Annotated in this window: 114 protein-coding genes and 1 pseudogene (2 of these 115 running past the window's edge); 48 read left to right on the top strand and 67 right to left on the bottom strand. The window is 59.5% G+C overall.

Features of this window, described 5'->3' with window-relative positions:
* A protein-coding gene (locus tag AACY52_RS04955) for a pirin family protein (protein ID WP_339529696.1) crosses the window boundary here: on the top strand, positions 1-589 show its 3' portion. 278 nt of this gene lie to the left of the window's left edge; 589 of the gene's 867 nt are visible here — the last part of the coding sequence; its start codon lies beyond the left edge, outside the window; its stop codon occupies positions 587-589.
* Between the two features lie 107 nt (positions 590-696).
* Here AACY52_RS04955 and AACY52_RS04950 read toward each other — a convergent pair whose 3' ends face one another.
* The 4 genes from AACY52_RS04950 to AACY52_RS04935 form a co-directional block, all read right to left on the bottom strand.
* A complete protein-coding gene (locus tag AACY52_RS04950) occupies positions 697-1,425 on the bottom strand; it encodes a dienelactone hydrolase family protein (protein ID WP_339414672.1) in 729 nt (242 codons plus the stop codon).
* 67 nt (positions 1,426-1,492) lie between these two features.
* Positions 1,493-3,397, bottom strand: coding sequence for a molecular chaperone HtpG (gene htpG / locus AACY52_RS04945; RefSeq protein ID WP_339560318.1), 1,905 nt, complete (start codon positions 3,395-3,397; stop codon positions 1,493-1,495).
* 104 nt (positions 3,398-3,501) lie between these two features.
* Entirely contained in the window at positions 3,502-3,939 is a 438-nt protein-coding gene (locus tag AACY52_RS04940) for a PaaI family thioesterase (protein ID WP_339560317.1), read from the bottom strand.
* Positions 3,936-4,412 carry a PaaI family thioesterase gene (locus AACY52_RS04935; RefSeq protein WP_339470347.1) on the bottom strand — a complete coding sequence of 159 codons (477 nt, stop codon included), beginning with the start codon at positions 4,410-4,412 and terminating at the stop codon, positions 3,936-3,938. Before AACY52_RS04935 ends, AACY52_RS04940 begins: the two co-directional genes overlap by 4 nt.
* 157 nt (positions 4,413-4,569) lie before the next feature.
* Between AACY52_RS04935 and AACY52_RS04930 the strand changes: the two genes are divergently transcribed.
* The gene (locus AACY52_RS04930) at positions 4,570-4,821 is read left to right on the top strand and encodes a hypothetical protein (RefSeq protein ID WP_090407089.1); all 252 of its coding nucleotides are present in this window, start codon (positions 4,570-4,572) and stop codon (positions 4,819-4,821) included.
* Between the two features lie 90 nt (positions 4,822-4,911).
* On the opposite strand, the gene AACY52_RS04925 is transcribed toward AACY52_RS04930, so the two are convergent.
* The 11 genes from AACY52_RS04925 to sdhC form a co-directional block, all read right to left on the bottom strand.
* Complete coding sequence (locus tag AACY52_RS04925) at positions 4,912-5,649, bottom strand: DUF599 family protein (RefSeq protein ID WP_339414676.1); 738 nt, start codon at positions 5,647-5,649, stop codon at positions 4,912-4,914.
* A 171-nt stretch (positions 5,650-5,820) separates the two neighbouring features.
* Positions 5,821-7,134, bottom strand: coding sequence for a branched-chain amino acid transport system II carrier protein (gene brnQ, locus AACY52_RS04920; protein WP_339414677.1), 1,314 nt, complete (start codon positions 7,132-7,134; stop codon positions 5,821-5,823).
* 373 nt (positions 7,135-7,507) lie between these two features.
* Positions 7,508-8,389: a succinate--CoA ligase subunit alpha gene (sucD, locus tag AACY52_RS04915; protein ID WP_065872666.1), complete on the bottom strand. Its 882-nt coding sequence runs from the start codon at positions 8,387-8,389 to the stop codon at positions 7,508-7,510.
* On the bottom strand, positions 8,389-9,555 hold the full coding sequence (sucC, locus tag AACY52_RS04910) for an ADP-forming succinate--CoA ligase subunit beta (protein ID WP_060754516.1): 1,167 nt from the start codon (positions 9,553-9,555) through the stop codon (positions 8,389-8,391). The genes sucD and sucC overlap by 1 nt, the downstream gene beginning before the upstream one ends.
* Positions 9,556-9,759: 204 nt before the next feature.
* A complete protein-coding gene (lpdA, locus tag AACY52_RS04905) occupies positions 9,760-11,196 on the bottom strand; it encodes a dihydrolipoyl dehydrogenase (protein WP_339414678.1) in 1,437 nt (478 codons plus the stop codon).
* 108 nt (positions 11,197-11,304) lie between these two features.
* Positions 11,305-12,519: a 2-oxoglutarate dehydrogenase complex dihydrolipoyllysine-residue succinyltransferase gene (odhB, locus tag AACY52_RS04900; protein WP_339414679.1), complete on the bottom strand. Its 1,215-nt coding sequence runs from the start codon at positions 12,517-12,519 to the stop codon at positions 11,305-11,307.
* Positions 12,520-12,563: 44 nt separating this feature from the next.
* Entirely contained in the window at positions 12,564-15,395 is a 2,832-nt protein-coding gene (locus AACY52_RS04895; protein ID WP_339560316.1) for a 2-oxoglutarate dehydrogenase E1 component, read from the bottom strand.
* Positions 15,396-15,658: 263 nt separating this feature from the next.
* Positions 15,659-16,363 (bottom strand): succinate dehydrogenase iron-sulfur subunit, encoded by a 705-nt coding sequence (locus tag AACY52_RS04890; RefSeq protein WP_003172807.1) that lies wholly within the window; start codon positions 16,361-16,363, stop codon positions 15,659-15,661.
* Positions 16,364-16,374: 11 nt separating this feature from the next.
* Entirely contained in the window at positions 16,375-18,147 is a 1,773-nt protein-coding gene (sdhA, locus tag AACY52_RS04885; protein WP_065872671.1) for a succinate dehydrogenase flavoprotein subunit, read from the bottom strand.
* A 3-nt stretch (positions 18,148-18,150) separates the two neighbouring features.
* The gene (gene sdhD / locus AACY52_RS04880) at positions 18,151-18,519 is read right to left on the bottom strand and encodes a succinate dehydrogenase, hydrophobic membrane anchor protein (RefSeq protein WP_003172805.1); all 369 of its coding nucleotides are present in this window, start codon (positions 18,517-18,519) and stop codon (positions 18,151-18,153) included.
* Entirely contained in the window at positions 18,513-18,899 is a 387-nt protein-coding gene (gene sdhC / locus AACY52_RS04875; RefSeq protein WP_094950716.1) for a succinate dehydrogenase, cytochrome b556 subunit, read from the bottom strand. Before sdhC ends, sdhD begins: the two co-directional genes overlap by 7 nt.
* A gap of 351 nt (positions 18,900-19,250) precedes the next feature.
* Here sdhC and gltA point away from each other — a divergent pair, with 351 nt between their 5' ends.
* Positions 19,251-20,540, top strand: a complete 1,290-nt coding sequence (gene gltA / locus AACY52_RS04870; protein WP_339414682.1) for a citrate synthase — start codon at positions 19,251-19,253, stop codon at positions 20,538-20,540.
* Between the two features lie 151 nt (positions 20,541-20,691).
* Here gltA and AACY52_RS04865 read toward each other — a convergent pair whose 3' ends face one another.
* From AACY52_RS04865 to AACY52_RS04855, 3 genes are all read right to left on the bottom strand, one after another.
* Complete coding sequence (locus tag AACY52_RS04865; RefSeq protein WP_339414683.1) at positions 20,692-22,350, bottom strand: cation acetate symporter; 1,659 nt, start codon at positions 22,348-22,350, stop codon at positions 20,692-20,694.
* A complete protein-coding gene (locus AACY52_RS04860) occupies positions 22,347-22,658 on the bottom strand; it encodes a DUF485 domain-containing protein (RefSeq protein ID WP_339414684.1) in 312 nt (103 codons plus the stop codon). Before AACY52_RS04860 ends, AACY52_RS04865 begins: the two co-directional genes overlap by 4 nt.
* A gap of 217 nt (positions 22,659-22,875) precedes the next feature.
* Positions 22,876-23,727 carry a glycine betaine ABC transporter substrate-binding protein gene (locus AACY52_RS04855; protein ID WP_339414685.1) on the bottom strand — a complete coding sequence of 284 codons (852 nt, stop codon included), beginning with the start codon at positions 23,725-23,727 and terminating at the stop codon, positions 22,876-22,878.
* Positions 23,728-24,059: 332 nt separating this feature from the next.
* Between AACY52_RS04855 and AACY52_RS04850 the strand changes: the two genes are divergently transcribed.
* Positions 24,060-25,613, top strand: coding sequence for a glycosyl hydrolase family 17 protein (locus tag AACY52_RS04850; protein ID WP_339497412.1), 1,554 nt, complete (start codon positions 24,060-24,062; stop codon positions 25,611-25,613).
* A 33-nt stretch (positions 25,614-25,646) separates the two neighbouring features.
* On the opposite strand, the gene AACY52_RS04845 is transcribed toward AACY52_RS04850, so the two are convergent.
* A complete protein-coding gene (locus tag AACY52_RS04845) occupies positions 25,647-26,015 on the bottom strand; it encodes a hypothetical protein (protein WP_339414687.1) in 369 nt (122 codons plus the stop codon).
* 235 nt (positions 26,016-26,250) lie between these two features.
* On the opposite strand from AACY52_RS04845, the gene AACY52_RS04840 reads away from it, so the two are divergent.
* Positions 26,251-27,549, top strand: coding sequence for a serine/threonine protein kinase (locus AACY52_RS04840; RefSeq protein WP_339414688.1), 1,299 nt, complete (start codon positions 26,251-26,253; stop codon positions 27,547-27,549).
* The gene (locus AACY52_RS04835) at positions 27,542-28,330 is read left to right on the top strand and encodes a VacJ family lipoprotein (RefSeq protein ID WP_339414689.1); all 789 of its coding nucleotides are present in this window, start codon (positions 27,542-27,544) and stop codon (positions 28,328-28,330) included. Before AACY52_RS04840 ends, AACY52_RS04835 begins: the two co-directional genes overlap by 8 nt.
* Positions 28,331-28,385: 55 nt before the next feature.
* Here the strand turns inward: AACY52_RS04835 and AACY52_RS04830 are convergent, their stop codons facing one another.
* Complete coding sequence (locus tag AACY52_RS04830; RefSeq protein WP_339414690.1) at positions 28,386-29,300, bottom strand: DUF808 domain-containing protein; 915 nt, start codon at positions 29,298-29,300, stop codon at positions 28,386-28,388.
* 134 nt (positions 29,301-29,434) lie between these two features.
* Here AACY52_RS04830 and AACY52_RS04825 point away from each other — a divergent pair, with 134 nt between their 5' ends.
* Positions 29,435-30,040: a TetR/AcrR family transcriptional regulator gene (locus tag AACY52_RS04825; RefSeq protein ID WP_339414691.1), complete on the top strand. Its 606-nt coding sequence runs from the start codon at positions 29,435-29,437 to the stop codon at positions 30,038-30,040.
* 209 nt (positions 30,041-30,249) lie between these two features.
* A complete protein-coding gene (locus tag AACY52_RS04820; RefSeq protein WP_339414692.1) occupies positions 30,250-30,708 on the top strand; it encodes a transposase in 459 nt (152 codons plus the stop codon).
* A 129-nt stretch (positions 30,709-30,837) separates the two neighbouring features.
* Here the strand turns inward: AACY52_RS04820 and AACY52_RS04815 are convergent, their stop codons facing one another.
* Positions 30,838-31,278 (bottom strand): heme-binding protein, encoded by a 441-nt coding sequence (locus tag AACY52_RS04815; protein ID WP_339427792.1) that lies wholly within the window; start codon positions 31,276-31,278, stop codon positions 30,838-30,840.
* Between the two features lie 267 nt (positions 31,279-31,545).
* On the opposite strand from AACY52_RS04815, the gene gcl reads away from it, so the two are divergent.
* From gcl to AACY52_RS04775, 8 genes are all read left to right on the top strand, one after another.
* Positions 31,546-33,321 carry a glyoxylate carboligase gene (gene gcl, locus AACY52_RS04810; RefSeq protein ID WP_339436674.1) on the top strand — a complete coding sequence of 592 codons (1,776 nt, stop codon included), beginning with the start codon at positions 31,546-31,548 and terminating at the stop codon, positions 33,319-33,321.
* Between the two features lie 10 nt (positions 33,322-33,331).
* Positions 33,332-34,114 carry a hydroxypyruvate isomerase gene (hyi, locus tag AACY52_RS04805; RefSeq protein WP_339438597.1) on the top strand — a complete coding sequence of 261 codons (783 nt, stop codon included), beginning with the start codon at positions 33,332-33,334 and terminating at the stop codon, positions 34,112-34,114.
* A gap of 172 nt (positions 34,115-34,286) precedes the next feature.
* The gene (locus AACY52_RS04800; protein ID WP_339414695.1) at positions 34,287-35,177 is read left to right on the top strand and encodes a 2-hydroxy-3-oxopropionate reductase; all 891 of its coding nucleotides are present in this window, start codon (positions 34,287-34,289) and stop codon (positions 35,175-35,177) included.
* 84 nt (positions 35,178-35,261) lie between these two features.
* On the top strand, positions 35,262-36,542 hold the full coding sequence (locus AACY52_RS04795) for a glycerate kinase (protein ID WP_339436673.1): 1,281 nt from the start codon (positions 35,262-35,264) through the stop codon (positions 36,540-36,542).
* On the top strand, positions 36,532-37,947 hold the full coding sequence (pyk, locus tag AACY52_RS04790) for a pyruvate kinase (protein ID WP_339414697.1): 1,416 nt from the start codon (positions 36,532-36,534) through the stop codon (positions 37,945-37,947). The genes AACY52_RS04795 and pyk overlap by 11 nt, the downstream gene beginning before the upstream one ends.
* A gap of 40 nt (positions 37,948-37,987) precedes the next feature.
* Positions 37,988-38,863, top strand: a complete 876-nt coding sequence (locus AACY52_RS04785; protein ID WP_339414698.1) for an urea transporter — start codon at positions 37,988-37,990, stop codon at positions 38,861-38,863.
* A gap of 31 nt (positions 38,864-38,894) precedes the next feature.
* Positions 38,895-39,719, top strand: a complete 825-nt coding sequence (locus AACY52_RS04780; RefSeq protein WP_339414699.1) for an ion transporter — start codon at positions 38,895-38,897, stop codon at positions 39,717-39,719.
* A 105-nt stretch (positions 39,720-39,824) separates the two neighbouring features.
* Entirely contained in the window at positions 39,825-40,829 is a 1,005-nt protein-coding gene (locus AACY52_RS04775; RefSeq protein WP_339414700.1) for a sulfate ABC transporter substrate-binding protein, read from the top strand.
* A gap of 39 nt (positions 40,830-40,868) precedes the next feature.
* Here AACY52_RS04775 and AACY52_RS04770 read toward each other — a convergent pair whose 3' ends face one another.
* Both AACY52_RS04770 and AACY52_RS04765 read right to left on the bottom strand, forming a co-directional pair.
* The gene (locus AACY52_RS04770) at positions 40,869-42,236 is read right to left on the bottom strand and encodes a hypothetical protein (protein WP_339427791.1); all 1,368 of its coding nucleotides are present in this window, start codon (positions 42,234-42,236) and stop codon (positions 40,869-40,871) included.
* A 125-nt stretch (positions 42,237-42,361) separates the two neighbouring features.
* Complete coding sequence (locus AACY52_RS04765) at positions 42,362-42,976, bottom strand: DUF5666 domain-containing protein (RefSeq protein WP_339436670.1); 615 nt, start codon at positions 42,974-42,976, stop codon at positions 42,362-42,364.
* A 175-nt stretch (positions 42,977-43,151) separates the two neighbouring features.
* On the opposite strand from AACY52_RS04765, the gene AACY52_RS04760 reads away from it, so the two are divergent.
* A complete protein-coding gene (locus AACY52_RS04760; RefSeq protein WP_339414703.1) occupies positions 43,152-44,348 on the top strand; it encodes an MFS transporter in 1,197 nt (398 codons plus the stop codon).
* Here AACY52_RS04760 and AACY52_RS04755 read toward each other — a convergent pair.
* The 6 genes and pseudogenes from AACY52_RS04755 to AACY52_RS04730 form a co-directional block, all read right to left on the bottom strand.
* Positions 44,311-45,879, bottom strand: coding sequence for a M57 family metalloprotease (locus AACY52_RS04755; RefSeq protein ID WP_339560315.1), 1,569 nt, complete (start codon positions 45,877-45,879; stop codon positions 44,311-44,313). The two genes, AACY52_RS04760 and AACY52_RS04755, sit on opposite strands and share 38 nt — an antisense overlap.
* Before the next feature lie 161 nt (positions 45,880-46,040).
* Positions 46,041-46,522, bottom strand: a pseudogene (locus AACY52_RS04750) (type II toxin-antitoxin system HicB family antitoxin).
* 283 nt (positions 46,523-46,805) lie between these two features.
* Positions 46,806-48,530, bottom strand: coding sequence for a M10 family metallopeptidase C-terminal domain-containing protein (locus AACY52_RS04745; protein ID WP_339560314.1), 1,725 nt, complete (start codon positions 48,528-48,530; stop codon positions 46,806-46,808).
* A 213-nt stretch (positions 48,531-48,743) separates the two neighbouring features.
* The gene (locus AACY52_RS04740) at positions 48,744-49,148 is read right to left on the bottom strand and encodes a type II toxin-antitoxin system HicB family antitoxin (RefSeq protein ID WP_339560313.1); all 405 of its coding nucleotides are present in this window, start codon (positions 49,146-49,148) and stop codon (positions 48,744-48,746) included.
* An 11-nt stretch (positions 49,149-49,159) separates the two neighbouring features.
* Positions 49,160-49,348 carry a type II toxin-antitoxin system HicA family toxin gene (locus AACY52_RS04735; RefSeq protein ID WP_339414707.1) on the bottom strand — a complete coding sequence of 63 codons (189 nt, stop codon included), beginning with the start codon at positions 49,346-49,348 and terminating at the stop codon, positions 49,160-49,162.
* Between the two features lie 112 nt (positions 49,349-49,460).
* Positions 49,461-50,582 carry a cytochrome P450 gene (locus AACY52_RS04730; RefSeq protein WP_339560312.1) on the bottom strand — a complete coding sequence of 374 codons (1,122 nt, stop codon included), beginning with the start codon at positions 50,580-50,582 and terminating at the stop codon, positions 49,461-49,463.
* A 74-nt stretch (positions 50,583-50,656) separates the two neighbouring features.
* On the opposite strand from AACY52_RS04730, the gene AACY52_RS04725 reads away from it, so the two are divergent.
* A complete protein-coding gene (locus AACY52_RS04725; RefSeq protein ID WP_339414709.1) occupies positions 50,657-51,343 on the top strand; it encodes a metalloregulator ArsR/SmtB family transcription factor in 687 nt (228 codons plus the stop codon).
* A 71-nt stretch (positions 51,344-51,414) separates the two neighbouring features.
* Here AACY52_RS04725 and phnN read toward each other — a convergent pair whose 3' ends face one another.
* On the bottom strand, positions 51,415-51,987 hold the full coding sequence (gene phnN / locus AACY52_RS04720) for a phosphonate metabolism protein/1,5-bisphosphokinase (PRPP-forming) PhnN (protein ID WP_339414710.1): 573 nt from the start codon (positions 51,985-51,987) through the stop codon (positions 51,415-51,417).
* 265 nt (positions 51,988-52,252) lie between these two features.
* On the opposite strand from phnN, the gene AACY52_RS04715 reads away from it, so the two are divergent.
* Positions 52,253-52,531, top strand: coding sequence for a DUF6124 family protein (locus tag AACY52_RS04715; protein ID WP_339414711.1), 279 nt, complete (start codon positions 52,253-52,255; stop codon positions 52,529-52,531).
* A 175-nt stretch (positions 52,532-52,706) separates the two neighbouring features.
* On the opposite strand, the gene AACY52_RS04710 is transcribed toward AACY52_RS04715, so the two are convergent.
* The 10 genes from AACY52_RS04710 to ccmA form a co-directional block, all read right to left on the bottom strand.
* Positions 52,707-53,102 (bottom strand): hypothetical protein, encoded by a 396-nt coding sequence (locus AACY52_RS04710; protein ID WP_339414712.1) that lies wholly within the window; start codon positions 53,100-53,102, stop codon positions 52,707-52,709.
* Between the two features lie 16 nt (positions 53,103-53,118).
* Positions 53,119-54,306 (bottom strand): c-type cytochrome biogenesis protein CcmI, encoded by a 1,188-nt coding sequence (gene ccmI / locus AACY52_RS04705; RefSeq protein ID WP_339414713.1) that lies wholly within the window; start codon positions 54,304-54,306, stop codon positions 53,119-53,121.
* Positions 54,299-54,772: a cytochrome c-type biogenesis protein gene (locus tag AACY52_RS04700; protein WP_339414714.1), complete on the bottom strand. Its 474-nt coding sequence runs from the start codon at positions 54,770-54,772 to the stop codon at positions 54,299-54,301. Before AACY52_RS04700 ends, ccmI begins: the two co-directional genes overlap by 8 nt.
* Complete coding sequence (locus AACY52_RS04695; protein WP_339560311.1) at positions 54,769-55,305, bottom strand: DsbE family thiol:disulfide interchange protein; 537 nt, start codon at positions 55,303-55,305, stop codon at positions 54,769-54,771. The genes AACY52_RS04700 and AACY52_RS04695 overlap by 4 nt, the downstream gene beginning before the upstream one ends.
* Positions 55,302-57,290 carry a heme lyase CcmF/NrfE family subunit gene (locus AACY52_RS04690; protein WP_339436665.1) on the bottom strand — a complete coding sequence of 663 codons (1,989 nt, stop codon included), beginning with the start codon at positions 57,288-57,290 and terminating at the stop codon, positions 55,302-55,304. The genes AACY52_RS04695 and AACY52_RS04690 overlap by 4 nt, the downstream gene beginning before the upstream one ends.
* 3 nt (positions 57,291-57,293) lie before the next feature.
* On the bottom strand, positions 57,294-57,749 hold the full coding sequence (gene ccmE / locus AACY52_RS04685; RefSeq protein ID WP_339414717.1) for a cytochrome c maturation protein CcmE: 456 nt from the start codon (positions 57,747-57,749) through the stop codon (positions 57,294-57,296).
* The gene (gene ccmD, locus AACY52_RS04680; RefSeq protein ID WP_049709263.1) at positions 57,746-57,922 is read right to left on the bottom strand and encodes a heme exporter protein CcmD; all 177 of its coding nucleotides are present in this window, start codon (positions 57,920-57,922) and stop codon (positions 57,746-57,748) included. The genes ccmE and ccmD overlap by 4 nt, the downstream gene beginning before the upstream one ends.
* A complete protein-coding gene (gene ccmC, locus AACY52_RS04675; RefSeq protein WP_339560310.1) occupies positions 57,919-58,674 on the bottom strand; it encodes a heme ABC transporter permease CcmC in 756 nt (251 codons plus the stop codon). The genes ccmD and ccmC overlap by 4 nt, the downstream gene beginning before the upstream one ends.
* Positions 58,675-58,760: 86 nt before the next feature.
* Positions 58,761-59,429, bottom strand: a complete 669-nt coding sequence (ccmB, locus tag AACY52_RS04670) for a heme exporter protein CcmB (RefSeq protein WP_339560309.1) — start codon at positions 59,427-59,429, stop codon at positions 58,761-58,763.
* Positions 59,426-60,061, bottom strand: a complete 636-nt coding sequence (gene ccmA / locus AACY52_RS04665; protein ID WP_339427789.1) for a cytochrome c biogenesis heme-transporting ATPase CcmA — start codon at positions 60,059-60,061, stop codon at positions 59,426-59,428. Before ccmA ends, ccmB begins: the two co-directional genes overlap by 4 nt.
* A gap of 200 nt (positions 60,062-60,261) precedes the next feature.
* On the opposite strand from ccmA, the gene AACY52_RS04660 reads away from it, so the two are divergent.
* Positions 60,262-61,839, top strand: a complete 1,578-nt coding sequence (locus AACY52_RS04660) for a flagellar hook-length control protein FliK (RefSeq protein WP_339436664.1) — start codon at positions 60,262-60,264, stop codon at positions 61,837-61,839.
* Complete coding sequence (locus AACY52_RS04655) at positions 61,836-62,165, top strand: EscU/YscU/HrcU family type III secretion system export apparatus switch protein (protein ID WP_269133304.1); 330 nt, start codon at positions 61,836-61,838, stop codon at positions 62,163-62,165. The genes AACY52_RS04660 and AACY52_RS04655 overlap by 4 nt, the downstream gene beginning before the upstream one ends.
* 1 nt (position 62,166) lies before the next feature.
* On the opposite strand, the gene AACY52_RS04650 is transcribed toward AACY52_RS04655, so the two are convergent.
* From AACY52_RS04650 to moaB, 3 genes are all read right to left on the bottom strand, one after another.
* Entirely contained in the window at positions 62,167-63,423 is a 1,257-nt protein-coding gene (locus tag AACY52_RS04650; protein ID WP_339414722.1) for a hypothetical protein, read from the bottom strand.
* A gap of 103 nt (positions 63,424-63,526) precedes the next feature.
* The gene (gene glp, locus AACY52_RS04645; RefSeq protein ID WP_339560308.1) at positions 63,527-64,753 is read right to left on the bottom strand and encodes a gephyrin-like molybdotransferase Glp; all 1,227 of its coding nucleotides are present in this window, start codon (positions 64,751-64,753) and stop codon (positions 63,527-63,529) included.
* Entirely contained in the window at positions 64,737-65,276 is a 540-nt protein-coding gene (gene moaB, locus AACY52_RS04640; RefSeq protein ID WP_339414724.1) for a molybdenum cofactor biosynthesis protein B, read from the bottom strand. Before moaB ends, glp begins: the two co-directional genes overlap by 17 nt.
* Positions 65,277-65,352: 76 nt before the next feature.
* On the opposite strand from moaB, the gene mobA reads away from it, so the two are divergent.
* Together mobA and AACY52_RS04630 are read left to right on the top strand one after the other, a co-directional pair.
* Entirely contained in the window at positions 65,353-65,955 is a 603-nt protein-coding gene (mobA, locus tag AACY52_RS04635; protein WP_339414725.1) for a molybdenum cofactor guanylyltransferase MobA, read from the top strand.
* A 79-nt stretch (positions 65,956-66,034) separates the two neighbouring features.
* Entirely contained in the window at positions 66,035-66,256 is a 222-nt protein-coding gene (locus tag AACY52_RS04630; protein ID WP_339414726.1) for a YgdI/YgdR family lipoprotein, read from the top strand.
* A 55-nt stretch (positions 66,257-66,311) separates the two neighbouring features.
* Here AACY52_RS04630 and AACY52_RS04625 read toward each other — a convergent pair whose 3' ends face one another.
* From AACY52_RS04625 to AACY52_RS04615, 3 genes are all read right to left on the bottom strand, one after another.
* Positions 66,312-67,202, bottom strand: a complete 891-nt coding sequence (locus AACY52_RS04625; protein WP_339436661.1) for a pseudouridine synthase — start codon at positions 67,200-67,202, stop codon at positions 66,312-66,314.
* 72 nt (positions 67,203-67,274) lie between these two features.
* Entirely contained in the window at positions 67,275-67,610 is a 336-nt protein-coding gene (locus AACY52_RS04620) for a transcriptional regulator (RefSeq protein WP_339414728.1), read from the bottom strand.
* A gap of 74 nt (positions 67,611-67,684) precedes the next feature.
* Positions 67,685-67,921: a glutaredoxin family protein gene (locus AACY52_RS04615; protein ID WP_339414729.1), complete on the bottom strand. Its 237-nt coding sequence runs from the start codon at positions 67,919-67,921 to the stop codon at positions 67,685-67,687.
* Between the two features lie 149 nt (positions 67,922-68,070).
* Between AACY52_RS04615 and AACY52_RS04610 the strand changes: the two genes are divergently transcribed.
* Complete coding sequence (locus AACY52_RS04610) at positions 68,071-69,807, top strand: monovalent cation:proton antiporter-2 (CPA2) family protein (protein WP_339438609.1); 1,737 nt, start codon at positions 68,071-68,073, stop codon at positions 69,805-69,807.
* Here the strand turns inward: AACY52_RS04610 and AACY52_RS04605 are convergent.
* Positions 69,794-71,002, bottom strand: a complete 1,209-nt coding sequence (locus AACY52_RS04605; RefSeq protein WP_339493364.1) for an ammonium transporter — start codon at positions 71,000-71,002, stop codon at positions 69,794-69,796. The genes AACY52_RS04610 and AACY52_RS04605 overlap by 14 nt on opposite strands.
* 360 nt (positions 71,003-71,362) lie before the next feature.
* Here AACY52_RS04605 and AACY52_RS04600 point away from each other — a divergent pair, with 360 nt between their 5' ends.
* The 8 genes from AACY52_RS04600 to AACY52_RS04565 all read left to right on the top strand — a co-directional run bounded on the left by AACY52_RS04600 (position 71,363) and on the right by AACY52_RS04565 (position 80,170).
* The gene (locus AACY52_RS04600; protein WP_012723021.1) at positions 71,363-71,677 is read left to right on the top strand and encodes a YqjD family protein; all 315 of its coding nucleotides are present in this window, start codon (positions 71,363-71,365) and stop codon (positions 71,675-71,677) included.
* A 2-nt stretch (positions 71,678-71,679) separates the two neighbouring features.
* Complete coding sequence (locus tag AACY52_RS04595; protein ID WP_339414733.1) at positions 71,680-72,063, top strand: phage holin family protein; 384 nt, start codon at positions 71,680-71,682, stop codon at positions 72,061-72,063.
* Positions 72,060-72,395 (top strand): hypothetical protein, encoded by a 336-nt coding sequence (locus AACY52_RS04590; protein ID WP_339436660.1) that lies wholly within the window; start codon positions 72,060-72,062, stop codon positions 72,393-72,395. The genes AACY52_RS04595 and AACY52_RS04590 overlap by 4 nt, the downstream gene beginning before the upstream one ends.
* 93 nt (positions 72,396-72,488) lie before the next feature.
* The gene (locus tag AACY52_RS04585) at positions 72,489-73,652 is read left to right on the top strand and encodes an EAL domain-containing protein (protein WP_339414735.1); all 1,164 of its coding nucleotides are present in this window, start codon (positions 72,489-72,491) and stop codon (positions 73,650-73,652) included.
* Positions 73,653-73,723: 71 nt separating this feature from the next.
* Entirely contained in the window at positions 73,724-75,055 is a 1,332-nt protein-coding gene (locus tag AACY52_RS04580; RefSeq protein ID WP_339427788.1) for a deoxyguanosinetriphosphate triphosphohydrolase, read from the top strand.
* A gap of 172 nt (positions 75,056-75,227) precedes the next feature.
* A complete protein-coding gene (locus AACY52_RS04575) occupies positions 75,228-75,629 on the top strand; it encodes a response regulator (RefSeq protein WP_339414737.1) in 402 nt (133 codons plus the stop codon).
* Between the two features lie 249 nt (positions 75,630-75,878).
* On the top strand, positions 75,879-76,505 hold the full coding sequence (locus AACY52_RS04570) for a response regulator transcription factor (RefSeq protein ID WP_339414738.1): 627 nt from the start codon (positions 75,879-75,881) through the stop codon (positions 76,503-76,505).
* Positions 76,506-76,513: 8 nt separating this feature from the next.
* On the top strand, positions 76,514-80,170 hold the full coding sequence (locus AACY52_RS04565; protein WP_339427787.1) for a transporter substrate-binding domain-containing protein: 3,657 nt from the start codon (positions 76,514-76,516) through the stop codon (positions 80,168-80,170).
* Here AACY52_RS04565 and AACY52_RS04560 read toward each other — a convergent pair whose 3' ends face one another.
* On the bottom strand, positions 80,171-80,653 hold the full coding sequence (locus AACY52_RS04560; RefSeq protein WP_339414751.1) for a GAF domain-containing protein: 483 nt from the start codon (positions 80,651-80,653) through the stop codon (positions 80,171-80,173).
* Positions 80,650-81,540: an ATP-binding protein gene (locus AACY52_RS04555; RefSeq protein ID WP_049709281.1), complete on the bottom strand. Its 891-nt coding sequence runs from the start codon at positions 81,538-81,540 to the stop codon at positions 80,650-80,652. The genes AACY52_RS04560 and AACY52_RS04555 overlap by 4 nt, the downstream gene beginning before the upstream one ends.
* 164 nt (positions 81,541-81,704) lie before the next feature.
* Here AACY52_RS04555 and AACY52_RS04550 point away from each other — a divergent pair, with 164 nt between their 5' ends.
* Positions 81,705-84,014, top strand: coding sequence for a response regulator (locus AACY52_RS04550; protein ID WP_339560333.1), 2,310 nt, complete (start codon positions 81,705-81,707; stop codon positions 84,012-84,014).
* Here AACY52_RS04550 and AACY52_RS04545 read toward each other — a convergent pair.
* The 3 genes from AACY52_RS04545 to msrB form a co-directional block, all read right to left on the bottom strand.
* Positions 83,968-84,447: a MarR family transcriptional regulator gene (locus AACY52_RS04545; protein ID WP_339414753.1), complete on the bottom strand. Its 480-nt coding sequence runs from the start codon at positions 84,445-84,447 to the stop codon at positions 83,968-83,970. The genes AACY52_RS04550 and AACY52_RS04545 overlap by 47 nt on opposite strands.
* Entirely contained in the window at positions 84,444-84,929 is a 486-nt protein-coding gene (locus AACY52_RS04540) for a glutathione peroxidase (protein ID WP_339541005.1), read from the bottom strand. Before AACY52_RS04540 ends, AACY52_RS04545 begins: the two co-directional genes overlap by 4 nt.
* Positions 84,930-85,068: 139 nt before the next feature.
* Complete coding sequence (gene msrB, locus AACY52_RS04535; protein ID WP_339560307.1) at positions 85,069-85,461, bottom strand: peptide-methionine (R)-S-oxide reductase MsrB; 393 nt, start codon at positions 85,459-85,461, stop codon at positions 85,069-85,071.
* 201 nt (positions 85,462-85,662) lie between these two features.
* Here msrB and AACY52_RS04530 point away from each other — a divergent pair, with 201 nt between their 5' ends.
* Together AACY52_RS04530 and htpX are read left to right on the top strand one after the other, a co-directional pair.
* Complete coding sequence (locus AACY52_RS04530) at positions 85,663-86,874, top strand: pyridoxal phosphate-dependent aminotransferase (RefSeq protein ID WP_339414756.1); 1,212 nt, start codon at positions 85,663-85,665, stop codon at positions 86,872-86,874.
* A gap of 304 nt (positions 86,875-87,178) precedes the next feature.
* A complete protein-coding gene (gene htpX / locus AACY52_RS04525) occupies positions 87,179-88,066 on the top strand; it encodes a protease HtpX (protein ID WP_339414757.1) in 888 nt (295 codons plus the stop codon).
* 159 nt (positions 88,067-88,225) lie between these two features.
* Here the strand turns inward: htpX and AACY52_RS04520 are convergent, their stop codons facing one another.
* Positions 88,226-88,882, bottom strand: a complete 657-nt coding sequence (locus tag AACY52_RS04520; RefSeq protein WP_339414758.1) for a thiopurine S-methyltransferase — start codon at positions 88,880-88,882, stop codon at positions 88,226-88,228.
* A gap of 103 nt (positions 88,883-88,985) precedes the next feature.
* Between AACY52_RS04520 and AACY52_RS04515 the strand changes: the two genes are divergently transcribed.
* Positions 88,986-89,753 (top strand): class III extradiol ring-cleavage dioxygenase, encoded by a 768-nt coding sequence (locus tag AACY52_RS04515; RefSeq protein WP_339414759.1) that lies wholly within the window; start codon positions 88,986-88,988, stop codon positions 89,751-89,753.
* A gap of 139 nt (positions 89,754-89,892) precedes the next feature.
* On the opposite strand, the gene AACY52_RS04510 is transcribed toward AACY52_RS04515, so the two are convergent.
* Positions 89,893-91,566 (bottom strand): DEAD/DEAH box helicase, encoded by a 1,674-nt coding sequence (locus AACY52_RS04510; protein WP_053255160.1) that lies wholly within the window; start codon positions 91,564-91,566, stop codon positions 89,893-89,895.
* A 423-nt stretch (positions 91,567-91,989) separates the two neighbouring features.
* Between AACY52_RS04510 and AACY52_RS04505 the strand changes: the two genes are divergently transcribed.
* On the top strand, positions 91,990-92,412 hold the full coding sequence (locus AACY52_RS04505) for a hypothetical protein (protein WP_339414760.1): 423 nt from the start codon (positions 91,990-91,992) through the stop codon (positions 92,410-92,412).
* Between the two features lie 68 nt (positions 92,413-92,480).
* Here AACY52_RS04505 and AACY52_RS04500 read toward each other — a convergent pair whose 3' ends face one another.
* Positions 92,481-93,236: a spermidine synthase gene (locus AACY52_RS04500; protein ID WP_339414761.1), complete on the bottom strand. Its 756-nt coding sequence runs from the start codon at positions 93,234-93,236 to the stop codon at positions 92,481-92,483.
* A 123-nt stretch (positions 93,237-93,359) separates the two neighbouring features.
* Between AACY52_RS04500 and AACY52_RS04495 the strand changes: the two genes are divergently transcribed.
* Positions 93,360-94,706 (top strand): class II 3-deoxy-7-phosphoheptulonate synthase, encoded by a 1,347-nt coding sequence (locus AACY52_RS04495; RefSeq protein ID WP_339560306.1) that lies wholly within the window; start codon positions 93,360-93,362, stop codon positions 94,704-94,706.
* 49 nt (positions 94,707-94,755) lie between these two features.
* On the opposite strand, the gene AACY52_RS04490 is transcribed toward AACY52_RS04495, so the two are convergent.
* Together AACY52_RS04490 and AACY52_RS04485 are read right to left on the bottom strand one after the other, a co-directional pair.
* Entirely contained in the window at positions 94,756-95,985 is a 1,230-nt protein-coding gene (locus tag AACY52_RS04490; RefSeq protein ID WP_339560305.1) for a winged helix-turn-helix domain-containing protein, read from the bottom strand.
* Between the two features lie 45 nt (positions 95,986-96,030).
* Positions 96,031-96,237: a DUF1127 domain-containing protein gene (locus AACY52_RS04485; protein ID WP_339427785.1), complete on the bottom strand. Its 207-nt coding sequence runs from the start codon at positions 96,235-96,237 to the stop codon at positions 96,031-96,033.
* Positions 96,238-96,307: 70 nt separating this feature from the next.
* Here AACY52_RS04485 and AACY52_RS04480 point away from each other — a divergent pair, with 70 nt between their 5' ends.
* Positions 96,308-97,189, top strand: a complete 882-nt coding sequence (locus AACY52_RS04480; RefSeq protein WP_339414767.1) for a LysR substrate-binding domain-containing protein — start codon at positions 96,308-96,310, stop codon at positions 97,187-97,189.
* On the opposite strand, the gene AACY52_RS04475 is transcribed toward AACY52_RS04480, so the two are convergent.
* Positions 97,179-97,928 (bottom strand): sulfite exporter TauE/SafE family protein, encoded by a 750-nt coding sequence (locus AACY52_RS04475; RefSeq protein ID WP_339414768.1) that lies wholly within the window; start codon positions 97,926-97,928, stop codon positions 97,179-97,181. The two genes, AACY52_RS04480 and AACY52_RS04475, sit on opposite strands and share 11 nt — an antisense overlap.
* A 109-nt stretch (positions 97,929-98,037) precedes the next feature.
* On the opposite strand from AACY52_RS04475, the gene AACY52_RS04470 reads away from it, so the two are divergent.
* The 4 genes from AACY52_RS04470 (at position 98,038) to AACY52_RS04455 (ending at position 101,247) form a co-directional block, all read left to right on the top strand.
* Positions 98,038-98,988 carry a LysR family transcriptional regulator gene (locus AACY52_RS04470; RefSeq protein WP_339414769.1) on the top strand — a complete coding sequence of 317 codons (951 nt, stop codon included), beginning with the start codon at positions 98,038-98,040 and terminating at the stop codon, positions 98,986-98,988.
* An 80-nt stretch (positions 98,989-99,068) separates the two neighbouring features.
* The gene (locus tag AACY52_RS04465; protein ID WP_339456899.1) at positions 99,069-99,521 is read left to right on the top strand and encodes a MarR family transcriptional regulator; all 453 of its coding nucleotides are present in this window, start codon (positions 99,069-99,071) and stop codon (positions 99,519-99,521) included.
* Between the two features lie 262 nt (positions 99,522-99,783).
* Positions 99,784-100,203, top strand: a complete 420-nt coding sequence (locus AACY52_RS04460; protein WP_339414771.1) for an organic hydroperoxide resistance protein — start codon at positions 99,784-99,786, stop codon at positions 100,201-100,203.
* A 27-nt stretch (positions 100,204-100,230) separates the two neighbouring features.
* Entirely contained in the window at positions 100,231-101,247 is a 1,017-nt protein-coding gene (locus tag AACY52_RS04455) for an alpha/beta hydrolase (protein WP_339427784.1), read from the top strand.
* A gap of 67 nt (positions 101,248-101,314) precedes the next feature.
* Here AACY52_RS04455 and AACY52_RS04450 read toward each other — a convergent pair whose 3' ends face one another.
* Positions 101,315-101,887, bottom strand: a complete 573-nt coding sequence (locus AACY52_RS04450) for an elongation factor P (RefSeq protein WP_003172723.1) — start codon at positions 101,885-101,887, stop codon at positions 101,315-101,317.
* Between the two features lie 49 nt (positions 101,888-101,936).
* Entirely contained in the window at positions 101,937-103,070 is a 1,134-nt protein-coding gene (gene earP, locus AACY52_RS04445; protein ID WP_339427783.1) for an elongation factor P maturation arginine rhamnosyltransferase EarP, read from the bottom strand.
* Between the two features lie 132 nt (positions 103,071-103,202).
* On the opposite strand from earP, the gene AACY52_RS04440 reads away from it, so the two are divergent.
* Positions 103,203-103,571 carry a hypothetical protein gene (locus AACY52_RS04440; protein WP_339414774.1) on the top strand — a complete coding sequence of 123 codons (369 nt, stop codon included), beginning with the start codon at positions 103,203-103,205 and terminating at the stop codon, positions 103,569-103,571.
* 5 nt (positions 103,572-103,576) lie between these two features.
* Positions 103,577-104,059 carry a transcription elongation factor GreAB gene (locus AACY52_RS04435; protein WP_339414775.1) on the top strand — a complete coding sequence of 161 codons (483 nt, stop codon included), beginning with the start codon at positions 103,577-103,579 and terminating at the stop codon, positions 104,057-104,059.
* A 5-nt stretch (positions 104,060-104,064) separates the two neighbouring features.
* Here the strand turns inward: AACY52_RS04435 and cysB are convergent, their stop codons facing one another.
* The 5 genes from cysB to AACY52_RS04410 form a co-directional block, all read right to left on the bottom strand.
* Positions 104,065-105,039, bottom strand: coding sequence for an HTH-type transcriptional regulator CysB (gene cysB, locus AACY52_RS04430; RefSeq protein WP_339414776.1), 975 nt, complete (start codon positions 105,037-105,039; stop codon positions 104,065-104,067).
* Positions 105,040-105,141: 102 nt separating this feature from the next.
* Complete coding sequence (locus AACY52_RS04425; RefSeq protein ID WP_339414777.1) at positions 105,142-105,642, bottom strand: universal stress protein; 501 nt, start codon at positions 105,640-105,642, stop codon at positions 105,142-105,144.
* 72 nt (positions 105,643-105,714) lie between these two features.
* Positions 105,715-106,620, bottom strand: a complete 906-nt coding sequence (locus tag AACY52_RS04420; RefSeq protein ID WP_339414778.1) for a 5'-nucleotidase — start codon at positions 106,618-106,620, stop codon at positions 105,715-105,717.
* A 15-nt stretch (positions 106,621-106,635) separates the two neighbouring features.
* The gene (locus AACY52_RS04415; protein ID WP_339414779.1) at positions 106,636-107,589 is read right to left on the bottom strand and encodes a putative 2-dehydropantoate 2-reductase; all 954 of its coding nucleotides are present in this window, start codon (positions 107,587-107,589) and stop codon (positions 106,636-106,638) included.
* Positions 107,586-107,972 (bottom strand): thioredoxin, encoded by a 387-nt coding sequence (locus AACY52_RS04410; protein ID WP_339414780.1) that lies wholly within the window; start codon positions 107,970-107,972, stop codon positions 107,586-107,588. The genes AACY52_RS04415 and AACY52_RS04410 overlap by 4 nt, the downstream gene beginning before the upstream one ends.
* Between AACY52_RS04410 and AACY52_RS04405 the strand changes: the two genes are divergently transcribed.
* On the top strand, positions 107,971-108,405 hold the full coding sequence (locus AACY52_RS04405) for a PilZ domain-containing protein (protein WP_339414781.1): 435 nt from the start codon (positions 107,971-107,973) through the stop codon (positions 108,403-108,405). The two genes, AACY52_RS04410 and AACY52_RS04405, sit on opposite strands and share 2 nt — an antisense overlap.
* A 131-nt stretch (positions 108,406-108,536) precedes the next feature.
* A complete protein-coding gene (locus AACY52_RS04400; protein WP_016975370.1) occupies positions 108,537-109,613 on the top strand; it encodes a 3-deoxy-7-phosphoheptulonate synthase in 1,077 nt (358 codons plus the stop codon).
* A 64-nt stretch (positions 109,614-109,677) separates the two neighbouring features.
* On the opposite strand, the gene AACY52_RS04395 is transcribed toward AACY52_RS04400, so the two are convergent.
* Positions 109,678-109,959 carry a GNAT family N-acetyltransferase gene (locus AACY52_RS04395; RefSeq protein ID WP_339414782.1) on the bottom strand — a complete coding sequence of 94 codons (282 nt, stop codon included), beginning with the start codon at positions 109,957-109,959 and terminating at the stop codon, positions 109,678-109,680.
* Between the two features lie 612 nt (positions 109,960-110,571).
* On the opposite strand from AACY52_RS04395, the gene oprI reads away from it, so the two are divergent.
* Positions 110,572-110,823 (top strand): outer membrane lipoprotei OprI, encoded by a 252-nt coding sequence (gene oprI / locus AACY52_RS04390; protein ID WP_003172710.1) that lies wholly within the window; start codon positions 110,572-110,574, stop codon positions 110,821-110,823.
* A gap of 134 nt (positions 110,824-110,957) precedes the next feature.
* On the opposite strand, the gene AACY52_RS04385 is transcribed toward oprI, so the two are convergent.
* Positions 110,958-111,318, bottom strand: partial view of a L,D-transpeptidase family protein gene (locus tag AACY52_RS04385; RefSeq protein ID WP_339437445.1) — the 3' end only. The gene runs 608 nt beyond the window's last position; only the last 361 of its 969 coding nucleotides appear in the window; its start codon lies beyond the right edge, outside the window — the gene reads right to left on this strand; it ends in the stop codon at positions 110,958-110,960.

The raw sequence follows: 111,318 nt of genomic DNA, 5'->3' as shown, positions 1-111,318 counted from the left end.
TGCCGGCAGTGCGATTGCCCACGTTGAGCGCACGCCAGAGGCGCTCAAGGCCAGCGGTTTCAGCCTGCATGGGCTGCAAGTCTGGCTGGCATCACCAAAGGACCACGAAACGGGGCCGGGACATTACAGCCATCACCCGGCAGCGAGCTTGCCGGTGAGTGACAACCTCGGCGTGCAGATCCGCCTGATTGCGGGTGATGGGTTCTGCCTCAAGTCGCCGGTGCCGGTGCTATCGCCCACGCTGTATGCAGAGGTGCGCATGCAACCCGCCACGACGCTGCTGATTCCTGATGAGCATGAGGAACGCGCGGTGTATGTGCTGGAGGGTGAAGCGCAGTTGGATGGTGAGGTGTTGGAGGTGCACAGCCTGGTAGTGTTGCCGACCGGGCAGGAAATGACGTTGTGTGCCGAGAGTGACTGCCATCTGGTGGTATTTGGCGGCGCGGCGCTGGATGGGCCACGGCGGATCAATTGGAATTTTGTGGCGAGTGACCCCTCAAGAATCGAACAGGCGCGGCAGCGCTGGGCGGCTGGGGATTGGCCGACGGTGCCGGGTGAGTCTGAGAGAATTGAGTTGCCGGTGAGATAGCATTCGCGAGCAAGCCCGCACACATTCGACCGCGTTTACCCTGTAGGAATGCGCTCGAATGTGGGAGCGGGCTTGCTCGCGATGAGGCCCGAACAAGCGCTAGGGATTTAGCCCTTGAACACTTCATCCAACAAGTTATGCATCGACTGAAAGGCCCGCGCAGCGGTCTTCGCGTCGTACATCATCGTGCCCGGCACATTCGCATGCGGGTCAGTGAAGGAATGTACCGCGCCGCCGTAGCTCAGCAACTGCCAATCCACACCCGCCGCGCTCATTTCATCTTCAAACGCCGGCAGTTGCTCTTTCGGCACCAACGGGTCGCAAGCACCGTGCAGCACCAGCACTGAACCCTTGATGTTCTTCGCATCCGCCGGATTCGGCGTGTCGAGGGTGCCGTGGAACGATACCGCCGCCTTCAACGGCGCACCGGTGCGCGCCAGCTCCAGGGAGCAGCAACCGCCAAAGCAGAACCCAAAGGTTGCCAACCTGGAGGTATCAACCTTCGCTTCGGCCTGGCCTTGCAACTGCTCGAAGGCCGCCTGCATACGCTGGGTCAGCAACGGGCGGTCATTCTTCAACGGCATCATCGCTGCGCCGGCTTCATCGCCATTCGACGGACGCACGGTTTGCCCGTACAGGTCGGCGATGAGCACCACGTAGCCCTTGCTGGCCACGCTTTTGGCGATCTCTTCGGCACCCGCACTCACACCCATCCAGTTCGGCGCCATCAGCAGGCCCGGCAACGGGCCTTTGTGGCTGGCATCGAACGCCAGGCGGCTTTCATAAGACTGGCCATCAATCTGATAGACCACGGAACGCACAGTGACTTGGCTCATCATTTACTCCAGTTGAGATGCACTAGAACGAAAAAACCCGCCGAGGCGGGTTTTCTCTACAACGGTGTCAAACCGACAGTTCAACCAACAGCTTGTTCAGGCGGCGCACATAGGCGGCCGGGTCTTTCAGGCTGTCGCCAGCAGCCAGGGCCGCTTGGTCGAAGAGGATGTGCGACAGGTCGCCAAAACGCTCTTCGTTCTGCTCGGCGTCGAGCTTCCCGATCAGCGGGTGAGCCGGGTTGAATTCGAAGATCGGCTTGGAATCCGGAACCTTTTGCCCGCTGGCTTCGAGGATCTGACGCATCTGCATGCCCAGGTCCGCTTCGCCGATGGCCAGGATCGCCGGGGAATCGGTCAGACGGTGGGAAACCCGCACTTCGCTGACAGCCTCGCCCAGGGACGCCTTGATCCGCTCAACCAGGCCTTCTTTGGCCTTGGCGACTTCTTCGGCTTCTTTCTTCTCTTCTTCGGAGTCCAGGTTACCCAGGTCCAGGTCACCACGGGCCACGTCGACAAAGGACTTGCCGTCGAAGTCGCTGAGGTAGCTCATCAGCCACTCATCGATACGGTCGGTCAGCAGCAGCACTTCGATGCCTTTCTTGCGGAAGACTTCCAGGTGCGGGCTGTTCTTGACCTGAGCGTAGGTTTCGCCGGTCAGGTAGTAGATCTTGTCCTGACCTTCCTTGGCACGTGCCAGGTACTCGGCCAGCGACACAACTTGCTCGCCGCCCTCTTCATGAGTCGAGGCAAAACGCAGCAGGCCGGCGATTTTTTCCTTGTTGGCGAAATCTTCAGCAGGGCCTTCTTTCATGACCTGGCCGAAGTTTTTCCAGAAGCCTTTGTATTGCTCAGGCTCGTTCTTCGCCAGTTTTTCCAGCATGTCGAGCACGCGCTTGGTCAGCGCCGACTTCATGGAGTCGATGATCGGGTCTTTCTGCAGGATTTCACGCGACACGTTCAGCGACAGGTCGTTGGAGTCGACCACGCCTTTGATAAAGCGCAGGTACAGCGGCAGGAAGGATTCCGCCTGGTCCATCACGAACACGCGCTGCACGTAGAGCTTGAGGCCCTTCGGCGCTTCACGCTGGTACAGGTCGAACGGAGCACGGGCCGGCACGTAGAGCAGCGAGCTGTATTCCAGCTTGCCTTCGACCTTGTTGTGGCTCCAGCTCAGCGGGTTTTCGTAGTCGTGACCGATGTGCTTATAGAACTCCTGGTATTCCTCGTCCTTGATCTCGGTACGCGGACGGGTCCACAGCGCGCTGGCGCGGTTGACCACTTCCCATTCCTGGGCCGGCGCTTCTTCGCCTTCGGCAGCAGCCTGTTCTTTAGGCAGTTCGATGGGCAAAGCGATGTGGTCGGAGTACTTCTTGATAATGTTGCGCAGGCGCCAGCCATCGGCGAACTCGTCTTCACCGTCTTTGAGGTGCAGCACGATACGCGTGCCACGGTCGGCCTTATCGATGGTAGCGATTTCGAACTCGCCCTCACCTTTGGATGACCAGTGCACGCCTTCACCAGCGGCAAGGCCGGCACGGCGGCTGAACACTTCAACTTTATCGGCAACGATAAAGGCCGAGTAGAAGCCCACACCGAACTGGCCGATCAGGTGCGAATCTTTTTTCTGGTCGCCCGACAGATTCTTCATGAAATCAGCGGTACCGGATTTGGCGATGGTACCCAAGTGGGTAATCGCGTCTTCACGGCTCATGCCGATGCCGTTGTCTTCGAGGGTGACGGTCTTGGCGTCCTTGTCGAAGCTCACACGGATTTTCAGTTCGGCGCCACCTTCAAGCAACTCCGGCTTGGACAGGGCTTCGAAACGTAATTTGTCGACAGCGTCAGAGGCGTTCGAGATCAATTCGCGAAGGAAGATTTCCTTGTTGGAATACAGCGAATGGATCATGAGGTGCAGCAGTTGCTTCACCTCGGTCTGGAAGCCCAGGGTTTCCTTTTGAGTTTCCACACTCATGGTCATCAAACTCCAATTGGATGGTAGTGGCCGCGCCCTTGAGGGTTGGCGGCGGGTTGTCATCAAAGTTGGGGGCTAAGACCAGGATTTCAAGGGCAGCTCTGTTACTCGATTTTGAAATGCGCACGAGCGGTGGCGATGGGCTCGGCCGCGATGCTTTGCCAGGCGGTGATCGCCACGTTTGCCACTCGTCGGCCTTGGCGCCACACCTGGCATTTGGCGTAAGTGTCGCGAAACTGCCCGGCGCGCAGGTAATCCAGGGAAAAATCGATGATTTTCGGGATGCCTGGCGTACCGGTAAACACCAGTAGGTGCAGCGCCGCCGACAGTTCCATAAAGCCCGCGATCACCCCACCGTGCAGCGCCGGCAATATCGGGTTACCAATATTGTCCTTGCTGGCCGGCAGCCGAAACAGCAATTCATCTCCAAGCCGGGTGCATTCGATGCCGATCAGTTTGGCGTAAGGGATCAGGTTGAGCAGCGCCTCGTAATCGCCGCGCGCATGGGCCTGCTCCAGGCGGGTCTTGAAACGGTGCGTCATGCCTGTTCTCCCTTGAGCGTACTGCCCAGCCCTTGCGTGCCTTTGAGGCGCTTGCCCATGCGCATGAACGTACCCACCACATGGGCGATGGGTTGTTGAGCGTCATCCTGATAGGCGAAGCCACGGGTGAAGATCACGTCGGTGGTCACTCGATAGCATTGGGCGAAGCCATACACCGGTTTATGTGGCGCGGCGGGATGCATGTAATCGACCCGCAGGTCGAGGGTCGGGCACACCTCGAATTCCGGCAATACACACAGGGTGGCCATGCCGCAGGCCGTGTCCATCAAGGAGGTCAGCGCGCCGCCGTGGATCACGCCGGTAGTGGGGTTTCCTACCAGATGCGCGGCGTAGGGCATGACAAGTGTGACGCCCTGCGCGTCGGCATGATGGGCGGTAATGCCCAACACCTGACAATGGCGCAAGGCCGATACAAAGCGTGTCGCACGCGCTAGCAGGGGATTTTCGGTCATCGTGTCTGGACTCTTATTTGTATGGATTCGCAATATCGGTGGCGCGTATGGAAGTTCCTAGGTGACTGTTTTTATATATCTTCGTAACAAAAGGAACTAATGCTGAACCGCCATGCTCGAAAGGCCAGTAGATATCTTCAATAAGGAGAAACACCCAATGCGCAAGACTTTAGCTATTTCCATGATGCTGGCCGCTGCCCTCGGTCTCGCTGCCTGCGACAAGAAATCCGAAGACAAAGCCCAAGACGCCGCAGCACATTCCGAGCAAGCTCAGAAAGACATGGCGAAGGCTCAGGATAAAGTGAACGACGCCGCGAAAGAAAATGCCGATGCTGCCAAAGCTCAGGCTGAATCGAACGACGCCGCCGCAAAAGAAGCAGCACCTGCTACCCCTGCCACCGGTTCTTGAGACCGCGGCTTGAAATAGCTTTGCTGCAAGAAGAAAGCCCGCTTAGATAGCGGGCTTTCTTTTGTCTGGCATTTAGAGTTGACGGTTTAACTAAATCGTCTCTTTAACCACTTCCGGCAACGGCGTATCGGTCTGCGTATACACCATCACTTGCAGTACGTCGGAATGAAACTCCCGGCGATACAACACCAGCACCACTCCACTGCTCATCAACATGAACAACCAGGGGCTGACAAACCACGCGAGCATGGTCATGCCGAAGTAATAAGCGCGAAGACCAAAGTTGAACTGGTTGGCGGCCATGGAGATCACCCGTGCCGCGCGCAGGGCAAATGCATTGCGCTCCTGCTCCGACACGTGCCGCTCGCCGATCATCGGTGCCGAGCCCACCAGCACCGCCGCGAAGTTGTATTGGCGCATGCACCAGCTGAACGTGAAAAACGCATAGACGAATACCAGCGCCAGGCATAGCAGCTTGATCTCTGACATGCCTTGGGAGGCCTGCTGCACCATGGGGATGTCCGCCAACAGCGACACCGCGCGCTCCGAGGCGCCGAGCACGGTGAGAATACCGGCCAGGATAATCAAGGTACTGGAGGCGAAGAACGAGGCGTTGCGTTCCAGGTTGCCGATCACACTGGCATCGGCGATGCGGTTGTCGCGCAACAGCATGCGGCGCATCCAGTCTTCGCGATACAGATGCAGCACGCTGGCGAGGCACGCGGTGTCCCGGGCTTTCCAGGTGGCATAGCGGGTGTAACCCCCCCAGCAGAGGACGAACCAGAGGGCGGCAAGCAGGTGGATCTGATTGGTTTCGACGAACGACATGTGGGTCCTGTTACACGGTGGTGTGGATGTTCACGCAGTCTAAAATGTGGGGGCGGGCTTGCTCGCTCCCATATTTACTGCGCTCCAACTTTAGAAGGTTGTTGTCTCATAAGCATAAAAAATGCCCCGTATCGATTGATACGGGGCATTTCAGTACTGCGCGAGCGTGGGTTATGCGATGGCTTCGCTACGCTTGCCGAGCATACGGTCAACCACCACCGCAACCCCCAGGGTCATCACCGAAGGCACCAGCCACGCCAGGCCCTGCTCGCTCAAGGGCAAATTTGCAAACTGCGACGGCAACCAACCCGCCAGGCCCGCACCCTTGAGCGCATCGATGCAGCCAAAGATGAACGACACCAACATCACCGGTCCAACGATACGGCCCTGCTCCTGCCAGAAGTCTTTGCAGAAGCTCAGCGCAACCAGCACGATGCACGGCGGATAGATCGCGGTGAGTACCGGGATCGAGAAGGCAATCAGCTTGGTCAGGCCCAGGTTGGACACGAACAGCGAGAACAGCGCCAGGATCACCACTAGGGTCTTGTAGGACAGCGGCAAGACGCGGCTGAAGTACTCGGCGCAGGCACAGGTGAGGCCAACAGCCGTGACCAGGCACGCCAGGGAGATCAGCACAGCCAGGAAGCCGCTGCCCAGGGAGCCAAATGTGTGTTGCACATAGGCGTGTAATACGGCGGCGCCATTGGCAGCACCGGCGGCGACTTCATGACTGCCCGAACCAAGGCGGAACAGGCTGACATACACCAGCGCCAAGCCCACACCGGCGATCAAGCCGGCGATGATTGCGTAGCGGGTGATCAGCTTTGGCGACTCCACGCCACGGGAGCGAATGGCGTTGACGATCACGATGCCGAACACCAGGGCGCCCAGGGTATCCATGGTCAGGTAGCCGTTGATGAAGCCTTGTGAGAACGGCGCAGCCACGTATTCCGGGGTAGCGACACCCACGTCACCGGCCGGCAAGGCAAACGCGGCGATGCCGAGGATGGCCAACGCAATGATCTTCAGCGGTGCGAGGAATCGACCCACGGTGTCCAGCAGTCGGCCTGGGTACAGGGAGACAAAGAACACCACCAGGAAATACACCGAGCTGTAGAGGAACAGCGCCAACGGGCTTTCGCCGGTCAGCGGTGCCAGGCCCACCTCAAAGGATACGGTCGCGGTACGCGGCGTGGCGAACAGCGGCCCTACCGCCAGATACGCCGCCGCCGCCAGCAGGCCACCGGCAATCTTGCCGATCGGGCTGCTCAACGCGTCCATACCGCCGCCAACCTTGGCCAGCGCGATCACGGTGACCACCGGCAAACCCACCGCGGTGATCAAAAAGCCCAGCGCTGCCATCCAAACGTGAGGTCCGGACTGCAAACCCACAATAGGCGGGAAGATGATGTTGCCGGCGCCCACGAACAGGGCAAAGGTCATAAAACCCAGCGCCAGGATGTCCTGGCCTTTCAACACTTTCATTTGAGGAAATACCACACTACTGAATCGGAATTTAGAGAGGGATTCCCTATGGATGAGGGAAATACTGCCGGCCCTTATGGGAGCCGACCGGTCTAGCGCGCGGCTTCCTTTTGGGATGCGGGCGCATAAAGAGGCGGCTAGGGTACAGAATTGGGCTGACAAACGCACTGTTGCGGGGCGGACTGTCCGATAAGCGACAGTTCCATGTCGCATTCTCGTAAGAGCAGCAACAAGAGGCAAGCTTCAAGCGGCAAGAAGCACCGCATGCTTCTCTCTTACAGCTTAAAGCTTGCCGCTTATAGCTGCCTTTAAACGCACAAAGGCCACCCGAAGGTGGCCTTTGTGTGGGTAAAGCGTCAGCTAAGCGCGAGGCTTATTTGACAGCCCAACCCGTCAGCTCGGACAAAGCCTTGCCGATGTCTGCCAGCGAACGCACGGTTTTAACGCCTGCGTCTTCCAGGGCAGCAAACTTCTCGTCTGCAGTGCCCTTGCCGCCAGAGATGATTGCGCCAGCATGGCCCATGCGCTTGCCAGCAGGGGCAGTCACACCAGCGATGTAGGAAACAACCGGCTTGGTCACGTGTGCCTTGATGTAGGCAGCCGCTTCTTCTTCAGCCGAACCGCCGATCTCACCGATCATGACGATCGCTTCGGTCTTCGGGTCTTCCTGGAACAGCTTCAGGATGTCGATGAAGTTGGAGCCTGGGATCGGGTCACCGCCGATGCCGACGCAAGTCGACTGACCGAAACCGGCGTCAGTGGTCTGCTTAACAGCTTCGTAGGTCAGGGTGCCGGAACGGGAAACGATACCGACTTTGCCTGGCAAGTGAATGTGTCCTGGCATGATGCCGATCTTGCATTCGCCTGGGGTGATCACGCCTGGGCAGTTAGGGCCGATCAGGGTAACACCCAGCTCGTCGCACTTAACTTTAGCGTCCAGCATGTCCAGGGTAGGAATGCCTTCGGTGATGCAAACGATCAGCTTGATGCCGCCGAAGGCTGCTTCCAGGATGGAGTCCTTGCAGAAAGGAGCTGGAACGTAGATCACGCTGGCGGTAGCGCCAGTGGTTTCTACAGCTTCTTTCACGGTGTTGAACACTGGCAGACCCAGGTGCTCGGTACCGCCTTTACCAGGAGTAACGCCACCCACCATCTTGGTGCCGTATTCGATGGCTTGCTGGGTATGGAAACTACCTTGCGAACCGGTAATACCCTGGCAGATAACTTTGGTGTCTTTATTGATCAGGACGCTCATTATTTGCCCTCCGCAGCTTTGACAACTTGTTGAGCAGCGTCGGTCAGGCTGGTAGCCGCGATAATGTTCAAACCGCTTTCTGCCAGTACTTTAGCGCCCAGTTCAGCGTTGTTACCTTCAAGGCGAACAACAACCGGGATTTTAACGCCGACTTCTTTCACTGCACCGATGATGCCTTCGGCAATCATGTCGCAACGAACGATGCCGCCGAAGATGTTGACCAGTACTGCAGCGACGTTGGCGTCGGACAGGATGATCTTGAAGGCTTCGGTCACGCGTTCTTTGGTAGCACCACCGCCTACGTCGAGGAAGTTGGCTGGTTTGCCGCCATGCAGGTTGACGATGTCCATGGTACCCATGGCCAGGCCAGCACCGTTGACCATGCAACCGATGTTACCTTCCAGCGCTACGTAGTTCAGTTCGAACTTGGCAGCGTGCGCTTCGCGCGGATCGTCTTGCGACGGATCGTGGAAAGTCTTCAGCTTAGGCTGACGGTACATGGCATTGGCGTCGATGTTGATCTTGGCGTCCAGGCAGTGCAGATCGCCGTCAGCCTTGATCACCAGCGGGTTCACTTCCAGCAGGGCCAGATCGTGATCCTGGAACAGTTTGGCCAGACCCACAAAGATCTTGGCGAACTGGGCAACTTGCTTGCCTTCCAGGCCCAGCTGGAATGCCAACTCGCGACCCTGGAATGGCTGAGCGCCAACCAGTGGATCGATAGTGGCTTTCAGAATTTTTTCTGGGGTTTCGTGAGCGATTTTCTCGATGTCCACGCCACCTTCGGTGGAAGCCATGAACACGATGCGACGGCTCGAACGGTCAACGACAGCGCCCAGGTACAGCTCTTTAGCGATATCAGTGCACGATTCAACCAGGATCTTGGTGACTGGCTGGCCATTGGCATCAGTCTGGTAAGTCACCAGACGCTTGCCCAGCCACTGCTGTGCGAAGGCTTTGGCGTCTTCTTTGCTGCGAACCAGCTTAACGCCGCCCGCTTTACCGCGACCACCAGCGTGGACCTGGGCTTTGACAACCCACTCGGTGCCGCCGATTTTGTCGCACGCTTCCGCTGCTGCTTCCGGGGTGTCTACTGCGTAGCCCTTGGATACTGGCAGGCCGTATTCAGCGAACAGCTGCTTACCCTGATACTCGTGAAGATTCATGCTTTTTACCGTCTTCGTTAGGTACTGCGCATTCGGCGCTGCGCTCATTATGAGTGCCGCGCCACCTGTGACTGCTGCTTGCGCAACTTGCGGGGCTCAGGGCCCGTAAAGCTGCGCAAGACTGCGTCCAGCGGATATTCCGCGGTGAGTCTTGCGCGCAAGGCTCACGACGGGCAACTCCGCCGTGGTTTCTTATTATCTCGCTTAGCGCTTCTTGCGGTTGGCGATGTGGATGGCGCCGCCATTCACCGCCAACGCTGCTTCGTGCAACGCTTCGGACAGGGTCGGATGGGAGAAGACCATCATGCCCAGGTCCTCGGCACTGGTGCCGAATTCCATACCGATCGCGCCTTGCTGAACCAGTTCTGCAGCGCTTGGGCCAATCACGTGGACGCCCAATACGCGGTCAGTCTTGGCATCAGCGATGACTTTGACAAAACCACCGGTGTCGTTGGCTGCCATGGCACGGCCAGATGCAGCAAACGGGAAGGTGCCGACGTTAACTTCAACGCCTTCAGCTTTCAACTGCTGTTCGTTCTTGCCGACCCATGCAATTTCCGGGTGGGTGTAGATAACCGATGGGACCAGGTCGTAGTTCATCTGGGTCTTGTGACCCTTGATGCGCTCGACAACCATAATGCCTTCTTCGGAAGCCTTGTGCGCGAGCATCATGCCGCGAACCACGTCACCGATGGCGTACACGCCAGGCACGGTGGTAGCGCAGTGATCGTCAACGTGGATGAAGCCACGTTCGTCGATGTTCACGCCGCTGTCAGCTGCCAGCAGGTCAGTGGTCACTGGACGGCGACCAACGGCTACGATCAGCTTGTCGAATGTGATGGTCTGCTCGCCTTCTTTATCGGTGTAGGTCACAACGACTTCTTCGCCGTTGACCTTGGAACCGGTAACACGGGCGCCCAGTTTGATGTCCAGACCTTGCTTGGTCAGGGTTTTCAGGGCTTCTTTGGACACCGCGGTGTCGGCAGCCAGCAGGAACGTGTCCAGGGCTTCCAGCACGGTGACGTCGGAACCCAAACGGGACCATACCGAACCCAGTTCCAGGCCGATCACGCCAGCGCCGATCACGCCCAGACGCTTAGGAATCGATTGGAACTCCAGGGCGCCGGTCGAATCAACGATCACGTTCTGGTCAACTGGAGCAGGCGGGATGTCGATTGGGCGCGAACCTGGGGCCAGGATCACGTTCTCGGCTTCGATGACTTCAACCGAGCCGTCTGGCTTGGTGATTTCAACTTTCTTGCCGGCCAGCAACTTGCCGTGACCTTGCAGGGAAGTCACGCCGTTGGCCTTGAACAAGGTGGCAACGCCGGAAGTCAGGCCTTTAACGATGTTGGCTTTACGGCCGATCATCGCTGGCACGTCCATGGTCACGCCAGCGTGGTTAATGCCGTGGATCGCGAAACCGTCTTGGGCTTCGTGGAATTTCCAGGAGCTGTCCAGCAGCGCCTTGGAAGGAATGCAACCAACGTTCAGGCAAGTACCGCCCAATGCCAGTTTGCCTTCCTTGTCGGTGTATTTTTCGATGCAAGCAGTCGAGAGGCCCAGTTGTGCGGCCTTGATGGCGGCAACATAGCCGCCAGGACCTGCACCAATCACTACAACGTCAAATTTCTGTGTCATAAAAAGGTTCCCTTTTTAGCTGCAAGCTACAAGCTGCACGCCGCAAGTTGAAAGCACCGTTCGCCGCTTTGGGCTTGGCGCTTTCAGCTTGCGACTTGCAGCTGCTTTTTAGATATCCAGAAGCAGACGAGCTGGGTCTTCCAGCAGGTTTTTGATGGTCACCAGGAAAGTCACGGCTTCTTTACCATCGATCAGGCGGTGATCGTAAGACAGTGCCAGGTACATCATCGGGCGGATCACGACTTGGCCGTTGATGGCCATCGGGCGCTGGATGATGTTGTGCATGCCCAGGATCGCGGCTTGTGGCGGGTTGACGATCGGCGTCGACATCATCGAACCGAAGGTACCACCGTTAGTGATGGTGAACGTACCGCCGGTCATCTCGTCGATGGTCAGTTTGCCGTCACGGGCTTTCTTGCCGAAGCCTGCGATGCCGCCTTCGATTTCAGCCAGGCTCATCAGCTCAGCGTTACGCAGTACTGGAACTACCAGGCCACGGTCGCTGGACACGGCAACGCCGATGTCTGCATAGCCGTGGTAAACGATGTCGGTACCATCGATCGAAGCGTTGACTGCCGGGTAGCGTTTCAGCGCTTCAGTAGCCGCTTTCACGAAGAACGACATGAAGCCCAGGCGCACGCCGTTGTGGGACTTCTCGAACAGATCCTTGTACTTCGAACGCAGGGCCATGACTTCGGTCATGTCGACTTCGTTGAAGGTAGTCAGCATCGCCATGTTCGACTGTGCTTCAACCAGACGCTTGGCCACGGTGGCCCGTACGCGGGTCATCGGTACGCGCTTCTCGGTGCGGTCGCCAGCGGCGAACACAGGCGCAGCGGCAGCCGGGGCAGCAGCCTTGGCAGGTGCGGCAGCTGGAGCGTTTTTCTTGGCTTCAACTGCAGCCACCACGTCTTCCTTGGTCACACGGCCGTCTTTGCCGGTGCCTTTGATGGACGACAGGTTGATGCCGTTTTCTTCAGCCAGCTGACGGGCAGCCGGTGCAGCGATTGGATCTTCGCCGCCTGCAGCCGGAGCAGCAGCGGGAGCCGAAGCAGCAGCCGGTGCAGCGGCAGCAGGAGCAGCGCTGCCCTCTTCGATCGAGCCCAGCACCTGGTTCGACAGAACGGTAGCGCCTTCTTCGGCAACGATTGCACCCAGTACGCCGTCAGCTTCGGCCAACACTTCCAGAACGACTTTGTCGGTCTCGATGTCGACGATCAGGTCGTCACGCTTTACAGCGTCGCCTGGTTTCTTGTGCCAGGTGGCAACGGTGCCATCGGCAACCGATTCCGGGAATGACGGGGCTTTGATTTCGATAGCCATTATCTGTGGGTCCTTAAAATTCGGTTTCAGTCAGCGCGAAGGCGTTAAACAGTGAAAGCATCTTGCAGCAGTTTTTCCTGCTGCTCGGCGTGCATCGACGCATAACCACACGCAGGTGCAGCAGAAGCGTCACGACCGGCATATTCCAGGCCCAGGGCCTGCTTATGGTTACCGATGCTGCGACGCAAATGATGCTGGCTGCTGTACCAAGCGCCCTGGTTCATCGGTTCTTCCTGGCACCACACAACATTAGTGAGGTTGGTGTAAGGCGCGATGGCCTCCATCAGGTCGTCTTCCGGGAACGGGTAAAGCTGCTCGATACGCACGATGGCGATGTCTTCGCGGCCTTCGGCACGGCGTTTTTCCAGCAGGTCGTAGTAGACCTTGCCGCTGCACAGGACCAGGCGAGTCACTTTCGCCGCGTCCAGCGTGTCGATCTCTGGAATAACGGTCTGGAACGAACCATCCGCCAGATCTTCCAGGGTCGAGATGGCCAATTTATGACGCAGCAGCGACTTCGGTGTCAGTACCACCAGCGGCTTGCGCAGCGGGCGGATCACCTGGCGACGCAGCAAGTGGTAGATCTGGGCCGGGGTAGTCGGCACGCACACCTGGATGTTGTGCTCGGCGCACAGCTGCAGGTAACGCTCCAGACGGGCCGAGGAGTGCTCCGGACCCTGACCTTCATAACCGTGCGGCAGCAGCATGGTCAGACCGCACAGACGGCCCCACTTGTGCTCGCCGCTGGTGATGAACTGGTCGATAACCACCTGGGCACCGTTGGCGAAGTCGCCGAACTGGGCTTCCCAGATCACCAGCGCCTGCGGCATGGTGGTCGAGTAACCGTACTCGAACGCCAGTACGGCTTCTTCGGACAGGAACGAATCGTACAGGTCGAAACGTGGCTGGCCTGCATACAGGTTCTGCAACGGGATATAGGTGCCCGCGTCTTTCTGGTTGTGCAGCACAGCATGACGGTGCGAGAACGTACCACGGCCGATGTCCTGGCCAGTCATGCGGATAGGGTGACCTTCGAACGCCAGGGTCGCGTACGCCATGGTTTCGGCGTAACCCCAGTTGATCGACAGGCCGCCGACTTGCATCTTCTGACGGTCTTCGTAGATCTTCGCAACCTGGCGCTGAACCACGAAACCTTCCGGGATTTCCAGCAGCTTGGCGGACAACTCCTGCAAGGTCTTCAGATCGAACGACGTATCGTGACGCGCAGTCCAGGCGTGGCCCAGGTACGGACGCCAGTCAACGAACAACTCTTTGTTCGGCTCTTTAACCAGGCTTTTTACAACATGCAGACCATTGTCCAGCGCGTTGCGGTATTCATCGACTTTCGCCTGAACACGCGCATCGTCAACCACGCCGGCCTTGGTCAGGCTTTCGGCGTACAGCTCACGGGTAGTGCGCTGCTTGGTGATCTGCTGATACATCAACGGCTGAGTACCACTTGGCTCGTCCGCTTCGTTGTGACCGCGACGGCGGTAGCAAACCAGGTCGATCACCACATCGCGCTTGAACTGCATGCGGTAATCAATGGCCAACTGGGTCACAAACAGCACAGCTTCCGGATCATCGCCATTCACATGGAGGATCGGCGCCTGGATCATCTTGGCAACGTCGGTCGCGTACTCGGTAGAGCGCGCGTCCAGCGGGTTGCTGATGGTGAAGCCAACCTGGTTGTTGATGACGATGTGAACGGTACCGCCGGTCTTGAAGCCGCGGGTCTGCGACATCTGGAACGTTTCCAGGACCACGCCTTGACCGGCGAAAGCCGCGTCACCGTGGATGGAAATCGGCAGAACCTTTTCACCGGTGGTGTCATTACGACGATCCTGGCGAGCACGGACCGAACCCTCGACCACTGGAGAAACAATTTCCAGGTGGGATGGGTTGAAGGCCATGGCCAGGTGAACTTCACCGCCGGTGGTCATCACGTTGGACGAGAAGCCCTGGTGGTATTTAACGTCACCGGAACCCAACTCAACCTTCTTCTTGCCTTCGAACTCGTCGAACAGCTCACGCGGGTTCTTGCCGAAGGTGTTGACCAACACGTTCAAGCGACCACGGTGAGCCATGCCGATCACGATTTCCTTGGTGCCGTAGGAACCCGAACGCTGGATCAACTCGTCGAGCATCGGGATCAGGCTTTCGCCGCCTTCCAGACCGAAACGCTTGGTGCCCGGGTATTTGGTACCCAGGTACTTTTCCAGGCCTTCGGCAGCGGTTACGCGCTCGAGCAGATGGCTGCGGACATCGTCAGACAGCACTGGACGACCACGCACACCTTCCAGACGGTGCTGGAACCAGTGGCGTTGCTCGGAATCGGTGATGTGCGTGAACTCAGCGCCAATGGTGCGGCAATATGTCTGCTGCAACGCTTCGTGAATTTCGCGTAGGCTCGCTTCCTCTTTGCCGATGAACAGGTCGCCGGCACGGAAGGTCGTATCAAGATCGGCATTGGTCAAGCCGTAATGATTGATCGACAGGTCAGCAGGTGCAGGACGCTTCCAGAGCCCCAGCGGATCAAGCTGGGCCGCCTGGTGGCCACGCATCCGGTAGGCCTGGATCAGTCGCAATACCTCAACTTGCTTCTTCTCGTGCTCACTGCTCACGCTGCCGGCGGAAACCGGTTGGGCGCGGCGCTGGTTCTTTGCCAGCAGCACAAACTGATCGCGAATCGTGGCGTGCGATACATCGGTGGCAGCGTTGCCGTCTGAAGACAACGTCTGAAATTTGGTGCGCCATTCTTCTGGCACAGCGTTAGGGTCGTGCAGGTAGAGCTCATAAAGCTCTTCCACATAGGCAGCGTTACCACCTGAAAGATAGCCGCTGTTCCACATGCGCTGCATCACGCTTTCTTGCATGCTTGGTCACCCTCGATTTGGGGACACCACCGGCGAAAACACCGAGTTTGCTTGCGAAAGGCCAAGTGCAGCGACCAAAACAAGCCACTTAGGATCACGCTGATAGTTCGGGTACCAACCCGAATGCCCCTGCTTGTCTCATTTCTTCAAAATAAGAGCCGCGGCTTTGTAAGTCGCTGCTCAAGTTAAAACTACGGCGCCGGTTGAAGCCTGCGCCGTAGCATTTACGGGCACAACGGTCCTGCTTTTACGAAAAACGTCGCTTACACGCCGCTCTGCAGCAGCATGTTACGGATGTGACCAATGGCCTTAGTCGGGTTCAGGCCTTTAGGACATACGTTGACGCAGTTCATGATCCCGCGGCAGCGGAATACGCTGAACGGGTCATCCAGCGAAGCCAGACGCTCGGACGTCTTGGTGTCACGGCTGTCTGCCAGGAAGCGGTACGCTTGCAGCAGGGCAGCTGGACCCAGGAACTTGTCCGGGTTCCACCAGAAGGACGGGCAAGACGTCGAGCAGCAAGCGCACAGGATGCACTCGTACAGACCGTCGAGCTTCTCGCGCTCTTCCGGGGACTGCAGACGCTCGATGGCCGGAGCCGGCGTGTCGTTCTGCAGGAACGGCTTAACTTTCTCGTATTGCTTGTAGAAGATGCTCATATCCACGACCAGGTCACGGATAACCGGCAAACCTGGCAGCGGACGAACGATCAGCTTGTTGCCTTTAACCACGGCAGACAGCGGCGTGATGCACGCCAGGCCGTTTTTGCCGTTGATGTTCATGCCGTCGGAACCGCACACACCTTCACGGCAAGAGCGACGATACGAGAAACCTTCGTCCTGCTCTTTGATCAGCGCCAATACATCCAGCACCATCAGGTCTTTACCACCGGTATCAACCTGGAACTCCTGCATGAACGGCGCAGCGTCCTGATCAGGGTTGTAGCGATAAACACTGACTTTCAACATGGCAGCCACCCTTAGTAAGTCCGAATCTTCGGTTCAAACGTCGGTACCGTCTTCGGCGAGAAGTTCACGGCACGCTTGGTTACGCGCTTGTCACCCGGGAAGTATAGGGTGTGGCACAACCAATTTTCGTCATCGCGATCCTCAAAGTCTTCACGCGCGTGAGCACCACGGGATTCTTTACGAACCTCGGCGGCGATCGCAGTCGCTTCAGCCACTTCCAGCAGGTTTTGCAGCTCAAGGGCTTCGATACGAGCGGTGTTGAACGCCTGGCTCTTATCGTTGATCTTGACGTTGGCGATGCGCACGCGCAGATCGGCCAGTTGGGCAATACCCTTCTGCATGTATTCGCCGGTACGGAATACACCGAAGTAGTTCTGCATGCAGCTTTGCAGCTCGCGACGCAGGGTAGCTACGTCTTCGCCATCCGTGCGCGAGTTCAGCGCATTCAGACGGGCCAGGGCCGCTTCGATGTTGGCGTCGGTCGCGTCATCGTATTCGATGCCGTCGGTCAGCGCTTTTTCGAGGTGCAGGCCGGCAGCACGACCGAATACCACCAGATCGAGCAGCGAGTTACCGCCCAGACGGTTGGCACCGTGTACCGATACGCACGCCACTTCGCCTACGGCGAACAGACCATGAATGATCTCGTCCACGCCTTCAGCGTTCTGGGTGATCGCCTGGCCATGAATGTTGGTCGGCACGCCGCCCATCATATAGTGGCAGGTTGGAACAACCGGAACCGGTGCAACGACCGGGTCAACGTGTGCGAAGGTCTTGGACAGCTCGCAGATGCCTGGCAGACGGCTGTGCAGCACTTCTTCGCCCAGGTGATCGAGCTTGAGCAGTACGTGGTCGCCGTTCGGGCCACAGCCGTTGCCGGCGATGATTTCTTTAACCATCGAACGGGCTACAACGTCACGGCCAGCAAGGTCTTTCGCGTTCGGCGCATAACGTTCCATGAAACGCTCGCCGTGCTTGTTGATCAGGTAACCACCTTCACCACGGCAACCTTCTGTAACCAGTACACCGGCGCCGGCGATGCCGGTCGGGTGGAACTGCCACATTTCGATGTCTTGCACCGGAACACCGGCACGCAGCGCCATGCCAACGCCGTCACCGGTATTGATCAGGGCATTGGTAGTCGAGGCGTAAATACGGCCTGCACCGCCCGTCGCCAGAACAGTAGCCTTGGCACGGATATAGGTGGTTTCACCGGTTTCGATGCAAATGGCGATCACGCCGACGAATGCACCGTCGGCGTTCTTCACCAGGTCAACCGCGTAGTATTCGTTCAGGAACGTGGTGCCGGCTTTCAGGTTGCCCTGATAAAGCGTGTGCAGCAGCGCGTGACCGGTACGGTCGGACGCGGCGCAGGTACGGGCAGCCTGCCCGCCTTTACCGTAATCCTTCGACTGGCCACCGAATGGACGCTGGTAGATACGGCCTTGCTCGGTACGGGAGAACGGCAGACCCATGTGGTCAAGCTCGAACACCGCGGCCGGGCCTTCCTGACACATGTATTCGATAGCGTCCTGGTCACCGATATAGTCGGAACCCTTGACGGTATCGTACATGTGCCAGCGCCAGTCATCGTTCGGGTCGGCGGAGGCGATGGCGCAGGTGATGCCACCCTGGGCCGATACGGTGTGGGAACGGGTCGGGAACACCTTGGTGATCACGGCAGTCTTGTGACCGCCCTGTGCCAGCTGCAGCGCAGCGCGCATGCCAGCACCGCCGCCACCAATAATGATGGCGTCGAATGAAATAGTTGGAATGTTAGCCATGAATCAGATACCCCAAAGAATCTGCACACCCCAGACGAAGTAAGCGAACATCGCGACGCCGCATACTGCCTGGAAGAGGAAACGTACTGCGGTCGCGGACTTGCCCAGCGCCATTGGCGTCAGGTAGTCGGTCGCGATGGTCCACATGCCAACCCAGGCATGAGCACCCAGGGCGACAAGGGCCAGCAGACTGAAGATTCGCATCGCATTGTGGGAAAACAGGCCGTGCCATTGCTCATAGCCGATGCCCGGATTTGCGACGAGGTATCCGATCAGGAAAATGAAATAAGCCGCGAGAACAACCGCAGACACACGTTGTGCCATCCAGTCATAGAGGCCCGAACGCGATAGGTTCGTAACGCTGGTTACCATATCCAAACTCCTGCCAGAACGATCAGCACCACAGAAATGGCGATGATGATTTTCGAGCCCAGGCGGCCGCCTTCCAGCGTCTCACCGATGCCCATGTCCATGATCAAGTGGCGCACACCGGCTACCAGGTGATACAGCAGAGCGGACAAGAGGCCCCATGCTACGAACTTGGCCAGCGGGCTGGTCAAGCATGCCTTCACCTCGGCGTAACCTTCCTCGGAACCCAGGGATTTGCTCAATGCATAAAGCATGATGCCCAAGCCCAGGAACAGGATGATGCCGGAAACACGGTGCAGGAACGACGTAACGCCGGTGATGGGGAGTTTGATGGTCCTTAGGTCTAGGTTTACAGGTCGTTGGCTATTCACGGCTTTTTTCACACTTAAGAGCCCCTAACAATCAGGGCAAAGTTGTCGGGGAGTGCACTGGTCAGGTAAGCACCACCCAGGGAGTGCGACCCCCAATGAAAGCAAGCCCAAAAGCCCTTGGCGGTCGGTGGCCGAGTATAGACAGTTAGGTTACTAATGACAACGCGCTCACCTCACCCTAATAGCGGATTGCGCTGACGGGATAAAAGGCGTAAACGGCAGTCAATTTCGAGGAAAAAGTACGCTTAAAGCCTTCTGGGGCAAGACTTTAGGCAAATTGACATCTGAATTTATCTCACTATAGTGGTGCGGGCCCTGCGTGGGGGGTCTGTCTGATGATTTGAAGCATAAATAGGAGGCCACATGGCTGACAAAAAAGCGCAGTTGATCATCGAGGGCGCAGCCCCCGTCGAGCTGCCCATTTTAACCGGCACCGTTGGTCCCGATGTTATCGACGTACGGGGCCTGACAGCCACGGGCCGTTTCACTTTCGACCCTGGCTTCATGTCGACCGCCTCATGCGAGTCGAAGATCACCTATATCGACGGCGATAATGGCATTCTGCTTCACCGCGGCTACCCGATCGAACAACTGGCTGAGCAGTCGGACTACCTGGAAACCTGCTACCTGCTGCTAAATGGCGAATTGCCAACAGCCGAGCAAAAAGCCCAGTTCGTCAGCACCGTGAAGAACCACACGATGGTTCACGAGCAGTTGAAGACCTTCTTCAACGGCTTCCGTCGCGACGCCCACCCGATGGCCGTCATGTGCGGCGTGGTCGGCGCCCTGTCGGCCTTCTATCATGACTCCCTCGACATCAATAACCCGCAGCATCGCGAAATCTCCGCGATCCGCCTGGTTGCCAAGATGCCGACCCTGGCCGCAATGGTTTATAAGTACTCCATGGGCCAACCCATGATGTACCCGCGCAACGACCTGACGTACGCGGAAAACTTCCTGCACATGATGTTCAACACCCCGTGCGAGATCAAACCGATCAGCCCGGTGCTGGCCGCCGCGATGGACAAGATTTTTATCCTTCACGCCGACCACGAACAGAACGCCTCGACTTCTACCGTACGTCTGGCAGGTTCTTCGGGTGCCAACCCGTTCGCCTGTATCGCCGCCGGTATCGCCGCACTGTGGGGCCCTGCCCACGGCGGTGCGAACGAAGCCGTGTTGGCCATGCTCGATGAAATCGGCGACGTCTCGAACATCGACACATTCATCGCCAAGGCCAAGGACAAGAACGACCCGTTCAAGCTGATGGGCTTCGGTCACCGGGTCTACAAGAACCGCGACCCGCGCGCCACCGTCATGAAACAGACCTGCGACGAAGTGTTGAAGGAACTGGGCATCAAGAACGATCCGCAACTCGAACTGGCCATGCGCCTGGAAGAGATCGCCCTGACCGACCCCTACTTCATCGAACGCTCGCTGTACCCGAACGTCGACTTCTACTCGGGGATCATCCTCAAGGCGATCGGCATTCCAACCAGCATGTTCACCGTGATCTTCGCCCTGGCGCGGACCGTGGGCTGGATCTCCCACTGGAAAGAAATGCTCTCCAGCCCGTACAAGATTGGCCGCCCGCGCCAGCTGTACACCGGCTACGAGTCGCGTGACATCACCAAGCTGGAAGATCGGCACTAAATTCCAGCCAAATAAAACGGCCTCTTAATGAGGCCGTTTTTTTTGGCTGGAATTTAGTGAGCTGCAAGCTGCAAGCAAAAAAATACCCCTGCATCTCTACAGGGGTATTTCTCTACACAGCACTGCTTTTAGCTTGTAGCTTAAAGCTGCTTCAGTGCTGTACTGCCCCACTCGCCCCCAGGCCAGTTTGCGAACGCACAAACTGCGGGAAGTACAGCGCACGCTCTTTCTCTGCCGCCGCCGACTTGTCGGTGATGGAGAAGAACCAGATGCCGACGAACGCAATGATCATCGAGAACAGCGCCGGATACTCGTACGGGAAGATGGCTTTTTCATGGTGCAGGATCGAGACCCAGATGGTCGGGCCCAGCACCATCAGACCAACGGCACTGATCAAGCCCAGCCAGCCGCCAATCATCGCGCCACGGGTGGTGAGGTTTTTCCAGTACATGGAAAGCAGCAACACCGGGAAGTTACAGCTGGCCGCAATGGAGAACGCCAGGCCGACCATGAACGCAATGTTCTGGCTTTCGAACAGGATACCCAGGCCGATAGCCAAAACGCCCAAGGCGATGGTGGTGATCTTCGATACGCGAATCTCATCCTTGTCGTTGGTCTTGCCTTTCTTGATCACGCTGGCGTACAGGTCATGGGACACCGCCGAAGCACCGGCCAGGGTCAAACCGGCAACCACCGCTAGGATGGTGGCGAACGCCACGGCCGAGATGAAGCCCAGGAAGATACTGCCACCCACCGCATTGGCCAAGTGCACCGCCGCCATGTTGTTACCACCCAACAAGGCGCCTGCCGCGTCTTTGAACGCCGGGTTGGTGCTGACCAGCAGGATCGCGCCAAAGCCGATGATAAAGGTCAGGATGTAGAAGTAGCCAATGAAGCCGGTGGCATACAGCACGCTCTTACGCGCTTCCTTGGCGTCGCTTACGGTGAAGAAGCGCATCAGGATGTGCGGCAGGCCAGCGGTACCGAACATCAGTGCCAGGCCCAGGGAGAATGCCGAAATCGGGTCTTTGACCAGGCCGCCGGGGCTCATGATCGCTTCACCTTTAGGGTGAACCTTGATCGCCTCGGAGAACAGGGCGTTGAAGTCGAAGTTGACGTGCTTCATCACCATCAGCGCCATGAACGAGGCACCGGACAGCAACAGCACTGCCTTGATGATCTGCACCCAAGTGGTCGCCAGCATGCCGCCAAACAGCACGTACATGCACATCAAGATACCCACCAGGATGACCGCTACGTGGTAGTCCAGGCCAAACAGCAGTTGGATCAACTTGCCCGCGCCAACCATCTGCGCGATCAGGTAGAACGCCACCACTACCAGGGAGCCACACGCCGACAGGCTGCGGATCTGGGCTTGCCCGAGGCGGTAGGACGCCACGTCGGCAAAGGTGTACTTGCCAAGGTTACGCAGGCGCTCGGCGATCAGGAACAGAATGATCGGCCAGCCCACCAGGAAGCCGATCGAGTAGATGAGGCCGTCATAACCGGAGGTATAGACCAGCGCGGAAATCCCCAGAAAGGACGCCGCCGACATATAGTCACCGGCAATCGCCAGGCCGTTTTGGAAACCGGTAATCTTACCGCCAGCCGCGTAGTAGTCGGCAGCCGAATTGTTACGTTTGGACGCCCAGTAGGTGATGCACAAGGTGGCACCGACAAACGCGACAAACATCACGATGGCGGAGATGTTCAGCGGTTGCTTTTGCACTTCACCGGTCAATGCCTCCGCCGCCCAAACGGCCGGAGCAAAGAGCGAAGCGCCGAATACTGCCAGTAGACGCCGGATCATTGCGCAGCCTCCTTGAGAATCGCATTGTTCAGGTCGTCAAACTCGCCGTTGGCCCGCCGCACATAGATGCCGGTCAGGACAAAAGCCGACACAATCAGCCCGACACCCAAGGGAATGCCCCAGGTAATCGACGAGCCGGGGCTGAGTTTTGCCCCCAGCACGTGTGGCCCGTAGGCGATCAACAGGATGAAACCGGAGTAAAGCCCTAGCATGATCGCCGAGAGAATCCAGGCGAACCGTTCCCTTTTTCTCACCAGCTCCTTGAAACGCGGGCTGTTTTGAATCGAGAGGTAAATGCTGTCGTTCATTGTTTTTATCCTCGCAGCACAGCTTTTTTATTATTGGAACGTATCCACTGTATGCGGCTGCACAAAGGGTTCCAGACGACCTTAGTATTAGAACGACATGAGGGTTATCGCCAGTTTTGCACTGACTGAATTGACAGGCTTTGGCCCAGAAACGACAAAGCCCGCCTGACGACAACGCCAGACGGGCCTGCAAGGTGCTATCTAGACACGTCGGGTTTTATTTACCAACCCACTCGGCGACACGCTCAGGGTGCTTGGCGACCCAATCCTTAGCCGCCGCATCAGGCTTGGCACCGTCTTGTATTGCCAGCATGACTTCGCCGATTTCGTCCTTGGAAGCCCACTGGAATTTCTTCAGGAAGGCTGCGACTTCCGGCGCTTTCTTCTCCAGGCCCTTGCTACCGATACTGTTGACTGTTTCAGCAGCACCATAAATCCCTTTTGGATCGTCCAGGAAACGCAGTTTCCACTTGGCGAACATCCAGTGTGGCACCCAACCGGTAACCACAATGGATTCCTGCTTGTCTTCGGCACGGGCCAACTCGGCGATCATCGCCGCGCCCGAACTGGCTTGTAGCTTATAGTCGAGGCCATATTGCTTGATGGCTTCGTCGGTCTTGAGCATCACACCTGAACCTGCGTCAATGCCGACGATTTTGTTGTTGAAGGTGGTGTCAGTCTTGAGGTCTTCGATGGACTTGGCCTTGACGTACTCCGGCACGATCAAGCCGATCTTAGCGTCCTTGAAGTTGGGGCCGTAGTCGACCACCTTGTCCTTGTTCTTGGCCCAATACTCACCGTGGGTGACCGGTAGCCAGGCAGAAAGCATGGCGTCGAGCTTACCGGTGGCAACAGCCTGCCACATGATCCCGGTGGCGACCGCTTGCAGTTTCACGTCATAGCCGAGCTTTTGCTTGATCACCTCTGCCGCCACGTGGGTGGTGGCAACGCTGTCCGACCAGCCATCTACGTAGCCTATGCTCAGGGTTTTGCTGTCGGCGCTGGCCAGTGTGCAGCTCATCGCAACTGCCAAAGTGGCAGCTGCGCCCAAGAGTCGTCGCATCTTCATTGTGCTTCCCCGAAAGTGCTGCGCCCAGCGGATGCCGAGCGACGTCAACCTGTTGTTCTGTGGTGCACCGCACCCCCTTCATGCGCATCGATCCGGCTGCTGCGCCGTCAGTGGAGTGCTGACCCTTCGATCATCGACCTGACTGGACTTGGAACCTGCTCTGTCAGCGACCTTGTACTAGCAGGAAACGACATCACATCGCCAGCAGGACGGCTTGTAGAGCTTGACGCCAAAATCCCGCCCGAACTTTGCATGTCAAAATTGTGCTGCCCCACTGGCACGCGCCAAATCCGGGTAAGATGCGCGCCTTTGCTCTTCCAGATAAGCCGACCATGCCCGCGAATGCCCGCTTCCCTGCCCTAACCTATTTCTTCGCCTTGCTCCTCGGCCTGTTGGCCCTGATCGGTTACTGGTATGGCCTCGGCCGGCCCGTGGTGTTACCCGATGTCGCCAGTGCTACGCACAAGATGCAGTGCGCGTCGTACACGCCGTTCGACAAAGACCAATCGCCGTTTGACCAGCCGTTCAAACTGCGCCCGGAACGCATGGACGCCGACCTGGCCCTGCTGGCCACCCGCTTTGAATGCATTCGCACCTACTCCATGACCGGCCTGGAAGCCTTGCCGGACATGGCGCGCAAGCATGGGCTGAAGGTGATGGCCGGCGCCTGGGTCAGCAGCGATCCGGTGGCGACCGAAAAGGAAATCGACCAGTTGATCGCCTCGGCCAACGCCAGCCCGGATGTCGTGACGTCGGTGATCGTCGGCAACGAAGCCCTGCTGCGCAAGGAAGTCACCGCCACGCAACTGGTAAAGCTGATCCATAAAGTCAAAAGCCAAATCAAGCAGCCGGTGACGTATGCGGATGTGTGGGAGTTCTGGCTGCAACACCCAGAAATAGCTCCGGCGGTGGATTTCCTGACCATTCACCTGTTGCCGTACTGGGAAGATGACCCGTCCGGCATCGACCAGGCCCTCAAGCACGTGGGCGATGTGCGCCAGACCTTTGGCAACAAGTTTGCGCCCAAGGACATCCTGATCGGCGAGACCGGCTGGCCCAGTGAAGGCCGCCAGCGCGAAACCGCGGTGCCAAGCCGGGTCAACGAAGCCAAGTTCATGCGCGGCTTTGTGGCCATGGCTGAGGCCAATGGCTGGCGTTACAACCTGATCGAAGCGTTTGACCAGCCCTGGAAGCGCGCCAGCGAAGGCGCCGTGGGTGGTTACTGGGGCCTGTTCGATGCTGATCGCCAGGACAAGGGTATCCTCGCCGGGCCGGTGACCAATGTGCCGTACTGGTCACTGTGGCTGGGAGTGGGTGGGGTTATCCTGCTGGGCACCTTGGCGCTGGGTGGGCGTGTACGCAGCACGCGCGCCGCCATTGCCCTGCCGCTGCTGGGTGCAGTCGCCGCCTGCTCCATCGGCACCTGGGCTGAGCTGAGCCGGGTGACCGCACGCTTCAGTGATGAATGGGTGTGGGCAGGTTTGCTGATGGTGTTGAACCTGTTGGTGCTGGCTCACGCCGCACTGGCTTTGAGCGCGCGCGAAGGCTGGCGTGAACGGGCGTTCAACTGGCTGGAGCAGCGTGCAGGCTGGCTGGTGGCGATTGCCGGGTTTGCCGGCGCAGTGATGATGTTGGCGTTGGTGTTTGACCCGCGTTATCGCAGCTTCCCGAGTGCGGCGCTGGTGCTGCCTGCTCTGGTGTACCTGGTACGTCCGGTGACGGGGCCGCGTCGGGAGATCGCGCTGCTGGCTTTTATCATCGGTGCCGGCATTGCGCCGCAGTTGTACCGTGAAGGGTTGTTGAACCAGCAGGCTTGGGGTTGGGCGGTGGTCAGCCTGCTCATGGTTGTGGCTTTGTGGCGTTGCTTGCGGGTGCGTAAGGCTTAACGGCGCTTTCGCGAGCAAGTCGAAGAGGCTCTATCAACCAGCACGAGGCTTCCTGACCAAACGCAACCCCGCAATCACCACCGCAAACACCGCAAAAGCCGTGTTGTACAACGCCAGCGCCGGCAACCCGAACACCATCCCCAGCACTGCCAACCCCCATCCCGCACGACCCGGCACGAAAAACGCCAGCACCGACGTAACCAACGCCGCCCAGCCGAGTACCTTGAAGTGAATCATCAACCCCAGGTTCGAACGCAGCTGACACTCCCAGCGGCTGGCCTCATCGGCGCAAATGCCAACCCACCGGCCATCTTCCATAAAGCCGTAACGCGCGCCATAACTGGCGGCCAGCCATAACGGCAAGGCAATAAGCAGCAAAACCAGCGGCAAACGACGGGACATGAGGTACTCCGATAGGCAAAAACGGCGCTCAGCTTAATGCTCCGACGGCCGTTAGCAAGGTATACGCGCAGATAACTGTTCACCAATGGGCGGCAAAGTGTATCTTCTCGCTACTATTACCCCGATTCCGACGTTATTTTCCGACTTTTCGTGCCGAGAGCTGGCACTTCGGTTGCAAAGCGGTGGTCATAGCCTGCGAACTTTATTAAGCACGTTTCCTCCTAGGGATTAAGTCATGCTCCGTTCCTTGCGCTGTGCTGCCTTGCTGGGCAGCCTTTTTTTGAGTGCGTCAGCACTGGCCGTCGACATCGACCAGGCCACCTATGGCTATCCTTTGACGAATCCGTTCGAGGCGACCATCGCCACTACCCCGCCTGACCTTCGGCCGAAATTGCCGAGCGATGACGAGATCAACCAGTCCGACTACACCCTGAACATGCGCCCCGAGCGCGAATTCAGCCTGCCGGACAACTTCTGGGCGGTGAAGAAACTCACCTACCGCATCGCCAAGCAGGATCGCGCCGCGCCGTTGATCTTTCTGATCGCGGGCACCGGTGCGCGTTTTGACAGCAGCATCAACGAATACCTGAAAAAACTGTATTACCAAGCCGGCTACCACGTGGTGCAACTGTCGTCGCCGACCAGCTTCGACTTCATCAGCGCCGCCTCGCGCTTCGCCACGCCGGGGATCACCCAGGAAGACGCCGAAGATATGTACCGGGTGATGCAGGCCGTACGGGCACAAAACGCTTCGCTGCCGGTCACCGACTTTTACCTCACCGGCTACAGCCTCGGCGCACTGGATGCGGCGTTTGTCAGCAAACTCGACGAGACACGCCGCAGCTTCAACTTCAAGAAAGTCTTGCTGTTGAACCCGCCGGTCAACCTCTACACGTCGATCACCAACCTCGACAAGCTGGTACAGACCGAGGTCAAGGGCATCAACAACTCCACCACTTTCTATGAGTTGGTGCTGAACAAGCTGACCCGCTACTTCCAGCAAAAGGGCTACATCGATCTGAATGACGCCCTGCTCTACGACTTCCAGAACTCCAAGCAGCACCTGACCAACGAACAGATGGCCATGCTGATCGGCACCTCGTTCCGCTTCTCGGCGGCCGACATTGCCTTTACCTCGGACCTGATCAACCGCCGCGGCCTGATCATCCCGCCGAAATACCCGATCACCGAAGGCACCAGCCTCACGCCGTTCCTCAAGCGTGCGCTGCAATGCGACTTCGATTGCTACCTCACAGAACAAGTCATCCCGATGTGGCGCGCGCGCTCGGACGGCGGCAGCCTGTTGCAACTGGTCGACCAGGTCAGCCTGTACGCCCTCAAGGACTACCTGCACACCAACCCGAAGATCGCCGTCATGCACAACGCCGACGACGTGATCCTCGGCCCTGGCGACCTCGGTTTCCTGCGCGAAACCTTCGGCGATCGCTTGACCGTCTACCCGCTGGGCGGCCATTGCGGCAACCTCAATTACCGCGTCAACGCCGACGCCATGCTGGAGTTCTTCCGTGGCTAAATATCTTCTGCTGCTTGCCGCCTTGATGTGCGCAGGCGTGGCCAATGCCGACAACAGCAAGGCTCACGAACCCACCGTGGTTGGCTCAGACGGCTTCAAGGAGCCGCTGACCAAGCTCAAGTTCAACCCCGGCTTGGACCAGCGTGAATTCGAGCGTTCAACGCTCACCGCGCTCAACGTCTACGACCCGCTGGAAGCGTGGAACCGTCGCGTGTACCACTTCAACTATCGCTTCGACCAATGGGTATTCCTGCCGGTGGTCGACGGTTACCGCTACGTCACCCCAAGTTTCCTGCGCACCGGCGTGAGCAACTTCTTCAACAACCTGGGCGACGTGCCGAACCTGTTGAACAGCCTGCTGCAGCTCAAGGGCCACCGCTCCCTGGAGACCACCGGGCGCCTCCTGGTCAACACCACCATTGGCATCGCCGGCCTGTGGGACCCTGCTACCGCCATGGGCCTGCCGCGCCAGAGCGAAGACTTCGGCCAGACCCTGGGCTTCTACGGCGTGCCTGGCGGCGCGTACCTGGTACTGCCGGTCTTCGGCCCGTCAAACCTGCGCGACACCGGTGGTTTGCTGGTCGACTACACCGCCGAAACCCAGATCAACTTCCTCAATGTGGCTGAAGTCAGCTCCAACCATCCGGAACTCTGGGCACTGCGTGCAGTGGACAGGCGTCATCAGACCAGCTTCCGGTACGGTCAGATGAACTCCCCGTTTGAGTATGAGAAGGTGCGGTACATCTATACGGAATCGCGCAAGCTGCAGATTGCGGAGTAATTAGCGCCATAAAAAAAGGCCATTCGATTGAATGGCCTTTTTTATGGCTATTGGATCATGCCTTCGCGGTTTTCCAGAGCTTACCCACTACGCTGACCACCGCCAGCACCACCGCCCCCGCAACAATCCCCGCCACGCCATTCAGCAGCGTCGGCACCCACCATGCCACGCTACCTGTCCCCTGGCTGACCGTCTCGATCCAGTGATGCACCACGGGTACACCATGGGTGAGAATCCCACCGCCGACCAGGAACATTGCTGCCGTGCCGATAACCGACAGGCTCTTCATCATGTAAGGCGCTGCGCGCAGGATGGCACCACCGATACTGCGCGCCACCTGGCCAGGTTTCTGGGTGAGCCACAGGCCCAGGTCATCCAGCTTGACGATGCCGGCCACCAGCCCGTAGACACCCACCGTCATGACGATGGCAATGCCCGACATCACAACCACCTGCTGCATCAGTGGGGCGTCTGCCACGGTGCCAAGGGTGATGGCGATGATTTCGGCGGAGAGGATGAAGTCGGTGCGGATTGCGCCCTTGATCTTGTCCTTTTCAAAGGCCACCAGGTCGGTCGCCGGGTCGCCAACAGCTTCGACCAACTGGGCGTGTTCAGCTTGATCTTCATCCTTGCTGTGCAGGAACTTGTGCGCGAGCTTCTCAAAGCCTTCGAAACACAGGTAGGCACCGCCAAGCATCAACAAAGGCGTCACCGCCCAAGGCGCAAATGCGCTGATCAACAGTGCGGTGGGCACCAGGATCAATTTATTGATAAACGAGCCCTTGGCCACCGCCCACACCACGGGGATTTCCCGCTCGGCCCGCACCCCGGAGACCTGCTGGGCGTTGAGTGCCAGGTCGTCACCCAGCACGCCTGCAGTCTTCTTCGCCGCCATTTTTGTCATCAGGGCAACGTCATCGAGCACGGCGGCGATATCGTCGATCAACACCAACAAGCTGCTTCCTGCCATGAATCGGACTTCCGTAAGAGTGAGATGGCGCAAGCATAACGCGGCGCAAAGCGTTGCAGGCACATTGTTGAGGCTCGCGGATGGCCGGTGCTACCATGCGCAACCGCCTGTACTGGCAAGGAAACCTCTGGTTTATGAGCACCATTCGCGAGCGCAACAAAGAAAAGATCCTGCGGGCGGCCAGCGAGGAGTTTGCCGACAAAGGCTTCGCCGCGACCAAAACCAGCGACATCGCCGCCAAGGCCGGGCTGCCCAAGCCCAACGTGTATTACTACTTCAAGTCCAAGGACAACCTCTACCGCGAGGTGCTCGAAAGCATTATCGAGCCGATCCTGGCGGCTTCCACGCCGTTCAATCCGGAAGGCGAGCCTTCGGTGGTGCTGAGCAACTACATCCGTTCGAAGATCCGCATTTCCCGCGACCTGCCATTTGCCTCGAAGGTCTTCGCCAGCGAAATCATGCACGGCGCGCCGCACTTGAGCGCTGATCAGGTCGAACAGCTCAACGCCCAGGCCAAGCACAATATCGCGTGCCTCCAGAGCTGGGTGGATCGTGGCCTGATCGCGGCGATCGACCCCCATCACTTGATGTTCAGCATCTGGGCGGCGACGCAGACGTATGCGGATTTTGACTGGCAGATCTCGGCGGTGACCGGGAAGGCCAAGTTGGATGAGGCCGATTATGAGGCGGCGGCGTTGACGATTATTCGGTTGGTGCTGAAGGGGTGTGAGTTGGACTGAGAGACCGGGGTGCCTGTGCCATTCGCGAGCAAGCCCGCTCCCACTTGGATTTAGCGTCAGACACAAGTTGTATAAACACCCAAGATCCAATGTGGGAGCGGGCTTGCTCGCGAAAGCGCCCTCCCAGACACATCCTGCCAAAAGCCTACCATTCAGCATCAGCCACCTAGATCTAGCCTCTCAGAACCCCACTGAAGAGAGGCCAAGGAATGCCTGATCTAGCCACATCACACCGCCTGCGCATTGGGCGCTTCAGCGAACCCAACCGCATCTACCTGATTACCACCAATACCCACGAACGTGTGCCGATATTCAGTGACTTTCATCTGGGCCGTTTGGTGGTCTGGCAATTCAGGCTTGCCCAGTATCAAGGATTAGCAAACTCACTAGCCTGGGTGGTGATGCCCGACCATTTCCACTGGCTGCTCGAACTACAAAAAGGCTCACTGGGGGATCTGATGTGCCAAGTGAAATCCAAAAGCACTCGAAGCGTAAACGGGGCTACCGGGCGCAAAGGTCGGCTTTGGCAAACCAGCTTTCATGATCGCGCGCTGCGCAAGGAAGATGACTTGGTGAAAATGGCCAGGTATGTGGTGGCCAATCCATTGCGAGCCGGGCTGGTGACGCGGATTGGCGACTATCCGTTGTGGGATGCGATTTGGGTTTAGAGCAGAGACCGAGGTGCTGCCCTTCGCGAGCAAGCCCGCTCCCACATTTCGACCGCATTCTCATGCTGAAAAACGGTCGAAATGTGGGAGCGGGCTTGCTCGCGAAGGGGACCTTTCATTCACCTCAAATCAAGCCGACACCCCCGCATCCGCCATCAAACCCACCCCCTCGATCGCCGTAATCGCACACTGCTCATCAATATCCGATGTATCCCCGCTGATCCCGATCGCCCCCAGCACTATGCCTTCCTGACTTCGAATCAACACCCCCCCCGGCGCCGGCACCACGCTGCCTTGCCCCAGGCTGTTCAATGCCGCGATAAACGCTGGCCGTTGTTGCGCATCCAGCGCCAGCAGCCGTGAGCCCTTGCCCAGGGCAATCGCGCCCCAGGCTTTGCCGATGGCGATCTGCGGGCGCAGCAGGCTGGCGCCGTCTTCGCGTTGCAAAGTGACCAGATGGCCGCCGCTGTCGAGTACTGCGATGGTCAGGGGCGCCGCCACAATCGTGCGTCCTGCGCTGAGGGCCTGGCTGGCCAGTTGGGTGGCGAGTTTCAAGGTTAAAGCGCTCATGGTGCCGTCCTTCTTTTGTTATTGGGAAAGCGGTGGAGGTCTGAGAGATCAGATGCTCGACCAAACAAATAGAACACAATAATATGACTTTATGTATACAATATTTTCAAACAAATTCGCCATTCGTCGATAAAACTCGCTCTTAAGGCTATCCGACGCACAGGCAGGCCAGAAAATAAAATGCATTGACCTGCGCAGGCGGCCGTGAATACACTTCAATCAGAAACCACTTGTATACAATTACAAAACGCAAGAGGCACCAAAACAATGAGCAAAATGAGAGCAATCGAAGCCGCCGTCCTGGTGATGCGCCGTGAAGGCGTGGACACCGCCTTCGGCATCCCAGGCGCCGCGATCAATCCGCTGTACTCGGCCTTGCAGAAGGTGGGTGGCATCGATCACGTCCTTGCTCGCCACGTTGAAGGCGCCTCGCACATGGCGGAGGGGTACACCCGCACCAAGGCCGGCAATATCGGCGTGTGCATCGGCACCTCGGGCCCGGCGGGCACCGACATGGTCACCGGCCTCTACAGCGCCTGGGCTGACTCGATCCCGATCCTGTGCATCACCGGCCAAGCACCCCGCGCCCGTATGCACAAGGAAGATTTCCAGGCCGTCGACATCACCAGCATCGTCAAGCCAGTGACCAAATGGGCGACCATGGTGATGGAGCCCGGCCAAGTGCCCTACGCGTTCCAGAAAGCCTTCTACGAAATGCGCTCCGGCCGCCCAGGCCCGGTGCTGATCGACCTGCCGTTCGACGTGCAGATGGCTGAGATCGAATTCGATATCGATGCCTACCAACCGTTGCCACTGGCCAAGCCACGGGCAACCCGCATCCAGGTCGAAAAAGCCCTGGCCTTGCTGGACCAGGCCGAACGCCCACTGCTGGTCAGCGGTGGCGGCGTGATCAATGCCGACGCCAGCGAACTGCTTGTTGAATTTGCTGAGTTGACGGGTATCCCTGTGATCCCGACGCTGATGGGCTGGGGCACCCTCCCGGACGATCACCCGCTGATGGTCGGCATGGTCGGCCTGCAAACCTCCCACCGCTATGGCAACGCGACGCTGCTCAAGTCGGACGTGGTGCTGGGCATCGGTAACCGTTGGGCCAACCGCCACACCGGTTCGGTGGAGGTCTACACCGAGGGTCGCAAGTTCATTCACGTCGACATCGAGCCGACGCAGATTGGCCGCGTGTTCACCCCAGACCTGGGCATCGTTTCCGACGCCGGCTCGGCACTGACGATGTTCATTGAAGTGGCCCGCGAGTGGAAAGCCGCCGGCAAGCTCAAGGATCGCAGCGCCTGGTTGAATGACTGCCAGCAGCGCAAAGCCACCCTGCACCGAAAGACCCACTTCGACAACGTGCCGGTCAAGCCGCAACGGGTGTACGAAGAGATGAACCAGGTGTTCGGCAAAGACACGTGCTACGTGAGCACCATCGGCCTGTCGCAGATTGCCGGCGCGCAATTCCTGCATGTGTACAAGCCACGCCACTGGATCAACTGCGGCCAGGCCGGCCCGTTGGGCTGGACCATTCCGGCGGCGCTCGGCGTGGTCAAGGCTGACCCGACGCGCAAAGTGGTGGCGCTGTCCGGCGACTACGACTTCCAGTTCATGATCGAAGAACTAGCCGTGGGCGCGCAGTTCAAGCTGCCGTACATCCACGTGGTAGTGAACAACTCCTACCTGGGCCTGATCCGCCAGGCCCAGCGCGGGTTTGAAATGGACTACTGCGTGCAGTTGTCCTTCGACAACCTCAACGCGCCGCAGCTCAACGGTTATGGCGTGGACCACGTGGCCGTCGCCGAAGGCCTGGGTTGCAAGGCACTGCGTGTGTTCGAGCCAAGCCAGATCGCGCCTGCTTTGCGCCGCGCCGAGCAAATGATCGAAGAATTCAAGGTCCCGGTCATCGTTGAGATTATTCTGGAGCGCGTGACCAATATTTCCATGGGCACCGAGATCAACGCCGTTAACGAATTCGAAGATCTGGCACTGGTCGGCAACGATGCGCCGACTGCCATTTCCCTGCTCGATTAAGGAGAACCTTATGCCGCGTTTCGCCGCCAACCTGTCCATGCTGTTTACCGAACAGGACTTCCTTGCTCGCTTCAAAGCGGCCGCCGATGCTGGCTTCGAAGGTGTCGAGTACCTGTTCCCCTACGAATTCAGCTCCGCTGAAATCAAGGCGCAACTCGACGCCCATGACCTGACCCAAGTGCTGTTCAACCTGCCGGCCGGCGACTGGGCCAAGGGCGAACGCGGCCTGGCGTGCCACCCGGACCGGGTCGAGGAGTTCCGTGCGGGGGTCAAGCTGGCCATCGCCTATGCCGAGGTGCTGGGCAATACCCAGATCAACTGCCTGGCGGGCATTCGGCCACAAGGCGTGGATGATGAAACCCTGGAAAAAACCTTTGTCGCCAACCTCAAGTACGCCGCCGACAAGCTGCAAGCGGTGGGCATCAAGCTGGTGATGGAAGCGATCAACACCCGCGACATACCGGGTTTCTACCTGAACAACACGGCGCAGGCCCTGTCGATTCGCGAGCAAGTGGGCAGCGCCAACCTGTTCCTGCAATACGACATCTACCACATGCAAATCATGGAAGGCGACCTGGCCCGCACCATGGCCGCGTACCTGGGTGAGATCAACCACATCCAGCTGGCGGACAACCCTGGGCGCAATGAGCCGGGGACTGGGGAGATCAACTACCGCTTTGTGTTCGAACATTTGGACCGGATTGGGTACCAGGGGTGGGTTGGCTGTGAGTACAAGCCGTTGACCACCACCGAGGCGGGCTTGGGTTGGCTGAAGACCCACAACGCCATCTAACAGACACAAAACTAAACAATGTGGGAGCTGGCTTGCCTGCGATAGCGGCGTATCAGGCAATCAGTCTGTAACTGAACGATCGCCATCGCAGGCAAGCCAGCTCCCACAGTAGATCTTTGGTGCTTGGCAGACCGAGCTGGGCCTGCCTATCGAATAACAAGAGGATTTTCTCATGGCTAAAATCGGATTTATCGGCACCGGCATCATGGGCCAACCCATGGCCGCCAACCTGCAAAAAGCAGGTCACCAACTGTTCCTGTCCGAGCACCACGGCAAGGCTGCGCAAGCACTCGTCGACGCCGGCGCCGTGGCCCTGGCCAACCCGCAGCAAGTGGCGCAGGAAGCCGAGTTCATCATCGTGATGGTGCCCGATACCCCGCAGGTCGACGACGTGCTGTTCCGCGCCGACGGCGTGGCCGCAGGCCTGTCGCCCAACAAGGTGGTGATCGACATGAGTTCGATCTCTCCCACGGCGACCAAGGCTTTCGCGTCCAAGATCAACGCAACTGGCGCGCAGTACCTCGACGCGCCGGTGTCCGGTGGTGAAGTCGGCGCCAAAGCCGGCACCCTGAGCATCATGATCGGTGGCGAGCCACAGACCTTCGAACGCGCCTTGCCGTTGTTCCAGGCCATGGGCAAGAACATCACCCTGGTGGGTGGCAATGGCGATGGACAGACCGCCAAGGTCGCCAACCAGATCATCGTCGCGCTGAACATCCAGGCGGTGGCCGAAGCGCTGCTGTTCGCCGCCAAGAACGGCGCCGACCCGGCCAAAGTGCGTGAAGCGCTGATGGGTGGCTTTGCGTCATCGAAGATCCTTGAAGTGCATGGCGAACGCATGATCAAGGGCACCTTTGATCCGGGCTTCCGCATCAATCTGCACCAGAAGGACCTCAACCTGGCGCTGGCCGGTGCCAAGGAGTTGGGGATTAACCTGCCGAACACGGCTGGCACGCAGCAGGTGTTCAGTACCTGCGCTGCGATTGGCGGCGGTAACTGGGACCATTCGGCGCTGGTCAAGGGCCTGGAGCATATGGCGAATTTTTCGATTCGCGATAAATAACCCACATCGCTCCCACATTTGATCGCGTTCCAATGCTCGAATTTGCTGAAACTCTAATAACAAGAATCCCCCGGGAGCCCGCTTATGTCGGTCGATCCGCAACACCTGCTTCGCCAGCTGTTCGCCACAGCTATCGACGCCGCCCACCCCCGGCACGTCCTTGAACCCTACCTGCCCACCGACCGCAGCGGCCGTGTAATCGTGATCGGCGCCGGCAAGGCTGCCGCCGCCATGGCCCTCGTGGTCGAGAACTGCTGGCAGGGCGAAGTCACCGGCCTGGTGGTCACCCGCTACGGTCACGGCGCGCCGTGCAAGACCATCGAAGTGGTCGAAGCCGCCCACCCTGTGCCCGATGCGGCCGGTCTGGCGGTAGCCAAGCGCGTGCTTGAATTGATCAGCAACCTGTCCGAAGACGACCGCGTGATCTTCCTGCTGTCCGGCGGCGGCTCGGCGTTGCTGGCCCTGCCCGCCGAAGGCATCACCCTGGCCGACAAGCAGGCCATCAACAAAGCCCTGCTCAAATCCGGCGCGACCATTGGCGAGATGAACTGCGTGCGCAAGCACCTCTCGGCCATCAAGGGCGGCCGACTGGCGAAAGCGGCATGGCCCGCGACGGTCTACACCTACGCGATTTCCGATGTGCCGGGTGACCAGGCCACGGTGATCGCCTCCGGCCCCACGGTCGGTGACCCCAGCACGTCGCAGCAAGCCCTGGCAATCCTCAAGCGCTACAACATCGACGCCACGGCCTCGGTGCGCAGTTGGTTGCAGAACCCAGCCTCGGAAACCGTCAAGCCCGGTGACCCGGTACTCGCCCGCAGCCATTTCCAGTTGATCGCACGCCCGCAGCAATCACTCGAAGCGGTCGCGGTGAAAGTCCGCCAAGCCGGTTTCAGCCCGTTGATCCTCGGCGACCTCGAAGGCGAAGCGCGGGACGTGGCCAAGGTGCACGCCGGTATCGCCCGGCAGATCGTGCAGCACGGCCAGCCACTGGCAGCGCCGTGCGTGATCCTGTCCGGCGGCGAAACCACCGTCACCGTGCGCGGCAATGGCCGTGGCGGGCGCAACGCGGAATTCCTGTTGAGTCTTACCGACAACCTCAAAGGCCTGCCCGGTGTGTACGCCTTGGCGGGTGACACCGATGGCATTGACGGTTCTGAAGACAACGCCGGCGCCCTCATGACCCCGTGCAGCTATGCCCGCGCCGAAGCCCTCGGCCTGTCAGCCAGCGACGAGCTGGACAACAACAATGGCTACGGCTACTTCGCCGCCCTCGACGGTTTAATCATCACTGAGCCGACGCGCACCAACGTCAACGACTTGCGCGCCATCCTGATTCTTGAGACTGCCAACCATGACGCCTGACAAGAAGGTCAAAATCCTCGCCACCCTGGGCCCGGCCACCGACGGTATCGATGACATCCGCGAGCTGGTGGAAGCCGGGGTGAATATCTTCCGGCTCAATTTCAGCCACGGCGATCACGCCGACCACGCCCAGCGCTTCCAGTGGATTCGCCAAGTCGAACGCCAGTTGAATTACCCGCTGGGCATCCTCATGGACCTGCAAGGGCCGAAGCTGCGGGTCGGACGTTTTGCCGAGGGTAAGGTGCAACTAGTGCGCGGCCAGGCCTTGCGCCTGGACCTGGACCCGACGCCGGGTGATCAGTGCCGGGTCAACCTGCCCCACCCGGAAATCATCGCGGCGCTGGAACCGGGCATGGACCTGCTGCTGGACGACGGCAAGCTGCGTCTGCGGGTGATCACCAAACATACCGACGCCATCGACACCACGGTGCTCAATGGCGGCGAATTGTCTGATCGTAAAGGCGTCAACGTCCCACAAGCCTTGTTGGAGCTCAGCCCACTGACCGCCAAGGATCGGTGCGATTTGAGCTTCGGCCTGGAGCTGGGTGTGGACTGGGTGGCGCTGTCATTCGTGCAACGCCCGGAAGACATCCGCGAAGCCCGCGAGTTGATCGGCGACAAGGCCTTTCTGATGGCGAAGATCGAGAAGCCGTCCGCCGTGCAACGCCTGCGGGAGATCGCCGAACTCAGCGACGCGATCATGGTGGCCAGAGGCGACCTCGGCGTGGAGGTGCCGGCAGAAAGCGTGCCGCAGATCCAGAAAGACATCATCAGCACCTGCCGCCAACTGGGTAAACCGGTGGTGGTGGCCACACAGATGCTTGAATCCATGCGCTTCTCCCCGGCGCCGACCCGTGCCGAGGTAACGGACGTCGCCAATGCCGTAGCCGAAGGGGCGGACGCCGTAATGCTGTCGGCCGAAACCGCGTCCGGCGAGTACCCGCTGGAAGCCGTGCAGATGATGAGCAAGATCATCCGCCAAGTGGAAAACGGCCCGGACTACCAAACCCAACTGGATGTCAGCCGGCCCAAGGCGGATGCCACGGTGTCGGACGCCATCAGTTGCGCGATCCGCCGCATCAGCAGCATCCTGCCCGTGGCGGTGCTGGTGAACTACAGCGAGTCCGGCAGCTCCAGCTTGCGCGCGGCGCGGGAACGGCCGGTGGCGCCGATCCTCAACCTCACGCCGAACCTGTCCACGGCGCGGCGGTTGAGCGTGGCGTGGGGCGTGCATTCGGTGGTGAATGATCGGCTGCGCCAAGTGGATGAGGTGTGTTCCACGGCGCTGGAGATTGCCCAGGCGCAGGGCATGGCGCAGCGCGGAGATACCTTGGTGATTACGGCGGGGGTGCCGTTTGGGCAGCCGGGGTCGACGAACTCGTTGCGTATAGAGATGTTGATTTAGCGTCTGTAAGGGGGCAACTCGGTCTAACTGACTTAACCAAATGCACAACCAAACCTGCCCAGACTGGGCCGAAGCCCTGCTCAACGGTTTCAGCCAGATCTTCCTGCTGCGCCAGCCGCTGTGTGGCCTGCTGTGCCTGCTGGCCATCCTGATCGGCGCGCCGGCCTTGTTCGGCGGGGCGTTGCTGGGTGGTGTGGCGGGATTGCTCACGGCTCAGCGCCGCGGCTATCCCAAGGCTGAGCGCCAGGCCGGCCTTTATAGCTACAACGGCGTGTTGCTGGGCGTGTTGATCAGCCATGACCTCGCCTCGTCGGCCTTGTTGCCGCCGTTGATCCTGGCGTGCGGTGGCTTGAGTGCGATCCTGACCCGGCAATGGTTGAAGCGCGCCAGCCAGCCCGATGACTTGCCCGCATATACCGCGCCTTTTGTGGTACTGGGTTGGCTGCTACTGGGCACGGTCCAGGAGAGTACGTTTACCCTGAGCGAACCCGACACCTTGAACATCCTCACGGCACCTTTTATCGGGCTCGCCCAAATCGTGCTGCTGGACCAACCCATCGCCGGGGGCCTGATTGCGCTGGGCCTGTGGCTGGCCAACCGCCGCGCCGCCGTGTGGGCCTTGATTGGCGCCAGTGTCGGCGTGCTGATTGCGCTTTGGCTGGACGAACACGCCAACGCCCTCCTCGGCCTGCACAGCTACAACCCTGCGCTGGCAGCGCTGGCGCTGAGCCAAGTGCGCCGCCAACCCTGGCTGCCGCTGCTCGGCATCGTGCTGGCGATCCTCCTCACGCCGGGCTTTGCCGCCCTGCACCTGCCCGCATTGACCGCGCCCTTCATCCTTGCTTGCTGGCTGGTGCGCGCAGGCGGTCGCGTGCTGCGCAAACCCCGCATGGACAGCCCCTTCGAATCACCCTAGGCTTGCCCAATATCAGTTTCAGGCGGGATTTATGGACAGCAACAACGAATGGCGCGAGCGGCTCTACGTCATAATTTTTCAAAGTGACACCAAGGCCGGGCGGCTTTTTGACGGCATTCTGCTGCTGGTCATACTCGCCAGCCTGGTGATCGTGATGCTCGACAGCATCGACCAGATCCACCAGAACTACGCTGACGTGCTGGCCTATATCGAGTGGGGGTTTACCCTCATCTTCCTGATCGAGTACGGGCTGCGGCTGTATTGCTCGCCCAAACCCTTGCGCTATGCCTTCAGCTTTTATGGGCTGGTGGACCTGCTGGCCATCGTGCCCGGCATCCTCGCGCTGTATTACAGCGACGCGCAGTACCTGCTGATCATCCGCATCATCCGGATGCTGCGGATTTTCCGCGTGTTCAAGCTCAGCCCGTACCTCAAGCAGGCCAATTACTTGATGGCGGCGCTGCGCGGCAGCAAGCAGAAGATCGTGGTGTTCCTGGTGAGCGTGTGCACGCTGGTCACGGTATTCGGCACCTTGATGTATGTGATCGAAGGTCCGGAACACGGCTTTACCAGCATCCCCAAGGGTATCTACTGGGCCATCGTGACGCTGACCACCGTGGGCTTTGGCGATATCGTGCCGACGACGCCGCTGGGCCAGGTGATTTCGTCGCTGGTGATGATCACCGGTTATTCGATCATCGCCGTGCCCACGGGTATTTTCACCGCCGAACTGGCGAGTGCCATGCGCGGCGAACAGCTGCAGACCGACTGCCCGGTGTGCAAGAAAGACAGCCATGAGCCCAACGCCGCGTTCTGCTCGCGGTGTGGGAGTCATCTTTTTCGTAAAGTGGAATAAGCAAAGTGCGTTTTAATCTTTAAACGTCTATGCGACGCCAGCTATAGTCACTGGCAAAATGCCCTCACGCACACAGCAACCTTCTCGAACAACAAGGAATGAGCAGTGAAAAAACTCGTTAGCGCCTCTCTTCTGGCCGCCGGCCTTGTCCTGGCGGGCGCCGCACAGGCTGCCCCGGTCACACTGCTCAATGTCTCCTACGACGTGATGCGCGATTTCTACAAGGACTACAACGCCGCCTTTCAGAAACATTGGGAAGCCGAGCACCCAAACGACAAGCTGACCCTGCAGATGTCCTTCGGCGGTTCCAGCAAACAAGCGCGCTCGGTCATCGACGGCCTGCCGGCTGACGTAATCACCATGAACATGGCCACCGACATCAACGCACTGGCAGACAACGGCAAATGGGTGCCGGACAACTGGGTCACCCGCCTGCCGAACAACAGCGCACCGTTCACCTCCGCCACTGTATTCATCGTGCGCAAAGGCAACCCAAAAGCCCTGAAAGACTGGCCGGACCTGCTCAAGGACGGCGTGCAAGTGATCGTGCCCAACCCGAAAACCTCGGGTAACGGCCGCTACACCTATCTGTCGGCCTGGGGTTATGTGCTGAAAAACGGCGGTGATGAAGAGAAGGCCAAGGCCTTCGTCGGCAAACTGTTCAAACAGGCGCCTGTGCTGGACACCGGGGGCCGTGCTGCTACCACGACCTTCATGACCAACCAGATCGGCGACGTGCTGGTGACCTTCGAGAACGAAGCTGAAATGATCGCCCGTGAATTCGGCCGTGATCAGTTCGAAGTGATCTACCCAAGCGTCTCTGCCGAAGCTGAGCCGCCGGTGTCGGTGGTCGACAAGGTGGTCGAGAAGAAAGGCACCCGCGTGGCGGCCGAAGACTACTTGAAGTACCTGTGGTCGCCGGAAGGCCAGGAAATCGCGGCGAACAACTACCTGCGCCCACGTGATCCGAAAGTGCTGGCCAAATACACCGACCGCTTCCCGACAGTTGACTTCCTGTCGGTGGAGAAGACCTTTGGTGACTGGCGCACCGTGCAGAAGACTCACTTTAATGATGGTGGGGTGTTTGACCAGATATATTCCGGTCAATAAGCCCTGGTTCAAGAGCCCCTGATTTCAGGGGCTTTTGCTTTATGCAGGGATACACCACACACCCTCACTGCCTGTACCCTTCCTGGGAAACGGCGCATCGACTTCAAACCCAGCCCCCTTCAACCGCAGTCGCCCGGCCGGACCATTTGGGAACTCACTCGCGGTGATGGGCACCACCACAAAGCCACTCTTCTCACCGCAGGCCTCGCTGACGGCCAGTGCTACCGTGGCACGATCAAACGTGACACGACCTTTTGATGGTGAGAACTGTGCCGAGAAATCCACGAGCATCTCGTCGGGTGCCTCTTCAACCTGATAGCTGCCGCTCATGCTGATAGACCCGGCCACAGCGCTCATGGGGACCATGAGGCGTACCGTGTCGGGGTGCTTCAACTGTGCAATGACAGGATCAATGACCTGCGCCAGGTGCCGATTGCGCTCGCTGATCTCCTCGGCGATCCGTCGATTCAGCGCTGCATCCGGCACATCGACGCTCTGCCTCACGTTCGCCAGCAAACGTTGGACGGGAGTTTGCCCCTCGATGATTGACTGCCACCCATTGGCGTCCAGACGGTCCAGGATATAAATGGCCAATGCGCCCAACGCGTAGCTTTCGCCATCCAGAGACAAGGCTGCAGCGCTCGGGAAGCGTGCCATCACGCCTTGCGCCCAGGCCTCAGGCTCATCTGCAGCAACACTCGCAAAAGTCCGAGCAAGCCCTTCTATGTATTCGGCGGTGCCTTCGAGAATGTCGTAGTAGCGAATTTCCTGAGCCTCCAGGGCAAACTCGGTCTGCCAACGGTCATGCCAATAGCGCGCCTTGCCCAACGCCTGGGGATCACCTTGCAGCGACGCATGTAAGGCGTTGATCACGTGTTGCCGGTACTGCCTGGGCTGGGCCTGAAGAGGATAGCGCCCGGCGCGCGAGCCCGAAATCAATTGCCAACCGGCCTGACCAAAGAAATGAAAGGCTTCATGGGTTGCCAGTGCAAACAATGCTGGTACTGCGCCGGGGTTGTTGAGTATGTTGCGCGCTTCAACCTCCGGCAAGGTTTGACCCAGGCCCATATAGACGGTGGGTTGCCCTTCCCACAGCAGTTCCTTGAAGGATTTGTAATCCGACGAAAAACCAAGCGCGTGTACAGGTCCCGCCGCAATCGCCCGATAACCGTTTGCATCGATCAACCAGGCCGAAACGCCGTCGTACACCAGAATCTGCGCTTGGGCATAAAATCCGGTCTGGCCTTTCAGGCGCTCCATTGTCGCCAGCCTCGGCCAGGCGGATGCGGTAGCCGCGGCCATCCGCTCGACGTAAACCGTGTGAGTGATCGTTTCGAGCTGTTTTTCAGCGGCGACTGTGATGACCGGTATGAGCAGGCAAAGCATCAACATCTGGATAATCCGCATAGTGAGGTTCCTGTCTTGATTCAGCCTGCGAGCGTGCATGCGTCGAATCTACGACAGGCAGCCCCTGCGGCCTTGCCAGACAAGTCCTGTAACTGCGTCGGAACCAGCCTATATGAAAAAGCCAACTACATAGGGGGTGTTACGCCATCTTTGCCGGCCGAGATGGCCTGGGCAGTGACCGTCCCATCCGCCCCCTGCGCCGCGAACAACACCACCTTCACCCCCGCCTTGAGCAAGCTGCGATCGCCGGCTTCCAGGTTGACGATCGGCACCCCCTCCGGCACCACGATCTTCTTCTCGCCGCCTTTGTACTTCACGGTCAGGGTACGGCCGTTGCTGACCACCAAGTCGCCAACGGTGCCGTTGGTCATGCTGCTGCCTTCTTTCAAATCAAACGCGCGGTGCCCGTCGCCCGTACCGGCCATGGCCGGTGGGAACACATGCACTTCAAGCGCAGTCAACGTGCCATCAGCATTGGGCATGGCCGCCGAACCGATGTAACTGCCAGGCTTGATCTCGTCGATCCTGGCCAGGGTGACTGCGCGTACTTGAGTGGCCTGTGTCAAATGCACCGTGACGTCTTCGCCGCTATTGACCTTGACGTGCATCGTATCGCCGTCTATGGCGGTGATGGCGCCGCGCACGCCCACGCGCGGGGCCTCGGCAGCCTGGGCCAGCCCTACGGCCATAGCGGCGGCCAGCGTGGAAGCCAGGAGCATCTTGTTCAACGTGATCTTCATCGCAATGGATTTCCTGTTTCGGCGGTTGTTTCTGAATGTATCATTCCCCTTCGCACAGAAAGTTAACGATTCACTCATCATTACCGAGCATGAGTGTTATCACTGCCACCAGCCTACCCAGGCTACGGTGTTGTCTTTAGGCTCGCTCCACTTCCTTCGCTGTTATGAGAACACCATGAACGCTACTTCCCACGCTACAAGCACCATGACCCGGAGCATGGTGATGCTGTTTGCGTTTTGCTGCGGCGCCATCGTCGCCAACATCTACTACGCGCAACCGATCATCGAACTGATCGCGCCGGACATCGGCCTCACGCCTGCCATGGCCAGCCTGATCGTATCGCTGACGCAAATCGGCTACGCCCTTGGCTTGTTTTTCCTGGTGCCCCTGGGCGACCTGCTGGAAAACCGCAAGCTGATGATCGCCACTACCGTGCTCGCTATCGCCAGCCTGCTGGGGGCAGCGTACACCGAACAACCCAACCTGTTTTTGCTGGTGTCGCTGCTGATCGGCTTCAGTTCGGTGTCGGTGCAGATCCTGATCCCGCTGGCCGCGCACCTGGCGCCCGCCGAGTCCCGTGGCCGTGTAGTCGGCAGCATCATGGGTGGCCTGTTGCTGGGTATCCTGCTGGCCCGACCGGTGTCCAGCGTGGTCGCGGATCACTTTGGCTGGCGCGCAATGTTCATGGCGGCGGCCGCGTTGATGGCATTTATCAGCGTGGTGCTGATGCTGACCATTCCTAAACGTCAGCCGGATCACTCCGCCAGCTATGGCCAATTGCTGGGTTCTTTGGGCACCTTGCTGCGTCAGCAACCGGTACTGCGCCAACGGGCGTTCTACCAGGGCTGCATGTTCGCCACCTTCAGCCTGTTCTGGACCGCCGCCCCACTGGAGCTGGCACGCAACCACGGCCTGAGCCAAAGTGAAATCGCGCTGTTTGCCTTGGTCGGTGCCCTGGGTGCCATCGCCGCGCCTATCGCAGGTCGCCTGGCCGACGCCGGCCATACCCACCGTGCTTCGTTGCTGGCCATGCTATTGGCCGCGCTGAGCTTCCTGCCAGCCTTCGTACATCCGTTGTACAGCGTCATCGGCCTGGCCGTGACCGGCGTGGTCCTGGACTTCTGCGTGCAGATGAACATGGTGCTTGGCCAACGCGCCATCTACGCCCTCGACGCCAACAGCCGCAGCCGACTGAACGCGCTGTACATGACCAGCATCTTCATCGGCGGCGCCTTCGGCTCGGCGATTGCCAGCAGCGTGTATGAACACGGCGGCTGGCTGGGCGTGATGCTGGTGGGCAGCGCGTTTCCGCTGCTGGCGCTGTTGCGGTTCCTCAGCGCTTCGCGTCAGGCCATGGCCGCCACCGCTTGAGTGACGGGTTCAAGGCTGGTTTTTCCCCGCGGATGCCTGGCCGGACGGCGACGTTATCAGGCTTAATCAACTGCGAGAAAAACGCTAACAGGGTGATGGCAAACATTTGGATCAAGCCGGCGGCGCCTTCCAGTGTCTTATCCTGCAACGGGGCGGGTGCAGGGGCAGGCGTAGGCATAGGCATAGGCATAGGCATAGGCATAGGCTGGACTTTAGGTGTCTCGCCGCCCCCCTGCACGTCGGCTGACTTGATCTCCCCTTTGCTCTTGACTACCAGGTCCGCGTTGCCCGTGCCTTTCAGGTCAATAGCCAGGCTTGAGAGGCCCGTACTGGGGTCATGCTTGAGCATCGCCTCACCCGCTCGCCCGGTGAAACGGTCAGTAAAAACCAGGGCCCCCACACCCGCGTCCTTTATGGCGCCCGAAACGTCGATCTTATCGGTGCCGCTGGTGAAGTCCTCGATCATGTCAGGGTCGGATGGCGTGGAGTCGCCGGCCTTGTCGTAGACAAAGGTGTCTGCGCCGGCACCGCCTCTCAGGGTGTCGCCCTTCCCACCCCCCTTGAGCCGATTACCGGCTTCATTCCCCGATATCGTGTCCCGGGCAGAGCCGCCAATCGCGTGTTCAATCGTGCAGCCCTTGGCAATGGACACACTGCCCTTCAACCCGCCTACGTCAGAAAACGATTCGGCATTCAGGTTGATGTTCTGGTCCTGAGAAAACCCGGAGAAATCCAGCGTGTCGACACCACCACCGTCCCAGACACAGAACACGGGTTTGTCCGTGGCCTTATTGAGACTCATCGCCTCCCGCTCGGTATTGGAATTGAAGCCATAGGTGGTGTCGGTGTTACGGGTTTGGTGGTTGGCCCCGTACAAGCGTTGCGCCGCCGCGATATCGTCCATCATCGGCGCAGAGGGGTTCTGCCCCTTGAAGTCGTGCCCCTTCTGATTCTTCTCCGACCAATAACTCATCACCGTGCGCGCCTTTGTGTCCTCGGCGTAGACCGCGCCGTTCTGGTAATTGGAGCCACCACCGTTGTAGTTCCCCGGATGGTGCAGGCCGATGGCGTGGCCCACCTCATGGATCGCAGTGACGGAAAAGTGACTGCCCAATGCCGGTGACCCGCTCTCTCTAAGCGTGCCGATCGTGGCAGATGTGTTGGAAGTGGAGCGACCGGGAAATGTGGCAACCCCGCGATCACCGCGAGGGTTATTGCGGATATTGAGCGTGCCGTCCGAGTTGCCTGACTGCTCGCGAAAATTGATATTGGCTACGTCCTGCCAGGACTGCACCGCCTGGCGGACGCGTTGCTGCTGTGGTTTAGTGAAACTGTTGTCCACCGTGTAATTCACGTCGACCTTCGAGTCGCCATTACGGTCATGAAATCGCAGGTTGTCCCGTGTGATGTGTTTGGCTGCCTGGTCCGTGGCGTAAGACGGCTTGTTACCAGCCCTCGCACCAAACGGGCCGAGGTCCGATACTGGTAGGTTGTGAAGAGGAATAACACTACGCAGGTCATAATTGTTCATTGTGCGGCGCCTTTGGTTTTAATAAATAGGGCCGGCCAACGGATCGTCGGCCAACCACTCCAGAGGTAAATTCGCACGTTGAAAAATCTGATACCAACGCAGATTTGGTTCTAATCGCAACACTTGCGCGCCTCGAAATACGGGGCGAAACAACCAAGAATTCATTTGCAAATTAAACACTCAACAACACAAATGCCCGGGCGATATCGAGTTGTTTTTGCAAGAGAAAAACAAAATCTAAACAAGCAATGCTTGCTCAAGTACGCCGTTTTTCCAGCGCTCAGGACACATCCATTAACCCTTCCGCAGGACCGCACCAGCTTCTCAAGCGCAGCATCTGCCAGGAAGGAAGAACGACTCTTGACCTTATGCTCACGCACATACCGGTCGATGCGCTGGATGACATAACCTGGCAAAGTCACATTGACCTTCTCGGTCTTGCCCAGATAGGGCGAGATGTCCAACTCCAGCATCCCCAACCCATTCCCGCGTAGTCGTCGTGCGCGTGATAGTTGGCCACCGACGTTGGCATCGGTATCGGCCCGCCCTCTGCGGCGATCTCCTGCAACAGGATGTGGGCGACTTCCACAGCGGCGTTGTAGGCCTCTTCAAAACTGTCCCCGGCGGTGACTGCGCCCGAGATATCGGGGATCTGGATACCGGTGGCGGTAAAGTCATCGCCCCATTCGATACAGATTGGTTACTGCATGAATATTCTCCTTAAAACTCAAACAGGCCGGCGCGTTTCCTGATGCTTCTGAAGGTGCCCAGCGGCAGGTCCTTCTTGGGAGGCCTCGGTGGCGACTGCCTGACGCGCCTGACTACCTGTCAAAGCCCGTCTGCCAGAAATGGCGGACGGCTTTAATGAGGCATCAGTCCCTGGAAATCGACCGAGTATTGAATCAGTGCGCTTCGTTGCAATAACATCAAGTACGCTCGGATAACTGCCGATCATACTTTCGGTTCAACTTCATACCTACAATATCTCCACCCCGTATTACGTGAGGGCTATTGACAATAAAATCACTGCATTTATCTCCATCCAAGTCAACGTCCACCCAGTACCGGCCATCACAGTTTGATTTCATGATGACCGTCTCACCAGCTCTCCCTGTAAACTTATCTACCTGCGTCAGCGAAACACCCGACTTTTCAACCACCTTGGTTAAATCAATTTTATCCTTGCCACTTGTGAAGTTCTTTAAGCGATTGATTTTTTGACAGTTCGATTTAGAAGTAGAATCATACGTGAACGTCTTGCCACCCCTATCGTCTTTTGTTTTGTCATCTCTTCTCGTTCTTGGCGGATCTGGCTTTGGCTTTGGATCAGGTTCTGGAACTGTCGTCAAATCGGGTTCATGCTGAATTGAAGTGGATGGCTCGGGGTTGACCATCAGGTCCTTGTAGTGAATTTTTCCATTACTTTTCACCAGAAAATCGGACTTGCCATTACCTGTCAGATCAAGAGCCAGGCTTCCCTGACCAGTGCTGGCATTGTGGCTTAATACTGCCTCGCCAGCCTGGCCACTGAATTGGTCAACAATCCACAGAATCTTCACAGCAGCACGCCTCAATGGTTTGGATATGTCGATTCTGTCAGTGCCACTGACAAAATCCAGAATCCAATCAGAGGACTCAGCCGTGGAATCTGCCACGCTGTCATAGGCAAAGATATCCGCCCCGCCGCCGCCCTCAAGCTTGTCCGCTCCGGCCCCACCCTTGAGGCGATTGCCTACCTGATTTCCGATCAATGTGTCATTACCAGAGCCACCAACAGCGTTTTCCAGCCTCACACCTTTTGCGATGGAGACGTTGTTCTTCATGCCTCCCACATCCGAAAACGATTCGGCATTCAGATTGATTTTCTGTTGCTGGTGAAAAGCGGAAAAGTCCAGGGTATCAACCCCGCCAGCGTCCCATACACAGAAAACAGGTTTGTCTTTAGCGCTGTTGAGGCTGTAGAAGTCTCGACCGGCATTGGAATTGAAGCCGTAGGTAGTGTTGTTTTTTCGAGTGTTGGTATTCGCACCGTACAATTTTTGTACCGCAGCAATATCATGCATCATGGGGGCCGAGATTTTTTTCCCTTTGTAAGGATGATCGCCAAAAGAAGCATCGTGGTAGCTCATGGCGGTATAAGCGGTTGAGTCCTCCCGATAACGCGGTCCCGCTCCGTGAGGATGCTCCAGACCGATAGCATGACCAATTTCATGGACAACCACACTGTCAAACACGGTCCCATGTTCCAGCTTTCCATCAGCTCCGCCAGTACCAACGTTGACCGTGCCGCTCCTCATGTACTCATTGGGCAGGCTCGCGACGCCGCCGGCGTATCCAGGTATGGCTGAGATATGGAGGGAACCATCAAGCCCCTTGGTATTTTCTACAAAGTTCACGTTGGTCACCTCTGCCCAAGAGTGAATGTCCTCCCGGATTCGTCGCTTCTGATCAGGGGTGAACTTTGGATCCAAGGTATAGGAAAGGTCTACTTTCTTGTCTTTATTTCGATCCCTCCATATATAACCGCCACGTGTAAGATGTTTCGCCGCTTTATCCGTCGCATAGGAAGGTTTGTTAGCGCCTGGATTAATAGCGTGAAATTCTAAAGCGCTGGCATTGTACGGAACGGTGGAAATACTTGGCGTCTTCATGGGCAGCTCTCTAGCTTTTATAAGGCCTGACATAATTACTTATACTACGCACCTGAATTACGACTGAGTAAGCAGTGCATGCCAGAGCAAAATCGCACACAAAAAAACACCAAACAAGCACTGGTTTCATACCAATTGAAACGCTGAAAGTACGGCCTAAAAAAAACTAACAACCCCTCACACTAAACCATAAAGCTCGACTATATTTTCGTTTTATGAACGCACTAACTTCTCCAACGCCGCATCCGCCAGAAATGACGAGCGGCTTTTAACCTTGTGCTCACGCACATAACGATCGATGCGTTGAATGACGTATCCGGGCAAGGTCACATTGACCTTCTCGGTCTTGCCCAGATAGGGCGAGATGTCCAACTCCAACATCCCCCAGCCCATTCCCGCGTAGTCGTCGTGCGCGTGATAGTTGGCCACCGACGTTGGCATCGGTATCGGCCCGCCCTCTGCGGCGATCTCCTGCAACAGGATGTGGGCGACTTCCACAGCGGCGTTGTAGGCCTCTTCAAAACGGTCCCCGGCGGTGAATGCACCTGGAATATCGGGGATCTGGATACCGGTGGCGGTGAAGTCATCGTTCCATTCGATACAGATTGGGTATTGCATGAATGCTCTCCTTAAAACTGAAACAAGCCTGCGCGTTTCCTGATGCTTGTGACGGTGCCCAGCGGCAGGTCCTTTTTCGGATGAGGTACTGGAATCGTGTACGGGTTATAGCGATGGGTAAAAATAGGATGACTGCCCGTGACCCGATCCAACACCCAACCTGCCTCTTGCAGTTCCTTGATCAATAACCTGCTTTGCACCTCAGCCTCCTTGGCTTGGCCCGAATAAAAATAACCCTAGAGTTATCTTTACTCAAGCACAAAATACGTAAGGCTGACTGGCGGTTTTTTTGCGGGATGTTGAAAGCCAGCTTTACGAGCTAACCGGCGCGGCGTTGAACCTGGGGATACGGCCATTGAGGGACGGCCAGTAGCCTTGCTGGCAAGCGTGCTCGAGCACGGCCGGCTGACGACGCAGCAATTGCACAATGGCCTGCGCGGCAATAGTCAGCGCGAGCGTCTGGCCTGGGCACTGGTGGCGCCCCAAGCCAAAACTGAACAGCCGTCGCTGCGGGCGTTCAAGCACAAAGCTATCGGGCTGCGAATGTGCATCGCTGTCGCGGTTGGCGGACGCCAACAGGACTAAAACAGTGTCCCCCGCCTCCAGTACCCAACGGCCAATCGTGCAGCGCCGTGCCACGAATCGCCGCGTGTTCTGCACGGGCGAGTCGAAGCGCGCCACTTCTTGCACCAGTGCGATCGCCAGTGTGGGCTCACGCTTAACCCGTTCAACCAAGTCAGGTCGTCGCGCAAGTAACACCAGCGAATTACCAATCAGGCCAGCGGTTGCTTCACAGGTCTGCGACAACAACCCAATCAGGTTGGCAGACATCACCTCGGCGTCTTTCCAATCGCCCGCGCGGATAGATGACAACAACACCGTTTGCTCAAGCACCCCGCTGAACATCTGCCTCAGCTGTGATGCCCCGGCATCGGCGTTGCGCAGTTGGGCTTCGTTGCTCAACGGCGACAGGCAGGCCACGAAGTCCCGCGTCAGGCCGGCAACGATCTGCAACTGCTCATCAGGCAAGCCCAGCAGACGTGCAACCACCGATACCGGCAAGGTGAACATCCACGCATCCAGATTGTTCACGCCGGCACTGAGCTGCTCCACGTCGAGGGCTATACGTTGCGCATCCAAAGCGGCCAACGCAGGCTCCATCACCGCTCTTGGGCAGCGATGGGCCACGCCTTCATTCATGCGCATCAGCCGAGCAAATACCTGGCCCGCCACTCGTTGTGCAATCGCGGCCGGAACCGGCTCATGCAGCGGGCGTACGCAGCAGTCAGGATGCGCCAAAACGGCCTCGACCGTCTTCGCGCAACTGGCTATCCACAGCCCGAGGTCGGCATCGAACAGCAGGCCGGCATTGCGCCGCAAGCGAGCGTAGTAATCATAAGGGTCAGCATGGGTCGCAGCTTGCAGCGGTGTCATTCGGCAGGTCCTGTTCTAAAAGAACCGGTACTATCAGCCACGCCGCACAGTAACGATTCGCTCAGGAACGAAATATGAACGGCCACGACCCTGACGCCGCCCTCTCGCAAATCGCCGGCGCGATTGCAGAACCTGCGCGTACGAAAATGCTTTGCGCGTTGATGGACGGCCATGCGCGCACCAGCACCGAAATGGCGGTGATCGCTGAAGTGAGTACCTCCACCGCCAGCGCCCACTTGGCCAGGCTCAAGGACCAGGGCCTGATCATGTTGCACACCCAGGGGCGCCACCGTTACTACAGCCTGACAGGCCCGCACATCGCCCAGGCCATCGAAGGGTTGATGGTCATCAGCCGCCACAGTGCCAACGCCTTTGTGCCGAACACCCCCACCCGCTTGCAGTTCGCGCGTACCTGTTACGACCACATGGCCGGCACGCTGGCGGTGCAGCTGCATGACCATTTCATCGCAGCGGGCTGGCTGATTGGCGAGGGTACTTACCAGCTCAGCCTGACAGGTGAAAAAGCCATGATCGACCTCGGGGTGGATGTCGCCGCACTGCGTTCACAGCGCCGGCGTTTTGCCTGTGCCTGCCTGGACTGGAGCATGCGCCGTCCGCATTTGGCGGGAGCATTGGGTGCGGCATTGCTGCAAAGCGTGATCCGCCGGGAATGGGTGACACAGGACCTGGATACCCGGGCACTCGGCTTGACGCCCAAGGGACGAAAGGCACTGGCTAGCCGATTCGGAATAGAAACCTGAATGTAGTGAGCGGGCTGTCGGGTCACTACCAGCGATGTATCAGCAACATCTTCGCTGGCAAGCCAGCTCGGTCATGCGCATGCCGAATGGCCATGATCCAGGCAGCACAGCAAGCGCTCGACCGTATGCTCCAACGGGCCGGAGTTATCCAGCACGAACAACCCTGGGCCATTGCCGGCAATCAGTTCGGCAGTGAGTTGCGCATTGCGCGCCAGGCGCGCTTCGATATCTGCCAGAGCTTCACGCCCCCGCGCGACCAACCGCTGGCGCAATATGGCTTGATCAACCGTCAGCAGCAACACCAGCAAGGTGGGATAGCGCTCACGGGTTTGCGCCAAGTGAGCACGGGAGCCGTTGACCAGTACGTCTTCGCCTGCGGCCAGCCAGTCGTCGATTTCCCTGGGAATGCCATAGCACAACCCATTCGCCTGCCAACTCAACGCAAACGCGCCCGCCGTTTCCAGCGCTGCAAATTGCGCCGGGCTAACACCTTGCGCGGCCTCGCCCACCGCTTCCGCCGAACGGGTGATGACGCGGCGCACGATGCGGCAACCGCGCTCGACCAAACGCGGTCGTGCGGCATCCAACAGGCTGTCCTTGCCCGAACCCGATGGTCCGATGAGATAGATCAACCTGCCTGCCATCAACACACCCTCTTTGCTGGTCGCCGGTCCCAGGTCAGTGGGCCGGCGGGGCCACATTACCCGAGTGCGACCCGTTCGCCATCTGGTATTTCGTTGTTATGACAGTAGCGCACTAGATGGAAGCGCTGAGCCATCGTTAGGACCTGCCCTACACAGATTTCGGGTTGTGTCCGATCAACCTCGCCGCTTCTCTTCGCCGGGCGCTGCAAAATCAGCGAACGGGTGTGGTAGCGAGATGGAGGTGCTCATTCATAGGAGCTTCGTCATGAAAAAAGTCACGCCTAACCCCGCGCCATCCACTTCGGATGCCCCCCAAAAAAAACACGCCACCAACGTAATCTTCATCGTCCGCCCCGGCCTCAGCACCGAAGCTGCCCTGAGCAATGCCAGCGAGCTGCTTGAATCGGCGACTGTCTGTGCGTACGACTGCGCCGAGCATTTGGATGGCTCGGGCCGTAAACAGGTGTTGGCGGTGGTGCAGATGATCGAGATCGCGCAGTTGTTGGTGGATGAGGCGCTGAATCGGGAGTGTCCCGTGGCCTGACGGCCTGAAATGATTGTTCCCATGCTCTGCGTGGGAATGCCGCCTGGGATGCTCTGCGTCCCTAAATTGGCGTAGGGCTTGAGCCTTGCACGAGGTGACGCAGAGCGTCACGGGATGCGCTACCACGCGGAGCGTGGGAACGATCAAAAAAAGGCGACCCGAAGGTCGCCTGTTGTCATTGCGCGTAGTGCTTGCTCAACCCCGGCGGCACGCCCTGCACGTCGGTCTCTTCCCACGGCCCGTTCGGGCTGATGGAGCGGCTCCAGCCGTTGCTCCAGCGGTAATACGTGCGCTGGCGGTAGAAGGTGTCGGGCTGCTCTTCCAGCACATACACCTGCATCTTGCCGTCCCAGTGGCTGGCGGCGCCTGGAGGGGGTGCGAAGGTTGGCGATTGGGTTGGCACTGGCTTCGGCGGCGGGGTCACCGGACCGGAAGGTTTGGTGCCTGGCTGGGTAGACGGGCCCGACGATGGGATGGTCGGGCCGGTAGGCGCAGGAGGTGGCCGGTGGACCGCGCAAGCGCTCAGGCCCAATACCAGGCTGAGCAGGGTGATGCGTGCGAGTGCGGTCATAGGCGTTTCCTCAAGTTTACTTATCCGGACTGTCGATGGTCAGCTGCTGCAGCGCAGTGGTGCTGCTGGCCAGGGGTTGGCTGCGGCCGATCCACTCGCCAGCGGTCGGAAGACCTGCCCGGGATATGCGCGCAACCAGTTGGACTTCAGGGAAGTTCGACAGTTTCAACTGCGGCATCATCGCGTCGGCATCGCCCAGTTCGACGGTGATCGGCAGTTCGGCGACGGTGACGCGCTTGGCTGCCAACGGTGCCGGCGGACCTTTCACGGCGCGGGCGAAGATGAATACGCTGTCGGTTGGCAGCGCCTTGGCCTTCACCTCGGCGGACACGTCCACCCGGACTTTCATCACGGATTTTTGAGGGGCGACGGTGCCGCCGCTCTCTTTCAGCTTCTCGGCCGCACGGTCAATGCCGCCTTGCAGCGCCGCACGGGAATTGTCTCCCGGCGGCAGTTGCGCCAGCAGACGGTTCCAGTAATCGATCGCTTCCTGATAACGCTGGCCTTCAAACGCCGCGATACCCAGCAGGCCAAGGCTGGTGACTTCCTTCGGGTCAAGCTTCAACGCTTCGTCAGTTAGCGCCTGGACCTTTGGCGACCACTGTTTATTGTCGGCAAAGTACTGGGCCTGAGCCCACTGCCCGAGCAGTTCCGGCTGGCGCCCGGCCAATGCCACGGTGCGTTCGAAGACTTTCGCGGCATCGGCGGAACGCTCCTGAGCCATGTAGGCGCGACCGAGGAAATACAGGCCTTGCGCCGAATCAGGCTGCGCGGCCGCGGCGCGCTCCAGGCGCTGGGTCATGTCTTCCATGGACACCGGCGGCTGGGAGAATTCGCGGGTCAGCTCGACCTTGTCGCTCGCGCCATAATGCAGGTACAGCGCAACGCCCAGGACAGGCACCAAAAAGGCCGCCAGAAATGGCAGAGGTTTGCCCAAACGCGATTCGCGAGGTTTTTCCACGCCTTCGGTGTCAGCCAACAATTCGCGAGCAGCCTCGGCACGGCCGCTGTCGAGTTGCGCGGCATTCAGCACGCCTTCGTCCTGCTGCACTTGCAGCTCGGCGACGCGTTCCTGATACAGCGCCACGTTCAGCGCGGTGCGGTCCTCTTCACGCTGGGCACGGCGGCCACGCAACACAGGGATCAACAGGAAACTCAGGGCAATCAGTAGCAGCAAGCCGGCTGCGAGCCAGAAATCAATCATCAGTCTTGGTGTCCAGCAAGTGGTCGAGACGTTTACGCTCTTCAGGGGACAGCGCGTCGGAACCATCGGTAGGCGCGGCGCGGCGGCGGCGCACGATCACGGCCATCACCACCACGCCGGCCAGCAACAGCCCGGCGGGGCCGAACCAGAGCAACGCGGTCTTGCCGGTAAGGGCCGGTTTGTAGCGCACGAAATCACCGTAGCGGTCGACCATGAAGTCGATGATCTGCTGGTCGTCCTTGCCCTCCCCCAGCATGCGGAAGATCTCTCTGCGCAGGTCGGTGGCGATGGGCGCGTTGGAATCGGCGATGTCCTGGTTCTGGCATTTGGGGCAGCGCAGTTCCTTGGTGAGGTCGCGGAAACGCTCACGCTCGGCGTCGTTGGCGAATTCGTAGGTGTCGATGGCGGCGTGGGCCACGCCAGCCAATCCCAGCGCCAGAACAGCGGCGGCTAACAAGCGCTTCATGGCTTGGCCTCATCGACCAGCGCCTGGTACTTGGCGGCCAATTGTTCGCGCCAGACCACCTCATCGATCACACCCACGTATTTGTCGCGGATCACGCCCTTGGCATCGATGAAGAAGGTTTCCGGGGCACCGTACACGCCAAGGTTCAGGCCGAGGTTGCCGTCTTCATCACGGATATCCAACTGGTACGGGTTGTGGAACTCGGCCAGCCACTTCAAGGCCGCTGCGTTGTCGTCCTTGTAGTTGATGCCGTAGATCACCACGCCCTTCTCGGCCAGAGTGTTCAGCACCGGGTGTTCGACGCGGCACGAGATGCACCAGGTGCCCCACACGTTGACCAATGCCGGTTTGCCCAGCAGGTCGGCCTGGGTCAGGGTCTTGTCGCCCTGCACCGTCCGCAGGCTGAACGCGGGGAACGGTTTGCCGATCATTGCCGAGGGCAACTCGGCCGGGTCCAGGTACAAGCCACGGTAAAGGAACACCGCCACCACCAAAAACAAAGCCAGCGGCACAACCATCAACCAACGCTTCATACCGCCGCTCCTTGCAGGCCGAGCGCTTCACGCACCCGGCTCTTGACCTTGACCCGATAACGCCGGTCCAGCGCGGCGAGCAAACCACCGAAACCGGTGAGCAAACCGCCGAACCAGATCCAGCGCACGAACGGTTTCACATGCACGCGCACCGCCCAGGCACCCTCGCCCAGCGGTTCACCCAGTGCCACATAGAGGTCGCGGGTGAAACCGGCGTCGATCCCGGCTTCGGTCATCATCGAACTCTGCACGGTGTACAGGCGTTTTTCCGGGTGCAGCACGGCGATTTCCTTGCCGTTGCGGACGACGCGCACGGTGCCTTTGTCTGACGTGAAGTTCGGGCCTTCAAAGTGCTTGGCGCCTTCGAAGATGAAGTGGTAACCGGCCAGGTCCATCGACTCACCGGGCGCCAGGCGCAGGTCGCGCTCGGCGCTGTTCTGGCTGGAAAGCACCACGCCCAGGGCGCAGACGGCGATACCGATGTGGGCGATCTGCATGCCCCAGTAGCTGCGGGTCAGCGTCGGCAAGCCTTTGAGCAGGCCCTTGTGGCGGGTCTTGTCGAAGATGTCGCGCACGCCGGCCAGCAATACCCAGGCAGCGAGCAGGAAGGTCGCGAGCACTGCCCAGTTGAAGTCGCCATAAGCGAAGCCGGCGATCACCGCCAAGGCCACGCTGCCGAGCAACACTGGCATCAGCATGCCGGCCAGCCATTTCACCGGTGTGTCTTTCCAGCGCACCAGCATGCCTACCGCCATCACCACCATCAACAGGCCCATCAAAGGGATGAACAGCGCGTTGAAGTACGGCGGGCCGACCGACAGTTTGGCGCCACTGAGGGCATCCAGCACCAGCGGATACAGAGTGCCGAGCAGGATCATCGACGCGGCCACCACCAGCACCAGGTTATTACCCAGCAGCAGCGTTTCCCGCGACCACAGGTTGAAGCCGACCTGGCTCTTGACCACCGGGGCGCGCAGGGCGAACAGCGTGAGTGAGCCGCCCACCACAAACAGTAGGAAGATCAGGATGAACACGCCGCGCTCCGGGTCGGACGCAAACGCGTGCACCGACGTCAGCACGCCCGAACGCACAAGGAATGTGCCGAGCAGGCTGAGGGAAAACGCCGCGATGGCCAGCAACACGGTCCAGCTCTTGAACACGCCACGCTTTTCGGTAACGGCCAGCGAGTGAATCAATGCCGTGCCGACCAGCCATGGCATGAAGGAGGCGTTTTCCACCGGGTCCCAGAACCACCAGCCGCCCCAGCCAAGTTCGTAGTAAGCCCACCACGAACCGAGGGTGATGCCGATGCCGAGAAACGCCCAGGCGACGATGGTCCACGGCCGCGACCAGCGCGCCCAGGCTGCATCGAGACGCCCGCCCAGCAAGGCGGCGATGGCGAAGGCGAAGGCCACGGAGAAACCCACGTAACCCATGTAAAGCATTGGCGGGTGCACGATCAGGCCGATGTCTTGCAGCAGCGGGTTGAGGTCATGCCCGTCCACCGGGATCTGCGGCAAGATGCGCGTGAAGGGGTTGGAGGTCATGATCAGGAACAGCAGGAAACCGATGCTGATCATGCCCATCACCGCCAGCACCCGCGCCAGCATCACTTGCGGCAGTTGGCGCGAGAACACCGACACGGCGAAGGTCCAGCCGCCGAGGATCAACGCCCACAGCAGCAACGAACCTTCGTGGGCGCCCCACACGGCGCTGAATTTGTAGTACCACGGCAGCGCGCTGTTGGAGTTATTGGCGACATAGGCGACGGAAAAGTCGTCGGTCATGAAGGCGTAGGTCAGGCAGCCAAACGCGAACAGCAGGAACGCGAACTGGCCCCAGGCGGCCGGCTGCGCCAGGCTCATCCACAGGCGGTCACCGCGCCAGGCGCCAAGCAATGGCACCACCGCCTGGACGATGGCAAAGCACAGGGCGAGGATCATCGCCAACTGACCCAGTTCCGGAATAAACAGTGCGGACGTCATGGCTCAACCCTCCTTGGCAGGCATTGGCGCGGACTGGCCGCTGTCTTTCAACGCTTTGGTGACTTCTGGCGGCATGTATTTTTCGTCGTGTTTGGCCAGCACTTCATCGGCCACCACCACGCCGTCGGCGTTGAGCTTGCCCAGGGCGACAATGCCCTGGCCTTCGCGGAACAGGTCCGGGAGGATGCCGCGGTAGGTGATGGTCACGGATTTGCTGAAGTCGGTGACCACGAAGGTCACGTCCAGGGAATCGCCGGAACGCTTCAAGGAGCCCTTCTCCACCATGCCGCCAGCACGGATGCGCATATCGACAGGCGCTTCGCCGTTGGCGATCTGGGTCGGGGTGTAGAACAGGTTGATGTTCTGCTGCAGAGCGCTCAACGCCAGGGCCACGGCAATGCCGACGCCAGCGAGGATGGCAAGGATGATCAACAGACGCTTTCTACGCAGCGGATTCACTTTTCGGTCTCCCGGCGCAGACGACGCGCCTCTTGTTGCAGGTAACGCTTGCGGGCCAGGATCGGCGCGGCGACGTTGAGGGCCAGCACTGCCAGGCAGATGCCATAGGCCGTCCAGACATACAGGCCGTGGTGGCCCATGGCGATAAACTCGCTGAAAGAAGCAAAACTCATCCACGCGCTCCCAGGCTGCTTTGCACTTCGGCCTTGACCCAATGGGTGCGGGCTTCACGCTTGAGCACTTCTAGGCGCATGCGCATCAGCAGCACGGCGCCGAAGAAACAGTAGAACCCCAGCACCATCAGCAGCAGCGGCGCCCACATTTCCATAGGCATCGCCGGTTTTTCGGTGAGGGTGAAGGTGGCGCCCTGGTGCAGGGTGTTCCACCACTCCACCGAGTATTTGATGATCGGGATGTTGATCACACCAACAATCGCCAACACCGCGCAGGCCTTGGCGGCGCTGTCACGATTGCTGATCGCGTTGCCCAGGGCAATCAGACCGAAGTACAGGAACAGCAAAATCAGCATGGACGTTAGTCGCGCATCCCACACCCACCAAGAACCCCAGGTCGGCTTGCCCCAGATTGCGCCGGTGACCAGCGCCACGGCGGTCATCCACGCGCCGATGGGGGCAGCGCATTGCAGCGCGACGTCTGCGAGCTTCATCTTCCACACCAGGCCGACGATGCCGAACACCGCCAGCATCACGTAGCAGGACTGGGCCAGCATCGCGGCGGGAACGTGGATATAGATGATGCGAAAGCTGTTGCCTTGCTGATAGTCCGGCGGCGCGAAGGCCAGGCCCCAGACCAGGCCGATGCCGATCAGCAACACGGCGGCGATGCTCAACCACGGCAGCAGCTTGCCGCTGATGCCATAGAAGAATTTGGGCGAGCCGAGCTTATGAAACCAGGTCCAGTTCATTGCTGTTTCCATCACGGTTGCTTCTTGTCGTGACAAGAAGCGTAGGGTCTTTACTGACTGAACGTATAGCGTTCAGTCAGACCTCATTATTCGCCAACGCTAATCTTCAGGCCGGCCGCTATAGCAAAGGGTGTCAGGGTTACCGCCAGGGCGGTCAGGCTACCCAGCCACAAGAGGTAACCGGTCGCCGGCATGCCCATGAGCGCGGCTTGCAACGCACCGCTGCCCAGGATCAGTACCGGGATATACAAAGGCAGAATCAACAAGGCCAGCAACAGGCCGCCGCGCTTCAAACCCACGGTCAACGCCGCGCCCACCGCCCCCAGCAAACTGAGGACCGGTGTACCGAGCAGCAGGCTCAGGAGCAGGATCGGCAGGCATTCGGTGGGCAGGCCCAGCATCATCGCCAGCAGCGGCGAGAGCAAGACAAGCGCCAGGCCGGAAAAAGCCCAGTGTGCCAGTACCTTGGCCAGTACCAGAAGTGGCAAGGGGTGCGACGAAAGGACCCACTGTTCCAGGGAACCGTCTTCGAAATCACTGCGAAACAGTCCGTCCAGCGAGAGCAGGACGGCTAAAAGTGCGGCGACCCACACCAGCCCAGGGGACAAGGTTTGCAACAGTTTAATCTCGGGGCCGACCGCCAACGGGAACAACGCGATGACAATGGCGAAGAATACCAGCGGGTTGGCCAACTCGGCCGGGCGACGACACAGCAGCCGCGCTTCGCGGGCAACCAGCAGGGCGAATACGCTCATGCCGACCACCGCCCCAGGTCCAGGTCACGGTAACCGGCGGGCTTACGCGTGAGGGTATGGTGAGTGGTGAGGATGACCAGACCGCCCCGCTCGCAGTGCTGGGCCAGGTGTCCTTCCAACTGGGCGACGCCTTGCTTGTCGAGGGCGGTGAACGGCTCATCGAGAATCCACAACGGCGGGCCGGGCAGGTACAAACGCGCCAGGGCCACGCGGCGCTGTTGACCAGCGGACAGGGTGTGGCAGGGCACGTCTTCGAACCCCTTGAGACCAACAGCGGCCAGAGCCTGCCAAATGGCATCGCGCGAAGCAGGGTGATGCAGGGCGCTGAGCCAACTGAGGTTTTCTTCGGCGGTGAGCACGTCCTTGATGCCGGCGGCGTGGCCGATCCAGATCAGGTTGCGTGCCAGTTCGGTGCGTTGTTCGTTGAGGGGCTTGCCGTTGAGGCGTACCTCGCCGGCCGTAGGCTGCATCAGCCCGGCCAGCAGGCGCAGCAAACTGGTCTTGCCGCTGCCGTTGGGGCCACTGATCTGCACCATGTCGCCGCCCACCAGCCGCAGTTCGAGGTGCTCGAACAGCAGGCGCAGGTCGCGTTCACAGGAGAGCGCTAAGGCTTCAAGAAGAGGGCTGGTCAAAAGATCGCGGGCCTTTACGGTTCAAGTCGGCGGTGCAGCGGCCGTTAAAGAGAAATGCACAATAACGGCTTCGGCGACCGATTTTAGAGAGCTGGATCAAATAGTTGTGAGGTTTTTAGCGCTCTCTTTGCAGACGGGCGGCATTATACATGTGATGCCCGACTCTAAAGAGGGCAATTTCCCCAGAGACGACGCGCGCGATGACCGGTGAGATCAACCTTCCTACGCTTCCACCTGCTACTGCGGCCGGGCCCAGCCCTGCGCCTGCGACCGGTGAATTGCTGAAACTGCTGGAGCCGCAGATCGGCCTGATCGCCCCAGGGAAAACCGCAAACGCTGAAGTGATCGCCTTGAAACAAGGCGGCGACGCCTTTCAGTTGCTACTCAAATTGACCTTGGAAGGTGGCCGTCAGACCCTGGTGCAAGCCAGCAGCACCCAGCCCTTGCCGCTGGGCAGCAATGTCGCGGTGAGCCAGACGCCCGCTGGCAACCTGACCCTCAGCCTGCAGCAGGCCTTGAGCGCGAATGTCGCCGCCCTCACCCGAATCGATACCCACCAGACGCCAGTGGGCACGCTGTTGCAGGCCAAGGTGCTGACCACCCAAATGCTGCCCCAAGGCACGGCGCAACCAGCGATTTACCGCTCACTGGTGACCGTGCTCAACAGCGTACTGACGGGCGCCACCCTGACCGTGGAAAGCCCGCAGCCGCTGCGCGTCGGCAGCCTGCTCAGTGCCGTGGTGCAGAACGCGCAGACCTTGAGCTTTGTGCCCTTGAGCGGGCTCAAGGATCAGTTGGCCGTCACGCAGCAACTGTCGACCCAACAAAGTCGCCAAGGCTCGCTGGATGCGGTGTTCACTGCGCTGCAAAACCTGCCGCGCGGCGACAGCACCTCCGCCGACCTGCGCGCCGCCGCCGACCGTTTGCTGGCCGCCTTGCCGGATTTGGCCCAGGTCAGCAATCCCAAGGTACTCGCGCAAGTCATCCAGAACAGCGGGGCGTTTCTTGAAGCCAAGCTGCTCGCCGGGCAAAACCCGCAAATTCCCCCGTTGGACATGAAAGGTGCCTTGCTGCGCCTGGTCGCGGACTTGTTGCCCGCCCTGCCCGCCAGCACCAACCTGAATGCCATCCTCGCCGCCAATACCCTGGCACAGGTGCTGCCCAACTTTGTACGCAGCCCGCTGAACACCCTCGGCCAGGTCAGCGCCCGACATCTACCCGCTGGCTTCCCGCTGCCCGAACGCCTGATGGCCAAGCTGGAAGGCGAAGGCGACCTGGAAAACCTGCTGCGCCTGGCCGCCGGGGCGATTTCACGGTTGCAGAGCCATCAGCTGTCGAGCCTGGAGCAGACCGGCACCACCGCCGACGGTCGCCTGCAAACCACGTGGCAGCTGGAAATCCCTATGCGCACCCTGCAGGACATCGTGCCCTTGCAGGTCAAGTTCCAACGCGAAGAACCGGCGCCGGACAAAGACCAGCCCGAACGCAAAGACAAGAAGGACGCCAAACAGATGCTCTGGCGCGTCGAGTTGGCCTTCGATATGGAGCCACTGGGACCGTTGCAGGTCCAAGCGCAATTGAGCCAGGGCAAACTGTCCAGCCAGCTGTGGGCGACCCGGCCATTCACCGCCAGCCTGATCGAAAGCCACTTGAGCAACCTGCGCGAACGCCTGGTGACCTCGGGCCTCAACGTCGGTGACCTCGATTGCCACCTCGGCACCCCGCCGCGCGGGCCCAAAACTGGACTGGAACAACGCTGGGTGGATGAGACCGCATGAAAAACCCTACGCCACCGCGCCAAGCGATTGCCCTGAAGTACGACGGCCAGCAAGCACCTACCCTGACGGCCAAGGGCGATGATGCCCTGGCCGAAGCGATCCTGAAGTTGGCGCGTGAAAATGAAGTGCCCATCTATGAAAACGCCGAGTTGGTGAAGCTGCTGGCGCGGATGGAGCTGGGGGACAGCATTCCCGAGGAGTTATACCGCACAATTGCCGAGATCATTGCGTTTGCATGGACGTTGAAGGGCAAGTTTCCGGTGGGGTATGACCCGGATGCCGCGCCAGTGGAACGCGACGTGACCGAACGTGGGGATGACTACTGAATCAGCCGGGCATCACACCGGCCAATACGCGAGCCGCGACCGACGTGGCAACGGGCTTGCGCTGCGCATGCTGCTTCAACGCCTGCTCGAACGTCTGCCCCTCGTACCGTCGCAATGCTGCACCGAACGCGCTGGCCTGAGCCGGCGCAAGCGGAGCAGTGAAGGCCTCGATGAACTGCGCGTTAATGACGGTGTTGCGAACATTGTCTATCTCCGCCTTTATGGAACGGCTATCTCGGGCAGTAACATGATCGAACAGGACCTGATCCTTGATCACAAACGCCTTCGTACCTGGTGCGCGCTGGGCGACGAGCACGTTCTGCTGACCGTCCCAGGCCGACAGTGAATACTCCTTGAGCCTGTCCTGATTGCTCTTGACCGACTCGATACTCGGGCCACGATGCTCCAGACCCGCACTGAAAAACTGGCTCAGGACATTGAAGTCCATCACCGCATCATCCGTCCCACGTTTGAGAATCCGGCAGCACAAGGTCGCTAGGTCCACCTGGATATCATGGAAATGCAGCTTCGGCTCTTGGCTCAAACGTGCGACATCGGCGATCTTCTGATTGAAGTCATTTGGCCACAAGTACAACGCGTCCCGCGTCAATGGCTGCCCCAAGCGCTTTTCCATAGGCCCCATGAACTGCTGAACCAGTGCCGCGCCCTGATCATGCACTTGCAGCATGCTGGTACCGGGCATACGGTTCTGGATCATATTCTTCACAACATCGGTGTTGAGCGCGAACTGGCCGGTCAGAAAGGTGGTTTTACCCGCTGACGGCGCACCGCGAACTATCGAGACATCTTGCGACACGGCAGGTACCGGGTCTTGGAGGATGGACTGGAACTGCGTCAGGTACTTCTCTGCCATCTGCGCCGTCAGGTTTTTCAGGATGTTGCCATTGAGGCTTTCCACCTCAGGCAGCCAGACGTTTCTTTTGCCCAGAGCCTGCGCCAGTGTTGGCATACTTCTGTCAGCAGCAGCCGGGTTGGACCAGCCCAACCGCTCGTTATCCTGCAGCCGTTGCAATTGCCTTGGGTTGCGCGTCAACGCCTGCCAGGAAGTAATATTCGGATCGGCGATCATGCAGGCAAGTCGCTCTCGATAATTGTTCTCGGAAGGCGGCCGGCCAATCAATTCGCTCAAGACACTACGCGCATTGGTTGAATTGATTGAGGCTGCAGTGGGCATGCCGGGCTCGGCGTAAACGGGCGCCTCCACGCTATTAACGGATGTAGCACGTTGGATAGTCATCGTCAGTCCTCCAGTCAACCAGAACTCGGCAAATTAGCCTGCCTGCTCAGGTTTACTCATAGGACTTTTCTTGAGTGTGAGTCTGCCACCGATGAACTGCGCGTCAGCCCATTACTTCACTCAAAGGAATGAAATTGACCCGGTCGCCAATCGTCAACGTCGTGCCTTCCAACACCTCCACAAACCCTTCTGCCCACGCCGCACTGCGCAGCACGCCCGAGCTCTGGTTGCGGTAGATGATTGCCTTGCCCTGCTCGATACGCCCGCGCAGGTATTCGCGACGGTTGCCCGGTTTGGGCCAGGTGAACCCCACCGGCACTTCAAAGCGCAGCGGCTCGACATCTTGCACGCCTTGGCGGCGCAGCAAATAAGGGCGCGCCAGCAGTGCGAAAGTCACCAACGTCGAGGCCGGGTTACCCGGCAAGCCGATCACCGGCACGCCTCGGAAGTGGCCGAAGGTCAGCGGCTTGCCTGGCTTGATCGCGAGTTTCCACAGCGCCAGCTCACCCTCTTCACGCAGGGCAATGCCGAGGAAATCCGCCTCGCCTACCGACACACCGCCGGTCGACAGGATGAGGTCGACATTGCCCAAATCGGCCAGGCGAGTGCGGGTCCGGTCTAGATCATCGGGCAGGATGCCAGCGTCGATCACTTCGCACCCCATGCGCGCCAGCCATGAGCAGAGCACGCGCCGGTTGCTGTTGTAGATCTGCCCCGGCCCGAGCGGCAAGCCCGGCTCGATCAATTCATCGCCGGTGGACAACACCGCCACGCGCGGTCGGCGTACGACTTCCAGGCAATCACGGCCGAGGGAAGCGGCCAGGCCCAGTTCAATAGGGCCCAGGCGCGTGCCGGCCGTTAACACAAGCTCGCCTACGGTGGTTTCCTGGCCTTGGGGGCGGATGTTCTGATCGATGTGCAGGGCTTCGGTGAAGCTCACGCGCTCGTCGGCGTGGACCACAGCGTTCTCTTGCATTTCCACACAGTCAGCACCTTCGGGAACCGGCGCGCCGGTGAAGATCCGCGCGCAAGTACCGGTGGCCAGGGGCTGTGGCGCCTGACCGGCGAAGATGCGCTGGCTCACGACCAACGGTTCCCCGGTCCAGTCCGCCAAGCGCACGGCGTAACCGTCCATGGCGCTGTTCGGCCAAGGTGGCAGATCGAGCGTAGAGATCAGGTCTTGGGCCAATACACGGCCATCGCAGTCAGCCAGGGGCAGCGTTTCCTGCTCGCGGATCGGCGCGGCTTCGGCCATCGCCAGCAGTTGTTGCAATGCCTCTTCCACCGGCATCAGAGCGCCGGTCTTGCCAGGCTTACCCACGGGATTCACAAGGCTCGGCCTGCTTCAGGTGCGGCACGAAGTTGCACGGGCGATGACGGTTGTCCAACTGCTCGGCGAGGATGCCATCCCAACCGGTACGCACCGCATTGGTGGAACCCGGCAGGCAGCACACCAGGGTGCCATTGGCCAAGCCTGCCAATGCGCGGGACTGCACGGTAGAAGTGCCGATATCAGCCACGGAAATCTGGCGGAACAGTTCGCCAAATCCGTCGACCTGTTTATCGAGCAGGCAACTGACGGCCTCAGGCGTGCTGTCACGGCCGGTGAAGCCGGTGCCGCCGGTGATCAACACCACTTGCACCACGTCTTCGGCGATCCAGTGGGCGACTTGGGCGCGGATTTTGTAAAGGTCGTCCTTAAGCAGCACGCGCTCGGCCAGCTGATGGCCAGCGGCGGTGAGACGGTCGACGAAGACCTGGCCCGAGGTGTCGGTGTCCAGGGTGCGGGTGTCACTGACGGTCAATACAGCGATATTCAGGGGTACGAAGGGCGCATCTGCCTTGGCGTTCATGGCACGGTCCGGTTGTCGAAGGAACAGCCCGATGTTATATCACAGCCCCCCCTTTTGCTGCCGCTGCGGAACCGCCATGCCTATCGACTCATCCCCCCTGCCATGTTCGGTCCTGCTGCTATCCGGTGGGCGCGGGCAGCGCATGGGCGGCCAGGACAAAGGCCTGTTGGATTGGCGCGGCCAGCCCTTGATCGCGCATCTACAGAGCCTGGTTCGACCGCTCACGGATGACCTGATCATCTCGTGCAACCGCAACCCGCAACACTACGCCGCCTATGCCGACCAACTGGTGAATGACGACAGCCCGGACTTTCCCGGTCCGCTCGCCGGTATCCGTGCGGGACTCGCCGCCGCGCGCCACGCACACCTGCTGATATTGCCGTGCGATGTACCGCATATTGACGCGCGATTGCTCGCCGACCTGCGGCAGACAGCGCGGCACAACCCGCTGCTGCCGGTGATGGTGCGCCATGGCGAATTCTGGGAACCCTTGATCTGCATCATCCCTACCCACCTGCAAACCGAGGTAGAAGAGGCATGGCGTGCGGGTGAACGCAGCCCACGCAAGATCTTCCTGCAACTGGGTGGCGTGGGACTGGAGTGCCCGGCGGATGACCCGCGACTGGCCAACCTTAATACGCCCGAGCTGTTACAGACGCGGCCGGGCATGTCAGAATGAACCTCGCATCAGGAACTTTGTCGGCGCCGCACGCGTCACAAGGTCAGCAATTAAAAAGTATTCTCTCGGAGACAATCTCATGACTCAACGGACCATCGCCGCTCTCATGCTTGCACTGGGCCTCGCCACCCTCGCCGGTTGCGCTTCGCCGACAGTGATCACCCTGAATGACGGTCGCGAAATCCAGGCCGTCGACACCCCGAAATACAATGACGATTCGGGTTTCTACGAATTCGAACAACTTGACGGCAAGCGCACCCGCATCAACAAAGATCAGGTTCGCACCGTTAAAGACCTGTAAGTCTTACCGTTTGCTACAAGGCCCGCCTCGCGCGGGCCTTGTCGTTTCCGAGGGGTTACCAGTCGAGGGTGATCTGGCTGCGAAAGCGGCGCTCTGCGCCTGTGACCGGGTCGATAAAACGCACGCCCTGTGCCAGCAGCTTGAGTGGGTTGGCGTAGTCGTCCACCGCGTCCTTGATCACGTCCGGATAGAACGGGTCGTTACAGATACTCGCGCCAAGCGCCGTCATATGCACGCGCAGCTGGTGCTTCTTGCCGGTCACGGGAAACAGGCCGTAGCGCCATAGATCGCCATTCTTTTCGCGCACTTCCATAGCCGTTTCAGTGTTGGCGGCGCCGGGCCCCTCCTGCATACGAAAGAACGGTTCGCCATCGACCAGACGGCTTTTATGCACCCTGGGGAACGTCAGGTCAGGCAAAGCCGGTGCGATGGCCTCGTAGAATTTATCGATCTTGCGCGTGGGAAACAGTTGTTGATACGCGGAGCGGCTGGCCGGGTTGACCGAGAACAGCACCAACCCCGCTGTATGTCGATCGATGCGATGCAAGGGCACCAGCGACGGGTTGTCGAGGCGGCGAATCAGGCGCCGCAGCAGGGTTTGCTCGACATATTCACCGGCCGGGGTCACGGGCAGGAAATGGGGTTTGTCTGCCACCACCAGGTGCTCGTCGGCATACAGGATGGTTTCCTGTACGGGGATGATTTTCTCGTTGGGCACTTCGCGGAAGTAATAGATGCACAGGCCTTCCTTGTAGGCCAGGTCCTGGCTGATCGGGCTGCCGTTGATATCCAATACACGGCCGCGGGCGATGCGGTCCAGCCAATGTTCACGGCTGATCGCCGGGAAGTGTTCGCAGAGGCAATCGAGCACCGTCGCCCAAGGGCCCGGTGGCAAGTACAACGTACTGGCTTGATGCTCGGAGGCGATAAAAACAGAAGTGGACATGCAGATGCTCAAGCCTTGGGAAAACCGGCAGGCATTATCCCGCATTGCGCGGGATTGAGCCTAGGGCGAATCTCAGGCCTTGGCCAACGTTGCCCGCAGAACCTTCGAGGCACTGGCGGCGTCGGTGAATTCCTTGAGCCAGCGCAGCACGTCCACCGCTTCCCAGCGGCCCGGGTCGTACAACGCGTACAACAAGCCCTGGTAACCCACCACATCCAGCTGCTTGTGATAACCGGCGCGCTGGAACAGCGCCTCGATCTCGGCGAAGCAAGTATTGAAATGCACTTTATTAAACGGCGTCTTGCCTTCCGTGACCAGGCCGTCAAGACGCAGCTCGTTCACCGCGTCGCGCACGACGTCGGCGGACATGCGATTGACGCTGCTTTTCAGTTGTTCAACATTCACCACGGGCGTTCCCTCTATTCAATCGCTGTACAAACATACAGTAACGTAATAATCGGAAACCTGCCATCGCATAACACTCAGCGAAGGAAGGCAACAACCTGTTGTGCGTCGAATGGCCAATCCAGTTCCGCCCCGGTGTCTACCCGGCGAAGCACCGGAATCCGCAGGCCGTAGGCTTCGGTCAGGTCTTCGGGGTCGGTGATATCCACCAGTTCCACCAGCAACCCGTGTTCGACGAGCGGCATGATTATGGCTTCGGCGATTTCACAAAGATGGCAACCCAGGGTGCCGAATAACTGGCATTCAGGAAGCATGGCAATGGACCTGGTCAGAAAACAGGCCACCATTCTAAGCCCGGTTACGGCCTCTCGCCCACCTTCACTAAAACCCTGACCCAGGTCACCATGGCGTATAACTGATTCGGCGATTCTGGCGGTTTTTTGCCTACCCCCTAGCAACGGAGATGCGTGTGTTTGCCAACCTGCTGATCATTTTGGCCTCATCCCTGGTGGTGATTGCGCTGTTTCGCCGGTTGCGATTGCCGCCTGTGCTGGGCTACCTGTGCGTCGGCCTGGCCGTGGGGCCCACCGCGCTGGACTGGGTGAATGACAGTGAGGACCTGCCCGACCTCGCCGAACTCGGTGTGGTGTTCCTGCTGTTCTCCCTGGGCCTGGAGTTTTCCCTGACCAGGATGCTCGCCCTGCGCCGCGTGGTGTTTGGCCTGGGCAGTTTGCAGGTGCTGGGTTGCGCAGTACTGCTGGGCGGATTATTGATGGCCTTTGGTGTGGCGCCGGGGATCGCCCTGTTGCTGGGGGCTGGGCTGGCGTTGTCATCCACGGCGATCGTCAGCAAGGAGCTGACCAGCCTTGGTGAAATCTTCAGCAGCCACGGCCAGAACGCGATTGGCGTGTTGCTGTTTCAGGACGTAGTGGCGGTGTTGCTGCTGACCCTGGTGCCGGTATTTGCCGGCACCGGCGAGCAAGCCTGGTACCTGGCGCTGCCGCTGACACTCGGCAAAACCGTGTTCTTATTTGTCGGCCTGCTGCTCGCCAGCCGTTGGCTGTTGCCGCGTTTGTTCCGCGAGGTCGCCGCGTCCCATTCGGCGGAGCTGTTTGTGCTGCTGGCGCTGGTGATTGTGTTGCTGACCGCCTGGCTCACTCACCTGCTTGGGCTCTCCCCTGCGCTGGGTGCGTTCCTCGCCGGCATGCTGTTAGGGGAAAGCCACTACCGCCATCAGATCGAGGCGGATATACGCCCGTTTCGCGACATCCTGCTGGGGCTGTTTTTCGTCAGCATCGGCATGCTTATTGACCTGCAACTGTTCGTCAGCCATAGCCTGCTGATCCTCGGCCTGACCCTGGCACTGATGGTGGTCAAAGGCTGTGTGGTCGCCGCGCTGGTCAAGCTGCGTGGCAGCGACAGTGAAACTGCCTGGCGCAGTGGCCTGGCCCTGGCCCAGGGTGGCGAGTTCTGTTTTGCGTTGATGGCACAGATGCAGCAAAGCCGTCTGATCCCGGATGAATTCAACGGCCTGCTGCTCGCTGCCACGTTCTGTTCGATGTTGCTGACGCCGCTGCTCTTGCGCGCCGCACCACGCATTGCCCTGCGCCTGCACCGCAAGCCCAACCAGCAAGTGCAGTTGGAGGAAATCACCGCGCTGAACGCCGAATTGCGCGGGCACGCGGTGATTTGCGGGTATGGGCGTGTTGGCCAATCCATCGGACGTTTCCTTCGCAATGAGCAACAGGCCTTTATCGCCCTGGATGACGACCCGGAACGGGTCCAGGAAGCCAACACCGAAGACAGCAGCGTGCATTACGGCGATTGCCGGCGTGGCGCCCTGCTCAGTGCAGTCGGCCTGGAGCGTGCACGGTTGGTGGTGATTGCGGTGGACAACAGCGACGTTGCCTTGGTGGTGTTGAAAGAAGCGCGCCGAATCAACCCCGACGTGCCGATCCTGGTGCGCACCCGCGATGACAGCCAACTGGCTGAACTGAAAGCCGCGGGCGCCAATGAAGTGGTGCCCGAGCTGTTGGAGTCGAGCCTGATGCTCGCCTCCCATGCCTTGATCCTGTTAGGCCTGCCGGACCAACAGGTACAGGCGCGTGTCGATGAAGTGCGGCAGAACCGCTATCACCTGCTGCACGGTTTCTACTCGCACCCGAACAACGCAGAAGAGGCGCCGATCAATCCTGACTGACCGCGCCGATCTTGTGGATCGACAGGTCCGCACCGTAGTACTCCTCTTCCTGGCTCAGGCGCAGTCCGGTCACGCGCTTGATCACGCCGTACACCAACAGGCCGCCGGCCAGCGCCACCAGCACACCGAGGGTGGTGCCGATCAACTGGCTGATCAGGCTGACACCCCCCAGTCCACCGAGGGCGGTCTGGCCGAAAATGCCACAAGCGATGCCGCCCCATACGCCGCAGAGGCCGTGCAGCGGCCACACACCCAGCACGTCGTCGATCTTCCAGCGATCCTGGGCCGCGATGAAGAACCACACGAACACACCACCGGCGACTGCCCCCGTGACCAGCGCGCCCACCGGGTGCATCAGGTCGGAGCCCGCGCAGATCGCCACCAGCCCGGCCAATGGACCGTTATGCAGGAAGCCTGGGTCATTGCGCCCGATGATCAGGGCCGCAACGGTGCCGCCGACCATGGCCATCAGCGAATTGACTGCCACCAGGCCACTGACGTCGTTGAGGGTTTGCGCGCTCATCACGTTGAAGCCAAACCAACCGACGATCAAAATCCACGAGCCCAACGCCAGGAACGGAATGCTCGACGGCGCGAACGCTACCAGGCGCCCGTCCCGGTAGCGCCCATTGCGCGGGCCAAGCAACAACACCGCCGCCAGCGCCAGCCATCCGCCCATGGCGTGCACCACCACGGAACCGGCAAAGTCGTGGAAGCTGGCGCCAAAGGTCGCGAGCAGCCATGCCTGCAGGCCGAAATTGCCGTTCCACACCATGCCTTCGAAAAACGGGTAGATAAACGCCACGATCAACGCCGTTGCGCAGAGCTGCGGAGTAAACCGCGCACGCTCGGCGATACCGCCGGAAATAATCGCCGGGATCGCCGCCGCGAAGGTCAGCAGGAAAAAGAACTTCACCAACCCATAACCATGATCGGCACTGATCACAGCGGCCGGTTGCATGAAGCTCACACCGTAGGAGATCCAATAGCCTATAAAGAAATAGGCCAACGTGGAAATGGCGAAGTCGCTGAGGATCTTCGACAAGGCGTTGACTTGGTTTTTCTGGCGCACGGTGCCCACTTCCAGGAACGCGAAGCCGGCGTGCATGGCCAGCACCATGACCGCACCGATCAGGATAAACAGGGTATTGGAACTATGGACGAGGGTGTCCACTGCACTTTGCACATTTTCCATGAACGTTGGCAGACCTGTAATAAAGGCAAAAAGCACCAAAGCGGTTCAAGCCAGAGTTGCGCGCACTAAATTGGCACCACCGCCCCCACCCCTCGACAGAGGATGTGAACCGCTTTAGCGCAGCGATCGACACAACAGGCCGTTGCCGACAGGGTTTTTCCGCGGGATTGAGTTATTTAGGGTAAGGTTTTTCAAGGCATTGCCTAAGGCCGCCCGGATTCAGCGCAAGCCCCGGGGCCTGCGCACCAACGCAAAGCAAAAGCTGTACCAGACAATTGCACTGAACCTTCACCGATGCCGGTGACTCGAAACAAATACGTATCGAACCGACGTACAGATCAGCCAATCACGGAGATAACCATGGCCAGAAGAACTGCAAAGACTGCTCAAGAAATATTGATGGCGGATTTTCAAACCTTGGTGACTGACACCGAACGGTTGCTGGATGACACCAAGGTGCTTGCGGGTGACCAGGCCGATGAGCTGCGCGCGAAGATTCATGACACGCTGCTGCAGGCCCGCGAAACCCTGAAACAGACCGAAGACTCCTTGCGCGAACGTGGCCAGGCGGCCGTCACCGCCACTGAAGATTACGTGCAGGCCAACCCTTGGCAGTCGGTAGGCATTGCCGCTGGCGTGGGTTTTCTGATCGGCCTGTTGGCCACAAGGCGCTAATCATGTCTATCGGCGAAACTGGCTCGTCCACGGGCACTACCTCAAGACGTTTGGGCGCGGCCGTGTTGGGCTTGCTGCACAGCCACGTCGAATTGTTTGGCATTGAATTGCAGGAACAGAAGGCCCGCACTGTCAGCCTGCTGCTATTTGCAGGCCTGGCGCTGGTGTTTGCGCTGCTGTTGCTGGTGGGGCTGTCGACCTTGGTGATGATCCTGGTGTGGGACACCGGCTACCGCCTGACCGGGATCATCTGCCTGTGCGTGTTCTACACGCTGGCCGCAGTGTTCTGCGGGGTGCGCTTGAAAGCGGCGGTGTTCGATGAGTCCACACCGTTCCACGCCACCCTCGAAGAGCTGGCCAATGATCGGGAGCGCCTGCTGCCATGACTCAACTACCCACAAACACCTCACGGCGGGAAATGCGCAAGGCGTTGATTCGCCTGCGCATGGAAATGCATCGCCAGGAGATTCGGCACGAATCCCAGCAATTGATGTCGCCCTTGAACAAGGTGCGCAACCTGGGCCAGAACGTTCAGGACGGCCTGGGCATCAAGCACGCGCCGCTGTGGGGCGTCGCCGCCGTGACGCTGATGGGCTTCTTTACCGGCAAGGGCGCCAAGGGCGGCGGTATCGGCAGCCTGACGCGCATGGTGCGCCTGGGCGCCGGCTTGATCCCGCTGATCAAACTGGCCATGCAGGGTTCATCGCGCAAAGGTTGAGCCTCGCTGGCTGCATTCTTGCTAACAGAATCGGCCCGGCCCTCGTTTTCGAGGGCCGGGCCTTTTTTTCGCCACCTCGCTTAAGGAGGCCCCGTGATCGACGGGCAACCGCTCGCCTGCTTCCAGCCGTTTATCGACACCGCCACCGGCCGCATCGCCGGCGTTGAGGCCCTGGGCCGTCTGCGCCAGGCTGACGGCCGCTTGCAGTCCGTGGGCCCGCTGTTCGCCGACCCACGCACGCCGGGCGTGACCTTGCGCCGTCTCGACCGGCAGATCCGTGACAATGCACTGAGCCGCTTGCACGAAGCCCCCGAAGATTGGTTCCTGAGCTTGAACATCTCGCCGCGCTGGATCAATCGCCTGCGCCCGGGCCAAGCCTTGCCGAGCCTGAAGCAGATCCACAGCCATGGCGTCGACCCGCGACGCATCGTGTTCGAGATCACCGAACTGGGCGGCGACATCCAGCGCCTGGCCGACGTGGTGGTGCGTTATCGCGAGGCCGGCGCGCGCATTGCCATCGATGACTTTGGCGCCGGCTATTCGCAGCTCGACCGGGTGCTGGCATTGCAGCCGGATATTCTCAAGCTGGACATGCGCCTGTTCCAGGCCGCCGCCCGCGGCGGCCCGAGCAGCGAAGTGGTCAGGGCATTGGCGCAAATGGCGGAGAAGACCGGCTGCTGGATCATCGCCGAAGGCGTGGAAACCGAAGCGCAGTTAAGCTTCGCCCTGGAGTGTGGTTCTCGCTATGTGCAGGGCTATCTGTTCGCCCAGGCGCAGCTGGACTGGTTCGCCGCCGACGCCTTCGTCTCGCGCTTCGCCCAATTGCGCACAGCGTATGTCCAACAAAAGCTCGCAGAGCGTGGGCGCATCATGCAATTGCGCCAGCGATTGGCCGAGCTGATGAACATCCTGCAAACCTGGGCGCAGGCCCAGGCGCCGCTGAGCCAGTTGCCGCAACTGCCGGCCTTTCCCTGGCTGCTGCGCTTCTACCAGTGCGACCGGCATGGCACGCAACTGACCCCCAACTTTGAATGGCGCCAGGATGCCTGGCAGGCCGACAGTCGCTACCTGGGCCACAACTGGTCGTGGCGCCCGTACTTCTATCACCTGCTGGCCGAGGGTTGGGAGGAGCGGCGCCTGACTCTGTCTTCGACCTACCGCGACGCGACCACCAATCAGTATTGCCTCACTGCCGGACAATTCTTCGATAACGGTCAGCGCTTGCTGTTAATCGATATCGACGCCGCCGGGCTGTAGATTTTCGCTTGCCCAGGCCGCGCTGAACCGGGAAGCTGGGAGGGTCATTCACCGTACGGAGAGTACCCGCCTTGGATTGGCCCACCCTGCTGACTCGCGAACGTCTTGGCAAACTGCTGCACAGCCCGGAAGAACTGGGGCGTAGCCCGTTTCACAAAGACCACGACCGTATTATCTTCTCCGGCGCCTTTCGCCGCCTGGGCCGCAAGACCCAGGTACACCCGGTCTCCAGCAACGACCACATCCATACACGCCTGACCCACTCCCTGGAAGTGAGCTGTGTGGGCCGCTCCCTCGGCATGCGCGTCGGAGAAACCCTGCGCAGCGCCCTGCCCGACTGGTGCGACCCGAGCGACCTGGGCATGGTGGTGCAATCGGCCTGCCTGGCCCACGACATCGGCAACCCGCCATTCGGGCATTCCGGCGAAGACGCCATCCGCCACTGGTTCCAGCAGGCCGCAGGGCGCGGCTGGCTGGACGACATGAGCAGCGCCGAACGCAATGACTTCCTCAACTTCGAAGGCAACGCGCAGGGCTTTCGTGTGCTCACCCAACTGGAATACCACCAGTTCGACGGCGGCACGCGGCTGACCTACGCGACCCTGGGCACGTACCTGAAATACCCCTGGACCGCCCGGCACGCGGATTCGCTGGGCTACAAGAAACACAAGTTCGGGTGCTACCAGAGCGAGCTGCCGATCCTCGAGCAGATCGCCCACAAGCTGGGCCTGCCGCAACTCGAGGATCAGCGCTGGGCCCGGCATCCGCTGGTGTATCTGATGGAGGCGGCGGACGACATTTGCTACGCCTTGATCGACTTGGAAGACGGCCTGGAAATGGAGTTGCTGGAGTACACCGAAGTCGAGTCGCTGCTGCTGGACCTGGTGGGCGATGACCTGCCACAGACCTATCGCCAACTCGGCGCCCAGGACTCCCGTCGACGCAAGTTGGCGATCCTGCGTGGCAAGGCCATCGAGCATTTGACCAACGCGGCGGCACGGGCCTTCGTCGAACAACAAGACGCTTTGTTGGCCGGCACCCTGCACGGGGATCTGGTGGAGCACATGCACGGCCCGGCCAAACGCTGCGTCTTGGATGCCAAAGACATGGCGCGCAAGAAGATCTTTCAGGACAAGCGCAAGACCCTGCATGAAATCGGCGCCTACACCACTTTGGAGATTCTCCTGAACGCCTTCTGCGGTGCCGCGCTTGAGCAACATGGCGGGCGCACGCCGTCGTTCAAGAACCGGCGCATTCTCGACTTGCTCGGCAACAACGCGCCCAACCCCGAGTGGCCGTTGCACGCGTCTTTCCTGCGCATGATCGACTTTATCGCGGGCATGACCGACAGCTATGCCACCGAGATGGCGCGGGAAATGACAGGACGCTCCAGCCCTCAATAACGAGCACGATCACGTCGCCTGTTTCCTGAAAGGAATCTACCTACAAAGGGAACAGAGCGGCCTGATCGAATTCGCACAACCGCCCGATGAATAATCACGCACGCTCCCGGCGACCCTGGCGATCTGTTCCTACGCGCCCCCATCGACGCTTAACTCACCGCGTGGCCCCCCAATGCCCAATTACCCACTTCGTATCCTGCTGGTGGAGGATCATCCTTTCCAACTTCTCGCCACCCAATGCCTGCTCAGAAGCTTCGGTTTCGCACGGCTGACGCCAGCCGAAAACGCCGAGCAGGCAATCTGTTTGATGTCACGGGCCGAGGAGCCTTTCGACATCATCCTCTGTGACCAATGCTTGCCTGACCTGCCCGGCCTCGAACTGATTGAAATCGCTAGCCGCCGACGCTTTACCACGACCGCCATCCTGCTGAGCGGATTGCCCGTGGCGGAACTCGCCAGCCTGATATCCCAAGCGGCGGAGCGTGGCCTGCCACTGCTCGGCTATTTATCAAAACCGCTGAACAAGCATGAACTTGCGCACTTGCTGTGCCCTTTACTCAAGTTACAGATGTAGGAACTAAACATCATGGACTGCCGAAAATTGTCGACACCGCACCCGTTAAATCCATGACAGCAGCATTTAGTTCACTCACTTCCACAGCACTGACATATCGCTTCACAACGCCTTAGCAGCCGGTAGGCATTTACCTTTTCTAATGTAGGAATTTTCTTGTTTTATATCCAGTTCCCCCTCGGCTTATGCTCCTCCCTCCTCTTCTGAGCTAATGTGCCCGCTTTATTTGCACTTGCATGGAATGTGATCATGAACTCAGTTTTTATTATTGATGACCACCCAGTTATACGGCTTGCCATCCGAATGTTACTGGAACACGAAGGTTACAAAGTGGTGGGTGAAACGGATAACGGCTGCGACGCCATACAAATGGTCCGAGAATGCCTGCCTGACCTGATTATCCTGGACATCAGCATTCCCAAGCTGGATGGGCTGGAAGTGCTCTGCCGCTTCAACGCGATGAACACGTCAATGAAGACCCTGATCCTGACAGCCCAGTCCCCCACCCTGTTCGCCACACGCTGCATGCGCTCGGGCGCCGATGGTTACGTGTGCAAGGAAGGCGATTTGAGTGAGTTGCTCAGCGCCATTCGCGCGGTGTTATCCGGCTACAACTATTTCCCGAGCCAGGCACTGAACAGCAATGGTGTAGACGGCGGGGACTCCCAGGAACTCGAATTGTTCAAGGCCGTCAATGACCGCGAACTCATGGTCTTGCAACTTTTTGCACAAGGCCGCACCAACAAGGAAATCGCCAAAGGTATGTTTCTGAGTAACAAAACTGTAAGCACTTATAAAAAGCGGCTAATGCAGAAACTTCAAGCCAAATCCTTGGTAGCACTTATCGAGATGGCAAAACGAAACGCGCTAGTGTGAGAAAGCGGATGCCCAGGCGTATAAAGGACTACCTGATTACATTGAGTGCCGGCTTGTGCTTCAGCACCGTCGTGCTCGCGAACCACCCAGCGGGTCCGGAACATTTCACCTTGTTGAGTCGTGCAGGCTCGGTTCAACTGGAAACCCACCTGAACAAGGCCCAACGCCAATGGCTGGAAAACAAGCGCGAGTTGGTGCTGGGCACCGCGTTTCCTGATTATCCACCCTTCGACCTCACGTCCAGCGGCCGCGACTACGAGGGACTCACCGCCGATTACGCCGGCCTGCTGGCCAAGGCACTGGCCCTGCCGATGACAGTCTTGCGCTACCCCTCCCGAGAAGCCGCGATCCGCGCCCTTGAAACGGGGGAAATCGACTTACTGGGATCGTCCAACGGCTTTGAGGCGGCAAACCCGAATCTCATGCTGTCTGAACCCTATGCAGTGGACCAGCCGGTACTGGTCACCCGTGAAGGCGAGACCCGCAGCCTGAAGGATGGGCTGGCCGGGATGCGCTTGGCTTTGGTCTACCACTACCTGCCACTGGGCGAAGTAGAAAAGCTTTACCCGCAGGCGAACATCCGCGTCTACCCCTCTTATCAAAATGCCTTGAATGCGGTGGCATTCGACCAAGCGGACGTGTTTCTCGGCGATACCATTTCCACCCATTACATGATCAACAAGGGCTACCTGAAGAATATTCGCATGGCCAATTTCGGCAAGCACGAGGCCTATGGGTTCAGCTTTGCCATCCCCCAGCAGCAGCGCACCTTCTTAAGTATCGTCGATGCGGTAATGACAGCCGTGCCTACCGCTGAACGCGAAACGATCGCCAAGCGCTGGAGCGCCGGCAGCGACATCCTGCTGACCGATGAGAAGCTGCAACTGACTCAACGTGAGGAGCGTTGGTTGAAGGACCACCCGGTGGTCAAAGTGGCGGTGAACGAAACCTTCGCTCCGTTGACGTTCTTCGATGCCGACGGCAATTTTCGTGGCATTACCGCCGATCTGCTGGAGTTGGTTCGCCTGCGCACCGGACTGCGTTTCGACATTCAGCGCGGGCGTGACGTGAATGCGATGATCGAACAGGTGACCACCGGCAAGGTCGATATCATCGGCGCAATCGTGCCCAGCGCTGAACGAGAAGCGCAATTGAACTTCAGCCGACCTTACCTGGAAAACTCCTACGTACTGCTGACACGTAAAGAGCCCGATGCGCCCTTGAGCCTCGAGCAGATGGCCGGCAAGCGCCTGGCGATCACCCCGGGCAACCCTCTGGAATCCGTCCTGCGCCGCGACTTTCCACAGATCCAACTGGTACAAGCCAGCGATACGTTCAAGGCCTCCGAAATGCTGGCCCAAGGGCATGTGGAAGGTGCGGTGAACCCTTTAGTGGTCGCCAACTATTTCCTGTCGTCCCAGGTATTCCAGGACAAACTGCAGATCAGCACCACTATCGGCACGTTTCCAGCCACCTTTGCCCTGGCCACAGCGCGCAGTGCCAACGAACTCAGTTCGATTCTCGACAAGGCCTTGCTAAGCATCGCCCCGGATGAACTGGGGGTCAACAGTCGCTGGCGAGGCTACACCTCCGCCTCCGATAGCTACTGGCGCAACTATCATCAACTGATCGCACGCATCATCATCGGTACCGGCCTTTTGCTGTTGGTTTCCCTGTGCTGGAACGCCTACATGCGTCGCCAGATCAACCACCGCAAGATGGCCGAACGCGCGCTCAGTGACCAGTTCGAGTTCATGCGCGCGCTGGTCAATGAAACCCCGCATCCGATCTACGTGCGTGACCGTAAAGGCCTGCTGCAGACCTGCAATGACAGCTACCTGCAGGTCTTCGGCGTCAAGCGCGAGGATGTGATCGGCAAAAGCGCCATCCAGATGAGCGAGGCCCTTGAAACCGACGCGGCTCAATATCACGCCGATTACCAGCGGGTGATGGCCGAAGGTAACCCGCTGATCCTTGATCGCACCCTGTATATCCGCGGAAAAAAACTGACGATCTACCACTGGATCCTGCCATACCGCGACTCTACCGCAGAGGTGCAGGGCATCATTGGTGGCTGGATTGACATCAGCGAGCGGCGCCAATTGTTCGACGAAATCCGTGCCGCCAAAGAGCGCGCCGACGAAGCCAACCGGGCCAAGAGCACATTCCTCGCCACCATGAGCCATGAAATCCGCACACCGATGAACGCGGTGATCGGGATGCTCGAACTGACCCTCAAGCGCGCCGACCAAGGCCACCTTGATCGCCCGGCGATCGAAGTGGCGTACAACTCGGCCAAAGACCTGCTGGAACTGATCGGCGATATACTCGACATCGCGCGCATTGAATCCGGCCGTCTCAGCCTGGCGCCGGAGCGCGTGAACCTACGAGAGGTAATCGAGTCGGTGGTGCGTGTGTTCGACGGCCTGGCCCGCCAGAAAACCCTCAGTTTGTCCCTTGAGTTCAAACCCAACCTGGATGACACCGAAGTCTTGATCGACCCGCTTCGGTTCAAGCAGGTGCTGTCGAACCTGGTCAGCAACGCGATTAAGTTCACTGAGCGCGGCCAGGTCAAAATCAAGGTAGAGGTACTGCCCACCGCACTGGCGCAGCAGGTCGAGATGAAACTGGTGGTCGAGGATACCGGCATAGGTATCAGCAGGGATGACCAGTTACGCCTTTTCGAACCCTTTGCCCAGGCCGACAATTCCGGGCTGCTCGCCAGGAGCGGTGCAGGCCTTGGGCTGGTGATCTGCCGCAGCCTGTGTGAAATGATGGGCGGGCAACTGAGCCTGAGCAGCGTGCCCATGGTGGGCACTCAGGTGCATATAAGCCTGAACATGACGCGCCTGCAGCCGGAGCAAGCAACGGTCGAACAAAAACCCGAAGCGCCTGCGACCGCGCCAGTACTCAATGTGCTGGTAGTGGACGATCATCCCGCCAACCGCTTGCTGATGTGCCAGCAACTGGGTTACCTGGGACACCAGTTCACCGCCGCCCAAAACGGCGCCACCGGTTTCCAGGCCTGGCGTCAGGAACGCTTCGACCTGGTCATCGCGGACTGCAACATGCCCATCATGAATGGCTACGAGCTGAGCCGCTCGATCCGCGAGTACGAACAGCGTGAGCAACTCGCGCCGTGCGTGGTGCTGGGTTTTACCGCTAATGCCCAGCCTGAAGAGAAGCACCGCTGCGCCGAAGCCGGTATGAACGATTGCCTGTTCAAACCGATCAGCCTGAGGGCATTGGAGCGCCAACTGGCCAAGATTGCCCCCCAACCCAGCGACCTGCACCTCGACCTCGGGAACTTCGAGGCCCTGACCGGCGGCGATCCACAGTTGAGCTGGCGTTTGCTGGAGGAGCTGTTGAGCAGCAGTCAACATGATCGTCAGGAACTGGCTGCGCTGATAAGTGCACACGCCCCGCTCCAGGAAATCATCGAGCAGGCTCACAAAATCAAAGGTGCTGCCCGCATTGTTCAGGCGACCCCCTTGGCCAGGCAGTGCGAGACTCTTGAACAAGCTTGTGCTAGCGGAGACGACTGGACGCTGGTTGAAGCCTGTGCGAAATCCTTGGAAAAGCTCATGCTGGAACTGGAGAGGCTACTGCAAATGCAGCTTCAAGAACTCGATGCCAGCAAGGGGCGGTTGCCGCCCCTTACGTGATCAGCAGTCGGTCAAACGCAGGAAAATCGCGGCCAGTTGTTCAATACCCGCCTGGTCCTGGGGGGTAAAACGCGCCAGCGAAGGGCTATCGAGGTCAAGGACGCCGATCAATTTGCCGTCCTTGACCAGGGGTACCACCAGCTCGCTGTTCGATGCGCTGTCACAGGCGATATGCCCTGGGAACGCATGCACATCCTCCACCCGCTGGGTCTGCCGCGTCGTCGCCGCCGCACCGCACACCCCGCGGCCGAACGGTATGCGCACACAGGCGATCTGGCCCTGGAACGGTCCGAGCACAAGCTCTTCGTTACGATTAAGGTAGAAGCCGGCCCAGTTCAAATCGTCCAGCTGGTTGAACAGGAAGGCAGAAAACTGCGCACTGTTGGCGATGAAATCTCGCTCATCGGCCAGCAACGACTCCAGTTGCGCGCAGAGCATGGCATAGCCATCAAGGCCAGTACCGGCGCTTTGTAAATCAATCATGGTTGACGTTCCAGTAATTTGAGACCGACCCAGTAACGAGCGAATTGGTACGCGCAACGACCGTTGCGGTTGCCGCGTCCGGTAGCCCAGCGTACTGCAAGAATGTCTAGCGCTTCATCGCGCTGCCACTGCAAACCGGCCTTGCTCGCCAGTTCGCCGATCCAGTGCTCCACGACATCCAGGAAGTGTTCCTGGGTAAATGGGTAAAACGAAAGCCACAAACCAAAACGGTCGGACAAGGCGATCTTGTCTTCCACCGCTTCGCTTGGGTGCAACTCACCATCCACGCGTTTCCAGTTGTCATTGTCGCTCTGGTTTTCCGGCACCAAGTGACGGCGGTTGGAAGTGGCGTACAGCAGCACGTTTTCCGGGGCCTGTTCGAGGGAGCCGTCGAGCACGCTTTTCAGCACACGGTAATCGCCTTCGCCTGCCTCGAATGACAGGTCGTCGCAGAACAGGATAAAACGCTGCGGCAGCTTGAGCAGTTGCTCGACCACACGCGGCAGGTCGGCCAGATGGTCGCGTTCGATCTCGATCAGGCGCAAACCGGCCTTGGCGTGCTGCGCCAGCAAGGCGCGCACCATTGACGATTTACCCGTGCCACGCGAGCCCCATAGCAGCGCATGATTGGCGGGCAGGCCATCGATGAATTGTTGGGTGTTGCGCGCCAGCGTTTCACGTTGCTTGTCGACACCGATCAGGTCCGACAGGCGCATGTCCAGGCTCACGTCCAACGGCAACAGGAAACCACTGCGGCCTTCGCGCTGCCAGCGGGCAGCCAGGCACTGGTTCCAATCGATGGTTTGGCGTGGTGCGGGCAATAAGGGTTCGAGGCGGGCGAGCACTGCATCGGCCCGCTCAAGAAAGGCGCTCAATCGAGAATCCACAATTATTCCTCTGGCAAGTTCTTGCAAAAGATGGCGTATTGGCAACCCTGCGGCAGACCGCACGAGGCTGCGTAAAAAAACGATTCATGCCGGGTAAGCCAGAGCCTGTGGATGTTCAGCTATGCTTGCCGGGCGAAGGGAAACGTAAAGTGGTTCAACACTCGATGGATATCAAGTTCGCCCACCGCTTGTCTTATAAACAAGCCAGATTGACTGTGCTGGTCGGTTTCGTGTTGGGAACCTTACTGAGCCTGATCCAAATCGGCATTGATTATGCCAGCGAAGACGCATCCATCAACCGTGAAATTCGCTCGCTGATCGAAATCAGCCACAACCCCGCGTCACGCATCGCCTACAACATCGACGCCGAATTGGCCCAGGAACTGACCCTGGGCCTGCTGCACTCCCCCGCCATCATCCATGCCCAGTTGATCGACAATAATGGCGTGGTACTGGCCGATGTCGACCGGCCGCGTAAAGAAAGCACCTACCGCCCCCTCAGCGATTTTCTGTTTGGTGCCAACCGCCAGTTTGAAGATCAGCTGTTCCTGAACCCTATGCCCAACGAGTCCCTCGGCGTGCTACGTCTGGACGTGGACACTTATGTCTTTGGCAGCCGTTTCCTGCGCCGTGCCGAGATCACCCTGCTCAACGGGTTTGCCCGCAGCCTGCTGCTGACCGGCATCCTGCTGGGTCTGTTCTACGTCATGTTGACCCAGCCACTGGTGCGCATTATTCGCGAGCTGAGCAACCGCAGACAGGCACGCCTGGATTGCCCGCCGGGCCATGAACACGACGAAATCGGCGTACTGGTGAACGTTGCCAACCACCAGTTCGAAAGCATGGAGACGGAGATCCAGCAACGCCGCCAGGCGGAAGATCGACTGACCGAATACCTGGGGCAATTGGAGGACATCGTCTCCGCGCGCACCCTGGAGCTCAAGGCCAGCAACCAGCGGCTGAGCCAGTCCAACGACGAATTGGAAGCGGCGAAGATGCATGCATTGGGCATGGCGCAGGCCCGTGCGGCGTTCCTGGCTAACATGAGCCATGAAATTCGCACCCCGCTCAACGGCCTGCTGGGGATGATCGCACTGTCGCTGGACAGCCCGCTCAACGCCGAACAGCGTCAGCAACTGTCTATCGCCCATGACTCGGGCAAAGTGCTGGTGGAGTTGCTCAACGATATCCTTGACCTGTCCAAGTTCGATGCTGGCCAGTTGGAGCTGGAACGCATCCCCTTCGACCTCGGCTCGCTGGTGGAGGACACCGCTAACCTGCTGTCACAAAACGCGGCGCCGAGTGTGGAACTGACCTGCCTGATCGACCCGCAGTTTCCCGCCCAGGTGCTGGGCGACCCGACCCGTGTGCGGCAAATCGTCAGTAACCTGCTGTCCAACGCCTTGAAATTCACGCGCTTCGGCCGGGTCGATGTGCGCCTCAGCGCGCTGGATGGCCGAGTGCGTATCGAGGTCTGTGATACCGGCATCGGCATTGCGCAGGAAGCCCAGGTAAAGATTTTCCAACCGTTCACCCAGGCCGGAGCCGGTATCACCCGCCAGTTTGGCGGCACGGGTCTCGGCTTGGCGTTGACGCACAACCTGTGCGAAGCGATGAAAGGCCGACTGAGCATCAGTTCGGAGGTCGGCTTCGGCAGCCAGTTCTGCGCCGACCTGCCGTTGCCGATCCATTTGCCCGCGGTTCAACAGTTGCCGCTCAAGGGTGAGGTGATCGCCATTACCAGTGCCGGCAGCGGCCTGACGGAACTGCTGACCACCCTCCTGCCCCACTGGGGGCTGACACCCCACTGCTACCCGCGTGATGAGGATTTAAGCGGGCAAACGCCGGACTTGCTGATCACCGACTGCCCCGAATGCCTGTTCCGCCTGCGGCCTTCCATCACCGCGCCGATCCTGCTGGTGACCGCCTATGGCAATTTCATGCCCAGCGAAGAAGTTGCGGCACTGGCGCCGTTGCAGCAACAGGCGCGCCCGCTGAGCCGCAATGCGCTGTATCAGATACTGGAACGTAACTTGCGCAGCGATCACCCACTCATCCTTGATCCCATCCAGATGGAAGCCGTGCCCCTGGCACGCCGGGCGCGCATCCTGCTGGTGGAGGACAACGCGGTCAATCAACAGGTCGCCAAAGGCATGCTCAGCAAACTGGGGTGCGAGGTGATCGTGGCCGCCCACGGTGGAGAGGCGCTCAAGTTTCTTGAAGAACAACACTTCGACATGGTGTTGATGGACTGCAATATGCCGGTAATGGACGGTTACGAAGCCAGCCGGCAGATTCGTCGCAGCGGCCGCTGGCCGGACCTGCCGATCGTCGCGTTGACCGCCAACGCCCTGTCCGAAGAGCGCGAGCGTTGCCGGGCCGCGGGCATGAATGACTACCTGGCCAAGCCGTTTCGGCGCGAGGAACTCAGCGGTTTGCTGGACTTGTGGGTGCCGAAGACGACAAGTCTCTGACCTGCAGCAGCAACTGGTCCAAGCCGTCGCGCAAGGCATCGGCCTGGTTCAGGTCGATGCCGCTGTCGCACAGCAGCCGGGTCTTGAGCGCATGGGTCTGGACGCGCAACTGCACACCGCTTTCGCTGAGGCTCAGGTGCACTTCCCGCTCATCCTTGGCGCTGCGCTGGCGCTTGACCCACGTAAGGTGTTCAAGGCGCTTGAGCAACGGCGTCAGCGTGCCCGAATCCAGCATCAAGCGCTCGCCCAACGCCTTGACCGTGGGTTGCGCGGGGGCTGTGTCGTGCCACTCCCACAACACCAGCATCACCAGGTATTGCGGGTAGGTCAGGCCCAGTTGATCCAGCATCGGCTTGTAGGCGCGGATCACCGCCCTGGACGCGGCATAGAGCTTGAAACACAGCTGGTTATCGAGGGCCAGGGATACGCTCATTTGAGCAGGGCTTCGATCTCTTGAGTCAGGTCCTGAGGCTTGGTGGTCGGGGCAAACCGCTTGACTACCTGGCCTTCACGACCGATGAGGAACTTAGTGAAGTTCCACTTGATGCCTTTGGAGCCGAGCAGGCCCGGCGCCTGTTGTTTCAGTTGCACGAACAGCGGGTGGGCATCGCTGCCGTTCACGTCGATTTTCTTGAACAGCGGGAAGCTGACGCCGAAATTCAGCTCGCAGAATTCGGAGATCGCCCCTTCGTTACCCGGTTCCTGCTTGCCGAACTGGTTGCAAGGGAAACCCAATACCACCAGCCCCTGGTCCTTGTACTGCTGCCAGAGTTGCTCCAGGCCCTTGTACTGCGGGGTGAAGCCACACTTGCTGGCGGTGTTCACCACCAGGATGGCCTTGCCGGAAAAATCGGCCAAGGTCTTTTGCTCACCTTTGATGGTGGTGCAAGGGATGCTCAGCAGGTTGTCATTCATGGCAGTGCCTTGATAAGGGGGAGAGAAGGATAAACATAGTCGGCAATTCAATTGTGTGCAATTTAATTGACCGCAATGATATCCCATTATCACCTCCCTCTGCAGGAGCCCGGCTTGCCGAACGCCTACAGAGGTTTTATCAACGCGGGACGAGGTCCAGGCACACCGAATTGATGCAATAACGCAGGACCGTCGGCGGCGGACCGTCGGGGAATACATGGCCCAAGTGGGCATCGCATTTGGCGCAGGTGACTTCGGTGCGGATCATGCCGTGGCTGACGTCACGGATTTCGATCATCGCGCTGTCGGCAATCGGCGCGTAGAAACTGGGCCAGCCGCAGCCGGAATCAAACTTGGTGGTCGAATCGAACAGCGGCTCGTTGCAGCAGATGCAGTGGTACACACCGTCCGTCTTGGTGCCGTTGTACTTGCCGCTGAAAGGTCGCTCGGTACCCTTGAGACGACATACGTTGTACTGCTCGGGGTCGAGCATGGCTTTCCATTCATCAATGGTCTTCTGCAGCTTTTCCATCGGTACACCTCGGCAACTGAAAAAGCCTGATCTGTGTCTTTTCCGTAGATCAGGCGGCACGTATGATTGCGCCTCTTCAAAACGCCAGTCTGGCACCCGCGCTACCGGCATTCAAACGTATTTATGGGGGCGGCCCCGCGGGATTCACAGTACGGTAGTGTCCACACCGTCTGGATCGTTCATTTTCAGGATCACATCGCCATGCAGGTCAGCAAATCGAACAAGCTCGCCAACGTCTGCTATGACATTCGCGGCCCAGTGCTCAAGCACGCCAAACGCCTGGAAGAGGAAGGCCATCGCATCCTCAAGCTGAACATTGGCAACCCGGCGCCCTTTGGTTTCGAAGCGCCGGACGAGATCCTCCAGGACGTGATCCGCAATCTGCCCACCGCCCAGGGCTACAGCGACTCCAAAGGCTTGTTCAGCGCGCGTAAAGCGGTGATGCAGTACTACCAGCAAAAGCAGGTCGAAGGTGTTGGCATCGAAGACATCTACCTGGGCAATGGCGTGTCCGAGCTGATCGTGATGTCCATGCAGGCCCTACTCAACAATGGCGACGAAGTGCTGGTGCCGGCGCCGGACTACCCGCTGTGGACCGCCGCCGTGACCCTGTCCGGTGGCCACCCGGTGCACTACCTGTGTGACGAAGGCGCCGACTGGTTCCCGGACCTGGCCGACATCAAGGCCAAGATCACCCCGAACACCAAGGCCCTGGTGATCATCAACCCGAACAACCCGACCGGCGCCGTGTATTCCAGGGAGGTGTTGCTGGGCATGCTCGAACTGGCGCGCCAGCACAACCTGGTGGTGTTCTCCGACGAGATCTACGACAAGATCCTCTACGACGACGCCGTGCACATCTGCACCGCGTCGCTGGCGCCGGACCTGCTGTGCCTGACCTTCAACGGCCTGTCCAAGTCCTACCGCGTGGCGGGGTTTCGCTCCGGCTGGATCGCCATCTCCGGCCCCAAGCACAACGCGCAAAGTTACATCGAAGGTATCGACATACTGGCCAACATGCGCCTGTGTGCCAACGTACCCAGCCAGCACGCGATCCAGACCGCGCTGGGCGGCTACCAGAGCATCAACGACCTGATCTTGCCCCAAGGTCGCCTTCTGGAACAGCGTAATCGCACCTGGGAACTGCTCAACGCAATCCCGGGCGTGAGCTGTGTGAAACCCATGGGCGCGCTGTACGCCTTCCCGCGGATCGACCCGAAGGTGTGCCCGATTCTCAACGACGAGAAGTTTGTGCTCGACCTGCTGCTCTCGGAAAAACTGCTGGTGGTGCAAGGCACGGCGTTCAACTGGCCGTGGCCGGATCACTTCCGCGTGGTGACATTGCCGCGCGTGGATGACCTGGAGATGGCCATTGGTCGCATCGGTAGCTTCCTCAAGTCCTATCGCCAGTAACGGAAACGGCGCTGTACGATCGACAATCGGTCGTACAGCGAGTATCTGGCAACACTTCTCTGCCCCTTCTCCGTTCCAGCCGTTTGCTGGCGCAGCAAAAGCTATCTCCCCCCTATATTTACTGGGCTGGAAGGTATAGGCGAACCGATCAAGGCGGCTTTTTCGCGTCGGAAAAGCCCTTCAAGGCTCTACATTCAGGCTGTAGGACACAGTTTGAAATAGTCGCTCGGTTGAATCACCCCATGCCGCACCTTATATACCCCGCAGTACGCGACATATTAAGCATGAGGAGAACTCTACAACCATGATGCGCATCCTGCTGTTCTTGGCCACTAACCTTGCGGTCGTGCTGATTGCCAGCATTACCTTGAGCCTTTTCGGCTTCAATGGGTTCATGGCGGCCAACGGGGTTGACCTGAACCTCAATCAGCTGCTGATTTTCTGTGCGGTCTTTGGTTTTGCCGGCTCGCTGTTCTCGCTGTTCATCTCCAAGTGGATGGCGAAAATGAGCACCAGCACCCAGGTGATCACCCAGCCACGTACCCGGCATGAGCAATGGTTGCTGCAGACCGTCGAGCAATTGTCCCGCGAAGCAGGCATCAAGATGCCCGAGGTCGGGATCTTCCCGGCCTATGAAGCCAACGCCTTTGCCACCGGCTGGAACAAGAACGACGCACTCGTTGCGGTCAGCCAGGGCATGCTGGAACGCTTCTCGTACGATGAGGTGAAGGCGGTGCTGGCCCACGAGATCGGCCACGTGGCCAACGGTGACATGGTCACCCTGGCGCTGGTCCAAGGCGTGGTGAACACCTTCGTGATGTTCTTCGCGCGGATCATCGGCAACTTTGTCGACAAGGTGATCTTCAAGAACGAAGAAGGCCGCGGTATTGCCTACTTCGTGGCAACCATCTTCGCCGAAATCGTGCTGGGCTTCCTGGCCAGCGCGATCACCATGTGGTTCTCGCGCAAACGGGAATTTCGCGCAGACGAAGCCGGTGCCCGCCTGGCCGGTACCGGGGCGATGATCGCAGCGCTGCAACACCTGCGCTCCGAACAGGGCCTGCCGGTGCATATGCCGGACAGCCTGACGGCCTTTGGTATCAACGGTGGCATCAAGCAAGGCATGGCTCGCCTGTTCATGAGCCACCCGCCACTGGAAGAGCGTATCGACGCACTGCGTCGTCGGGGCTGATAGCTCGGTAGTGACACCGAAAGGGGCGATCTGATCGCCCCTTTTTCGTGGGTACGTCTTTGAGCATTGCGGCATAGGTATCTACACCTCTAGAGCGAGCCTCTGCTACGTGATATCACATTTAGAATGTGTAGATACCGATGGCCATCGCTAGCAGGGTCAGCACCTGGTCAGTTGATACCCACGCTCTTCCAGCCGCGTAACGCCGTCCTGCACGAACTTCCAGCTCTCGCCCAGAATGTCTTGCTCTTCCACCACCTTCAGGGCCCAGTCCGCGCCAAACAGCACCTTCACCTCCTCATCCGTCACCGCAAACGGCGGGCCGGCTTTTTGCGTCTGGTCGTAATCGAGGGTGATCAGCAGCCCCTGGCAACCCGGCCGCAAAAGCGTATTCAGGTGCTCGGCATACTGCGCACGCATCAGCGGCGGCAAGGCGATCAGCGCGGCGCGATCATACAGCGCCGTGCAATCAGCCAGCGCCTCGGCGTCCAGGGCGAAGAAATCGCCGCACCACACTTCGATCAAATCAGCCTGATACACCTTGAACACGCCCCGCTGGGTGATGCGCGGCGCCAGGCTCTGTTCGCTGAAGAAAGCTTCCACCGCCTGCTCCGACAGCTCCACGCCAAGTACACGATGCCCACGGCTGGCCAGCCACATCAGGTCCAGGCTTTTGCCACACAATGGCACCAGCACTTTGGCGCCCTTGGCGAGGGCCAACGTCGGCCAGTGCCGTTGCAGGCAAGGATTGACCTCGGGCAAATGAAAGCCGATCTGATTGCGCGCCCAGCGCTCCCGCCAAAACTCAAGCTCCATGGATACCCCCGAAAACTCGATCAAATGGTGCTAAAACTTATATTAGATTTAGATCAATGATCTGATTAAAGATGGGCCCATGTTAACGCTCAGGACCCCCCTTATGTTCCCCAGCCTGTTTATCTCCCACGGTTCGCCCATGCTCGCCCTGCAACCCGGCGCCAGCGGCCCGGCGCTCCAGCGACTCGCCGCTGAGATGCCACGGCCGAAGGCAATCGTGGTGGTGTCGGCGCACTGGGAAAGCCATGAGCTGCTGGTCAGCGGCAGCGCGGCGCCCGACACCTGGCACGACTTTGGTGGCTTCCCCCGCGAATTGTTTGCCGTGCAATACCCCGCGCCGGGCGATCCGCAGTTGGCCGGCGAGATAGTCAAGCGGCTGCACGCCGATGGTTTGAATGCACGCATAGACGACCAACGCCCGTTCGACCACGGCACTTGGGTACCGCTCTCGTTGATGTACCCGGCGGCAGACATTCCAGTGGTGCAGGTTTCCCTGCCCAGCCGCATGGGCCCTGCCCTGCAGACACGGGTCGGGCATGCGCTTGCCAGCCTGCGCGACAGAGGTGTGCTATTGATCGGCTCGGGCAGCATCACCCATAACCTGGGCGAACTTGACTGGCACGCAGGGCCTGAGAGCATAGAGCCCTGGGCGCGGGATTTCCGGGACTGGGTGGTGGACAAGCTGGCGGCTAACGATGAGAACGCGCTGCACGACTATCGCCGTCAGGCACCGCATGCGGTACGTAGCCATCCCAGCGATGAGCATTTGTTGCCGCTGTACTTTGCACGTGGCGCCGGTGGCGATTTCAGCGTGGCGCACCAGGGGTTCACTATGGGCGCCCTCGGCATGGACATCTACCGCTTCGGCTGACAGAAATCTAAATGTGGGGAGCGGGCTCGCTCGCTCCCACATTAACTTGGATACAGAGCCAAAACCTCAAATGCCAGACAAAAAAATCCCCGAACCAGTCGGGGATTTTTTATGTGCGATCAATCAGCCCAGAGGCGGATCAATCTTCGCGGTAGCGACGCAGCTTCAACTGCTTACCGGCAACGCGAGTGTCTTTCAGCTTGGCCAGCAGTTTTTCCAGACCATCTTCCGGCAGCTCCACCAGGGAGAAGCTGTCACGGACCTGGATGCGACCGATGGCTTCACGTGCCAGGCCACCCTCGTTGAGGATAGCGCCGAGCAGGTTCTTGGCAGCGATACCGTCACGCGCGCCCAGCGCGGTACGGCAACGAGCACGGCCTTCAGCCAATGGAACCGGAGCGCGACGCTCACGATCACCACGGTCTGGACGGTCGCCAGTACGCTCTGGACGATCACCGCGTGGCGCGTTGTTCGGCACCAGTGGGCGTTCTTTCTCGATGGCTGCCAGGGTCAATGCTTGACCGTTGGTCGCTTTACGCAGCAGGGCTGCAGCCAGGGCACGTGGGGTGCAACCGATATCGGCGGTCAGGCGGTCAAGCAATTCGCCGTGGGTCGATTCAGCGTCAGCCACCAGCGGCGACAGGCTGTTGGTCAGTTTCTTGATGCGAGCATCCAGAACGGCCTGGGCATCCGGCAGGCGGACTTCAGCGACTTTCTGACCGGTAACACGCTCGATCACTTGCAGCATGCGGCGCTCACGTGGCGTCACCAGCAGCAGTGCACGACCTTCGCGACCGGCACGGCCAGTACGGCCGATACGGTGAACGTAGGACTCTGGGTCGTACGGCATGTCAACGTTGAACACGTGGGTGATACGTGGAACGTCGAGACCACGCGCAGCAACGTCGGTCGCCACAACGATGTCCAGACGGCCATCCTTGAGGGAGTCGATCACGCGCTCACGTTGGTTCTGGGCGATGTCACCGTTCAGCGCAGCGGCTTTGTAGCCTTTGGCTTCCAGGGCACTGGCCAGGTCAAGGGTCGCTTGCTTGGTGCGCACGAACATGATCAGGGCGTCGAAGTCTTCGACTTCCAGCAGGCTCAATACAGCCGAGGTCTTCTGGTCAGCGTGAACCAACAGGTGAGCCTGTTCGATCGCAGTAACGGTCTGAGTCTTGGTCTGGATCTTCACGTGTTGCGGATCGCGCAGGTGGCGTTCGGCAATGGCACGGATCGACTGTGGCAGGGTGGCCGAGAACAGGACGGTCTGACGGGTCGGTGGCAGCGCCTTGAAGATGACTTCCAGGTCATCCATGAAGCCCAGCTTCAACATTTCGTCAGCTTCGTCGAGAACCAGATGGTTCACGGTCGACAGGACTTTCTCGTCGCGACGCAGGTGGTCGCACAGACGGCCCGGGGTGGCGACAACGATCTGTGCGCCGTTACGGATTGCTTTCAGTTGCGGGCCCATCGGCGCGCCGCCGTAAACAGCCACAACGGTAACGCCTGGCATTTGCTTGGCGTAGGTTTCAAAAGCGGTTGCTACTTGCAGCGCCAACTCACGAGTTGGCGCCAGGATCAGGGCTTGCGGTTCGCGCTTGGCAGGATCGATGCAGTGCAGGATAGGCAGGGCGAACGCGGCGGTTTTACCAGTACCGGTTTGCGCCTGGCCAATCATGTCCTGGCCGGCCATGATGATCGGGATCGATTGCTGCTGAATCGCCGAAGGTTCTTCGTAGCCGGTCGCGATGACGGCAGCGAGAATATTCGGGTTAAGATTAAAAGCGGCGAAGCCGCCGGTTTCCTGGGTCATGGGTCTGCCTCTAAGTGCATCCGCAAAGACCCATGCTCCAAAGCTGCGCATGCCGTGTTGAGACTCAAGAGTCGCCCTGGCTGCTTTGTCGGCGGGGATTTGCGAAAACGAATGAATGAAAAAGATTCGTCAAGGAAGAGTCCGCTGTGCGGACGTGCAGCCGAAGCTGACTTCGGGGAATTGCGCTACCTAAACGCGGCCCGGTTAAAGGCCGGCGCGCACTATACCGGAAATAGCTGAAAAAGGGAGCTTTTTTTATCGTAAAGCACTGATAAACCGCGCTGCGTCACAGTCTTTGCAGATAACACGCGTTAGGTCTATTTTTCAAAGGCCCGGCCCTGTTGGTCACAACGCTTAAACGGTTCACCCAACCCTTCCGACCCTTTGGTCTGAAACCCTTCCCCGCGCCCGAGGGCACACCCGATGAATCAAGCCAGCAGCCGCCGCGTCAGCCGAAAACTGCAGGGCCATGTCCTGCTGTTGGGCCTGGACCGGGTAGCCAAACGCAACGCTTTCGACCTGGACCTGCTCAACGAGCTGAGCCTGACATATGGTGAATTTGATCGAAATGCCGATGCGCGGGTGGCGGTGGTATTTGCCCATGGTGATCACTTCACTGCCGGGCTGGACCTGGCCAATGTCAGCGCGGTGATGGCCGTCGGCTGGCAACCACCGCTGGGTGTGCAGGCCACATTGATGTCGGCACGGCTGGCGCATATGGAAGGCGAAGCCGTCGCGGCGGCGGCTTTGCCGCCTGTGGTGGATAAATTGCTTAACAGCGAGGATGCCGAGGAAGGTGTACGGGCGATGATTGAGAAGCGGCCGGGGGTGTTCAAGGGTATATGAATAACCTGAATTAGCCGTCGACAGTGATGGCCTCTTCGACTTGCTTGCGAAAGCGTCAGAACAGGCGACTAGGTTGCCGGCCGAATCGCCTTAATCAGCGACTGCAGCGAATAGCCCAAACGCGGCGCCAAGGCTTCGGCGCGAGCGGACAGGCCCTCCCTATCCAACGCCTGATCCAGCTCCGAAGGCACCAACAGAATCACATTCCCCTCCTTCACCGGCAGTTCCCAGTAATGCCGGTGATACAACCCGCGCAACAACGCCGCACCCAACGGTTTGCCATCGTCGGTGGCCCATTGGTTGATCACCAGCCAGCCGCCGGGGTTGAGTTTTTTCTGGCAGCTTTCCAGGAAGGTCCAGGCCAGGTGCCCGACGCCGGGGCCGACGTCGGTGTAGAGGTCGACGAAAATCAGGTCGGCCGACTCAGCCGTGTCGAGCAATTGCAGCGCGTCGCCGACGCGGATATACAGCCGTGGGTCATCGTCCAGCCCCAGGTATTCGATGGCCAGGCGCGGCACGTCGGGACGCAACTCGATGGCCTCCACGTCTTCCAGCGGCAGGAACTTAAGGCACGCCTGGGTCAGCGTACCGGCGCCCAGGCCGAGGAACAGTGCGCTTTCCGGCTGTTCATGGCACAACGCGCCGATCAGCATCGCGCGGGTGTAGTCGTACTCCAGCCAGCTCGGGTCAGCCGTGAACACGCAGCTTTGCTCGATGGCATCGCCGAACTCGAGAAAACGGTAATCGGCCACTTCGAGCACACGGATCATGCCGAAATCATCATGGACTTCGGCGAGCAGGCGCTCGACACGCTCCTCGGTCATCATTACTCCTAAAGGGTTTGCTGCACGGCAAAGGCGTGATTGTCGGCCAACCGGCGGCAACAGGTCACGCACTAATTGCTGATAACATTGGCGCCCGACCGTCAATCAACAATCGAGTGCATGATGAGCCAACCCTGGAGCCCCGACAGCTGGCGCGCCCTGCCGATCCAGCAACAACCCCAGTACCCGGACGCTGCGCACCTGCTGCACGTGGAGCAGAGCCTGGCCAGCTACCCGCCGCTGGTGTTTGCCGGGGAAGCCCGCGAGTTGCGTCGCCAGTTTGCCGAAGTGACCCGGGGACGCGCGTTCCTGCTGCAAGGTGGCGACTGCGCCGAGAGCTTTGCCGAATTCTCCGCCGCGAAAATCCGCGACACCTTCAAGGTGTTGCTGCAGATGGCCATTGTGATGACCTTCGCCGCCGGCTGCCCGGTGGTCAAAGTCGGGCGCATGGCCGGCCAGTTCGCCAAGCCGCGTTCGGCCAACGACGAGACCATCGACGGCATCACCCTGCCCGCCTATCGCGGCGACATCGTCAACGGCATCGGTTTCGATGAAAAAAGCCGCGTGCCGGACCCGGACCGCTTGTTGCAGTCCTATCACCAGTCCACCGCCACCCTCAACCTGTTGCGCGCGTTTGCCCAAGGCGGGTTTGCCGACCTGCACCAGGTGCACAAGTGGAACCTGGACTTCATCGCCAACTCCGCCCTGGCCGAGAAGTACAGCCAACTGGCCGACCGCATCGATGAAACCCTGGCCTTCATGCGCGCCTGCGGCATGGACAGCTCGCCGCAACTGCGCGAAACCAGCTTCTTCACCGCCCACGAAGCACTGCTGCTCAACTACGAACAAGCCTTCGTGCGCCGTGACAGCCTGACCAACGACTACTACGACTGCTCGGCGCACATGCTGTGGATCGGCGACCGTACGCGCCAGTTGGACGGTGCCCACGTCGAATTCCTGCGCGGGGTGAACAACCCGATCGGCGTCAAGGTCGGGCCGAGCATGAACCCGGATGACTTGATCCGCTTGATCGACATCCTCAACCCGGACAACGACCCCGGCCGCCTCAACCTGATCGCGCGCATGGGCGCCGGCAAGGTCGGCGACCACCTGCCAGGCCTGATTCGTGCGGTGCAGCGCGAGGGCAAGCAGGTGCTATGGAGCTCCGATCCGATGCATGGCAACACCATCAAGGCCAGCAGCGGCTACAAGACCCGCGACTTTGCGCAGATCCTGGGCGAGGTGAAGGATTTCTTCCAGGTGCACCAGGCCGAGGGGACGTATGCCGGCGGAATTCATATCGAAATGACCGGGCAGAACGTCACCGAATGCATCGGCGGCGCGCGGCCGATTACTGAAGATGGTTTGTCGGACCGCTATCACACCCATTGCGACCCGCGGATGAATGCCGATCAGTCGCTGGAGTTGGCGTTTTTGATTGCCGAGACCTTGAAGCAGGTCAAGCGCTGAGATTTAAGTTGCCTTTAGGGCGCCATCGGGGACAAGCCCCGATAGCGCCCTAAAGCACAACATCCAAGCTGATCATTGCAACGCTTAACCGGTCGGCACTCGGCCTTTGGCAATTGAGCAGCACCTGCTCCAACCCCAGCCAATCAGCCATCTGCCGCAGATTCAGCGCCAGCGCCAACATCCCCTCCTCATCAAGCCCCGGCTCTTCCTCATACACCGCATGCACCGCCAAACGCCCATTGGCGCGCTCGGCGCGCAAGTCGATGCGCGCGGCGATCCGCTCGCTGTGCAAAAACGGCAGCACGTAATAGCCGTAGACGCGTTTGTCCTGTGGCGTGTAGATCTCCAAGCGGTAACGGAAATCAAACAAGCGCTCGGTGCGGCTGCGTTCCCAGATCAACGAATCGAATGGCGACAGCAATGCGCTGGCCGGTGCTTTGCGCGGCACTTTGGGTTCGGGCAGGCAGTACGCCGGCTGTTTCCAGCCTTGCACCTGGCAGGTCAGCAATTGGCCGTCCTCAACCAATTCGGCAAGGCGATTGCGGCTGTCGGCAGGGTCCAGGCGAAAATAATCGCGCAGGTCTTTTTCCGTACCCACACCTAACGCTGTCACACTGTGCAACAACAAGCCGCGCTGGGCTTCAGTTTCAGTCACAGAGGCTTGAAGCATCTCGCGGGGGATCACCCGTTCCGGCAAATCATAGAGCCGCTCAAACCCACGCCGCCCTGCGACAGTGACGAGGCCAGCAGCAAACAGCCATTCCAGCGCGTGTTTTTCATCACTCCAATCCCACCACGGGCCCGCGCGCTCTTCGCGGGTCGACAGGCTGCCGGCACCCAGTGCCCCCTGTTGTTCAACGGTCTGCAAAACACGCTGGATGGTGGCCTGCTGCTCCCGACCAAAACGCGCCATCTGTGAATAGATACCCTGCCCCTGCTGCGCCCGCACCATGCGCCAACGCATCAACGGGTAAAGCGCCAGCGGCAATAGTGACGCCTCATGCCCCCAGTATTCGAACAACGAACGCCGCCGGCCCTGGCTCCAGGCCGCCTGTTCAAGGAGCAAAGGGGAGTAATTGCCCAGTCGGGAAAACAGCGGCAGGTAATGCGAGCGCACCACGGCGTTCACCGAGTCGATCTGCAACACGCCGAGGCGTTCAATCATCCGGTTGAGCTGCGCAGCCTTAATCAGCGCAGGCGCCTGGCGCCCGGAAAAACCCTGGGCCGCCAGCGCCATGCGTCGAGCTTGCTTGAGTGAAAAAGACAGGTCGGCGGGCATGGGGGTCTCCGTGTGGGCGCGCCACCTACCCTACTGCATCCGCGATCATTTTCGCAGCGGGTCTTGCCAGAAATTCAGGTGTCGCTCCTGCTCTACGTCGCGGCGATTGAGCCCGATATCCTTGAGCGCCTCATCGCTCAAGGTTGCCAGCATCTGCCGCTCCGCGTGCACCACCTGCCAACGGGCGATCTTGTGAAACAGCCCGAAAAATGGACGTTTCACTAGCAATACAAAACCTCTTTGACCTTTCATCTTCTCGCCCTCCCGTGGGGATGGCGCAAGTGTGTGCCCGGGCTTATGATCAATCCAACGAATGTTTCTTATGCAATACATCTCAGAGATTGATCATTTGTCCAGCTTCCCAAGCATCGACACAGAAGTGCTGCGCACCTTCGTCGCCATCGCCGACCAGGGCGGTTTTACCCGCGCCGGGGAATTGGTCAACCGCACTCAATCGGCGGTGAGCATGCAGATGAAGCGCCTGGAAGAAGACGTGTTGCAGCGCAAGCTGTTCGAACGTGATGGTCGCCAGGTACGGCTCACACCCGAAGGCCAGGTGTTGCTGGGGTATGCGCGGCGCATCCTGAAACTGCACAGCGAAGTGTTCAACACCCTGCGTGAGCCGCACATGGTGGGGTTGGTGCGCATCGGCACGCCAGATGACTACGTGATGCGTTTCCTGCCTGGGATTCTGAAGCAGTTTTCCAAGGCCTATCCGCTGATCCAGATCGAGATGCACTGCGAATCCTCACCGGTGCTAATGCAGCGGCGGGATTTGGCGTTGACCGTTGTCAGCCGCGAGCCAGGCAATGAAATCGGTGAGCTGTTGCGCACAGAACGCATGGTGTGGGCGGCAGCGCCATGCTTTTGCACGGACGAGCATGAAGCCCTGCCACTGGCGATGTCCGGTGCCGATTGTCTCTACACCCAGTGGGCGCGGTCGGCATTGGAGGCGGCCGGGCGCGATTATCGCCTGGCCTATCACAGCTCCAACGTGGCGGCGATCCAGGCGGTGGTCAACGCCGGCCTGGCGGTGATGGTCAGCATGGAAAGCCTGGTGACTGACGACCTGCGCGTGCTTGGCAAGGACGAGGGCCTGCCACCACTGCCCTCGATGAACCTGCACTTGTTGCGCAACCCACAGATGAATTCGCCCATCACCGAATGCCTGGCGGACTACATCCTCGAAGGTTTCAGACTTTAAAGGTCAGCATCACCGCGCACACCACCAGGAAGCCACAGAACAAGCCGCGCAACACACGCTCCGGCAGCGCATGCGCCACCTTCACACCCCAACTGATACTGAGCAAACCGCCGACGGCCAACGGCACGCCGATCATCCAGTCCACTTCCTGGTGCCAGGCGTAGGTCACCAGCGTTACGCCGGTGCTGGGCAGCGCCAAGGCCAGCGACAATCCTTGCGCGATCACTTGGCTGGTGCCAAACACGCTGGTGAGTACCGGCGTGGCGACCACCGCGCCCCCCACGCCAAACAAACCGCCCATAGAGCCGGACGCCGCACCCAATACGCCCAGCCAGGGCCAGGAGTAACGCATCTGCGCGCTCGGGGGTGCGTTGCGGGTGAACATGCGCAGCAGGTTATAGGCCGCCAGCACCCCCAGAAAGACGATAAAGCCGATGCGCATCGCCCCCGCATCCAGGCCCACCGCCCAGATCGAACCGAGCCAGGCAAAACTGAACCCCATGATCGCCAACGGCAGCGCATGCCGCAGTTCGATGCGGTTACGTTGGTGATAGCGCCACAGCGCAAGCATCACGTTGGGCACCACCATCACCAGCGCCGTACCCTGGGCCAGTTGTTGATCCAGGCCGAACAATACGCCCAGCACCGGGATCGCAATCAGCCCGCCACCAATGCCAAACAGGCCACCCACCGTGCCGAGGGCTGCGCCCAAGATCAAATACATCACTACATCCAACACTGCGCGCTACTCCTCAATCCCATGCCTTGCATGCTACGCAGTCGGCTATGGCGTGGAAACGCACAGCAACGCACAATGGCTGTGCCAATCTCGCATAAGCGTTTGTGTAATGAACCCGAATACCTTGACCGATCAGCTTGGCCTGTTTCTCGATGTACTGGAGACCGGCAGCTTTTCCGCCGCCGCACGTCGCCACCCGCTGACGCCCTCAGCGGTGGCACGGCGCATCGACAGCCTGGAAAGCTCAGTGGGCAGCCGCCTGTTCCAGCGCAGCACCCACGCGGTGGTGCCGACCCCGGCAGGCCTGGCATTTGCCGAGCGGGCGCGACGGATTGTCAACGAGTTGCAATTGGCGCGCGCCGAAGCGGTGTCCCTCAGCCATGCGCCGGAAGGCTTGATTCGCGTGGACGCGCCGGCAGCGTTTGGGCGACGGCATCTGGCACCGGTGATTGCAGATTTTCTCAATGTGTATCCGGGGCTGGACGTGCACCTGCATTTGATCGACAGCTTTGTGGATATGCAGGGCGCGCACCTGGGCAAGGTCGATCTGGTGCTGCGCGCCGGGCATATCGTCGACACCCGGCTGATTGCCACGCCCCTGGCAAGCATCGTACGCATCGCCTGCGCCAGCCCGGCCTATCTGAAAAGCCGTGGCACGCCGCTGCATCCTCGCGAGTTAAGCGAACACGACGGGCTGGACTGGGATGGCTTGGCGCCGATGTTCGCCTGGCGCTTTGAGCTGGATGGGCGCCGCGCGACCTATCGCCCGCAGCGCATCCGCATGAGCGCCAACAACGCTGAAGCCTTGCTGTCCGGCGCGTTGGCGGGGCTGGGGATTGCCCATCTGCCCACATGGCTCGCCAGTGAGTACCTGGTGCGCGGCGAGCTGTTACCGTTGTTTTGCGAAAACGGCCTGCCCAGCCCCGAGACCACCGGGATCTATGCGCTGCGCCTCGAGCAGCAACCCAATGCACGTAGCCGCTTGTTGCTGGAATACCTCAAAACCCGTTTCAGCCCAGTGCCGCCCTGGGATCTGGCATTGCAAAGTGGCTTGGTCTGACCGCCCGCACGGAATTATCTGGCGCATTAAAGAATTGCCCGCTAGATTCCAGCCCAGACACGCTTTTTCGAGGCCCCGCCATGAGTAAAAACCCTGATCCGTGCGAATCGCTGATGCTGGACAACCAGTTGTGCTTCGCCCTGCACTCCACCTCGCTGCTGATGACCAAGGTCTACAAGCCGTTGTTGCAGGCCCTGGGCCTGACCTACCCGCAATACCTGGCGATGATGGTGCTGTGGGAACAGGATGGTTTGACCGTCGGCGAAATCAGCAGCCGCTTGCTGACCGATCCGGGCTCCCTCACCCCGCTGCTCAAGCGCCTGGAGGTCGAAGGCCTGCTCAGCCGAACACGCAGTCGTGAAGATGAGCGCGTGGTGGTGGTGGAATTGACCGACGCCGGCCGGGCGTTACAGGACAAGGCCATGGGGATTCCTCAGTGCATTCTGGGCGCCAGCGGCTTGGAATTGGACCAGTTGCGCAAGCTGCAAGGCGACTTGATTGCGTTGCGTGCCAACCTGCAAGCCAGCCTCTAACGCGGTAGACCCGCCATCAAAAATCTAAAATGTGGGAGCGGGCCTGCTCGCGAAAGCGGTATGTCAGTCGATTGATTCAGTGACTGATCCACCGCTATCGCAGGCAAGCCAGCTCCCACATTTGGTTTGTGGCGCCAGAAAACGACGCATTGCGAACTTTTTTAAAAATTTATCTTGCGCGCTAAACATTAGCGCTATACATTCACCTCACCAACTACTTAGCGCGCAAACATTTAGCGCTGAAAGCCAAGAGGAAAACACCATGCAAACGCTCTATACCGCAGTAGCCACCGCCACCGGCGGTCGTGATGGTCGTGCTGTTTCCAACGACAACATCCTAGACGTCAAACTCTCCACGCCCAAAGAACTCGGCGGTGCCGGTGGCCAAGCCACTAACCCTGAACAACTGTTCGCTGCCGGCTACTCGGCCTGCTTTATCGGCGCGCTGAAATTCGTCGCCAGCCAGACCAAACGCAAGATCCCGGATGATGCCTCGATCACTGCCCACGTCGGCATTGGCCAGATCCCCGGTGGTTTCGGCCTGGATATCGACCTGCACATCAGCCTGCCGGGCCTGGCCCAGGACGACGCGCAAAGCCTGGTCGACGCGGCTCACCACGTCTGCCCGTACTCCAACGCCACCCGTGGCAACGTCGATGTGCGCCTGCACGTGACCGTCTAATGACCTTGGCCGCCCCTGGAGAAAGACATGAACACAATGGGTAAAGCGCTCACCGGAACCCTGCTCGCCCTGTCCATCACCCACGCCTTTGCTGCGACGGGTGATGTGGAACACAACACCCAGGCCTTCCTGGATGCGTTGAACGCCGGCACCGGTAAACCGATAGAGCAACTGACGCCAAAGGACGCCCGTGCCGTACTCACTGGCGCCCAGGCCGGTGTCAAGCTGACCTTGCCCACCGCGGATGTGAGCCAGAAGACCATTCAGGTCGATGGAAAGCCGCTGGACCTGACCATCGTGCGTCCGGCCGGGGTCAAGGGCACATTGCCGGTATTCATGTTCTTCCACGGTGGCGGCTGGGTGCTGGGGGATTACGCGACCCACGAACGCCTGGTGAGGGATTTGGTGGCGGGCTCGGGTGCGGTGGCGGTGTTCGTCAACTACACGCCTTCGCCGGAAGCGCATTATCCGGTGGCGATCAACCAGGCCTACGGCGCTACTAAATGGGTGGCCGAGCACGGCAAAGAGATCAATGTCGATGGCAAGCGCCTGGCGGTAGCCGGCAACAGTGTCGGCGGCAATATGGCGGCCGTGGTCAGCCTGATGGCCAAGGACAAGGGCACGCCGGCGATCAGATTCCAGCTGCTGCTGTGGCCGGTGACCGACGCCAGCTTCGACACGGGGTCCTACAATGAGTACGCCGAAGGGCACTTCCTCACCCGCAACATGATGAAGTGGTTCTGGGACAACTACACCACCGACGCCAACCAACGCGCCGAGATCTATGCCTCGCCGCTGCGGGCCACCACTGCTCAGCTCGAAGGCTTGCCGCCCGCGCTGATCCAGACGGCCGGCGCCGATGTGCTGCGTGATGAAGGCGAGGCCTATGCCCGCAAGTTGGACCAGGCAGGTGTGCCGGTAACCGCCGTGCGCTACAACGGCATGATCCACGACTACGGTTTGCTCAATGTGGTCAGCCAGGTGCCAGCGGTGCGTTCAGCCCTGCTGCAAGCGTCGGACGAACTGAAGCAACACCTGAAGTAATCAATACGACGCGCACGAAAAAGCCCGACACAAGGTCGGGCTTTTTTTCGTATCGGCTGGGCCAGAATTACTTCTTGGCGCGACCTTTGTACGAACCGCCTTCGCGGGTATCGATCTCGATCAGGTCGTCGATTTCGATGAAATCGGCCACTTGCAGTTCGGTACCGTTGCTCAGCTTGGCAGGCTTCATCACCTTGCCGGAAGTGTCGCCGCGAGCGGAACCTTCGGTGTAGGCCACTTTACGCACGATGGTGGTCGGCAGCTCTACGGAAACCAGGCGCTCTTCGAAGAAAATAGCTTCGCAGACGTCTTCCATGCCTTCTTCGATGAACGGCAGAACGGCTTCGATATCTTCAGCGTTCAGCTCGTACATGGTGTAGTCGGTGGTGTCCATGAACGTGTAGGTGTCGCCGCTGATGAAGGACAGGGTCGCTTCTTTGCGGTCGAGGATCACGTCGTCCAGTTTGTCATCGGCGCTGTAGACGATCTCGGTCTTGTAACCGGTCAGCAGGTTCTTCAGCTTGGTCTTCATGATTGCGCTGTTACGACCAGACTTGGTGAACTCAGCTTTCTGAACCAGCCAAGGGTCGTTTTCGAGACGGATCACTGTACCGGGTTTCAGTTCTTTACCAGTTTTCATTGCATATATCCGAAATTTGGATGGGATTTACAAAATTCAAGGTGGCGTATCATATCCAACTTTCATAAAACTTCACCAGCGCCGTCGCAAGATCGGCCTGCAAGCCTTGTTCCAGACACCATGTTTCGGCGTTCCGGCTCACCTCCGGCCCGTGTTCCAGCAACATTTTCCACGGTTGTGCCATATCGCCCTCCGTGTTCCAGGCTTGCCAGAGTCCGATCAAGGCAGCCTTTGCCGCCGCTGATAAGCCGGCCGTGTACAGCGCCAGGAAGGCATCGAGCTTGTCGAGATGGATGTCTTCGTCCTGGCGATAGATGTGCCACAGCAACGGCCTGCCGGCCCATTGGGCGCGTACGAACGAGTCTTCGCCGCGTACGGCATTGAAGTCGCAGCACCACAGCAGGCGGTCATATTGCTCTTGGCGTACGAACGCGATGACCTGCACCGTCAGCGCTCCGCGTTGCTGGATGTCCCCCGCTGCCAGCCGGTCCAGGCCCAGCCAGCGCTGCACATCACCCAGAATCCGGCCCTCCGGAACCAACAGATGAGTGGCACGCCCATCCGTCGATAACACGTCCAGCCAACTGGCCAGCCCGGGATTTTCGTAGGCAAACAGTGAGATCAACCGCGCATCGGCTGCGGGAAATATGCCCAAGGCTTGCAGGAAGTCTCGCTGCGCACTGGCATCCTGCTGAAAGGCCCGACGCTGCTCCAGCAGCCCCGCCTCGCGCAACAAGCCGCCGGTGCCGGGACGAAACCCGGGAAAGAAAAAGTACTTCTGCACGCCTTTGAATTTCACCGACGGTAGCCCGTGACACCCCACCACCCAGTCTTCCGCGCTGAGGTAATCCAGGTTCATCCATAACGGCGTACGCTCGCATTCGGCCATGGCCTCCATATAGCCGGGCGGCAACTGGCAGGCGAAGGCGGCGATCACTACATCTGCCGCTGGCGCACCCACCCACTCGACCGGCCAATGACACACTTCGACGCCTTCCTGCCATTGCAGGTCTTGCTGCACATCAATTTCCGGGCACATGCGCTCGAAGGCGCGCAGGTCATCGACCCACAAACGCACAGCGCAAGCATGCTCCGCCACCAATTGCCGGGCCAGGCGCCAGGTCACGCCGATGTCGCCGTAGTTGTCGACGACGCTGCAAAAAATATCCCAGCGGGCTTTCATTCCGGGCTCCAACGATCAAAGGCTCGATTGTCCGCATAAATGCACCGATGCAGAAGGCTTGATCGCGATTATTCTGCACAGTGGCTGTGCGACAATCGCCACCACGCCGCAAATGCCTGCCAGGAGGCCGCCATGTCTGATCGTTCGTTATCGCTGCTCAAGCTCAGTGTTTCTATCGCGTTTGGCGTGTGGCTGGGGTTTATCGCCATCGTGCTGACCACTTGGCTGGCTTCGCGCTATCTGTTCCCGCAGAGCCTGGCGCCGGTGGCCCAGGCGGTCCAGCAATTGGGCAAGCCTGCGGTTGTGGAACCTGAGCCGCCGAACCGCCTGTTCGAGCAATATCAGCAGAACCTGCAGAAGCAGGAACAGGAGCAAACCCTGGATCAGGCCCGCAGCAATGCACGCAACCTGTCCAACCCCAAATGCCAGTTCTGGCTGCAACAGGACCAGAACGCTCCCAACGAAAAGACTCGGGCCAATGTCCTGCAATTCTGCGATTGATCACTATGAATAAACACGCTGTCCACCCGTTGGTCCTGGAAAAGCTCAGCGTCGACCTCGACATTGCCCAACGTGCCGCGCAGACCGCCTACGAAACGGCGACCCACGAAGAAAACATCGCCGAAAACAAATACGACACTCTGGGGCTGGAGGCGTCCTACCTGGCAGCCGGGCAAGCCAAGCGTGTAGAGGAAATCAAGCAGTCACTGGCGCGGTGCCAGAACATGGCACTGCGTGCCTACGATGATCAGCGGGGCATAGAAATCGGCGCGCTACTGGGCCTGACTGATGAGAGCGGTCGCCAGCAGTGGCTGTTTTTGGCGCCGGACGCGGCGGGTTTGAAAGTGGACGTGGTGGGGCAACCGGTGACCGTCATCACCCCGCGCTCGCCGCTGGGCAAAAGCCTGCTGGGCAAGTTTGAAGGTGATGAGGTGGAGATTCTGGTGGCAGGCGCTCGGCAACTGTTTACGGTTACCGAGGCCAAATAAACCACTCAGTGAACGGGCAGTTCAACGCCGTCGAACAGCTCTTCCAGTTCCTGCTTGTTGTGGCACTGGATCGCCTTGGCCATGACGTCACGGGTCAGGTGCGGCGCAAACTTCTCGATGAAATCGCACATGAACCCACGCAGGAAAGTGCCGCGACGGAAACCTATCTTGGTCACACTCGACTCGAACAGCTCGCTCGCATCAAGCACCACCAGGTCTTTGTCGAGGGCAGTGTCGACCGCCATCTTGGCGACGATACCGACGCCCAGGCCCAGGCGCACGTAAGTCTTGATCACGTCGGCGTCGGCCGCAGTGAACACCACTTTCGGCGTAAGGCCACGATGGCTGAAGGCTTCGTCGAGTTTGGAACGGCCGGTAAAACCGAATACGTAGGTCACGATCGGGTATTCAGCCAGGGCTTCCAGGGTCAGTTTCGGCAGCTTGGCCAACGGGTGACCTTGCGGCACGACCACGCAGCGGTTCCAGCGGTAGCACGGCATCATCACCAGGTCACCGAACAACTCAAGGGCTTCGGTGGCGATAGCGAAATCGACGGTGCCGTCAGCGGCCATCTCGGCGATCTGCATCGGCGACCCCTGGTGCATGTGCAGGGCCACGTCGGGGTACTGCTTGATGAAATCACGGATCACCGGCGGCAACGCATAACGTGCCTGGGTGTGGGTGGTTGCGATGGACAGGGTACCCTTCTTCTCGTTGGAGAATTCCTGGGCAATCTGCTTGATGCTCTCGACTTTGCGCAGGATCTCGCCAGCGGTGGTGATGATGCGTTCACCGGCCGGGGTGACACGGGTGAGGTGCTTGCCGCTGCGGGCGAACACTTCGACGCCCAACTCATCTTCGAGCAGGCGGATCTGCTTGCTGATACCAGGTTGCGAGGTGTACAGGCTTTGAGCGGTAGCGGAAACGTTGAGGTCGTGGTGCGCCACTTCCCAGATGTACCGCAGTTGTTGAAGCTTCATATGTGTCCCTCAAAGCAGATAGACGCCACGGGTATCAGCGACGGTATATAACTATATTAAAGGTTCGATGGATAAATCTAGAACTTTTTATTGGTTTACCCATCACGCATTATCACTGCGTCGACGCTGTAACGAAGGCACCAGGTACACCGGCACCGTAGACAACTGCAGCACCCGTGCAGCAGTGCGCCCCAACGGGGTGGCCGCCGCGATCGCGTGGCTATGACTGCCTACAATCAACAGGTCTACGGACAGTTTGCGCAGCTCGTCGAGTATCACCTCGCACGGGTCCCCCTGGATCACCCGCACCGAACGGATCAACTTCAGGTCTTGCTCCCCTTCCCCCAACTCCTCGCGAAAACTGTCCAGTACCCGCTGCTCAATCGTCGCCATCACCGTGGTCAGCCCCTGACTCTGCCACTCACTCAGGGCCTTCTCATCAAGGTAGCTCTGTAACACCGATTCGGCGAACAACCCGATGGGCTCGACCACATGGATCACATACAAATCTGCCTTGAACGTTCGGGCCAGCGCCAGCGCGTGCTGCATCACATAAGGTGCGTACAGACCAAGGTCCGTGGCGTACAGCATCGAACGAATCATAGAACCCCCCCGGAACTGCCAGGATGGCGGAGATGAAATGAGCTTAGCAGTGCCCGGGCGAATACGATTGGCTTAGATCTTCACCTCATTACTAATGCCATGGGGCACATGCCCGGTCGCTACAAACTCCCTGGCTTTCTCGCAATGCCCGGCCTGGTCATCGAAAAACACATCGGCAGCAAACGCCTCCAGAAACGCGGATTTTTGCAGGCCGCCGAGGAACAACGACTCGTCCAGGCGGATATCCCACTCACGCAAGGTGCGAATCACTCGCTCGTGCGACGGCGCGGAGCGCGCGGTGACCAAGGCCGTACGGATCGGGCAGGACTCATCGGAAAACTCGCGCTGCAGCAGGTTGAGCGCCGCCAAAAAACCCTTGAAAGGACCGCCGTGCAAAGGCCGGCGCGCCGACTCCCGCTCATTGGCCTGGAACGCTTCCAACCCACCAGCCTGGTAAACACGCTCCGACTCATCGGAAAACAACACGGCGTCACCGTCGAAGGCGATGCGCAGCTCTTCGCTGGAGGCACGGTTTGGACCGCCGGACAAAATCGTCGCCGCCGCAAAACCGGCATCCAAGGCACTGCGCACATCTTCAGCATGGGTCGACAGAAACAGATGGCAGCCAAACGCCGCCAAATAAGGATAAGGACTACGCCCGCCTACGAAAGCGGCGCGGGAAATATCCAGGCCGTAATGCTGGATCGAGTTGAATACGCGCAGGCCGGTATCGGCACTGTTGCGCGACACCAGCACCACTTCGACCCGGGCACGGCCCAGGCTGGCGTTGAGACTCAGCAGCTTCTTGACCAACGGAAAGGCATCGCCGGTTTCGAGGATTTCTTCCTCGTGTTCGATCTGGTATTTGCGGTAGGCCTCGACGCCCTGGGCGAGGTAGACCTTGTGGCTGTCGCTCAGGTCGAACAGGGCCCGCGACGAGATCGCCAGCACCAGCTTGTCGCCCAATTCCTTTGCCATGGTGTGTCCCCCGACTCAGCGGTTATGCCGATCAATAAAACTCAAGGCCTGGTACAGCGCCTGCATCCGCGGCAGTTCGCAACCGGCAGCTTTTGCCGCTGCGAGTGGCCGCGCATAGATCGCCGCCAGTTCCAGCGGGCGTTTGTGCACGTGGTCGTGGTACATGCTCGGCAGGTAGTCGACCATCGTTTCGGTCATGGCGAACATCTGCTCAGCGTAACTCTTGGGGATTTCATGGCCGCAGGCGTGGGCGCCTTGTACCACTTCGGCCATCAACGCCTGAATCAGCTCGCGGCTGGATTCATCCGCCATCATCGCCGTGGTGCCCGCGCCCAATAACACCGAGAGGCCGTTGTAGGGCACATTCCACACCAACTTATGCCAACGGGCCTGATGCACGTTCGCCATGGCCTGGGACTCGATACCCGCCTTGTGAAACAACGCGGCGCCGGCTTCGACGATCGCCTTTTGGCGGGCTTCATCATTGGCCGCCGAGCCACTGTGATAACCCAGGTTGACCCGGCCCAACGCCTGATGCTCGATAACGCCGGGGGCAGAACGATGCACGCCGATGTAGCACAGGCCGCCGAGCAAATGCAGCGATGCGGGCAGGTGCTCACGCAGGCTGTCTTCCACATCGAGGCCATTTTGCAGCAACACCACCTTGGCATCCGGCGCCGCAACCTGGGCGATGGTCGGGGCCAGGTCGACGTTGCCGGTGGACTTGGTGCCCACCAGAAGCCAGTCGCACGGTGGCATATCGGCAGCCCGGGCGTAGGCCTGCACCGGGTGCAGGTGCAAGGGGCCATGCACGCGGCTGTTAAGGTGAAGGCCGGTCTCGCTGACCGCTGCGTACTCACTGCGCAACAGGAAGTGCACATCAAAACCGGCGCGTGCCAGCATCAAACCGTAGAAACCACCGATGGCGCCGGTGCCGATGATGCCAATGCGGGTTGATTGTGCGGTCATGGCAGATCCTCTGGAGTGCGGGTAAGCGCATGTTTTATAGAGTCAGCAAGGTCAGAAGGTGTAAGACGCGTCTGTAATTGCCCGAGGAATTGACCCTCGCACACCACGAACAACGCCGGCAAATGAAAGATCTGGTAGCGTTCGACCGCACCGCCGTTGTGCCCGGCATCCACCCAGCACACCCGGTCCAGCGGCAACGTCCAGCCTGGTAATTGCTGGCGCGCCCAACGACAACTGGAACACCCTACGCTTGTGAACACGACAAGCGAAATACCTGGCAATCCCAGCAATTGCTGGTCAATATCCAGGTCGGTCAATTCCAGTTCCTTCACTATACTGCTGCTGCCGCCGTCAACTGGACGGTACTCGGAGTCCGTGTACATGGGTCGTTTTTTACCTCACCCTGATGATGTCGCTGTCGAGTTAATCCAACGCCCCTCTCCTGCCATCCCCCGCCAACGCCTGCACACTACCGGCCTGGGCGGTGTTGCCTGCCATTGGCCACGCGCCTGGCGCGAGGGCACGGCGGTTGATCTGCACATCCCTTCCCTGGGCGCCAGCGCGCGTTATCCAGGCTATGTGGCGTGGTGCCGCAAGGTGGAAAACGGCTACCGCGTCGGTGTCTCGTTTACCGATGAACATGCGCTGTTCGGTGCGCGAATGGGTGAGCAAGCATGCCGGATAGAGCGCTATTGCCGCCAGCACGACAACGCAGAACCCACCGCCCAGCAATTCGAAGCACTGGCCCGCGAGTGGGTATCGCGCCATGCCTGTGAGTTCTCCCATGAGGCGTTTGTGGCGCCAACGCTGGATTAAAGCGGGCTTTGCCCATTGTCGCGGGCCGGTGTTACGCGCTAAGGTTCCCTCCCCCTGCATCCAAATCATGCTGTGCTCCGCCGCACGGGGATGGCTGGCGGCCAGCACCCGTGACCCTGACGAGTAACACGATGGCTGATTTACCGATCAATGACCTAAACGTCGAATCCAACGAGACCCTGATCACACCTGATCAGCTCAAGCGCGAAATCCCTTTGAGCGACGCTGCCCTGCAGACCGTCACCAAGGGCCGCGAAGTCATCCGTGACATTCTCGACGGCACCGACCACCGCCTGTTCGTCGTCATCGGGCCCTGCTCGATCCATGACCTCAAGGCTGCCCACGAGTACGCCGAGCGCCTCAAAGTACTGGCGGCGGAAGTGTCAGACACCCTGTACCTGGTGATGCGCGTCTATTTCGAAAAACCGCGTACCACCGTCGGCTGGAAAGGCTTGATCAACGATCCGTACCTGGACGACTCGTTCAAGATCCAGGATGGCCTGCACATCGGTCGTCAATTGCTGCTGGACCTGGCTGAAATGGGCCTGCCCACCGCCACTGAAGCCCTGGACCCGATCTCCCCGCAGTACCTGCAGGACCTGATCAGCTGGTCGGCCATCGGCGCACGCACCACTGAATCCCAGACTCACCGAGAAATGGCGTCCGGCCTTTCCTCGGCCGTGGGCTTCAAGAACGGCACCGACGGTGGCCTGACCGTGGCGATCAACGCGCTGCAATCGGTCTCCAGCCCGCACCGCTTCCTGGGTATCAACCAGGAAGGTGGCGTGTCCATCGTCACCACCAAGGGCAACGCCTACGGCCACGTGGTGCTGCGCGGCGGCAACGGCAAGCCCAACTATGATTCGGTCAGCGTTGCGCTGTGCGAACAGGCGCTGAACAAGGCCAAGATCAAGCCGAACATCATGGTCGACTGCAGCCACGCCAACTCCAACAAGGACCCGGCCCTGCAACCGCTGGTGATGGAAAACGTCGCCAACCAGATCCTCGAAGGCAACCAATCAATCATCGGCCTGATGGTCGAGAGCCACCTGAACTGGGGTTGCCAGGCGATTCCAAAAGACCTGGCCGACTTGCAATATGGCGTTTCGATCACTGATGCCTGCATCGATTGGGCCGCCACTGAAAACACTCTGCGCAGCATGCACGCCAAGCTCAAGGACGTATTGCCGAAACGCAAACGCACCTGACACAACACTGCGCACACAAAAACGCCGGGCTGAGCCCGGCGTTTTTTATGGTGCTATTTATGCCTTACAGCTTCGCGGCATGGCGCTGGTGGCGCTCCATGTAGCGTTCGACGTAGGAGCAGGACGGGATCACCGTATAGCCTGCCTGTTCGGCGAACTTCAAGGCTTCCTCGGTCAATGCCGCCGCAATACCACGACCCCGCAGTGCGTTGGGCACGAAGGTCCGATAGATATCCAGGGTCTGTTTGCCGAGGTCCATGTAGGTCAGATAGGCACGATAACCGTCCACATTGGTCTCGAACTGATGACCAGCCTGGTCATGGTGGATGGACAACGCCTCGCTCATCACTACTCCTCGCGGGTCTTGGTTTCTGACCCTACCTTACCGATGTTTTTCCGGCGAAGGAACATCTACGCCACCCCGTGCCGGTTCCGACAACGAGAAAACCCTGAGCGCTCACAACCAGCACGCAGGAAATAGTAGGCACCAATCCTGCGATTGCTCAAGGCGCACCTGCCATCCCCTGCCGCTGGTAGATATAGAAAGGGCCTCGATCAACCGATGATCGAAAGCCTGTACATTGCCGGCAGTTGAACCTTGAGACGAACAGGCGCTCTTAAAGTCACCTCTACATGCGCAAAAGATGCCGGGCAACGCAAAGCCGTGCTGAACGAAAGTGTCAGCTGTATATATAAATTTTCATCTATTTACAGCGCTTGACACATGCCGGCCGGCCTTTCCCAGCCTGGATCCAATTGTCGCCTGATTGAAAAAAATTGGACGCTTTTTATACAAACCTTCAAAAGGTTAGCCAAAATAGATTCGGCACGAGAATTTTTTTTGCTTCTTGCGCTACGTCAGTTTACTTACTACAAGTAATGGGTAGTATGTACGCCGGCTATTAGCTCACTCTGGGCGAACTAGCCATCTAATAGAAAGTCCTTGAAGGGGAACACGATGAACAACGTTCTGAAATTCTCTGCTCTGGCTCTGGCCGCAGTTCTGGCTACCGGTTGCAGCAGCGTCTCCAAAGAAACCGAAGCTCGTCTGACTGCAACTGAAGACGCAGCAGCTCGCTCCCAGGCTCGTGCAGACGAAGCCTACCGTAAAGCTGATGAAGCGCTGGCTGCTGCTCAAAAAGCACAACAGACTGCTGACGAAGCTAACGAGCGCGCACTGCGTATGCTTGAAAAAGCTAGCCGCAAGTAATAATCCTTCGGGGTTGTTATCAAGCCGATCCATTTATGGGTCGGCTTTTTTATTGCCTGGTATGTGTACCTGAATAACGCGCAATAAAAAGCCCGCCGAGGCGCAAGGCCTTGACGGGCTTTTGAACGAACGCCTTATTGCTGCAGGTCGATCGGCGCGCTGGAGGCGATCGGTGCCGGGCCCGGCACACCGATTTCCGTCGGCAAACCGTCTTCCGCCGCGACGACGTCACGCACCTGATCCCAGTTCACTCGAAGTTGATTGGCCAAGTCTTCACGCTTGAGCAAGGCGTTGATCACCGCCGTGTGCTTGTCGACCACCGATGGCGTCCCGTCATCATTCAATGGCGTATGCGCTTCCAGATAGACCTTGCCGCCACTGCGACCGAACTTGTAGGCCTCGCTGATGATGCGCACCGACGTGCCCACCGGCACCATGCCGGCCATCTCCAGCACGTTGTTGTTGAACATACGGAAGCAGCCGTGACTGGTACGG

The sequence above is a fragment of the Pseudomonas sp. EA_65y_Pfl1_P113 genome (assembly GCF_963970525.1).
GTDB lineage: Bacteria > Pseudomonadota > Gammaproteobacteria > Pseudomonadales > Pseudomonadaceae > Aquipseudomonas > Aquipseudomonas tritici.
This window is presented reverse-complemented; position numbering and strand designations above follow the sequence as displayed.

Coding starts and splice junctions, on each gene's coding strand:
- AACY52_RS04660 (WP_339436664.1), top strand. CDS start 60,262: ATGACCGGTGAGATCAACCTTCCTACGCTTCCACCTGCTACTGCGGCC.
- moaB (WP_339414724.1), bottom strand. CDS start 65,276: ATGAACGCCAAGGCAGATGCGCCCTTCGTACCCCTGAATATCGCTGTA.
- mobA (WP_339414725.1), top strand. CDS start 65,353: ATGCCTATCGACTCATCCCCCCTGCCATGTTCGGTCCTGCTGCTATCC.
- AACY52_RS04745 (WP_339560314.1), bottom strand. CDS start 48,530: ATGAAGACGCCAAGTATTTCCACCGTTCCGTACAATGCCAGCGCTTTA.
- AACY52_RS04855 (WP_339414685.1), bottom strand. CDS start 23,727: ATGAAGATGCGACGACTCTTGGGCGCAGCTGCCACTTTGGCAGTTGCG.
- AACY52_RS04950 (WP_339414672.1), bottom strand. CDS start 1,425: ATGAGCCAAGTCACTGTGCGTTCCGTGGTCTATCAGATTGATGGCCAG.
- AACY52_RS04770 (WP_339427791.1), bottom strand. CDS start 42,236: ATGCGGATTATCCAGATGTTGATGCTTTGCCTGCTCATACCGGTCATC.
- AACY52_RS04410 (WP_339414780.1), bottom strand. CDS start 107,972: ATGTACACGGACTCCGAGTACCGTCCAGTTGACGGCGGCAGCAGCAGT.
- sdhD (WP_003172805.1), bottom strand. CDS start 18,519: ATGGTAACCAGCGTTACGAACCTATCGCGTTCGGGCCTCTATGACTGG.
- htpX (WP_339414757.1), top strand. CDS start 87,179: ATGATGCGCATCCTGCTGTTCTTGGCCACTAACCTTGCGGTCGTGCTG.
- AACY52_RS04725 (WP_339414709.1), top strand. CDS start 50,657: ATGAACGGCCACGACCCTGACGCCGCCCTCTCGCAAATCGCCGGCGCG.
- AACY52_RS04460 (WP_339414771.1), top strand. CDS start 99,784: ATGCAAACGCTCTATACCGCAGTAGCCACCGCCACCGGCGGTCGTGAT.
- AACY52_RS04785 (WP_339414698.1), top strand. CDS start 37,988: ATGCACAACCAAACCTGCCCAGACTGGGCCGAAGCCCTGCTCAACGGT.
- AACY52_RS04935 (WP_339470347.1), bottom strand. CDS start 4,412: ATGACCGAAAATCCCCTGCTAGCGCGTGCGACACGCTTTGTATCGGCC.
- AACY52_RS04610 (WP_339438609.1), top strand. CDS start 68,071: ATGCGTGTGTTTGCCAACCTGCTGATCATTTTGGCCTCATCCCTGGTG.
- AACY52_RS04600 (WP_012723021.1), top strand. CDS start 71,363: ATGGCCAGAAGAACTGCAAAGACTGCTCAAGAAATATTGATGGCGGAT.
- AACY52_RS04840 (WP_339414688.1), top strand. CDS start 26,251: ATGCTCCGTTCCTTGCGCTGTGCTGCCTTGCTGGGCAGCCTTTTTTTG.
- AACY52_RS04815 (WP_339427792.1), bottom strand. CDS start 31,278: ATGAGCGCTTTAACCTTGAAACTCGCCACCCAACTGGCCAGCCAGGCC.
- AACY52_RS04530 (WP_339414756.1), top strand. CDS start 85,663: ATGCAGGTCAGCAAATCGAACAAGCTCGCCAACGTCTGCTATGACATT.
- AACY52_RS04405 (WP_339414781.1), top strand. CDS start 107,971: ATGGGTCGTTTTTTACCTCACCCTGATGATGTCGCTGTCGAGTTAATC.
- AACY52_RS04605 (WP_339493364.1), bottom strand. CDS start 71,002: ATGGAAAATGTGCAAAGTGCAGTGGACACCCTCGTCCATAGTTCCAAT.
- AACY52_RS04425 (WP_339414777.1), bottom strand. CDS start 105,642: ATGATTCGTTCGATGCTGTACGCCACGGACCTTGGTCTGTACGCACCT.
- AACY52_RS04895 (WP_339560316.1), bottom strand. CDS start 15,395: ATGCAAGAAAGCGTGATGCAGCGCATGTGGAACAGCGGCTATCTTTCA.
- AACY52_RS04765 (WP_339436670.1), bottom strand. CDS start 42,976: ATGAAGATCACGTTGAACAAGATGCTCCTGGCTTCCACGCTGGCCGCC.
- AACY52_RS04625 (WP_339436661.1), bottom strand. CDS start 67,202: ATGTCCACTTCTGTTTTTATCGCCTCCGAGCATCAAGCCAGTACGTTG.
- ccmI (WP_339414713.1), bottom strand. CDS start 54,306: ATGATTGATTTCTGGCTCGCAGCCGGCTTGCTGCTACTGATTGCCCTG.
- AACY52_RS04925 (WP_339414676.1), bottom strand. CDS start 5,649: ATGTCGTTCGTCGAAACCAATCAGATCCACCTGCTTGCCGCCCTCTGG.
- AACY52_RS04450 (WP_003172723.1), bottom strand. CDS start 101,887: ATGAAAACTGGTAAAGAACTGAAACCCGGTACAGTGATCCGTCTCGAA.
- AACY52_RS04715 (WP_339414711.1), top strand. CDS start 52,253: ATGAAAAAAGTCACGCCTAACCCCGCGCCATCCACTTCGGATGCCCCC.
- lpdA (WP_339414678.1), bottom strand. CDS start 11,196: ATGACACAGAAATTTGACGTTGTAGTGATTGGTGCAGGTCCTGGCGGC.
- htpG (WP_339560318.1), bottom strand. CDS start 3,397: ATGAGTGTGGAAACTCAAAAGGAAACCCTGGGCTTCCAGACCGAGGTG.
- AACY52_RS04590 (WP_339436660.1), top strand. CDS start 72,060: ATGACTCAACTACCCACAAACACCTCACGGCGGGAAATGCGCAAGGCG.
- cysB (WP_339414776.1), bottom strand. CDS start 105,039: ATGAAGCTTCAACAACTGCGGTACATCTGGGAAGTGGCGCACCACGAC.
- AACY52_RS04520 (WP_339414758.1), bottom strand. CDS start 88,882: ATGGAGCTTGAGTTTTGGCGGGAGCGCTGGGCGCGCAATCAGATCGGC.
- AACY52_RS04930 (WP_090407089.1), top strand. CDS start 4,570: ATGCGCAAGACTTTAGCTATTTCCATGATGCTGGCCGCTGCCCTCGGT.
- AACY52_RS04655 (WP_269133304.1), top strand. CDS start 61,836: ATGAAAAACCCTACGCCACCGCGCCAAGCGATTGCCCTGAAGTACGAC.
- AACY52_RS04570 (WP_339414738.1), top strand. CDS start 75,879: ATGAACTCAGTTTTTATTATTGATGACCACCCAGTTATACGGCTTGCC.
- AACY52_RS04795 (WP_339436673.1), top strand. CDS start 35,262: ATGTCGGTCGATCCGCAACACCTGCTTCGCCAGCTGTTCGCCACAGCT.
- AACY52_RS04755 (WP_339560315.1), bottom strand. CDS start 45,879: ATGAACAATTATGACCTGCGTAGTGTTATTCCTCTTCACAACCTACCA.
- AACY52_RS04820 (WP_339414692.1), top strand. CDS start 30,250: ATGCCTGATCTAGCCACATCACACCGCCTGCGCATTGGGCGCTTCAGC.
- sucC (WP_060754516.1), bottom strand. CDS start 9,555: ATGAATCTTCACGAGTATCAGGGTAAGCAGCTGTTCGCTGAATACGGC.
- AACY52_RS04455 (WP_339427784.1), top strand. CDS start 100,231: ATGAACACAATGGGTAAAGCGCTCACCGGAACCCTGCTCGCCCTGTCC.
- AACY52_RS04415 (WP_339414779.1), bottom strand. CDS start 107,589: ATGACCGCACAATCAACCCGCATTGGCATCATCGGCACCGGCGCCATC.
- AACY52_RS04860 (WP_339414684.1), bottom strand. CDS start 22,658: ATGAACGACAGCATTTACCTCTCGATTCAAAACAGCCCGCGTTTCAAG.
- AACY52_RS04845 (WP_339414687.1), bottom strand. CDS start 26,015: ATGTCCCGTCGTTTGCCGCTGGTTTTGCTGCTTATTGCCTTGCCGTTA.
- AACY52_RS04485 (WP_339427785.1), bottom strand. CDS start 96,237: ATGAAAGGTCAAAGAGGTTTTGTATTGCTAGTGAAACGTCCATTTTTC.
- AACY52_RS04780 (WP_339414699.1), top strand. CDS start 38,895: ATGGACAGCAACAACGAATGGCGCGAGCGGCTCTACGTCATAATTTTT.
- AACY52_RS04510 (WP_053255160.1), bottom strand. CDS start 91,566: ATGACCCAGGAAACCGGCGGCTTCGCCGCTTTTAATCTTAACCCGAAT.
- ccmD (WP_049709263.1), bottom strand. CDS start 57,922: ATGAGTTTTGCTTCTTTCAGCGAGTTTATCGCCATGGGCCACCACGGC.
- AACY52_RS04420 (WP_339414778.1), bottom strand. CDS start 106,620: ATGGCAAAGGAATTGGGCGACAAGCTGGTGCTGGCGATCTCGTCGCGG.
- AACY52_RS04465 (WP_339456899.1), top strand. CDS start 99,069: ATGAGTAAAAACCCTGATCCGTGCGAATCGCTGATGCTGGACAACCAG.
- AACY52_RS04495 (WP_339560306.1), top strand. CDS start 93,360: ATGAGCCAACCCTGGAGCCCCGACAGCTGGCGCGCCCTGCCGATCCAG.
- AACY52_RS04630 (WP_339414726.1), top strand. CDS start 66,035: ATGACTCAACGGACCATCGCCGCTCTCATGCTTGCACTGGGCCTCGCC.
- AACY52_RS04490 (WP_339560305.1), bottom strand. CDS start 95,985: ATGCCCGCCGACCTGTCTTTTTCACTCAAGCAAGCTCGACGCATGGCG.
- AACY52_RS04850 (WP_339497412.1), top strand. CDS start 24,060: ATGCCCGCGAATGCCCGCTTCCCTGCCCTAACCTATTTCTTCGCCTTG.
- earP (WP_339427783.1), bottom strand. CDS start 103,070: ATGAAAGCCCGCTGGGATATTTTTTGCAGCGTCGTCGACAACTACGGC.
- AACY52_RS04730 (WP_339560312.1), bottom strand. CDS start 50,582: ATGACACCGCTGCAAGCTGCGACCCATGCTGACCCTTATGATTACTAC.
- AACY52_RS04800 (WP_339414695.1), top strand. CDS start 34,287: ATGGCTAAAATCGGATTTATCGGCACCGGCATCATGGGCCAACCCATG.
- sdhA (WP_065872671.1), bottom strand. CDS start 18,147: ATGGCTAACATTCCAACTATTTCATTCGACGCCATCATTATTGGTGGC.
- ccmB (WP_339560309.1), bottom strand. CDS start 59,429: ATGAGCGTATTCGCCCTGCTGGTTGCCCGCGAAGCGCGGCTGCTGTGT.
- AACY52_RS04740 (WP_339560313.1), bottom strand. CDS start 49,148: ATGCAATACCCAATCTGTATCGAATGGAACGATGACTTCACCGCCACC.
- hyi (WP_339438597.1), top strand. CDS start 33,332: ATGCCGCGTTTCGCCGCCAACCTGTCCATGCTGTTTACCGAACAGGAC.
- AACY52_RS04515 (WP_339414759.1), top strand. CDS start 88,986: ATGTTCCCCAGCCTGTTTATCTCCCACGGTTCGCCCATGCTCGCCCTG.
- AACY52_RS04500 (WP_339414761.1), bottom strand. CDS start 93,236: ATGACCGAGGAGCGTGTCGAGCGCCTGCTCGCCGAAGTCCATGATGAT.
- AACY52_RS04545 (WP_339414753.1), bottom strand. CDS start 84,447: ATGAGCGTATCCCTGGCCCTCGATAACCAGCTGTGTTTCAAGCTCTAT.
- AACY52_RS04540 (WP_339541005.1), bottom strand. CDS start 84,929: ATGAATGACAACCTGCTGAGCATCCCTTGCACCACCATCAAAGGTGAG.
- AACY52_RS04480 (WP_339414767.1), top strand. CDS start 96,308: ATGCAATACATCTCAGAGATTGATCATTTGTCCAGCTTCCCAAGCATC.
- AACY52_RS04760 (WP_339414703.1), top strand. CDS start 43,152: ATGAACGCTACTTCCCACGCTACAAGCACCATGACCCGGAGCATGGTG.
- AACY52_RS04440 (WP_339414774.1), top strand. CDS start 103,203: ATGTCTGATCGTTCGTTATCGCTGCTCAAGCTCAGTGTTTCTATCGCG.
- AACY52_RS04695 (WP_339560311.1), bottom strand. CDS start 55,305: ATGAAGCGTTGGTTGATGGTTGTGCCGCTGGCTTTGTTTTTGGTGGTG.
- odhB (WP_339414679.1), bottom strand. CDS start 12,519: ATGGCTATCGAAATCAAAGCCCCGTCATTCCCGGAATCGGTTGCCGAT.
- AACY52_RS04575 (WP_339414737.1), top strand. CDS start 75,228: ATGCCCAATTACCCACTTCGTATCCTGCTGGTGGAGGATCATCCTTTC.
- pyk (WP_339414697.1), top strand. CDS start 36,532: ATGACGCCTGACAAGAAGGTCAAAATCCTCGCCACCCTGGGCCCGGCC.
- gcl (WP_339436674.1), top strand. CDS start 31,546: ATGAGCAAAATGAGAGCAATCGAAGCCGCCGTCCTGGTGATGCGCCGT.
- AACY52_RS04560 (WP_339414751.1), bottom strand. CDS start 80,653: ATGATTGATTTACAAAGCGCCGGTACTGGCCTTGATGGCTATGCCATG.
- AACY52_RS04825 (WP_339414691.1), top strand. CDS start 29,435: ATGAGCACCATTCGCGAGCGCAACAAAGAAAAGATCCTGCGGGCGGCC.
- msrB (WP_339560307.1), bottom strand. CDS start 85,461: ATGGAAAAGCTGCAGAAGACCATTGATGAATGGAAAGCCATGCTCGAC.
- phnN (WP_339414710.1), bottom strand. CDS start 51,987: ATGGCAGGCAGGTTGATCTATCTCATCGGACCATCGGGTTCGGGCAAG.
- sucD (WP_065872666.1), bottom strand. CDS start 8,389: ATGAGCGTCCTGATCAATAAAGACACCAAAGTTATCTGCCAGGGTATT.
- AACY52_RS04505 (WP_339414760.1), top strand. CDS start 91,990: ATGAATCAAGCCAGCAGCCGCCGCGTCAGCCGAAAACTGCAGGGCCAT.
- AACY52_RS04400 (WP_016975370.1), top strand. CDS start 108,537: ATGGCTGATTTACCGATCAATGACCTAAACGTCGAATCCAACGAGACC.
- AACY52_RS04615 (WP_339414729.1), bottom strand. CDS start 67,921: ATGCTTCCTGAATGCCAGTTATTCGGCACCCTGGGTTGCCATCTTTGT.
- AACY52_RS04650 (WP_339414722.1), bottom strand. CDS start 63,423: ATGACTATCCAACGTGCTACATCCGTTAATAGCGTGGAGGCGCCCGTT.
- AACY52_RS04890 (WP_003172807.1), bottom strand. CDS start 16,363: ATGTTGAAAGTCAGTGTTTATCGCTACAACCCTGATCAGGACGCTGCG.
- AACY52_RS04595 (WP_339414733.1), top strand. CDS start 71,680: ATGTCTATCGGCGAAACTGGCTCGTCCACGGGCACTACCTCAAGACGT.
- AACY52_RS04865 (WP_339414683.1), bottom strand. CDS start 22,350: ATGATCCGGCGTCTACTGGCAGTATTCGGCGCTTCGCTCTTTGCTCCG.
- AACY52_RS04710 (WP_339414712.1), bottom strand. CDS start 53,102: ATGACCGCACTCGCACGCATCACCCTGCTCAGCCTGGTATTGGGCCTG.
- AACY52_RS04940 (WP_339560317.1), bottom strand. CDS start 3,939: ATGACGCACCGTTTCAAGACCCGCCTGGAGCAGGCCCATGCGCGCGGC.
- AACY52_RS04395 (WP_339414782.1), bottom strand. CDS start 109,959: ATGAGCGAGGCGTTGTCCATCCACCATGACCAGGCTGGTCATCAGTTC.
- AACY52_RS04690 (WP_339436665.1), bottom strand. CDS start 57,290: ATGACGTCCGCACTGTTTATTCCGGAACTGGGTCAGTTGGCGATGATC.
- AACY52_RS04565 (WP_339427787.1), top strand. CDS start 76,514: ATGCCCAGGCGTATAAAGGACTACCTGATTACATTGAGTGCCGGCTTG.
- AACY52_RS04700 (WP_339414714.1), bottom strand. CDS start 54,772: ATGAAGCGCTTGTTAGCCGCCGCTGTTCTGGCGCTGGGATTGGCTGGC.
- gltA (WP_339414682.1), top strand. CDS start 19,251: ATGGCTGACAAAAAAGCGCAGTTGATCATCGAGGGCGCAGCCCCCGTC.
- AACY52_RS04550 (WP_339560333.1), top strand. CDS start 81,705: ATGGATATCAAGTTCGCCCACCGCTTGTCTTATAAACAAGCCAGATTG.
- ccmC (WP_339560310.1), bottom strand. CDS start 58,674: ATGAACTGGACCTGGTTTCATAAGCTCGGCTCGCCCAAATTCTTCTAT.
- brnQ (WP_339414677.1), bottom strand. CDS start 7,134: ATGAAAGTGTTGAAAGGCCAGGACATCCTGGCGCTGGGTTTTATGACC.
- AACY52_RS04435 (WP_339414775.1), top strand. CDS start 103,577: ATGAATAAACACGCTGTCCACCCGTTGGTCCTGGAAAAGCTCAGCGTC.
- oprI (WP_003172710.1), top strand. CDS start 110,572: ATGAACAACGTTCTGAAATTCTCTGCTCTGGCTCTGGCCGCAGTTCTG.
- AACY52_RS04830 (WP_339414690.1), bottom strand. CDS start 29,300: ATGGCAGGAAGCAGCTTGTTGGTGTTGATCGACGATATCGCCGCCGTG.
- AACY52_RS04470 (WP_339414769.1), top strand. CDS start 98,038: ATGAACCCGAATACCTTGACCGATCAGCTTGGCCTGTTTCTCGATGTA.